General features: G+C 35.9%; 94 protein-coding genes, 5 tRNA genes and 2 pseudogenes (1 of these 101 running past the window's edge). 78 read left to right on the plus strand and 23 right to left on the minus strand.

What is annotated here, in order from left to right; all coding sequences use genetic code 11:
* From glyA to nusB, 6 genes are all read left to right on the plus strand, one after another.
* On the plus strand, window positions 1–1,314 hold the full coding sequence (gene glyA, locus HWV54_RS00005) for a serine hydroxymethyltransferase (RefSeq protein WP_005865431.1): 1,314 nt from the start codon (window positions 1–3) through the stop codon (window positions 1,312–1,314).
* A 13-nt stretch (window positions 1,315–1,327) separates the two neighbouring features.
* Window positions 1,328–1,810 (plus strand): transcriptional regulator NrdR, encoded by a 483-nt coding sequence (gene nrdR, locus HWV54_RS00010; RefSeq protein ID WP_005865430.1) that lies wholly within the window; start codon window positions 1,328–1,330, stop codon window positions 1,808–1,810.
* Window positions 1,803–2,930, plus strand: a complete 1,128-nt coding sequence (ribD, locus tag HWV54_RS00015; protein WP_040296381.1) for a bifunctional diaminohydroxyphosphoribosylaminopyrimidine deaminase/5-amino-6-(5-phosphoribosylamino)uracil reductase RibD — start codon at window positions 1,803–1,805, stop codon at window positions 2,928–2,930. The genes nrdR and ribD overlap by 8 nt, the downstream gene beginning before the upstream one ends.
* Window positions 2,912–3,529, plus strand: coding sequence for a riboflavin synthase (locus tag HWV54_RS00020; RefSeq protein WP_005865428.1), 618 nt, complete (start codon window positions 2,912–2,914; stop codon window positions 3,527–3,529). Before ribD ends, HWV54_RS00020 begins: the two co-directional genes overlap by 19 nt.
* 67 nt (window positions 3,530–3,596) lie before the next feature.
* On the plus strand, window positions 3,597–4,055 hold the full coding sequence (locus HWV54_RS00025; RefSeq protein ID WP_005865427.1) for a 6,7-dimethyl-8-ribityllumazine synthase: 459 nt from the start codon (window positions 3,597–3,599) through the stop codon (window positions 4,053–4,055).
* Between the two features lie 2 nt (window positions 4,056–4,057).
* On the plus strand, window positions 4,058–4,528 hold the full coding sequence (gene nusB / locus HWV54_RS00030; RefSeq protein WP_005865426.1) for a transcription antitermination factor NusB: 471 nt from the start codon (window positions 4,058–4,060) through the stop codon (window positions 4,526–4,528).
* 53 nt (window positions 4,529–4,581) lie between these two features.
* Here the strand turns inward: nusB and HWV54_RS00035 are convergent, their stop codons facing one another.
* Window positions 4,582–5,061: an outer membrane protein assembly factor BamE gene (locus HWV54_RS00035; protein WP_005865425.1), complete on the minus strand. Its 480-nt coding sequence runs from the start codon at window positions 5,059–5,061 to the stop codon at window positions 4,582–4,584.
* A 223-nt stretch (window positions 5,062–5,284) separates the two neighbouring features.
* Here HWV54_RS00035 and HWV54_RS00040 point away from each other — a divergent pair, with 223 nt between their 5' ends.
* From HWV54_RS00040 to HWV54_RS00060, 5 genes are all read left to right on the plus strand, one after another.
* Window positions 5,285–5,848, plus strand: coding sequence for a YceD family protein (locus HWV54_RS00040; RefSeq protein ID WP_005865424.1), 564 nt, complete (start codon window positions 5,285–5,287; stop codon window positions 5,846–5,848).
* Window positions 5,849–5,963: 115 nt separating this feature from the next.
* The gene (gene plsX, locus HWV54_RS00045; RefSeq protein WP_005865423.1) at window positions 5,964–7,034 is read left to right on the plus strand and encodes a phosphate acyltransferase PlsX; all 1,071 of its coding nucleotides are present in this window, start codon (window positions 5,964–5,966) and stop codon (window positions 7,032–7,034) included.
* Window positions 7,035–7,083: 49 nt separating this feature from the next.
* Window positions 7,084–8,058, plus strand: a complete 975-nt coding sequence (locus HWV54_RS00050) for a beta-ketoacyl-ACP synthase III (RefSeq protein WP_005865422.1) — start codon at window positions 7,084–7,086, stop codon at window positions 8,056–8,058.
* Between the two features lie 77 nt (window positions 8,059–8,135).
* A complete protein-coding gene (locus HWV54_RS00055) occupies window positions 8,136–8,462 on the plus strand; it encodes an integration host factor subunit alpha (RefSeq protein ID WP_005865420.1) in 327 nt (108 codons plus the stop codon).
* Window positions 8,463–8,656: 194 nt separating this feature from the next.
* On the plus strand, window positions 8,657–9,160 hold the full coding sequence (locus tag HWV54_RS00060) for a MerR family transcriptional regulator (protein WP_005865419.1): 504 nt from the start codon (window positions 8,657–8,659) through the stop codon (window positions 9,158–9,160).
* Window positions 9,161–9,205: 45 nt separating this feature from the next.
* On the opposite strand, the gene thrS is transcribed toward HWV54_RS00060, so the two are convergent.
* The 3 genes from thrS to HWV54_RS00075 form a co-directional block, all read right to left on the minus strand.
* On the minus strand, window positions 9,206–11,182 hold the full coding sequence (gene thrS / locus HWV54_RS00065) for a threonine--tRNA ligase (RefSeq protein WP_005865417.1): 1,977 nt from the start codon (window positions 11,180–11,182) through the stop codon (window positions 9,206–9,208).
* A 119-nt stretch (window positions 11,183–11,301) separates the two neighbouring features.
* The gene (gene yidD, locus HWV54_RS00070; protein ID WP_005865415.1) at window positions 11,302–11,655 is read right to left on the minus strand and encodes a membrane protein insertion efficiency factor YidD; all 354 of its coding nucleotides are present in this window, start codon (window positions 11,653–11,655) and stop codon (window positions 11,302–11,304) included.
* Window positions 11,656–12,084, minus strand: a complete 429-nt coding sequence (locus HWV54_RS00075) for an iron-sulfur cluster assembly scaffold protein (protein ID WP_040296380.1) — start codon at window positions 12,082–12,084, stop codon at window positions 11,656–11,658. It lies immediately after the preceding gene.
* 123 nt (window positions 12,085–12,207) lie between these two features.
* Between HWV54_RS00075 and folE the strand changes: the two genes are divergently transcribed.
* The 6 genes from folE to HWV54_RS00105 all read left to right on the plus strand — a co-directional run bounded on the left by folE (window position 12,208) and on the right by HWV54_RS00105 (window position 17,835).
* Complete coding sequence (folE, locus tag HWV54_RS00080; protein ID WP_005865411.1) at window positions 12,208–12,828, plus strand: GTP cyclohydrolase I FolE; 621 nt, start codon at window positions 12,208–12,210, stop codon at window positions 12,826–12,828.
* A gap of 136 nt (window positions 12,829–12,964) precedes the next feature.
* Window positions 12,965–13,049, plus strand: a tRNA-Leu gene (locus HWV54_RS00085).
* 184 nt (window positions 13,050–13,233) lie between these two features.
* Window positions 13,234–14,430 carry an alpha/beta hydrolase gene (locus HWV54_RS00090; RefSeq protein WP_040296448.1) on the plus strand — a complete coding sequence of 399 codons (1,197 nt, stop codon included), beginning with the start codon at window positions 13,234–13,236 and terminating at the stop codon, window positions 14,428–14,430.
* 125 nt (window positions 14,431–14,555) lie between these two features.
* Complete coding sequence (locus HWV54_RS00095; protein ID WP_005865406.1) at window positions 14,556–15,050, plus strand: hypothetical protein; 495 nt, start codon at window positions 14,556–14,558, stop codon at window positions 15,048–15,050.
* A gap of 357 nt (window positions 15,051–15,407) precedes the next feature.
* The gene (locus HWV54_RS00100; RefSeq protein WP_005865404.1) at window positions 15,408–16,088 is read left to right on the plus strand and encodes a nitroreductase; all 681 of its coding nucleotides are present in this window, start codon (window positions 15,408–15,410) and stop codon (window positions 16,086–16,088) included.
* A 352-nt stretch (window positions 16,089–16,440) separates the two neighbouring features.
* On the plus strand, window positions 16,441–17,835 hold the full coding sequence (locus HWV54_RS00105) for an L-serine ammonia-lyase (protein WP_005865401.1): 1,395 nt from the start codon (window positions 16,441–16,443) through the stop codon (window positions 17,833–17,835).
* 875 nt (window positions 17,836–18,710) lie between these two features.
* On the opposite strand, the gene HWV54_RS00110 is transcribed toward HWV54_RS00105, so the two are convergent.
* Together HWV54_RS00110 and HWV54_RS00115 are read right to left on the minus strand one after the other, a co-directional pair.
* Entirely contained in the window at window positions 18,711–18,989 is a 279-nt protein-coding gene (locus HWV54_RS00110) for a hypothetical protein (protein ID WP_005865400.1), read from the minus strand.
* 32 nt (window positions 18,990–19,021) lie between these two features.
* Window positions 19,022–20,368 (minus strand): D-alanyl-D-alanine carboxypeptidase, encoded by a 1,347-nt coding sequence (locus HWV54_RS00115; RefSeq protein ID WP_005865398.1) that lies wholly within the window; start codon window positions 20,366–20,368, stop codon window positions 19,022–19,024.
* Window positions 20,369–20,598: 230 nt separating this feature from the next.
* On the opposite strand from HWV54_RS00115, the pseudogene clpS reads away from it, so the two are divergent.
* Both clpS and clpA read left to right on the plus strand, forming a co-directional pair.
* Window positions 20,599–20,974: pseudogene (clpS, locus tag HWV54_RS07120) on the plus strand (ATP-dependent Clp protease adapter ClpS).
* A gap of 8 nt (window positions 20,975–20,982) precedes the next feature.
* Window positions 20,983–23,346, plus strand: coding sequence for an ATP-dependent Clp protease ATP-binding subunit ClpA (clpA, locus tag HWV54_RS00125; RefSeq protein ID WP_005865393.1), 2,364 nt, complete (start codon window positions 20,983–20,985; stop codon window positions 23,344–23,346).
* Here clpA and HWV54_RS00130 read toward each other — a convergent pair.
* The gene (locus HWV54_RS00130; protein WP_005865391.1) at window positions 23,343–23,765 is read right to left on the minus strand and encodes an HIT family protein; all 423 of its coding nucleotides are present in this window, start codon (window positions 23,763–23,765) and stop codon (window positions 23,343–23,345) included. The two genes, clpA and HWV54_RS00130, sit on opposite strands and share 4 nt — an antisense overlap.
* Window positions 23,766–23,904: 139 nt before the next feature.
* Window positions 23,905–24,366 (minus strand): RidA family protein, encoded by a 462-nt coding sequence (locus HWV54_RS00135; protein WP_005865389.1) that lies wholly within the window; start codon window positions 24,364–24,366, stop codon window positions 23,905–23,907.
* Window positions 24,367–24,512: 146 nt separating this feature from the next.
* On the opposite strand from HWV54_RS00135, the gene HWV54_RS00140 reads away from it, so the two are divergent.
* From HWV54_RS00140 to lpxB, 13 genes are all read left to right on the plus strand, one after another.
* A complete protein-coding gene (locus tag HWV54_RS00140; protein ID WP_005865387.1) occupies window positions 24,513–25,337 on the plus strand; it encodes a cell envelope integrity EipB family protein in 825 nt (274 codons plus the stop codon).
* Window positions 25,338–25,496: 159 nt separating this feature from the next.
* Window positions 25,497–26,270 (plus strand): 30S ribosomal protein S2, encoded by a 774-nt coding sequence (rpsB, locus tag HWV54_RS00145; protein ID WP_005865385.1) that lies wholly within the window; start codon window positions 25,497–25,499, stop codon window positions 26,268–26,270.
* A gap of 106 nt (window positions 26,271–26,376) precedes the next feature.
* Window positions 26,377–27,300 (plus strand): translation elongation factor Ts, encoded by a 924-nt coding sequence (tsf, locus tag HWV54_RS00150; protein WP_005865383.1) that lies wholly within the window; start codon window positions 26,377–26,379, stop codon window positions 27,298–27,300.
* A gap of 155 nt (window positions 27,301–27,455) precedes the next feature.
* The gene (gene pyrH, locus HWV54_RS00155; RefSeq protein WP_005865381.1) at window positions 27,456–28,175 is read left to right on the plus strand and encodes a UMP kinase; all 720 of its coding nucleotides are present in this window, start codon (window positions 27,456–27,458) and stop codon (window positions 28,173–28,175) included.
* Window positions 28,176–28,214: 39 nt separating this feature from the next.
* On the plus strand, window positions 28,215–28,775 hold the full coding sequence (gene frr / locus HWV54_RS00160) for a ribosome recycling factor (RefSeq protein ID WP_005865379.1): 561 nt from the start codon (window positions 28,215–28,217) through the stop codon (window positions 28,773–28,775).
* 710 nt (window positions 28,776–29,485) lie between these two features.
* Window positions 29,486–30,301: a phosphatidate cytidylyltransferase gene (locus HWV54_RS00165; RefSeq protein WP_005865377.1), complete on the plus strand. Its 816-nt coding sequence runs from the start codon at window positions 29,486–29,488 to the stop codon at window positions 30,299–30,301.
* A gap of 15 nt (window positions 30,302–30,316) precedes the next feature.
* Window positions 30,317–31,465 carry a M50 family metallopeptidase gene (locus HWV54_RS00170; RefSeq protein ID WP_005865375.1) on the plus strand — a complete coding sequence of 383 codons (1,149 nt, stop codon included), beginning with the start codon at window positions 30,317–30,319 and terminating at the stop codon, window positions 31,463–31,465.
* Between the two features lie 205 nt (window positions 31,466–31,670).
* Complete coding sequence (gene bamA / locus HWV54_RS00175; RefSeq protein ID WP_005865373.1) at window positions 31,671–34,067, plus strand: outer membrane protein assembly factor BamA; 2,397 nt, start codon at window positions 31,671–31,673, stop codon at window positions 34,065–34,067.
* A gap of 64 nt (window positions 34,068–34,131) precedes the next feature.
* Window positions 34,132–35,178: a UDP-3-O-(3-hydroxymyristoyl)glucosamine N-acyltransferase gene (gene lpxD, locus HWV54_RS00180; RefSeq protein ID WP_005865371.1), complete on the plus strand. Its 1,047-nt coding sequence runs from the start codon at window positions 34,132–34,134 to the stop codon at window positions 35,176–35,178.
* A gap of 1 nt (window position 35,179) precedes the next feature.
* Window positions 35,180–35,647, plus strand: a complete 468-nt coding sequence (gene fabZ, locus HWV54_RS00185) for a 3-hydroxyacyl-ACP dehydratase FabZ (RefSeq protein WP_005865369.1) — start codon at window positions 35,180–35,182, stop codon at window positions 35,645–35,647.
* A 23-nt stretch (window positions 35,648–35,670) separates the two neighbouring features.
* On the plus strand, window positions 35,671–36,495 hold the full coding sequence (gene lpxA / locus HWV54_RS00190; protein ID WP_005865367.1) for an acyl-ACP--UDP-N-acetylglucosamine O-acyltransferase: 825 nt from the start codon (window positions 35,671–35,673) through the stop codon (window positions 36,493–36,495).
* Window positions 36,496–36,497: 2 nt separating this feature from the next.
* Entirely contained in the window at window positions 36,498–37,370 is an 873-nt protein-coding gene (locus HWV54_RS00195) for an LpxI family protein (protein ID WP_005865365.1), read from the plus strand.
* Entirely contained in the window at window positions 37,363–38,568 is a 1,206-nt protein-coding gene (lpxB, locus tag HWV54_RS00200) for a lipid-A-disaccharide synthase (protein WP_005865364.1), read from the plus strand. Before HWV54_RS00195 ends, lpxB begins: the two co-directional genes overlap by 8 nt.
* 14 nt (window positions 38,569–38,582) lie before the next feature.
* Here the strand turns inward: lpxB and HWV54_RS00205 are convergent, their stop codons facing one another.
* The 7 genes from HWV54_RS00205 to gltX (HWV54_RS00235) all read right to left on the minus strand — a co-directional run bounded on the left by HWV54_RS00205 (window position 38,583) and on the right by gltX (HWV54_RS00235) (window position 46,666).
* A complete protein-coding gene (locus HWV54_RS00205; RefSeq protein WP_040296379.1) occupies window positions 38,583–39,356 on the minus strand; it encodes an amino acid ABC transporter ATP-binding protein in 774 nt (257 codons plus the stop codon).
* A gap of 79 nt (window positions 39,357–39,435) precedes the next feature.
* A complete protein-coding gene (locus HWV54_RS00210) occupies window positions 39,436–40,143 on the minus strand; it encodes an ABC transporter permease (RefSeq protein ID WP_005865360.1) in 708 nt (235 codons plus the stop codon).
* On the minus strand, window positions 40,143–40,862 hold the full coding sequence (locus HWV54_RS00215; protein WP_005865359.1) for an ABC transporter permease: 720 nt from the start codon (window positions 40,860–40,862) through the stop codon (window positions 40,143–40,145). The genes HWV54_RS00210 and HWV54_RS00215 overlap by 1 nt, the downstream gene beginning before the upstream one ends.
* An 80-nt stretch (window positions 40,863–40,942) precedes the next feature.
* Entirely contained in the window at window positions 40,943–41,695 is a 753-nt protein-coding gene (locus HWV54_RS00220; protein WP_176953542.1) for a transporter substrate-binding domain-containing protein, read from the minus strand.
* A gap of 420 nt (window positions 41,696–42,115) precedes the next feature.
* Entirely contained in the window at window positions 42,116–42,868 is a 753-nt protein-coding gene (locus HWV54_RS00225; protein ID WP_176953543.1) for a transporter substrate-binding domain-containing protein, read from the minus strand.
* 810 nt (window positions 42,869–43,678) lie between these two features.
* Window positions 43,679–44,974: a citrate synthase gene (gltA, locus tag HWV54_RS00230; protein ID WP_005865357.1), complete on the minus strand. Its 1,296-nt coding sequence runs from the start codon at window positions 44,972–44,974 to the stop codon at window positions 43,679–43,681.
* A gap of 264 nt (window positions 44,975–45,238) precedes the next feature.
* Window positions 45,239–46,666 (minus strand): glutamate--tRNA ligase, encoded by a 1,428-nt coding sequence (gltX, locus tag HWV54_RS00235; protein ID WP_005865355.1) that lies wholly within the window; start codon window positions 46,664–46,666, stop codon window positions 45,239–45,241.
* Window positions 46,667–46,779: 113 nt separating this feature from the next.
* Between gltX (HWV54_RS00235) and HWV54_RS00240 the strand changes: the two genes are divergently transcribed.
* The 7 genes from HWV54_RS00240 to gltX (HWV54_RS00270) all read left to right on the plus strand — a co-directional run bounded on the left by HWV54_RS00240 (window position 46,780) and on the right by gltX (HWV54_RS00270) (window position 57,090).
* Window positions 46,780–49,050 (plus strand): ComEC/Rec2 family competence protein, encoded by a 2,271-nt coding sequence (locus HWV54_RS00240; RefSeq protein ID WP_005865353.1) that lies wholly within the window; start codon window positions 46,780–46,782, stop codon window positions 49,048–49,050.
* 457 nt (window positions 49,051–49,507) lie between these two features.
* Window positions 49,508–50,212, plus strand: a complete 705-nt coding sequence (rpiA, locus tag HWV54_RS00245; protein ID WP_005865352.1) for a ribose-5-phosphate isomerase RpiA — start codon at window positions 49,508–49,510, stop codon at window positions 50,210–50,212.
* 105 nt (window positions 50,213–50,317) lie between these two features.
* Window positions 50,318–50,875, plus strand: coding sequence for a DUF2059 domain-containing protein (locus HWV54_RS00250; protein ID WP_005865350.1), 558 nt, complete (start codon window positions 50,318–50,320; stop codon window positions 50,873–50,875).
* A 196-nt stretch (window positions 50,876–51,071) separates the two neighbouring features.
* Window positions 51,072–52,457 carry a glutathione-disulfide reductase gene (gene gor, locus HWV54_RS00255; protein WP_005865348.1) on the plus strand — a complete coding sequence of 462 codons (1,386 nt, stop codon included), beginning with the start codon at window positions 51,072–51,074 and terminating at the stop codon, window positions 52,455–52,457.
* A 74-nt stretch (window positions 52,458–52,531) separates the two neighbouring features.
* Complete coding sequence (locus HWV54_RS00260) at window positions 52,532–53,911, plus strand: class II 3-deoxy-7-phosphoheptulonate synthase (RefSeq protein WP_005865346.1); 1,380 nt, start codon at window positions 52,532–52,534, stop codon at window positions 53,909–53,911.
* A 110-nt stretch (window positions 53,912–54,021) separates the two neighbouring features.
* Window positions 54,022–55,698 (plus strand): NAD+ synthase, encoded by a 1,677-nt coding sequence (locus tag HWV54_RS00265; protein ID WP_005865344.1) that lies wholly within the window; start codon window positions 54,022–54,024, stop codon window positions 55,696–55,698.
* A 12-nt stretch (window positions 55,699–55,710) separates the two neighbouring features.
* Window positions 55,711–57,090 (plus strand): glutamate--tRNA ligase, encoded by a 1,380-nt coding sequence (gene gltX, locus HWV54_RS00270; RefSeq protein WP_005865343.1) that lies wholly within the window; start codon window positions 55,711–55,713, stop codon window positions 57,088–57,090.
* Window positions 57,091–57,151: 61 nt separating this feature from the next.
* Here the strand turns inward: gltX (HWV54_RS00270) and HWV54_RS00275 are convergent, their stop codons facing one another.
* Both HWV54_RS00275 and HWV54_RS00280 read right to left on the minus strand, forming a co-directional pair.
* Window positions 57,152–58,555 (minus strand): DEAD/DEAH box helicase, encoded by a 1,404-nt coding sequence (locus tag HWV54_RS00275; RefSeq protein ID WP_005865341.1) that lies wholly within the window; start codon window positions 58,553–58,555, stop codon window positions 57,152–57,154.
* A gap of 147 nt (window positions 58,556–58,702) precedes the next feature.
* Complete coding sequence (locus HWV54_RS00280) at window positions 58,703–59,476, minus strand: NAD kinase (protein ID WP_005865339.1); 774 nt, start codon at window positions 59,474–59,476, stop codon at window positions 58,703–58,705.
* Window positions 59,477–59,731: 255 nt separating this feature from the next.
* Here HWV54_RS00280 and HWV54_RS00285 point away from each other — a divergent pair.
* The 8 genes and pseudogenes from HWV54_RS00285 (at window position 59,732) to HWV54_RS00320 (ending at window position 69,160) form a co-directional block, all read left to right on the plus strand.
* Window positions 59,732–59,808 (plus strand) — tRNA-Arg (locus HWV54_RS00285).
* A gap of 1,576 nt (window positions 59,809–61,384) precedes the next feature.
* Window positions 61,385–62,923: a histidine ammonia-lyase gene (hutH, locus tag HWV54_RS00290; RefSeq protein WP_005865337.1), complete on the plus strand. Its 1,539-nt coding sequence runs from the start codon at window positions 61,385–61,387 to the stop codon at window positions 62,921–62,923.
* Window positions 62,924–63,324: 401 nt separating this feature from the next.
* The gene (locus HWV54_RS00295; protein ID WP_005865335.1) at window positions 63,325–63,687 is read left to right on the plus strand and encodes a hypothetical protein; all 363 of its coding nucleotides are present in this window, start codon (window positions 63,325–63,327) and stop codon (window positions 63,685–63,687) included.
* Between the two features lie 465 nt (window positions 63,688–64,152).
* Window positions 64,153–65,541: an amino acid permease gene (locus HWV54_RS00300; RefSeq protein ID WP_005865333.1), complete on the plus strand. Its 1,389-nt coding sequence runs from the start codon at window positions 64,153–64,155 to the stop codon at window positions 65,539–65,541.
* Window positions 65,542–66,796: 1,255 nt separating this feature from the next.
* A pseudogene (locus HWV54_RS00305) lies at window positions 66,797–68,114 on the plus strand (ShlB/FhaC/HecB family hemolysin secretion/activation protein); the annotation flags it as partial.
* Window positions 68,115–68,200: 86 nt separating this feature from the next.
* Window positions 68,201–68,482: a hypothetical protein gene (locus HWV54_RS00310; RefSeq protein WP_051011393.1), complete on the plus strand. Its 282-nt coding sequence runs from the start codon at window positions 68,201–68,203 to the stop codon at window positions 68,480–68,482.
* An 88-nt stretch (window positions 68,483–68,570) separates the two neighbouring features.
* The gene (locus tag HWV54_RS00315; protein WP_051011392.1) at window positions 68,571–68,816 is read left to right on the plus strand and encodes a hypothetical protein; all 246 of its coding nucleotides are present in this window, start codon (window positions 68,571–68,573) and stop codon (window positions 68,814–68,816) included.
* 254 nt (window positions 68,817–69,070) lie between these two features.
* Window positions 69,071–69,160 (plus strand) — tRNA-Ser (locus HWV54_RS00320).
* A gap of 800 nt (window positions 69,161–69,960) precedes the next feature.
* On the opposite strand, the gene HWV54_RS00325 is transcribed toward HWV54_RS00320, so the two are convergent.
* The gene (locus HWV54_RS00325) at window positions 69,961–71,589 is read right to left on the minus strand and encodes a BID domain-containing T4SS effector (RefSeq protein WP_005865326.1); all 1,629 of its coding nucleotides are present in this window, start codon (window positions 71,587–71,589) and stop codon (window positions 69,961–69,963) included.
* Between the two features lie 100 nt (window positions 71,590–71,689).
* Between HWV54_RS00325 and HWV54_RS07215 the strand changes: the two genes are divergently transcribed.
* Window positions 71,690–71,839 carry a hypothetical protein gene (locus tag HWV54_RS07215; RefSeq protein WP_176953544.1) on the plus strand — a complete coding sequence of 50 codons (150 nt, stop codon included), beginning with the start codon at window positions 71,690–71,692 and terminating at the stop codon, window positions 71,837–71,839.
* A gap of 858 nt (window positions 71,840–72,697) precedes the next feature.
* Here the strand turns inward: HWV54_RS07215 and HWV54_RS00335 are convergent.
* A tRNA-Val gene (locus HWV54_RS00335) sits at window positions 72,698–72,773 on the minus strand.
* A 175-nt stretch (window positions 72,774–72,948) separates the two neighbouring features.
* Between HWV54_RS00335 and HWV54_RS00340 the strand changes: the two genes are divergently transcribed.
* The 23 genes from HWV54_RS00340 to HWV54_RS00450 all read left to right on the plus strand — a co-directional run bounded on the left by HWV54_RS00340 (window position 72,949) and on the right by HWV54_RS00450 (window position 99,686).
* Window positions 72,949–73,025: transfer RNA gene (locus tag HWV54_RS00340), tRNA-Asp, on the plus strand.
* 307 nt (window positions 73,026–73,332) lie between these two features.
* A complete protein-coding gene (locus HWV54_RS00345) occupies window positions 73,333–73,698 on the plus strand; it encodes an NADH-quinone oxidoreductase subunit A (protein WP_005865324.1) in 366 nt (121 codons plus the stop codon).
* Complete coding sequence (locus HWV54_RS00350) at window positions 73,689–74,270, plus strand: NuoB/complex I 20 kDa subunit family protein (protein ID WP_005865322.1); 582 nt, start codon at window positions 73,689–73,691, stop codon at window positions 74,268–74,270. The genes HWV54_RS00345 and HWV54_RS00350 overlap by 10 nt, the downstream gene beginning before the upstream one ends.
* Window positions 74,271–74,286: 16 nt before the next feature.
* Window positions 74,287–74,895: an NADH-quinone oxidoreductase subunit C gene (locus HWV54_RS00355; protein ID WP_040296446.1), complete on the plus strand. Its 609-nt coding sequence runs from the start codon at window positions 74,287–74,289 to the stop codon at window positions 74,893–74,895.
* Between the two features lie 122 nt (window positions 74,896–75,017).
* Window positions 75,018–76,208 (plus strand): NADH-quinone oxidoreductase subunit D, encoded by a 1,191-nt coding sequence (locus HWV54_RS00360; protein WP_005865318.1) that lies wholly within the window; start codon window positions 75,018–75,020, stop codon window positions 76,206–76,208.
* Window positions 76,208–76,885: an NADH-quinone oxidoreductase subunit NuoE gene (gene nuoE / locus HWV54_RS00365; RefSeq protein ID WP_005865316.1), complete on the plus strand. Its 678-nt coding sequence runs from the start codon at window positions 76,208–76,210 to the stop codon at window positions 76,883–76,885. Before HWV54_RS00360 ends, nuoE begins: the two co-directional genes overlap by 1 nt.
* 127 nt (window positions 76,886–77,012) lie before the next feature.
* Entirely contained in the window at window positions 77,013–78,320 is a 1,308-nt protein-coding gene (nuoF, locus tag HWV54_RS00370) for an NADH-quinone oxidoreductase subunit NuoF (RefSeq protein WP_005865315.1), read from the plus strand.
* Between the two features lie 64 nt (window positions 78,321–78,384).
* Window positions 78,385–80,454 carry an NADH-quinone oxidoreductase subunit NuoG gene (gene nuoG, locus HWV54_RS00375; RefSeq protein ID WP_005865313.1) on the plus strand — a complete coding sequence of 690 codons (2,070 nt, stop codon included), beginning with the start codon at window positions 78,385–78,387 and terminating at the stop codon, window positions 80,452–80,454.
* A gap of 19 nt (window positions 80,455–80,473) precedes the next feature.
* On the plus strand, window positions 80,474–81,523 hold the full coding sequence (gene nuoH, locus HWV54_RS00380) for an NADH-quinone oxidoreductase subunit NuoH (RefSeq protein WP_005865311.1): 1,050 nt from the start codon (window positions 80,474–80,476) through the stop codon (window positions 81,521–81,523).
* A 14-nt stretch (window positions 81,524–81,537) separates the two neighbouring features.
* Window positions 81,538–82,029 (plus strand): NADH-quinone oxidoreductase subunit NuoI, encoded by a 492-nt coding sequence (gene nuoI / locus HWV54_RS00385; RefSeq protein WP_005865309.1) that lies wholly within the window; start codon window positions 81,538–81,540, stop codon window positions 82,027–82,029.
* Window positions 82,030–82,125: 96 nt separating this feature from the next.
* On the plus strand, window positions 82,126–82,746 hold the full coding sequence (locus HWV54_RS00390; RefSeq protein ID WP_005865307.1) for an NADH-quinone oxidoreductase subunit J: 621 nt from the start codon (window positions 82,126–82,128) through the stop codon (window positions 82,744–82,746).
* Between the two features lie 9 nt (window positions 82,747–82,755).
* Window positions 82,756–83,064 carry an NADH-quinone oxidoreductase subunit NuoK gene (gene nuoK / locus HWV54_RS00395; RefSeq protein ID WP_004860043.1) on the plus strand — a complete coding sequence of 103 codons (309 nt, stop codon included), beginning with the start codon at window positions 82,756–82,758 and terminating at the stop codon, window positions 83,062–83,064.
* A gap of 6 nt (window positions 83,065–83,070) precedes the next feature.
* Window positions 83,071–85,035 (plus strand): NADH-quinone oxidoreductase subunit L, encoded by a 1,965-nt coding sequence (gene nuoL / locus HWV54_RS00400; RefSeq protein ID WP_005865303.1) that lies wholly within the window; start codon window positions 83,071–83,073, stop codon window positions 85,033–85,035.
* Window positions 85,035–86,504 (plus strand): NADH-quinone oxidoreductase subunit M, encoded by a 1,470-nt coding sequence (locus tag HWV54_RS00405; protein ID WP_040296445.1) that lies wholly within the window; start codon window positions 85,035–85,037, stop codon window positions 86,502–86,504. Before nuoL ends, HWV54_RS00405 begins: the two co-directional genes overlap by 1 nt.
* 17 nt (window positions 86,505–86,521) lie before the next feature.
* Complete coding sequence (nuoN, locus tag HWV54_RS00410; protein WP_005865298.1) at window positions 86,522–87,976, plus strand: NADH-quinone oxidoreductase subunit NuoN; 1,455 nt, start codon at window positions 86,522–86,524, stop codon at window positions 87,974–87,976.
* Between the two features lies 1 nt (window position 87,977).
* Window positions 87,978–88,781 (plus strand): biotin--[acetyl-CoA-carboxylase] ligase, encoded by an 804-nt coding sequence (locus tag HWV54_RS00415; RefSeq protein ID WP_005865296.1) that lies wholly within the window; start codon window positions 87,978–87,980, stop codon window positions 88,779–88,781.
* A 53-nt stretch (window positions 88,782–88,834) separates the two neighbouring features.
* Window positions 88,835–90,511, plus strand: coding sequence for a ribonuclease J (locus HWV54_RS00420; RefSeq protein ID WP_005865294.1), 1,677 nt, complete (start codon window positions 88,835–88,837; stop codon window positions 90,509–90,511).
* A 218-nt stretch (window positions 90,512–90,729) separates the two neighbouring features.
* Entirely contained in the window at window positions 90,730–92,055 is a 1,326-nt protein-coding gene (proS, locus tag HWV54_RS00425; protein WP_005865292.1) for a proline--tRNA ligase, read from the plus strand.
* Window positions 92,056–92,066: 11 nt separating this feature from the next.
* A complete protein-coding gene (locus tag HWV54_RS00430; RefSeq protein WP_005865290.1) occupies window positions 92,067–93,335 on the plus strand; it encodes a lipoprotein-releasing ABC transporter permease subunit in 1,269 nt (422 codons plus the stop codon).
* Window positions 93,335–94,015: an ABC transporter ATP-binding protein gene (locus HWV54_RS00435; RefSeq protein WP_005865288.1), complete on the plus strand. Its 681-nt coding sequence runs from the start codon at window positions 93,335–93,337 to the stop codon at window positions 94,013–94,015. Before HWV54_RS00430 ends, HWV54_RS00435 begins: the two co-directional genes overlap by 1 nt.
* 76 nt (window positions 94,016–94,091) lie before the next feature.
* Window positions 94,092–94,382, plus strand: coding sequence for an FAD assembly factor SdhE (locus HWV54_RS00440; protein ID WP_005865286.1), 291 nt, complete (start codon window positions 94,092–94,094; stop codon window positions 94,380–94,382).
* Between the two features lie 5 nt (window positions 94,383–94,387).
* Entirely contained in the window at window positions 94,388–97,888 is a 3,501-nt protein-coding gene (gene mfd, locus HWV54_RS00445) for a transcription-repair coupling factor (RefSeq protein WP_005865284.1), read from the plus strand.
* A gap of 1,186 nt (window positions 97,889–99,074) precedes the next feature.
* Entirely contained in the window at window positions 99,075–99,686 is a 612-nt protein-coding gene (locus HWV54_RS00450; RefSeq protein WP_005865282.1) for an invasion associated locus B family protein, read from the plus strand.
* Window positions 99,687–99,780: 94 nt separating this feature from the next.
* Here HWV54_RS00450 and HWV54_RS00455 read toward each other — a convergent pair whose 3' ends face one another.
* Window positions 99,781–102,408 (minus strand): Rne/Rng family ribonuclease, encoded by a 2,628-nt coding sequence (locus HWV54_RS00455; protein WP_005865280.1) that lies wholly within the window; start codon window positions 102,406–102,408, stop codon window positions 99,781–99,783.
* Between the two features lie 578 nt (window positions 102,409–102,986).
* Between HWV54_RS00455 and HWV54_RS00460 the strand changes: the two genes are divergently transcribed.
* The 3 genes from HWV54_RS00460 to prfB all read left to right on the plus strand — a co-directional run bounded on the left by HWV54_RS00460 (window position 102,987) and on the right by prfB (window position 108,167).
* Entirely contained in the window at window positions 102,987–104,213 is a 1,227-nt protein-coding gene (locus HWV54_RS00460; protein WP_005865278.1) for an N-acetylmuramoyl-L-alanine amidase family protein, read from the plus strand.
* Between the two features lie 168 nt (window positions 104,214–104,381).
* Window positions 104,382–106,847 (plus strand): penicillin-binding protein 1A, encoded by a 2,466-nt coding sequence (locus HWV54_RS00465; RefSeq protein ID WP_005865276.1) that lies wholly within the window; start codon window positions 104,382–104,384, stop codon window positions 106,845–106,847.
* Between the two features lie 191 nt (window positions 106,848–107,038).
* Window positions 107,039–108,167, plus strand: a protein-coding gene (gene prfB / locus HWV54_RS00470; RefSeq protein WP_156785829.1) for a peptide chain release factor 2 whose coding sequence is annotated in 2 segments (ribosomal slippage) — window positions 107,039–107,107 and window positions 107,109–108,167 — 1,128 coding nt in all. Because the reading frame shifts where the segments join, the coding sequence is not laid out codon by codon here.
* 115 nt (window positions 108,168–108,282) lie between these two features.
* On the opposite strand, the gene HWV54_RS00475 is transcribed toward prfB, so the two are convergent.
* The 3 genes from HWV54_RS00475 to HWV54_RS00485 form a co-directional block, all read right to left on the minus strand.
* A complete protein-coding gene (locus HWV54_RS00475; RefSeq protein ID WP_005865272.1) occupies window positions 108,283–108,765 on the minus strand; it encodes a peroxiredoxin in 483 nt (160 codons plus the stop codon).
* A 200-nt stretch (window positions 108,766–108,965) separates the two neighbouring features.
* Window positions 108,966–110,219 carry a tyrosine--tRNA ligase gene (tyrS, locus tag HWV54_RS00480; protein WP_005865270.1) on the minus strand — a complete coding sequence of 418 codons (1,254 nt, stop codon included), beginning with the start codon at window positions 110,217–110,219 and terminating at the stop codon, window positions 108,966–108,968.
* Between the two features lie 281 nt (window positions 110,220–110,500).
* Complete coding sequence (locus HWV54_RS00485) at window positions 110,501–111,181, minus strand: alpha/beta hydrolase (RefSeq protein WP_005865268.1); 681 nt, start codon at window positions 111,179–111,181, stop codon at window positions 110,501–110,503.
* Window positions 111,182–111,344: 163 nt separating this feature from the next.
* Here HWV54_RS00485 and HWV54_RS00490 point away from each other — a divergent pair, with 163 nt between their 5' ends.
* From HWV54_RS00490 to sufD, 4 genes are all read left to right on the plus strand, one after another.
* Window positions 111,345–112,490, plus strand: coding sequence for a cysteine desulfurase family protein (locus HWV54_RS00490; protein ID WP_005865266.1), 1,146 nt, complete (start codon window positions 111,345–111,347; stop codon window positions 112,488–112,490).
* Between the two features lie 160 nt (window positions 112,491–112,650).
* Complete coding sequence (sufB, locus tag HWV54_RS00495; protein ID WP_005865265.1) at window positions 112,651–114,162, plus strand: Fe-S cluster assembly protein SufB; 1,512 nt, start codon at window positions 112,651–112,653, stop codon at window positions 114,160–114,162.
* 53 nt (window positions 114,163–114,215) lie between these two features.
* On the plus strand, window positions 114,216–114,971 hold the full coding sequence (sufC, locus tag HWV54_RS00500) for a Fe-S cluster assembly ATPase SufC (RefSeq protein ID WP_005865263.1): 756 nt from the start codon (window positions 114,216–114,218) through the stop codon (window positions 114,969–114,971).
* 11 nt (window positions 114,972–114,982) lie between these two features.
* Window positions 114,983–115,343, plus strand: partial view of a Fe-S cluster assembly protein SufD gene (sufD, locus tag HWV54_RS00505; protein WP_005865259.1) — the start only. Its footprint extends 905 nt past the window's final position; only the first 361 of its 1,266 coding nucleotides appear in the window; its start codon is at window positions 114,983–114,985; its stop codon lies beyond the right edge, outside the window.

Consider the following 115,343-nt stretch of genomic DNA (forward strand, 5'->3'; position numbering starts at 1 on the left):
ATGATTCAGCAAGAAAATGACATACAAAAGCGCTTTTTTAATGATAATTTACAAACCGTTGACATCGCAGTCTTTGATGCGATTAGGGGGGAGTTTGAGCGCCAACAACATGAAATTGAGCTGATTGCTTCGGAGAATATTGTTTCAAGAGCGGTTCTTGAGGCACAAGGATCGATTTTAACAAATAAATATGCAGAAGGTTATCCGAGAAAGCGCTATTATGGGGGATGTCAGTTTGTTGATGTCGTTGAGGATTTAGCAATTGAACGAGCAAAACAGCTTTTTGGTGCTGCTTTTGCGAATGTTCAACCTAATTCTGGTAGTCAAATGAATCAGGCTGTGTTTTTAGCTTTACTCCAGCCTGGCGATACATTTATGGGATTAAATTTAAATTCTGGTGGTCATCTTACGCACGGTTCATCTGTCAATATGTCTGGAAAATGGTTTGGTGTTGTTTCCTATGATGTGCGTCAAGAAGATCAGATTCTTGATATGGAGGAAGTTGAACGCCTTGCAAAAGAACATAAGCCTAAGCTTATTATAGCGGGAGGATCATCTTATTCTCGCCTGTGGGATTGGAGACGGTTTCGTGAAATTGCAGATGAAATTGGTGCTTATTTTCTTGTTGATATGTCTCATATTGCTGGTTTAGTTGCTGGCGGGGTTCATCCTTCTCCTGTTCCACATGCACACATTGTAACGACTACAACGCATAAATCGTTGCGTGGTCCTCGAGGTGGTTTGATATTAACAAATGATGAGCTTTTAGCCAAAAAAATTAATTCAGCAATTTTTCCTGGTCTTCAAGGTGGTCCTCTAATGCATGTGATTGCAGCTAAGGCTGTTGCATTTGCGGAGGCTTTGCAGCCTTCTTTTAAGAGTTACAGTGCTAATGTTATTGCCAACGCTAAAATTTTAGCAAAAACATTACAGAGGAATGGTTTTGATATTGTTTCTGGTGGTACAGATAATCATTTATTGTTGGTTGACTTGCGTTCCAAAAATATCACAGGAAAACGTGCTGAATTGGCTTTAGGACGGGCGCATATTACCTGTAATAAAAATGGAATTCCTTTTGACCCTGAAACTCCGTCTATAACATCGGGAATTCGTTTGGGATCACCTGCTGCGACGACACGTGGTTTTACAGAAAAAGAGTTTATTCAAATTGGAGAATTGATTTCAGAAGTTCTTGATGGTCTTAAGCTAGCAAAAAGCGATGAGGATAATAGTCTCGTTGAAATGGCTGTTAAGAAAAAGGTGAAAGATATAACGAATCAATTTCCTCTTTACTCTTATCTTAGCACTTATTAAGGACACAAAAGAGATGCGCTGTCCTTACTGTCAATATGAGGATACACAAGTTAAAGATTCACGTCCTTCAGAGGAGGGAGCAGTTATTCGTCGTCGGCGTGTGTGTTCCGTTTGTGGTGGTCGTTTTACAACTTTTGAACGTGTTCAGTTACGTGAACTCTTGGTGTCTAAAAAAAGTGGTCGATGCGAGCCATTTGATCGAGATAAATTGATGAGGTCAGTTGATATAGCTGTACGTAAACGTAATATTGATCCTGATTATATTGAACGAGCGATTTCTGGTATTGTACGTCAACTTGAGAGTTTGGGAGAACCAGAAATTCCTTCCGAAAAAATTGGGCATCTTGTGATGGAAGCATTGAAAAGAATTGATGATATTGCCTATATCCGTTTTGCTTCTGTCTATCGAGATTTTCGTAATGCAAGCGATTTTCACGATGTTATAGACGAATTATCAAAGGGTATAACGGATATAGAATTTCGTTTTGATGAATAAAAAAGTGCAAGATGAGCGGTTTATGGCTGCAGCTATCCGTTTGGCAGAACGTCACGTCGGTCTTACAGGTGAGAATCCCTCGGTTGGTACGTTAATTGTACAAAATGATAATGGTGCGGGTACATTTATTGTTGGCTATGGTGTAACGGCCATTCATGGAAGGCCTCATGCTGAAGTGCAAGCTTTACGTATGGCGGGTTCCTTAGCACGCGGTGCTACTGCTTATATTACTTTAGAGCCTTGTTCGCATTATGGAAGAACTTCGCCATGTGTAAATGCACTTATTGAGTCAGGTATTTCTCGGGCTGTGATTGCTCTTACTGATTTAGATAAGCGGGTTGATGGTCGTGGTATTGCTCTTTTACGTGCAGCTGGTATTGAGGTTGTTGAGGGAGTTTTAGCTGAAGAAGCCTTTGAAACTTTGTGTACTCATTGGTGTATAAGGAAACTGCAACGTTGTGCTGTTACTCTTAAAATGGCAATTTCGGCTGATAATGGTGTGGGAAAAAAGGGGCAGGGTAGAATAAAAATTAGTGGAATGATTTCTCACACTCATACGCATATTCTACGTGCTCAGAATGATGCTATTCTTGTTGGTATTGGTACTATATTAGCAGATGATCCACAATTGAGTTGTCGTTTGCCAGGGATGGAGATGCGTTCGCCTACACGTATTATTTTAGATGCAGATTTATGTATTCCAGTTGATGCGAAAGTTGTTCAAACGGCAACAAAAATTCCTACATGGGTTATTTGTGATATAAATCTTTCAACGGAAAGAAAAAAAAGTGCATTAGAGCACTATGGTGTGTCTGTGTACTCAGTAGAAATGAACAATGGTTTCATGCCACCTTTTGCTATTTTACAGCTGCTTTATCAACATGGAATCAATAGTGTTTTACTTGAGGGAGGTGTAAAGACAGGTGAAAAGTTTTTAAATGCTGGTTGTGTAGATCATTTGATATGCTTTTATACACCCGTTATTTTAGGAAAAAATCGTATTGAGGCACCTCATTTTGGAAATTATCTTTCGCAGTTTCATGAAGTTGAAACAAGAATGTTTGGAAATGACCGTTTTTATAAATGGAGACGTAAGACATTATGTTCACAGGGATTATAAGTGATATTGGTTGTGTTGAAGATGTTCAATCTTTAAAGCAAGGGTTACGTTTAAAAATTTCTACATGCTATGATATAGATAGTTTAAAAATTGGCACGTCAATTGCATGTTCAGGGATTTGTCTCACAATTGTTGAACGGGGATCAAAACAAGCAAAAAGCAATTGGTTTTCGGTAGAAGCATGGGAAGAAACGTTGCGTTTGACTAATCTTATGCAATGGACAAAAGGAACTTTTGTTAATTTAGAACGATCGCTACGACTGGGTGATGAAGTGGGAGGACATTTGGTTTCTGGTCATATTGATGGTTTAGCTGAGATTATTGATAAGAAGAATGAAGGGGATGCGATTCGTTTTTTTCTACAAGTTCCAAAACAATTTACGCCCTTTATTGTCAATAAAGGTTCTCTTGCACTTAATGGGACATCTTTGACTGTAAATTGTATTGAGGATTGTATTTTTGATGTTCTTATTATTCGCCATACACTTGAAGTAACGACTTGGGGACAAACGAAAATTGGAGATAAGGTCAATTTAGAGATTGATCAGCTTGCTCGTTACGCTGTTAAATTTTCTGGCTTTAAAATAAAAGATGAATAAGCAGAAACTTTATCTATGGTGTTTAGATTTGTTTGCTCTATAAGCTTAATTTTTGTGAGATTCTGTTATGGTAAAAGAAATACGTAAAAAGTCGCATGTATTGATTATCGAAGCTCGTTTTTATAATGGAATTTCTGATGCACTTTTGGCAGGTGCCATAAGTGCCTTGCAAAAAGCTGAAGCAAGCTATGATGTTGTGACAGTTCCGGGAGCATTAGAAATACCAGGTGCAATAGCTTTTTCCGAAAAAGAGAGTAAGTTTTTATATGATGGTTATGTCGCGCTTGGGTGTGTCATTCGAGGTGAAACATATCATTTTGAGATTGTCGCCAATAATTCTTGTCGTGCATTGATGGATTTAACTGTTCATAAACATTTGGCTATTGGAAATGGTATTTTGACTGTTGAAAATGAAGGACAAGCATGGGAGAGAGTAAAAAAGGTTGAAAAAAATAAAGGTAGTTTTGCTGCTGAAGCTGCTTTATGTATGATCGCTCTAAAAAAGAGACTTGGAGATAATCAGTAAATATGTCTGATATGAAAGGGAGAGATTCTCCCCGTTTAGCTAATAAGCGTGGAGCAGCAAGACTCGCTGCAGTTCAAGCACTTTATCAAATGGATATAGTTGGTTCTGGAGTGATGGAAACAGCAGCAGAATATGAGGTTTATCGTCTAGGAAAAGATATTGATGGAGATCAGTATCTTAATGCTGATTTTCAGTGGTTTTTGGCTATTATTACTGGTGTTGTAAAGAATCAAAAACAGCTTGATCCTATGCTCCATCAACAGCTCTCTGCAGAGTGGTCACTTTCCCGTCTTGATTCTATATTACGCGCAATTTTACGTGCAGGTTTATGGGAGTTAATCAATCGCCTAGATGTGCCTGTGGCTGTTGTTATGGATGAATATGTGGATATAGCAAAGGCATTTTTTGAAGGTGATGAACCAAAGCTTGTCAATGCAGTTCTTGACAGCATAGCAAAAAAAGTTCGCACTTAAGAGTAGCGTTACAATCCTGATAATATCAGGATTGTATGCAAGCTGTTATAACTTTAGTTATGGATTGGTAAGTTCGCGGGGCCTTTTATAATTTGAAGTAAAAAAGGTTGCTCTTTTGTTGCGGTTGGTGTTGTTTGCGCAATAAAATCAAACACTTGCCCATCTTTTAAACCATATTTAGCTACTTTAGTAACCTGGTTGTTTTTGTTAAAGTAAATGACCAAAACTTTGCGATCAATAATTTTTGTTTTCATAAATTGCATTCCACGGTAACGCGTTTGTGAGATATAATAAAAGACCTCATTATCATATTTTGTTTTTAGCGAGGGGGTTCCTAATGTGAGAAGAACTTGCTCTTGGCTTGAACCAGGGGAAATAGAATTAAGAGCATTTTTATCAAGAATGTAACCTTCTTGATATATTTGCCTTGTACCTGAGGAATCAAGAATACTACAACTCGCAACCGCTAGCATGCTTGCTATTGATAGACCAATCAATAATTTACACCTGATTAAATCCACTATATGGGGCATTTGAAACAATGATATCTCCCTTTTATACTTAGATACACTAGAAGAAGGCAACCTCAAATTTTTCTCATTTTAGCTTAATTTGCCATAGCTTACATTGAGCTTCCCTGTTATAAAGTGAATTATGCCATACAGAATTTCTTTAGAAAAGAAAAAAATGATTGAAATATATTTTGGCTAAATAAAAGCGCAATACATTACATCTTTTCCTATTCGGGAGTTGCCAATGAATGTTCAAAATGTTTCTCAAATGACATTTGCTTTGGCTTATCCAATATCGGTACGTTCATTACCTTTTAAAGGTATAAGGGTTCATATTTGTGCAAATCAGCAAGAATGTGCTCATTTAGCTAAAAATCATGCTTTAGTTGAAGTAAAATCTTGTGAAGGAAAATTCCATATTTTTTCGTGGAAAAAACGCGGTGTACGTATAAAAGGTCTATTGCGAGCACGTATAATACAGTTATGTGTTGTTACATTAGAACCATTAGAAAGTGTTCTTCATGAAAATATTGAGGTTGTTTTTGTCCCTGAAGACTCAAATTTGATCAAACCAAAAATATCGGAGAATACGGGAGAATTGTTTATAGATATGGAGGGGCTAGATACACCAGAAGTGTTCTATGGTGATAAAATTGATATTGGTGCAGTCATGGAAGAATTTTTTGAGTTATCTATTAATCATTATCCACGCAAAGAAGGAGTAAAGATGGATGTGATTGAAAATTTAGAAAAAGCTGAACCAAAATTATCGCCATTTTCCATTTTGAGAAGTTGGAAACAGTTGTAGGAACATTATTTTCTGCGGAATTATTTTCGTGCGATATGTTTTTTTGTTGTTCTAATAGCAAAAAGTTGTAATAGGCGTTTAAAAGCGTGAATGAAAAGATATGGGATATGCAGGCGTGATTAGAATTTCTGTGGATGTCATGGGCGGTGATTATGGTCCAGAAGCAATTATTGCAGGAGCAGCAATTGTACAAAAATATTTGCCAAATATTTATTTTCTGTTTTATGGGGTTGAAGAAGTTGTTAAGCCTGTTTTAAAAAAATACCCTTGTTTGGCTTCTGTGTCGCGCTTTTATTCCACAGAAAGCTATACGCGTATGGATGAGAAGCCAAGTCAAGCACTTCGCAACGGACGCGGTAAATCGTCAATGTGGTATGCAATTGAAGCGGTAAAAAATGGTGAAGCTGATGCTTGCATTTCTGCGGGTAATACGGGTGCACTCATGGCAATGTCTTATTTTTGTTTAAAGATGATGGCAGAAGCTGAGCGTCCTGGGATTGCCGGTATTTGGCCAACACTTCGCAGTGAGAGTATTGTTTTGGATATTGGAGCAACGATTGGTGCATCTGCTAGCCAGTTGGTTGATTTGGCGGTTATGGGAGCAGGTATGTTTCGTGCTTTATATCACACTGAAAAACCAACTGTTGGGCTTTTAAATGTGGGTGTTGAAGAAGTTAAAGGTCTTTATGAAATTAAAAAGGCTGGAATGATATTGCGGAAAGTGCAATTAGAAGGGTTAGAGTATAAGGGATTTGTTGAAGGAAATGACATTGGAAAAGGAACTGTAGATGTTGTTGTAACGGAAGGTTTTTCTGGTAATATTGCTTTAAAGACTGCGGAGGGAACTGCGCGGCAGATAGCAGAGATTTTAAACTCTGCTATGCGAAGTTCTTTTTTAACATCTCTTGGTTATTTTTTATCACGAAGTGCTTTTCGTACCCTAAAACACAAAATGGATCCCGATAGAGTCAATGGTGGGGTGCTTTTAGGTTTGAATGGAGTTGTCATAAAAAGTCATGGTAGTGCTAATGCTAACGGTTTTGCTTCTGCTATCCGCGTTGGTTATGAGATGGTTAATAATGGACTATTAAAAAAAATAACCGATGATTTACGATGGTTTCATGAAAATAAAGAAACACTTTTTGATCAAGAAAATGAAGCAACAATGGGTGGGGGAATATTATGATAAGCTTTTGTAATATAAGTAGAAGATATGAGGAAAAGGTTAAGGACGAATGATTCGATCCATTATGTGTGGTGTAGGGAGTGCCTTGCCCAAAAAAGGCTTATCGAATGATGAGATTGCGAAATTTGTTGAAACGTCAGATTCATGGATTGTTCAGCGTACAGGAATACGGCGACGCTATATAGCCAACGACAATGAAACAACTGTTTCTTTAGGAGTTGAAGCCGCGCAAGCAGCACTTATAAATGCCGGTTTAACAATAAAGGATATTGATTGTATTATTTTAGCAACCTCAACTCCGAATCGTACCTTTCCTGCCTCTGCTGTTGAAATTCAACGTGCTTTGGGAATGAACCATGGATTCGCTTTTGATATTCAAGCTGTTTGCTCCGGTTTTATTTTTGCTTTAACAACAGGAGATGCTTATTTACGTTGCGGTGCTGCTAAGAGAATTTTAGTTATCGGCTCTGACACATTTTCTCGCATTTTAGATTGGAAAGATCGTACGACATGTGTTTTATTTGGTGATGGTGCAGGTGCTGCTATTTTGGAAGCACAAAAAAGTGAGGGGGAAGTTGCTTTTGATCGTGGTATATTGTCCACGAAATTACGCTCTGATGGCGCGTATATAAATAAGCTATATGTTGATGGTGGTCCTTCAACAACGCAAACAACGGGTTATTTGCGCATGGAAGGGCGGGAAGTTTTTAAGTATGCGGTTGGGATGATAACGGATGTGGTTGATGATTGTTTTTCGGCTGCGGGTGTAGATTCTTCACAATTAGATTGGTTTGTACCTCATCAAGCTAATAAGCGTATTATTGAAGCATCAGCAAAAAAATTGGGAATTGCCATAAATAAAGTTGTGATTACTATTGATCAACACGGTAATACCTCTGCAGCATCAGTGCCATTGGCTTTAACAGCAGCTATCTGTGATGGAAGAATTAAAAAAGGAGATCTCATCATGTTAGAAGCTATGGGAGGCGGGTTTACATGGGGGGCAATTCTTATTCGTTGGTAGATTATAGTCGCTTGACCATATTTGAATAAAACGTATAAGACACTTTGTAATTTTTAATATTTGAATAGGTGGGTATAATGACAAGTAAGACAGTAACGCGTGCAGATTTAGCGAGCGTAGTTTGTAGAAGAGTGGGCTTGTCACACACTGAATCAGCGGCTTTGGTTGAATTGGTTCTGGAAGAGATTTGTAATTCATTGGTGAGAGGTGAAGCAGTTAAATTATCTTCTTTTGCTACTTTTCAAGTTCGCAATAAGAATGAACGTGTTGGACGCAATCCGAAAACTGGTATTGAAGCGCCTATTCCACCGCGACGTGTAGTGACATTTAAGGCTGCAAATATACTTAAACAAAGAATTCTAGATTCGCATCGCACAAGACAGAAAATGACTTCGCATGAATAAGTGCTGTTACAATGTTTGGTATTTGTTAAAAGAGATTGTATAAGATCTAGTTTTATATGTTTATTAAGAAAAAGGCTTTTTAGTTGAAATGTAGATAAGTCTAGACCTATTTTTGTCCAATCTTGTTGAGAAAATAGGAATCAGTGAATCTTTGTTGAATCATTCGTAGTGTTTTTTAGATAAGGTGTTGCAAAATGGATAAGAGCTCTGATGCTTTTCGCACAATTAGCGAAGTAGCTGAGTTATTGGAGCTTCCGCAGCATGTTTTGAGATTTTGGGAAACGCGTTTTAAGCAGATTAAACCAATGAAACGTGGAGGAGGGAGGCGCTATTATCGTCCAGCTGATGTTGATTTGCTTAATGGTATTAAGCAGTTACTGTATGATCAAGGTTATACTATAAAAGGTGTACAGCGTCTTTTGAAGGAGAATGGTGTTGCTTTTGTTGCTGCATTTGGTAATGGCAGTCTTGATGCTATGAATATTGTAATGGAAAAAAAACATTTGAAACAAGCTTCTGAACTTAGCAACAATAAGCCTAAAAAATCTTCTTTTGGACTTTTGAGTTTTATGAGGAACGAGGGTGAAGCATCTGTCGGTTCTGTTAATGCTTACAAAGATAAAACTGATAAAGCATTATTGCAAGAAACATTGTTTGAATTAATTGAATGTAAACGTGTACTTGATAGAGCACGATAACGATGCTTCTTCCCGCTTTATAGTTTTTTCATCTTTTAGCTTACTCTAGGCGTTTATTAAATGACGTAAATCTGGTGGAGTTGCTTCATCCGTGAGTTGCTTAATCGCTTCTTCTATGGACAAGAAGGTTTGTTCTGTGCTTCTTAAACGACGCATGTTTACGCTATTTGTTTCCGATTCACGTTTACCGCATACCAAAATTACAGGCACTTTTTGTAAAGAATGTTCACGTATTTTATAGTTAATTTTTTCATTACGGAGATCTGATGTCGCGGAAAGTCCAACAGCTTTAAGTCTCGCGGTTATTTTTTTTGCGTATTCATTTGCTTCTGATGTAATCGTTGCCACAATAATTTGTTCAGGTGCAAGCCAAAGGGGTATATGTCCAGCAAAATTTTCGATTAATATACCAAGAAAGCGCTCCATTGATCCAAAAATGGCCCGATGAATCATGACAGGTTGACATTTTTCTGAATCTTTACCGATATAAAACGCTCCAAAACGTTCAGGGAGATTGAAATCTATTTGTATTGTTCCACATTGCCATTCACGACCGATAGCATCTTTCAATGTATATTCAAATTTTGGACCATAAAATGCGCCTTCGCCTGGTAGAATACTTGTTTTGATTTGTCCTGCAAATTTTGTCTCAATAGTTTTGAGAACGGACTTCATGATACTTTCCGCATGATCCCATAATGCGTCAGATCCAACTCGTTTTTCTGGACGTGTTGAAAGCTTAAGGATAATTTCTTTAAAACCAAAATCAGCATAGGTTGATAAGATTAAATCATTAATACTGAGACATTCGTCCGCTAATTGTTCCTCTGTACAAAAAATATGCGCATCATCTTGTGTAAAGCTACGTACACGCATAAGACCATGTAAAGAGCCTGAAGGCTCATAACGATGAACAAGACCAAATTCAGCGAGTCTAATAGGCAAATCTCGATAAGATTTTAAACCATGTTTAAAAATCTGTACATGACCAGGACAATTCATTGGTTTAAGAGCGAAAATGTTTTCATTATTCAAATCCTCAGCTGCTGGAATTGCTTTGAACATATTTTCTTTATACCATTCCCAATGGCCAGATATTTCCCAAAGTGATTTATTGAGAACTTGTGGTGCATTAACCTCAGCATATTGATAATCATCAAGACGTCTGCGCATATAGTTGATCAAATTTTGGAACATTCTCCAGCCTTTTTTATGCCAAAAAATCATTCCCGGTCCTTCTTCTTGGAAATGAAATAAATCCATTTCACGTCCCAAGCGGCGATGATCACGTTTTTCAGCTTCTTCTAGCATGTGTAGGTAGGATTTTAAATCATTTTCGTTCGCAAACGCCGTGCCATAAATTCTCGTTAGCATTGGCTTATTGGCATCACCACGCCAATAAGCTCCCGCGACTTTCATCAATTTGAAGGCATTTCCAATTTGTCCAGTAGATTGCATATGTGGTCCACGGCAAAGATCAAACCAATCACCTTGATAATAGATTTTTAAATCTTGATTTTCAGGGATGCTATCGATAAGCTCAACCTTATAAAATTCACCTTTTTCAGAAAAAATTTTTCTTGCTTTTTCACGAGACCAAATCTCTTTTTTGAAAGCTTTATTGCGCTGAATAATTTCACGCATTTTCTTTTCAATGATGGAGAGATCATCTAATGTAAAAGGTTGTTGACGTGCAAAATCATAATAAAAACCATTTTCAATAACAGGGCCAATTGTCACTTGCGTTTCAGGAAAAAGTTCCTGTACTGCTTCAGCTAAGACATGTGCACAATCATGGCGTATGAGTTCAAGAGCACGTGGATCTTCTCGAGTAATAATTTCTATTTGACCAGATTGTCCTAATGGATCTGATAAATCTCGAGTGATTCCGTTAAGGTTATAGGCCACTGCTTTTTTTAAAAGTGATTTAGAAATAGATTCTGCTAATTCTAAACCAGTCATTTCGGTGGGGTAGTCACGTTTTGAACCATCAGGAAAAGAAAGAGAAACAGAGCAAGACATAAAATACCCCTTTAATCCAATTCCACCAGAGATGGTGGATGGTTTTATAAAAGTTTAATAACCATTAATTAAAGTTTATAGATTATTTTTTTATCAATACGCATGAAAAAAGAAAAGAATTATTTGGTGTGTTTTTTATAAATTTTCCAGTAACGCCAAGGTTTGTAAAAACAATAAGAGTTTCCGAGAAAAGTAGGGACTGGATCAAATCCATATGTTCCAAATGGACCACAACGTATGATACGGAAAAGCCCCAACCACGAACCAACCCACAGCCCATGGCGTGCAATTGCTTCATAAGTATATTCTGAACAAGTTGGTACGTGACGACACTGATTTCCTATAAAACTAGAAAGTGTTATTTGATAGAAACGTATTAAGAAAATGCCAAGTAATCGCCCAGGCGTTTTTCGCCAAGGACCCATATAATTTCGAGTTTGTTTCTTTTTTTTGAGAGGCTGTGGTTTGAGCATTTAATTTTTCTTTATTTTCTCAATACAATCTACGATTGCATCAAATGGAAGCATTGTGGAAGCATGACGTGTTTTGTAGTCTTTAATGGGCTGTAAGCAAGAAAATGCCTCAAAGGGAGCTTGAGGAGGTGGACCATCCTTTGTTAACATATCATAGACAATTTTATGTAATATTTTAATATTTTGTGTTGTTTGTCCGATGATATGAGATGCTAAAAGTGAAGCTGAGGCCTGCCCTAATACACATGCATGCACTTCGTGAGCGAAATCTGTAATGATGTCATTTTTTACTTTTAGATCTACAGTGACTATCGAACCACAAAGATGTGCACGTTTTTTTGACGTTGCATCTGGATTATGAAGCTGCCCAATTCTACTTATATGTGCTGCATATTTGAGTATTTTATCACTATAGATATTGTCCATTATGCGCTATTGCCTAAAATTTCGACAGTCGTAATTGTTTAAGCTTTTAATTCGCTTAAATAGAGATTATACAAAATAAAATAGATCAATAGCAAATGCTTTATGGGGTAAGCTTGGAGTTTCTAAATGCATAATGTTGTTAAAGGAGGTACGATAGATCCATTTTTACCTGGTGAAAAGCACCCAAGCTTAGAAGAGGTGAAAGAAGCGATTCGTACATTGCTTTTATGGGTAGGAGAAAATCCAAATCGAGAAGGGCTTTTAGACACCCCAGAACGTGTAGCTAAAGCATATCGCGAGCTTTTTATTGGTTACAGTAAATCGATTGAAGAGACCTTGGATACGGTTTTTGAAGAAGTTTCAGGATACAATGAAGCGATAATCGTAAAAAATATCCCTTTTTATTCACATTGTGAGCATCATATGATTCCAATTGTTGGAAAAGCCTATATTGGGTATTTTCCTGATATAAAGATTGTCGGACTTTCAAAAATTGCACGTGTTGTAGACATTTTTTCTCGTCGTTTACAGACTCAAGAAGCTATGACAGCTCAAATAGCTGATGCTTTGGAAGTATATCTGAAGCCTCGTGGTGTTGCGGTTTTGGTTGAGGCTGAGCACATGTGCATGGCTATGAGGGGGATCCAAAAGCAGGGGACTACAACGATTACGACATGTTTTCATGGTTGTTATAAAAAAGACCAAGCTGTACAGACTAACTTTATGATGATGGTTCAAGGATCGTAGTAAGACCTGTATTCTAGTACTTTATATTGGGTTATAAGTTATTCAAGTAAAATAAATCATGGGAACGCGAAAATAGGCTTGTACCTTACTTTGTGATTTGTTAAAGCCAAAAAGCTGATGTGTTTGTTCACTACGTGCGGTCGTGGCGGAATTGGTAGACGCGCAGCGTTGAGGTCGCTGTGGGGCAACCCGTGGAAGTTCGACTCTTCTCGACCGCACCATTAAGGTTCTTTGTAGCAACTATGAGTCGCTTTATATTTAAGGGGGAGTCTATTTTATGCATTACAACGAGAGAATTTTGTGTATTATCTGTAGTGTGTTCTTATTTTAGATCGGTGGAGGTTTTATTTTTTCCTGTAAATTTAAAGTGTTAAATCTTTTTAAGAAGGCTCAGTGGGTGGTAGAGTGAGAGGCGCGGTATTTTTAAAGTATTTAGCATTCTTTATTTGCATATCTCTATTGACAGCATGTAGCGAATCGCGTGCTGTACTTTGGCATGGGATACATGCAACACCATCTATGATTGAAGTACAAAAGGAAGTTGAAGAGAGGCAGATTCTTCCAAAAGCTATTGTTCCAGTGTATGTTGCAACAAGTCGTATGATGCAAAAAAACTATTCTCAACCTTATGGAGCAGAGCGATCAAATAAAGTACACTATAATCGCATCGATGTGGGAATACCTCAAAAACATGTGAAGGGTATTGTTGAAATAAATGCTTATAAACCTACTCACGATAAGTATTTTGCAGCAGTGGCATTACAAAAATACGATAACAAAGAACAGTTTAAGCAGCAATTAAATGCTGCTTTAGAAAAAAAAGCAAAAGGAAAAAGGGAGATTTTTCTTTTTATTCATGGCTATAACAACAATTTTGCAGATGGTACATTTCGTACAGCTCAGTTTACATATGATTATTCTTTAAATGTTGTTTCTGTACATTATTCGTGGCCTTCTGCTGGATCAGTACCCCTTTACATTTATGATCGTGATAGCGCCAATTTCGCGCGCGATGGATTGGTAGAGCTTTTAACACTTCTTAGCGAAACGAATGCTGATCAAATTTCTGTTATTGCCCATTCTATGGGCAATTTCGTCATAATGGAAGCATTTAGAACTTTAGCATTACAGGGAAAATATAAACCTATTCGTCGTATTACAAGTCTTTTAATGGCCGCGCCGGACATTGATGTTGATGTATTTGAACGTCAACTTAATGATATTAAGAAATTGCCTCAACCAACCGCCATTTTGGTATCTCGTGCAGATAAAGCTCTTGCTGTTGTGGGGCGTCTTACGGGTGGGCATCATCGTGTGGGGGATGGTGCAGATATTGAAATGTTGCGTAAAAATGGAATAACTGTTTTCGATTTTTCTTATGTTGATGGTGGAGCACATAATGTTTTCGCGTCTTCGCCAACGTTGATGGCGCTTTCTCGAGAAGGTTCTTTGGCTTCAACAATTATGCAGGGTACGGAATTATCACCTAGCCAGGCGCTTCTTGCTGATAGTAGCAGTGTGTTGGAGAAAACAACACATCTTATTCTTTATGCACCTGTGCGTTTGTTATCTCCGCTAGCTCCCCATTTAAATGTGAAATGAATGAGGAATCACTAAATATAAATGAATTGTGAACAACATTTTTAGCACTTTCTTTAGAATGGCTTTGTAAAATAAAAAATGAATAGTGGAATGAATGTAAAAAACAGTCATTAGGTGAGTTCATAATGGTTGCACGAAGGCGCTTTACCAATACGCTTACATTAGTTGATTATTTATCTCATTCCGCAGTTAAATTATTAGGTATTCATGCTATACTTTTGAAGGCGAGAGAAGATAATATGGGGGAAAAACCAAGTTTATTGCGTCAAATTGATTCTACAAAAAAACAGCTGGATGAGATAAGCCATGCTCTTATTTTAGAATATCGTAAACGTCAAGAAAATGAGCGCTTTTTAAAACAAATGTTACTATCAATTTCCGATCAACTTTTTTCACTTAATAGTGGTTTTAAGGAATCCGGACGTCTTTTTTTTCAAGAAATTAGAATATTGCAATCTCAGTTGCAATGTTTTTATGAGAGGAAGGAAAAGCAGCATTTATTGGATAGCCAAGAATCTCTTTATTCTCCATCAAAAATTGATGAAGTCATTAAGCAGTTACAAAAAGCACGAGAAAAGCTTATTGTTGAAAGCCCGCATCTTTTTGAAAAAGAATGTTAAAGCTTAGATTTTTGAAAAAAATACGTTAATAAAAATATTTCCAATTTTATCTCAAATAGTACAATAACAAAGATTATAATTTCTTCAAAAAAGGGGCTAAAATTTTCGTAAGATTTTTACGATAAAATTCTCCGATTGCTTTAGTCATAAAATTATTGACTCTTTTGCTAAAACTTTGAATAGTTTTTATAAACGGACCTTAGAAAAATTTGGCAAAAAAATGCGCTTTATAAGAGTCTATTGAAAAATCTTATTCCCTCATTTTTATTTAGGTATCCTTCATGTTTAAAATGCTAATCAAAGTAATAGGTTTTGCGCAATAAAAAATAAAATTGTACCTCTAGAGAAAGTAAAATAATGACAGATAATTTTCCTATTGATATTTTCCAATGTATTCTGTCACGTAAGTCGATTCGCGCTTTTACTAATCAATCAGTTTCACAGGAAACAATTAAGGAAATTTTAAAATTTGCAGCCCGTGCACCTTCTGGAACTAATCTCCAGCCATGGCAAGTCATTGTTCTTACAGGGGATGTATTGCAGAAGCTAGGAGAAGAGCTTTCACAGCTTGCACTTTCAGGTGTGAAAGGAGAGCGTGAATATCATTATTATCCACGTCAATGGCGTGAGCCTTATCTTTCAAGGCGCCGAAAGATTGGTATGGATCTTTATAATAGCCTTGGAATTCAAAAGGGTGAACAGGAAAAAATCCTTCACCAGAAAGCGCGTAATTTTTCATTTTTTGGTGCACCTGTGGGATTTTTGTTTACAATGGACAACGACATGGAAATGGGAAGCTGGCTTGATTTGGGTATGTTTATGCAAACCATTATGTTAGCAGCACGTGGATTTGGATTAGATACGTGTCCCCAAGCTGCTTTTGCTGATTATCATAAACAAATTCGTACACTTTTATCTGTGCCTTCTAATCAGAATATTATCTGTGGTATGGCACTTGGCTATCGTGATATGAATGCTCCAGAAAATAATTTTGAGACTGAACGAGAACCAATCGAGAATTTTGTACGCTTTATTTAATATATCCATAGAAATATTTTTGCGTAAGTAAGCGTAAATTTTTAAGAACGTGGGGTATTGTAAAAATATTTCACTGGGGACATCTGATTCTTATTGAACTTTAATATTGCATGTTAATATTTATTTTACTACGCTTAAAATATTAAGAGAGAAATTATTTTAAATTATGTTCGTTTTTGAAGGTTAGCTATGGAAAGCGTTCTAGAAAGTAAGTGTTGGGTGGTAGCAAGACGAGCGACGTTCGTATTTATTGCAGTTATTTTTTTAGTTTATCTTACAATTTGATTTTAAATGGGACAAGCGTGATAACAGAAGCCATATACTTAAACTGTATGTAGTTTTGAGGTGATGTGTGTTTTTATCTGTTTTTGAACTTTTTAAGATTGGTATTGGCCCTTCCAGTTCACATACAATGGGGCCGATGACGGCAGCTAATATGTTTTTGGAAGAGATTCTTGCGCGAAATCTTTCTCAACCATTTGAAGCTGAAATTTCTCATATACGTGTTTATCTTTACGGTTCCTTGGCTTTTACAGGAGTTGGCCACGCTACAGATAAAGCTATTATATTAGGACTTTTAGGAGAAAAGGCTTCAACTATTGATCCTGATTGTATGGAAAACTTGTTAGAAAAGGTTACACGTGAAAAAAAAGTGCAACCAGAAGGCCATCCCCCTTATCAGTTTAATTTGCAAAATGATCTTATTTTTGAACAAAAAGTTCTACCTGGTCATGCTAATGGGCTTGCATTTGAAGGGCTTGATACTGACGGAAATATTCTTTTACGGCAGATTTATTATTCTATTGGCGGTGGTTTTGTTATGACTGAGGATGAATTAAACCATATGAATAGTAGTATACAGTCAAGAATATCTAAAGTGCCATATCCTTTTAAATCGGCCTATGAAATGTTATCAATGGCAGAAAAATCAGGACTTTCAATTGCTGAAATGAAGCGTGTGAACGAAGAGACGAAGATAAAACGTTCTGCTCTTGATACTGGGCTTGATGATATATTTTCGGCTATGACGGATTGCATTGATAGAGGTCTTTCACAGGAAGGTGAATTACCAGGTGGATTGCATGTTCCAAGACGTGCTAAAAAGCTGCACCAAACACTTTTGGAAAATCAAAAGAAAAATCTTAATTATCCGCTTTTGGCAAATGATTGGTTGTCTGTATATGCCATAGCAGTTAATGAAGAAAATGCTGCTGGTGGTCGTGTGGTTACAGCACCAACGAACGGGGCAGCTGGTGTTGTGCCTGCAGTTTTGCGTTATTATCTTCAATTTTATGATGATTCAGATCGAGAAGGAATACATAATTTTTTATTAACGGCAGCAGCTATTGGTGGTATCATCAAACATAATGCTTCTATTTCTGGTGCAGAAGTGGGATGTCAAGGTGAAGTAGGGACGGCATCTTCAATGGCAGCTGCGGGATTAACAGCTGCGTTGGGTGGTACACCAGCTCAAATCGAAAATGCAGCAGAGATTGCTCTTGAGCATCATTTGGGAATGACGTGTGATCCAGTTGCAGGCCTTGTGCAAGTTCCTTGTATTGAACGCAATGCAATGGGTGCTGTTAAGGCGGTGACAGCTTCTTCTCTTGCCTTACATGGTAATGGGGATCATTTTGTTTCTCTTGATGCTTGTATAGAAACAATGCGCCAGACTGGATACGATATGAGTGAATGTTATAAAGAAACGAGTAAATCTGGCCTTGCAGTCAATGCAATATCCTGTTAAAGGATGTAATGGATATTGATAAATTCTTTATGAGTTATTTACTACTTATAAAAGTACAGATAGGTGCTATTATTATATTTGTTAGCTCTTATATATTGTAAACTGCTTTTGTATTAAGGTGGTTTATAGGGGGGGTGAATTCTTTCTTAAATAGTTTTCATTCACATGACTATTCTACGTGTGTTGTATAAGCAAATGATTTTTATTGATTCATTTTAAGATGGGTTCGAAATGAGAAAATATTTCTATTCCGATTATTATCACCAATAATAGCAGTATTCATTTAATTGCAATGCAATAGGTGGAGTGGTATGCGTGCAGAAAGTTACTTGAAAGCAAGGATTGTTATGATACTATGAGCTATTAATAAATATAATGACAGCGCCTAACCTCCTGGCGGCAGCTACGATTTATAAGTGACTGCGAGGTATGAGGGAGAGGTATGTAAAGAATTATATTCTAAAGTTATTTTGTATTTTCAAAAAAATCTGAGTTTAGAAAATAATTAAGATATTTTGTACAAAATTTATATTGCATAGGTAAATTTACACGTTCTTGAGGAATATTTTTTCATGGAGTTATTACGTCAATATTCAATCAACGCGTGAAAGTAGCTTCCAATAGAATAATTTCTTTTTCGTGAGAAAATATCAAGGATAATCTGAGATAAAGTCCAGAAATAAACCTATATTTGGTATCTCCTGTTTTTTTAAAGAGATAGTTTTATTAGAAAGTTAATAAATAAGTTGGAAAACTAAAAAAATAAATTATCATAAATTCAAGCTAAAAGGGCGTTTACTGAAGCTTTTAAGATTGTAAGCAATGTTTAAATACTGTTATTAAAAAAATAATTCTTGTGAAAATTATCTACAAAATTAAATATTTGTTGCACCTAGATGAATTTTAATAGGTACATTGCCTGTTTGACTTGCAACACGTAAATGAATACGTACAGGAGGCATTGTAAGACGGCGATTACGTATTATTTGACACAAGAGAAGGTTAACAAGAGATTGCGTGTCTAATGTAGCTGAAGTATATTTTAAACCAGCAAGTTTTGTTATAGCATCATGAAGAGAACGTAATGAAAGAAAAGATGATTGCTTCAATAATCTTTCTTTTTTATGGGATGAAGCAAGAGCATTATGTGTCATGATACTATCCTTAACGCAGAATTCAAAAACTTTTAATAAGCTACAGTATAGCAGTTAAAATTTGCTTTCTTTAACGTAGCACAAGCGTTGAATGCAGCTTTTTTTGATTGAAAACCTACAAATCGTGCACGATAATAACTACGTCCACTTTTTTCAAACAGCTGCATATGTGAAGATGCATTCTTTAGGGCCGTATAAGCTATATTTTTTGCTTTTAAAAGTAGAGTCTGTGCTTGTTTTTTATCAGAAAGTGAACCAATTTGGATAGCCCATCCGGCATTTGTAGTTAAAGAGGCTGTAACAATTCTAGTCTCAACGGATATGGTTTTTTGAGGGTTAGGAATGGGTATAATTGCTTGATTTACGGCGGTTATTGCAGTATTAGAATTTCGAGATTGTTCTGTAAACGCTGTCAACATGGTAGAAATTTCGTCATCAAGATTGGTTGGCTCAGCTTTAATAAGGGGGATAGGAATGTTGGTACCAGTAGGTAAGTTATAGTGTACAGAAGTCATTAAATATCCATTATTTTTCATCTGGCTGGCCTTTGGTAAGTATTGGCTCAATAAGTTAGCCATATGTTCGTCGCGTGCTGTAGATGATTTACCTCCCATAACGACAGCAACAATTGAGCGTCCTTCAAGACGCATTGAAGATGCTAAATTAGAGCCTGACATTTGTGTGTAACCTGTTTTAATTCCATCGACTCCCTTCATCATTTTAACAAGTTTATTGTGGGTGTTAATTTTATGTCCACGGAAAGTAAAACTTTTTGTTTTAAATAATTTATATTGTTGTGGAAAATGTTTGCGTAGGGCTAATGATAAAGTGGCCATATCTCGTGCTGTGGAATAATTACGTATATCCGGGAGTCCTGAAGCATTTGCAAAATGTGTATGGGTCATGCCAAGTTTTCGAGCTTTAGCTGTCATCATTCGAGCGAATTTTTTTTCACTGCCACCAAGATATTCCGCAATAGCAGTGGCAACATCATTTGCTGATTTTGTAATGAGAGCTTTAGCTGCTGATTCTGCAGAAATTGTTTGGCCTGCCTTAAATCCAATTTTTGTTGGGGGGCGTGTTGCTGCGTAATGTGAGACAGGGATTGGTGTATTTGGTGTTACACGACGCATATGCATAGCTTCAAAAAGCATGTACAACGTCATCATTTTTGTTAAAGAAGCAGGATAACGCTTCAGCGATGCATTGGCTTGAAATAAAGTTTTTCCTGTATTTGCATCTATAACAATAGCAGCATACTTATCAGGATAGGCTCCTTGAGGAGTAGCTGATGCCCAAGCGTAAGAAAAAGCTAAAAAAACAAAAACAATTGCTACCTTTTTGAAACAACGTGCAATTTTGGGATAGTTAATATACACTGCGATATCCTATTTCTCCATTTACTCTGAAAATTCTGTAAAGCTTCCCTTTACTAAAGCTTTTTGAAGCAATTTAGACAAATGATATTACTAATTTATTACAGAAATTATTCGGAAGTTATCATTTTTTCCTAAATCTAATCCTAAGAGAAACTTTTCCTTTTTTTTCAAACAGGTATTGCAATAGTTATGAAAGAAATTAAGATATTAAAAAGCGTGCTGCATGAGAAATGATAATAGTACAGAAGCTAATATGAATTCTATACTCTATATTATACATAATGAAAAGAGCAAGAATTGGAATGAAAATAGACGCGATGCCATTATTATGCCTATAATTAGATCAAAATTTCAAAAGCCTAAGTTGTATCGTGTCTTTTTACTTAATGATGATTACACACCTATGGATTTTGTTGTTTTCGTTTTGAAAAGTTTTTTAAAAAAAATTCGAATGAGTAACACTTAATTATGTTAAATATTCATCAAAATGGGGTAGGTGAGTGTGGAACTTATAGTTATGAAATAGCTGAAATGAAAGTAGAACAAGTTAGGGAGTGTGCACGTCAAAACGAACATCCGTTACAATGTATAATGGAATCGAAGTGAGGGATTTTATGCCGTCTTTTACACCTAGTCTCGAAGAAGTTTTGCATCGTGCATTAACAATTGCTACTCAAGCGTGCCATGAATATGCAACATTAGAGCATCTTCTCCTTGCTCTGTTAGATGATGTTGATGCAAGTTCAGTTATTCGGGCTTGCCAGGTAGATCTGGAAGAATTGCGAAAGCGCTTAACCAACTATATTCAGTCAGAATTAGATGTGCAGATTAGAGCTGGTGAAGATACAAAACCAACAACATTTTTTCAGCGTGTTATTCAGCGTGCGGTGATTCATGCTCAGTCAGCTGGAAAAGATGAAGTGTCAGGAGCAAACGTGCTTGTTGCAATTTTTTCTGAACATGAAAGTCATGCAGCATATTTTCTCCAAGAGATGGGAATGACGCGCTATGATGCTGTACGTTTCATTTCACACGGTATTACACGTGATGATGGGTTATCGATGTTGCTTGAGGATCTTGAAGAACAATTAGATCAGCAGACTTTAGACAATGGTGAGAAGGTAACGAGTGCATTGTCTGCTTATTGTATTGACCTCAATTATAAAGCACGCAATGGTAAAATTGATTTGTTGATTGGTCGTGACATAGAAATTTTACGAATGATTCAGGTTTTATGTCGGAGATCGAAAAACAATCCGCTTTTGGTAGGTGATCCTGGAGTTGGAAAAACTGCTATAATTGAGGGCTTGGCAAAGCGCATTGTTGATGGGCAAGTGCCTGAAGTTTTATCAAATGCAACGATATTTTCCCTTGATATGGGAGTACTTATTGCTGGTACGCGTTACCGAGGTGACTTTGAAGAACGGTTAAAACAAATTGTTAAGGAATTTGAAGAATATCCAGATGCTATTTTATTTATTGATGAAATTCATACATTGATTGGAGCAGGAGCTGCATTAGGAGGAAATATGGATGCGGCAAATCTTTTAAAACCTGCATTATCTTCTGGAACTATTAGGTGTATTGGTTCGACAACTTACAGGGAATATCGCAGAATTTTTGAACAAGATCGAGCTTTAGATCGGCGTTTCCAAAAAATTGATGTTAACGAACCTTCTATTCCAGAAGCGATTAAAATTTTGCAGGGATTAAAGACTTATTTTGAAAATTTTCATCAGATCAAATATACTAATGAAGCGATGAAGGCATCTGTAGAATTATCTTCACGTTATATGATTGATCGTCGGTTACCTGATAAAGCAATTGATATTATTGATGAAAGTGGTGCAGCGCAAAAGCTTTTGCCAAAAAAACAACGAAAAAAGAGTATAGGTGTTAAAGAAATTGAAGCGACTGTTGCTGCTATGGCGAGGATTCCGCCGAAAACAGTTTCTAGAGATGAGCAGAAGATTCTTAGCAAGCTTGAAAAAGAACTTAAACATGTTATTTATGGGCAAGATCAGGCAATTACGTCATTAGTATCATCAATTAAACTGGCGCGAGCAGGATTACGCGAATCAGAAAAACCAATAGGCAGTTATTTATTTTCAGGACCAACAGGTGTAGGAAAAACTGAAGTTGCAAAACAGCTCGCATCTTCTTTAGGAGTTGAACTGTTACGTTTTGATATGTCAGAATATATGGAACGCCATACTGTAGCGCGTTTAATCGGTGCTCCCCCAGGTTACATAGGATTTGATCAAGGAGGGCTTCTTACAGATGCAGTTGATCAGAATCCTCATGCAATCTTACTCTTGGATGAGATCGAAAAAGCTCATCCAGAGTTATTTAATATTTTATTGCAGGTTATGGATTACGGTAAGTTAACAGATCATAATGGCAAAAAAATTGATTTTCGTAATATCATTTTAATTATGACAACCAATGCTGGTGCTTCAGATATGGCAAAGTCAGTTATCGGGTTCAGCAAAGTGCGTCGTGAGGGTGATGATATAGAAGCAATCAATCGGCTCTTTACACCAGAATTTCGTAATCGGTTAGACGCAATCATTCCGTTTGCACCTTTATCTCAGTTAATCATCAAACAAATTGTACAAAAGTTCATTTTTCAGCTTGAAGCACAATTAGCTGAGCGAGGGATTTGTTTTGAATTAAGTCCTTCTGCAATGGTTTGGCTTGTCAACAAAGGATACGATTCTCAGATGGGTGCGCGCCCATTGAGTCGTGTTATACAAGAGTATATTAAGAAACCATTAGCTGACGAAATTTTATTTGGAAAATTGCGTAATGGCGGCATGATTCGCGTATTGACAGATGAATCAAACGAAGAAAAAAAGAAGCTGCAATTAAAAATTTCAACTTCTAATATGTCTGTTGGTGCAAAGAATAGCAAAACAACACATTTTACAAAAAAAACGCGTAGAGAAAAAAAGCTCAGCAACTTAAAAATGCTTTAAAGAGCAGCACGGATTTTTTGTGCGTTCTCTTCAAGTATTTCTGTAGGCGTTACAACGTTGTTATGGGGGGTAAGCTCTATTCCTTCCATACGTGGTATAACATGAAAATGGAGATGATAAACAGTTTGTTGGCTAGCTGCTTCATTAAATTGCATAACTGTTACACCATCTGCTTGAAACGCTTTTTTGACGGCTTTAGCGATTTTTTGAACAGCTTTGATAACTGGAAACAATGTCTCAGTATCTGCGTCTAGCAGGTTTCTAGAGCCTTTTCGGGGAATAACTAGTGTGTGGCCTGGTGCTTGTGGCATGATATCCATGAATGCAATCACCTCTTCATCTTCATAGACACGAACGGAAGGGATTTCATTACGAATTAATTTAGCAAAAATATTGTTATTATCATAAGCTTGTTTCATACAAATGTTTCCTTTCATTTGTTCTGAGTTTAGAATTTTAATTTCAAAACGGGAAAATGTAAAAGGTTGGTAAAGTGTTAAACAAAGAGTGATTTTACTTTTAATCTCACGTTATGTATGTGCTATCATTATTGGAAGTTTAGATTTCTATAATAGCTTCAATTTCTACTGGAACATCCATAGGAAGAGAGGTCACGCCAATAGCAGAACGAGCATGTTTTCCGTTTTCACCAAGAATATTAACGAGTAAATCAGAAGCTCCATTGGCAACAAGAGGAATATCAGTAAAATGAGGAACAACAGCAACAAAAACAGTGATTTTTACCACCCGTTTTATTTTATTTAAATCACCAAGAGCCATTTTGATTTGTGCGAGAATGTTAAGAGCACAAACTTCCGCTGATTTTTTTGCTTGTTTAGCGCTAACTGTTCCCCCTACTTTACCAATTGTTATTGGTTTTCCATTGAAAAGAGGGAGTTGTCCTGAGATAAAAAGTTGGTTGCCGCTTTGTGAAGCTGTTACGTAATTGGCAATGGGAAGTGCTGCTTCAGGAAGAATGATTCCAAAATTTTTTAGACGATTTTCAATCATATCGGTCATAATTTAAACTCCATGAGCTATTTATAATACCATCCATTGCACGAGTTATTTTCTGATTTAAGGAAATATGTGGTTAATTGAGAAGTTTAGCCTTTTTAGCTTTGTTGTATGATAGTATGCAGCGGGCAAAAAATTGGAAGTTGGGAATGTTCAGGTCATTATTTATATTAATTTTATATATTGTTCTTTTATGTACTGCAAGAGCTGAAGAGTCCATTTTTATTGCACCTCATCGAGCAATTTATGATTTTCAGCTTGATAGTGTTTCTCATGAAATGGCAATTTCGGGAATGACTGGACGAATGGTTTATGAACTCACCGGTTCAGTATGTCAGGGCTATACCACACGTTTTCGTTTTATCAGTCGTATTCATATTGAAGATATGCCGGTGCGCTTAACAGATCAACAGACTACGAGTTATGAAACAGGTGATAGTCGTACATTTCATTTTAGTGTTACGGATCAGGTTGGACAAGAGGTTGCTCATCGTACCGAAGGGACAGCTGAGCGTATTCGAGATGGAATTATAGTTAAACTGAAAAAGCCTAAAGAGGAAGAATATAAGCTTGCAACAGTTGAGTTTCCAGTTATGCAACTAAAGAATATTATCCGACATGCAAAAGCGGGTCGACACTTTTATTACACTACAGTATTTGATGGGACAGATAAAGCAGACAAAGTTATTAAAGAAAGTGTAGTTATTGGGGAGAAAATGCTGCCGCTATCTGATGCTGAATCAAAAAAAATCGGAAAATTAAATGAAGAGAAAACTTGGCCTGTTACGATTTCTTATTTTGATGATGTAGAAAAAAAAGATGGTTTGCCAGTCTATCGTACCAGTTTTCTCCTATATGAGAACGGCGTTATGAGGGACCTTCGTGTGGATTATGGAACCTTTGCGGTGCGTGCTAAATTGAACAGTCTTAAATTTCTCGAGGTTGAGAAGAATCCAAATCAATGTAAACATTAAAGAATTGTAGAAAATAGCTTGAAAAAGAATCAAATATTAGTATGTTTACACTATTCCACACGCGGAGTTTGGGTATTTGCAAATAAAAAACTAGCAAGTATCCTCCGGTAGTAGGTTTATCTACTTTTTCCGCGGAGGTTAAACCGGAAAGGATAAACTATGGCACTACCAGATTTTACTATGCATCAGCTTTTAGAAGCTGGTGTACACTTTGGTCATCAGATTCATCGCTGGAATCCAAAGATGACTCCCTATATTTACGGTCAGCGTAATAATATCCATATTATTGATCTTGCTCAGACTGTTCCACTTTTACACCAAGCACTTAAACTTGTTTCAGATACGGTTGCGCGTGGTGGTCGTATTCTCTTTGTGGGTACTAAGCGTCAAGCATCTGATATTATTGCTGATGCAGCGAATCGCTCGGCGCAATATTATGTTAATGCGCGTTGGCTTGGTGGTATGCTCACAAACTGGAAAACAATCTCCCATTCTATACATCGTTTGCGTAAGCTTGACAAAATTCTTGCTGCTGAAGCACAAGGTTTTACTAAAAAAGAACGTTTAAATCTTGAACGTGATCGTGAAAAGCTTAATCGTGCGCTTGGTGGCATTAAGGATATGGGATCTGTTCCAGATCTTATATTTGTTATAGATACAAATAAGGAGAATATTGCTATTCAAGAAGCAAAACGTTTAGGTATTCCTGTTATTGCTATTATTGATACCAACTGCGATCCTGATGACGTTACATATCCGATTCCGGGTAATGACGATGCATCACGTGCAATTTCTCTTTATTGTGATCTTTTTGCTCGCGCAGCTCTCGATGGTATTGCTCGCCAACAAGGTGCAATGGGTGTTGATTTAGGTGCTCAAGCTGATGCGCTTGTGGAATCTGTTTTAGAAAATACAGTTCCGATTTCCGAATAGTATTAACAACATCTGTTAGGGTATTTATTTTCTAAAGAAGAAGTATAGGGTGTGCGTAAGAGTTTCTTGTAGTACGCTTTCATCGTTACAAAATAAAGAGGTAAATATGAGCATTACTGCTGTACAAGTAAAAGAACTCCGAGAATTGTCAGGCGCTGGTATGATGGACTGTAAGACGGCGTTAACAGAGACTAATGGTAATATGAAAGCTGCTGTTGATTGGCTTCGTAAAAAAGGGATAGCTAAAGCAGATAAAAAAGCTGGTCGTGTGGCAGCCGAAGGATTAATCGGAGTTGCATCAAAAGATTTAAATGCAGTTTTAGTTGAAATTAATTCTGAAACGGATTTTGTAGCGCGCAACGATGTGTTCCAAGACATTGTACGTAATGTGGCAACAGCTGCTTTGGATACACAGGGAGGGATTGACGCTGTTTCCGCGTCTCTTTACCCTGGTTCCGAGAAGACTGTAGAGAGTATAATTAGAGATGCCATTGGTACCATTGGCGAAAATATGACATTTCGGCGTTCTGCTAAATTATCTGTTGAAAATGGTGTTGTTGCTACTTATGTGCACAACAGTGTGGCTGATGGTCTTGGCAAACTTGGTGTTTTGGTTGCTATTGAGACTACAGGAAATAAGGAAGCTGCAGCTGCTTTTGGTCGGCAGGTTGCAATGCATATTGCTGCAACTAATCCATTAGCGCTAACAGCTGTAGACGTTGATGCTAATGCTATTGAACGTGAAAAGGCGATTTTCTCAGATCAAGCGCGTCAGTCTGGGAAGCCTGAGAATATCATTGAAAAAATGGTGGAAGGGCGGATGCGTAAGTTTTTTGAAGAGGTTGTTTTACTTTCTCAAGCTTTTGTTATGAATCCTGATATAACTGTCGAAGCAGCTTTAAAAGATGCTGAAAAATCAATTGGTGCACCAGCAAAAATAACAGGTTTTATTCGTTTTGCACTAGGAGAAGGTGTAGAAAAAGAAGACACTGATTTTGCTGCAGAGGTTGCCGCAGCTGCAAAAGGATAGCTATTTGTAGATTATTGTTAAGGGGTTGAAGACATAACATTGATTATAAAATCACTGTGAGAGAAAGGGTGATTATTGAGAGGGCGTCACGTGATAAGGTGGTGCCCTTAGTGTGTTGAAAGCAAAAAATAAATATGCTTTTGGGGAGATTATCAATGACATTAACGCTACAATATAAGCGTATTCTTTTAAAGGTTTCTGGTGAAGCTCTTATGGGAGGGCAGAGCTTTGGAATTGATGTTTCCGTTGCAGATCGTATTGCTGCTGATATTGCTGAAGTGCGAGCGATGGGAGTGGAAGTCGCTATTGTTATAGGTGGGGGAAATATTTTTCGTGGAGTTGCTGTTGCTTCGCACGGTGGAGATCGTGTGACAGGTGATCATATGGGAATGCTTGCAACTGCTATTAATTCTTTAGCGTTGCGGACATCATTGTCAAAATTAGGAGTTGAAACGGTTGTATTATCTGCAATTGCTATGCCACAAATTTGTGAGAGTTTTTCACAGCGTAAAGCGATAGGTTATATGAATCAAGGGAAAGTCGTTATTTTTGCTGGCGGTACGGGTAATCCATTTTTTACTACTGATTCTGCTGCTACCTTACGTGCTGCAGAAATTGGTGCAGATGTTCTTTTGAAGGGAACACAAGTGGATGGTATTTATTCTGCAGATCCAAAGATAGATCCTACAGCTAAGCGTTTTGACCAATTAACACATGTCGAGATTTTACAATGGGGATTGACTGTTATGGATACAACGGCGGTCACTTTAGCACGCGAGAACAATGTACCGATTATTGTATATTCTATTCATCAAAAAGGTGGTTTAGCTAAGGTATTAAATGGAACTGGGAAGTTTACAATAGTATCAGAATAAGGAATAAGCTTCAAGGTATAATTGAAGGAGACAGAGAGTATGAGTATTACATCGATTATGGATGATCTAAAACGTCGCATGGATGGTGCTATTTCCGCCTTTAAACATGAGTTAGGTGGTTTGCGAACTGGACGAGCCTCTACCAGTTTATTAGAGCCCATAACAGTTGAAGCCTATGGTTCCGTTGTACATATAAATCAGGTTGCGAATATTTCTGTTCCAGAACCGCGGATGCTTTCAGTTTCTGTGTGGGATAAAACTATGGTAGGAGCTGTAGAACGTGCTATTCGTGATTCTGGTCTTGGTTTAAATCCCATCACTGACGGTATAAATTTACGTATTCCTTTACCTGAATTAAATGAAGAGCGCCGTAAAGAACTTGTAAAAATTGCGCATCAATATGCAGAGCAAGCTCGTGTTGCTACCCGACATGTTCGCCGGGATGGTTTGGATAATTTAAAAAAATTAGAAAAAGAAGGTGAAATTGGTCAAGATGAAGCGCATAGCCTGTCTGAGAAAGTTCAAAAACTTACGGATGAGACGATTGCTGATATTGATAAAATTTTAGCTGTGAAAGAATTTGAAATTATGCACGTTTAAGGCGATTTTTTGTTAGAAAAATATGTATTTGTGTTGTGTAACGTCCTTTATAGGTGAAAATAGGAAGTTTTGTAACTGTTAATAGCATCGTGTGGGGAAATGATAGCTGTATTCTGTAGAGACAAGATTGATTTGATGTCGTGGATATTTTTAGTTCTTTATATGTACATTGGATAAGATTTTCTATTGAACAGGACAATGAAAGATTGTTGTTGAGTTACATGATAAAAATATCTTTATTGAAGATCTTCAAGTATCCCAATGCAGATTTTGGGGAAGAGGTGATGCAAAGGTTGATGCCTTAATCTTGCTATTACTTTTCATTATGAGAGATGCAGTGATATAGGTTAAAGGATCTATGCTTGAGGTAATTCGTTTTTAGATGATTGGTAGTTTTTTAGAAAAATGCTTTTATATGAAGCGAATATCAGATTTAAAATTTCATAATTCACATAGATAGTGAATAGCGGCTTTCTCATTTTTAGGGTTAGTAGTGGTGTTTGAAAACATATTTTAAGTTTGATCTTGATATATATTGTATAGTTTTTGACTGGTTCGCTATTATAAATGCTATCTTGGTAGCGCGGATTATTTATGTTAAATTTTACAAAATTTGCAAAAATATGAATATAAAAACACTGTGTAGCAAAGTTTCTTACGTGCACTAGTTTTTGAGTTGTATTTTTTGTTTTTATCGTTTGGATGTTATTTTGTCTAATCTTTTTTATCGTATTCTGACGGCTTTTATTTTTGGCATTATTGCTTTGTTTTTAACTTGGTTTGGAGGAACTTTCTTTTTTTTATTTGTGTGGAGTATTGGAGGTTTTATTCTTTATGAATGGATTAGTATCACTAAAGAGATGTGGTGTATTTCACAAAAAGTATTAGCGAGTATTTTTTATTTAGTTTTTGGCTCTTTTTTGGTATCGAGTGTATCGGCTTCATTGATTTTTTGTGTTTTGATAGCTTTTGCAGCAGTGTTAGCTATTGGATCTATGGAAAAGAGTGCATGGGTTTCTGGGGGGTTTTTATACGCATCTTTTCCTGTCGTGGCTTTATCTTTTTTACGAGGACATGAAACGTTAGGATTCCGAATTGTTATCTTCTTGTTTATGATAGTGTGGGGAACAGATATTGCTGGATATTTTAGTGGACGCGCATTTGGTGGTCCTAAATTAGCTCCACAATTTTCTCCTAATAAAACATGGACAGGAGCAATTGGTGGTACGTTTGTGGGAGTTTCTAGTGGTCTATTGATTGCTTTTCAATTTTTTGACGTAAATTTAACCAATTTTTTTGTGCTATTCCTTGTTTTTATTTTATCAATTTTTTCGCAATTGAGTGATTTAGGGCAATCTTGGTTAAAAAGACGATTTTCTGTAAAAGATTCCAGTTCTTTATTACCTGGACACGGTGGATTTATGGATCGTATGGATGGATTAATTGGGGCTGCTTTTCTTCTTTATTTAATTGGTTCGTTTATGTCTGATATGAATACACCTTTTAATCTCTTTTGTATGATTTAATTGGGAGGAGATATTTTGGAACTTTTAAATCATATGATCACTGTGAGTGACTTAATTTTAAGAAGTTTGAGTATTCTTTTTGTTTTTATGATTATCATTTTAGTGCATGAAATTGGGCATTATCTCATTGGGCGATGGTGCGGTATTAAGGCATCAGTTTTTTCGCTTGGGTTTGGGCCAAAAATCGTAAGATATACAGATAAGCACGGCACACAGTGGCGTTTAGCGCTTATTCCTTTAGGAGGTTATGTAAAGTTTATTGGAGATGAAGAGGAAACGAATGTGCCATCATTTCAGTTATCTCAGACTGTTGATGGTTCATTTGTTAATGCGCATGCTTGGAAAAAAGCAGTAACTGTTTTTGCTGGCCCCTTATTCAATGTCCTTTTCACTGTTATTATTTTAACATTTTTTTTCTTTATTTATGGTCGTGTAACTATTGAACCAGTTGTTGGTTCTTTGGTAAAAGATTCTCCTGCCTTTCAAGCAGGTTTGGAATTAGGTGATCGTTTTGTTGAAATGGATGGTCAACGGGTTGAAAGTTTTGAAAATTTGATGAATTATGTGGCTTTTCATGGTGGAGATCCTATAGAATTTAAAATAGAACGTATGGGACAAGTATTTACGAGGGTAATTATACCAAAAGTAGTCGAACGAGATGATGGATTTGGTAATCGGGCTCAAAGTGGTATAATAGGTGTAGGGGTTCCTGTTGATCCGAATAATTCTATGCGTTTAGATCCAGCTTATGTAAAACATATCCGTTATGGTTTTATAAGAGCTATAAGAGAAGCATTGGAACGTGCTACTTTTATTGTTACCCAAACAATTTTTTTTATGAGTCGTTTACTAGGGGGGAAAGAAGATCATTGTCGGTTAAATGGACCTTCTAAGACTGTTAAAATTGCTTGGAAAGTAAGTGAAACAGGTTTTGTTTCTTTACTGAATTTTGCAGCTTTTCTTTCGATAGCTACTGGACTTATTAACCTTTTTCCTCTTCCACCACTTGATGGTGGGCATTTATTATTGCACATTATGGAGATCCTTACTGGAAGAGCAGTATCTGCTAAAATTCGGGAAATTGTTTTTCACTTAGGTTTTTTCATTATCCTTTTATTTGTGATTTTTACGCTTTTTAATGATTATTTTTGTTGGTTTAGTTAATTAAATTATGGAAAACATTTTATAAATTGGGTAATAATAAAAAAATGAATTGAAGGTCGTTTACCATGTCCACGAAATATTGTGGCGTTGTTTATTATAATCAGTAATTAAGGATAAAAAGTCTCGCTGTGAAATAAAGAGTTGTTATGGCGGTTAGCTTTTTGAAGCATGATGTTCAGGGAATAAGATAAGGTAAAAAAAGCCAATGACTATGAATTCAAAGTTTTTAAATGCAACATCTGTGTTGGTGTTAGGTATGGGAATGATTGCTCCAGCAACAGCCTTTATGTCAATTACGATGGTTGGAGAGGTACAGGCCTCTGTAGTTCGTTCTATTGAGGTTCATGGAAATAAGTTTGTGAGTGCTCAGGCAGTTCGAGACAATATAGATATTAAAGCTGGCCAGAATTTTTCCAGTAGCGATGTTGATGCTGCGGTAAAGCGTCTTTTTGGATTAGGTCTGTTTTATGATGTAAAAATAAATCAGGTTGGTGATAAACTGGTTGTGTTCGTTAAGGAATATGAGGTTGTGAATCAAGTGTTGTTTCAGGGGAATAAATCTCTAAAAGATCCTGATCTTAAACGATTCATTTCTTTAAAGCCCAATGAGCCTTTTAATTCTGCTAAGCTTTCAGCGGATGTTAATACGATTCGTGAAGCTTATAAAACTGTTGGTCGTAATAATATCGCTGTGACAGTTCAAACTATTAATCTGGGAAAAGGGCGCGTAAATGTGGTATTTAATGTTGTAGAAGGCCGAAAGACAAAAATTAGTGAAATCATATTTAAGGGGAATCATGCTTTTGCGAGTCGACGTTTGCGTGATGTAATTTCAACAAAGTCTTCAGGAATGTTTTCATTATTGTTGGGAGGTGATGTTTATAGTGAAGAACGTTTAGCGGCTGATGAAGAAGCTCTTCGTCGTTTTTATTATAATCGTGGCTATGCAGATTTTCGTGTTGTTTCTTCTAAAGCAATTTTTGATGAAGCGAGTAATACATATAAAATTTATTTTATTCTTGATGAGGGAGCGCGCTATAAAGTTAGCGATGTTCAGGTTGAAAGTGATATTGATGGGATTGATATTCAGTCCGTAAAGGGGATTATTAAAACCCGGTCAGGTGATATTTATAGTGCCGAGGACATTGAGCAGTCTATTGCAATTATTAATAATAAAGTTGCTGATTCTGGATATGCTTTTGCTAAAATTGAGCCACGGGGAAATCGTGACTTGGCAAATCACACAATTTCGATTTTATATAACATTGAACAAGGTCCACGCGCTTATATTCAGCGTATTGAAATACGTGGCAATGAAAAGACACGCGACTATGTCATTCGCCGTGAGATTGATTTAAATGAAGGGGATGCTTACAATCAAACTTTAGTGCAGCGAGCAAAGCGTCGTTTAGAAAGTTTAGGCTTTTTCAAAGCTGTTAATATTTCAATGATTCCTACAGATCAATCTGATCAGGTTACTTTAGTTATAGATGTTATTGAAGCTCCAACAGGAGATCTTTCTTTGTCTGGAGCATATACAACAGGTGGTACAAGTCCTGGTATGTCACTTGAAGTATCTGTTACAGAACGTAATCTTGGAGGACGTGGTCAGTATGTTCGTTTAGGATTAGGGGCTGGGCAAGAGAAATCTCGTAATTATAATTTGTCGTTTGTTGATCCTTATTTCTTGGGGTATCGTTTATCTGCTGGTGTTGATATTTTTCGTAGTACTTACCGTGCTGATAAAGCATATGATGTACGACAAACTGGTGGGACTCTTCGGTTTTCATTACCCATTAATGATCAGTTATCTGCGAATTTAGCTTATTCTTATGTGCAAGAAGAATATGATTTTGGTAAAGAGTATGATTTAAGCAAAGAGGCTAATATAATAGGATTATATGAAAAGTATTCTGGTGCAATTGTTCAAGCAGCCAAGCATAGCCCTTGGAAACGTTCATCAATTAGTTATGGTTTGACCTATAATACTATTGACGATATGAAAAATCCGCATGATGGGTGGTACGTGCGTATTCTTCAGGAGTATGCGGGGCTTGGCGGAAGTGCAAAGTTCTTGAAGACAACTGGTAAAGCAATGATGTATAAAACGCTTTCTGAACAAATGGATCTTGTCGGTTTACTTTCCTTTGGGGGTGGATATATTCACGGACTAAGCCGAGATGGTGTACGTATCTTTGATATGTTTAAAATAAATACTGATATGATTCGAGGATTCAAATACAATGGAATAGGTCCCCGTCAGATTTCCAATAAAGGTGAAGCTTATTTCTTAGGGGGAACGACATATATGAATGCAACTGCTGAAGTACAATTTCCTATACCTGTTGTGCCTGAAGGATTAGGATTACGGGGTGCTTTATTTATGGATGTTGCAACGCTCTATGGAAATAATTATCAACCTGTTTTTCAGGGTGAAACGCCTGTAACACATACTAAAATTTTTTGGCGTTCATCTGCAGGTGTGAGCTTGATGTGGGACTCACCATTTGGTCCACTCCGTTTTGATTATGCTTGGCCAGTAACAAAGCAGGAAGGTGATCGTTTGCAAAAATTGAACTTTGGTATTTCTACGAAGTTCTAATTTGAGTTTTCTTTAGAGAGAGAAATTGTAGAGAATGGGTTAGGCTGGGGGAGAAAGTGTTTTGATGGCGGATACATTTTTTTTTACGCCGTCCCGGCGATTGACGGTTGCTAATGTTGCAGAGTTGACAGGTGCAAAACTTCTTAATCCAGAGTTTTCTAACACAGTTATAAATACTCTTTCTTCACTTGAGAGTGCTGTGGAAGGTTCTCTCGTGTTTGTAGAGCACCGAAAATTTTCTGATGCTCTAGTCGGAAGTTCTGCTGTAGCTGTTTTTTGTACAAATGAAATCGTTTTTAAAGTTCCTGAATCTATGGCTATTTTGGTTACATCCACACCGCAGCGTGATTTTGCCCAAATTGGACGCATCTTATTTCCTGATTCTGTGAAGCCAATGCCTTGGTTTGGACAGAGAGAAATTTCACCACATGCGCATATTCATCCAAGTGCTAAATTTGCACATGATGTATGTATTGAAGCGGGAGCTGTTATTGGCCGAAATGTTGAGATTGGAGCAGGAACTCTTATTTCATCTACGGCTGTTATCGGTGAAAATTGTCGTATTGGACGTGATTGTTATATTGGTCCCAAAGTGACAGTTCAGTATTCTTTAATAGGTGATAGAGTTCAACTTTACCCTGGTGTTTGCATTGGGCAGGATGGTTTTGGTTATGTTGGCAGTGTTTCCGGAATTGAAAAAGTCCCCCAACTTGGTCGTGTTATCATTGAGGATGGTGTAGAAATTGGCGCGAATACAACAATTGATCGTGGAACATTTGACGATACCATTATTGGTGAAGGGAGCAAAATTGATAATTTAGTTCAGATTGCACACAATGTAAAAATTGGTCGCTATTGTCTTATTGCTGCCCAATGCGGGGTTGCTGGAAGTACATCAATAGGTGATATGTCTCAACTTGGTGGGAGCGTTGGGGTAGCAGATCATATTATAATAGGTAAATGCGTTCAAATTGCTGCTGGTAGTGGTGTTATGAATGATATTCCAGATGGAGAAAAATGGGGAGGAAGTCCAGCGCGGCCATTTAAGCAATGGTTTCGGGAAGTAGCGGCGTTGCGTAATATTGGCAAAGTTAAAAAGGAGAAACGCTAATATGATCAACACCGAAGAAATTAGAAATTTAGAGGCTGTGGATATTGAAAAATTGCTATCAATATTACCGCATCGTTATCCATTTTTATTAATTGATCGCATCGTTGAAATTAGTGGTGAGCAAGAAGCTATTGGTATTAAAAATATAACGATTAATGAACCACATTTTATCGGACATTTTCCTGCAAAGCCAGTTATGCCTGGAGTATTGATTTTAGAGGCTATGGCACAAACAGCGGGCGCAATTTCACTTTTAAGTTTAGGATATAAGCAAACAAATTTGGTTTATCTTATGACTGTTGATAATGCAAAATTTCGTAAGCCTGTTGTGCCTGGTGATCAACTAAAGATTCATGTTCAACTTTTAAAAAAAAGATCTGGCATGAGACGTTTTTCATGTGTTGCAAAAGTAGAGAATGTCCGCGTCGCTGAAGCAGAAATTGCTGCGATGATTATCGATGAAGAATAAACAATATTAATAGGAATTTAAAAATGTCCGGTACGAAAATCCATCCAACGGCTCTTGTGGAAAAGGGAGCGCAGCTTGGTGAGAATGTACGAGTTGGACCATTTTGTCATATTAGTTCAGAGGCTGTTATTGGCGATGGATGTAGCTTGATGAGTCATGTTGTAATAATGGGAAACACGATGTTAGGGGGTAATAGTAAAGTATTTTCACATGCAGTTTTGGGGGCAGATCCGCAAAATAATAAACATAAAGGAGGGCATACAACACTTTCTATTGGTAAAAATTGTACGATTCGTGAAGGTGTAACAATGCATAGAGGTTCTGATTCGAGTATGGGAATGACGATTGTGGGTGATAATTGCCAATTTTTTTGTTATGCACATATCGCCCATGATTGTCATGTAGGAAATCATGTAACATTTGCAAATAATGCGATGATTGCTGGTCATGTTACTGTTGGTGATTATGTTATTATTGGTGGAGGTGCTGCTGTTCACCAGTTCGTTCGTATTGGGCATCATGCATTTGTTGGTGGTGTATCCGCACTGGTTGGTGATTTAATTCCTTACGGAACGGCTGTTGGTGTGCAGGCAAAACTTGCAGGATTAAATATTATTGGTATGAAGCGTGCAGGCCTTGAACGTAAAGATATTCACGCATTACGCCATGCGATTTCTATGCTTTTTGATCATAGTAAGCCGTTTAAAGAGCGTGTCAGTGATGTTGCTTCTTTCTATTCTACTTCTCAGTCTGTTGTTGATGTAGTTAATTTTATTAAAGAAGAAGGAAAACGTTTTTATTGTACTCCAAAATTTGAAGGTAATAAAATAAAAGAGAGCAAGGATTAAAAATGCCTGTCTCTGGTACCAGAAGTTTTTTTTCCGGCCGTACTGCTATTATAGCAGGAAATGGTATTCTACCTATCACTGTTGCGCAAGAACTTGAAAGACATGGTCAGAATCCTTTTCTTGTGCTTTTGCGTGATGAGGCAGATACTGAGCTTTATCGTTATGAGCATTGCGAGTTGTCAATTGTCGAATTAGCTCGACTCGTTAAAATCTTAAAAACAGCAGGAATTTGTAATATTGTGTTGGCAGGTGGTGTAAAAAAACGGCCACTTCTTACACAATTGCGACTCGATTGGACAACATTTTTAGCTTTTCCTAAATTAATCGGAGCTTTGAAAAAGGGGGATGATGCATTATTAAAAGCTTTTATAAGGATTATAGAAGCGCATGGTTTTTATGTTATTGGTGCTCATGAGATAGTACCAGATCTTTTAGCTCCAGTAAAATTTGATTTAACATTACGGAGGGCTACTCAAAAAGAGAAAAAAGATATTTCCTTAGCATTAAAAGCAGCAAAGCTTTTAGGTCAATTAGATATTGGGCAAGCAGCAGTAGCTATAAATGGAAGGGTAATTGCAGTTGAGGGAGCAGAGGGAACTGATAATATGCTGTGGCGAGTTTGTGAAATGCGAGAAAGAGAGCAAATTCCGCCTAAAGGTGGAGTTCTTGTTAAATGTGCGAAACCGCAACAAGATTATCGTGTTGATCTACCATCAATTGGGCCTACAACAATAATGAATATTGCCAAAAGTGGGCTGTCTGGCATTGCGATGGAAGCAAATAAAAGTCTCATATTATCAGTAAAAACAACAATAGAAAAAGCCAATGAATATTCCCTGTTTATAGAAACATTTGAAAAATTTGATCATGAATAATTGTCTCTTAAAAATTGCTGTTGTTGCAGGCGAAGAATCTGGTGATTTACTTGGAGCAGATTTGATTTCTTGTTTGTTACAACAGACAGGATATAATATTCATTTGATTGGTGTTGGTGGGAGACATTTAAAAGCATTAGGTTTAAAAAGCTTCTTTAATTCTCATGATATTTCTTTAATTGGTTTAGGAGCAGTGGTAAGAAAACTGCCATTATTGCTGTTGCATATTCATAATCTATCCAAATTTATCGTTCAAGAGAAGCCCGATTGCTTAATTATTATTGATAGTCCAGATTTTACTCATCGTGTTGCAAAAAAGGTGCGTATTTTAGCACCTTCTATTCCTATTATTAAATACATTGCTCCAACCGTTTGGGCATGGCGCCCAAAGCGAGCTAAAGCTATGCGTAAATTTGTTGACCATATTTTAGCAGTTTTTCCTTTTGAAGAAAAGATTATGCAGGATTTGGGAGGTCCTGCCACTACTTATGTTGGACATCGTCTTTTAACATATCCTCCGCTCCTGACTGCCCAATTTAAAAAAAAATGCCAATTAGAAAAAAGATGCTTGTGTGGTGAACAAACATTATCGTCGACGTTAGTTATTTTGCCTGGATCACGCAATTTGGAGATTCGCTCTTTAATGCCGATTTTTCGGGAAGCAGTGGAAATTCTTGGACAACGCATCCCTCATTTACGTATTATTTTACCAACCTTACCGCATTTGGTGGATGAAATTCATGATTTTTTACAGGACTGGAAAAGCAAAGTAGAAGTTGTTATTGGTGAAGATGCAAAATGGTGTGCTTTTGCGGAAGCTGATGTTGCACTTGCAGCTCTTGGAACGGTTTCACTTGAATTAGCATTGGCAAAAATTCCAATGGTTCTTTGCTATAAGCTTGATCTTTTTTCTAGATTATTCATTTTTTCCAAAGTGATGTTATGGAGTGCTGCTCTCCCAAATATTATTTCTGATAAGCCTATTGTGCCGGAATATTTTAACGAATTTCTACGCCCTGGCATGTTAGCAAGGCAAATAGAACAGCTTTTGTATAATCCTTTATTACGACAGGCACAACTCGATGCTTTTGAAATAGTGGAACAGAAAATGAAAACTGAAGTACCATCGGGAGTTGTTGGAGCACAAACGATAATTAATCTTCTCGAAAAAATAAAACACTTAAAATTGTGCAGATAAAACAGCGTTGATAATTAATGTTTAATTTTAGCAAGAAACTCACGAGCCCGCTGGCTCTTAGGATTGGTAAAAAATTCGTCAGAAGCGGTATCTTCAATAATTTTTCCATTTTCTAGAAAAAGGATCCTTTTTGAGACTTCACGTGCAAAACCCATTTCATGAGTCACACAGAGCATCGTTATACCTGTCTCTGCCAATTGAACCATAACTTCTAAAACTTCTCCGACACTTTCTGGATCAAGAGCCGACGTTGGTTCATCAAAAAGCATCACTTCAGGTTCCATACAAAGTGCACGAGCAATCGCAACACGTTGTTGTTGTCCGCCAGAAAGTTGTAAAGGATATTTATTACAGTGTTTTTCAATGCCAACATTTGTCAGATAACGAATTGCTCTTTCTTGTGCTTGTTGTTTAGAAAGTCCTTGAACAGTCATAGGTGCTAAAATGCAATTTTGCATAACGCTCATATGGGGAAATAAATTAAAGTTTTGAAAGACCATTCCTATTTTAGAAAGAACATTTTTTTGCTGATACAGAGGAGCAGCATGAATATTAATATTATGGATACATATTGAACCTTCTTGTGCTTTTTCTAATTGATTAATACAACGAATCAAAGTTGATTTTCCTGATCCAGAAGGACCACAGATAACAATACGTTCGCCAGTTTTAACGTCGAAGTTAATGTTATAGAGAACCTGAAAATCTCCATACCATTTATTTAAATTCCGAATAGAAATTACGGAGTTTTGAGCAGTATAGACAGATTTATTATTTTCCAAATTCATCCTGTTGTATTCTTTCATTGATAAATAAATTTGTTAATTTAATGTTTTGATTTAGTAAGGATTTTTATGATTATTGTATTTATCGTAAATATCGGGTTAGATGGTATTCGATAAGAACAATAAAGCGATGAATGAACTCAACGGTAAGAAGATAGATAAGAGCAGCCCAAACATAAACTTGGAAATCGAATGTACGTGAATAAGTTAGTTTGGCGATTCCTACTAAATCATAAATAGTAACGAGTGAAGTAATGGCACTGGATTTAATCATTAAAATTAACTCATTGCCTAGGGGGCGTAATGCTAAAACCATTGCTTGCGGAAGAATAATTCTGAAAAATGTTACAGAATTGCTCAATCCTAATGCTTTTGATGCTTCACGTTGTCCAGTTGTTACAGATAGAAAGCTCCCTTTAAAGATTTCGGATTGATAAGCAGCAGAATTAAGAGCAAAAATGAAAATGCAACAATACCATGCGTTTTGAAAAAACCACCATAAACCAACTTGTTGCCAGAAGTTATTTATTGAACCAAGTCCGTAATAAAAAAGAAAAAGTTGGGCTAGTAAAGGAGATCCGCGGAAAAAATAGACATAAGCCTCTGCAACATATTGTAAAAACTTGTTATTTGACAAACGTGCAAACGCGATAAGCATACCAAGAAAAAAGCCAATGGAGCAAGCAAGAACAACAAGCTCGATAGTAACAAGAAAGCCCTCAATAAATTTGGGCCCATAACGGTTTAAAAGAGCAGGATTAAAAAGAAAATAAAGCCACTCAGGAATCATTAGTTTGATACCTTTCGATATTCTGCTTGAGTGTATATTTTCAGATAGTGCAGGATTGCAGAAAAAAATGCTGAAAATAACAAATAAAGTAAGCATGCCACAAAATAAAATAGCATAGGTTTATTAGTGGCTGCGACTGCTAAATTCGTTTGTCGCATAAGGTCAACAAGTGAAATGGTTGACACCAGGGATGTATCTTTAAGTAAAGTAAGCCAATTATTAGAAAGTCCTGGTAAAGCATTTTGGATGAGCTGAGGAAAGACAACATGAAAAAACGTTGTTGATCGTGAAAGTCCTAAAGTTCTAGCTGCTTCATATTGACCTTTATCAAAAATATTAAATGCTCCAAGCCAAACTTCACAAGAAAAAGCTGCAAGAACCATACTGAGTGCCAGAACACCAGCAACAAAAGCGTTTATGCTAAACATTATTTGAACATTAAGATAATCAAGAATAATTTGAATAATATTCTGCAATCCGTAGTAAACTAAAAATAAGGTTAAAAGCTCTGGTAATCCACGGAAGACTGATGAAAAGAGGGTAGCTATAATTTTAGCTATCTTAATATTGGATCGAATCATTACAGCGGTTAGAAGACCTAAGGGAAGTCCTAAGAGCGCACAGCATAAAGCTAATGATAACGTCATTCCTGCGCTAGACAGTATAACCATACCCCATCCTCCATTGCTAAATGATAGCAATGCTAAATCTTCAATCATTCTTGCTCACCTCATAAAGAGTTATGATAAAAGTTCTTTCAGAAATAAACGGTTTTTCTAATTTTAGTTCAGATCGATATTTAATAAATATCGAATGAAAAATATTTTTTCATAATTTTATCATAAGTTCCATCCAAACGAATTTCTTTTAGCGCTTCATTGAACTTATTTTTAAGATCATTATTATTTTGACGTATAGCAATTGCAATAGGAAATTCTGTTTCTTCCAGAATTCCTAAAAGACGGCAGCAATCTTTTCCTTCATTTTCAAGCCAGCTTAATGCTTGCAGTTTATCAGAGATAACTATATCAAGTCGACGGTTTAAAAGATCTCGATTAACTTCCATTGTTGTCGGATAGAGTTTGATATTTACTCCTTCAGAAGCATAATGATCTTCTGCGTAGGCAGCTTGTGTTGTATTTGATTGTACACCAAGATTTTTACCTTTAAAAGCTTTTGCTGAGATCTCTTTAATTTCTGAATCTTTGGTAACAATTATAGCAAGTGTTGTGTTATAGTAAGGATCTGTGAAATCAATCTTTTGTAAGCGCTCTTGTGTAGGAGCAAGAGAAGCAATGATAGCATCGTACTTTTTTGCAAGAAGACCGGGAATCATTCCCTCAAAGTCTTGAGTAACGATAGTGCATTCAATGTTCATTTTTTTACAAAGTGCATAAGATATATCAATATCAAACCCCTGAGGTTTATTATTTGAGTCAATATAACTAAATGGAGGATAGGAACCTTCACTTGCAATTTTTAGTGTTTGAGCATAGGCAGATTGGGTAAATAATGTTGCACTTATTGTAAGAGCTATTGCTAATAATTTCATTATGTTCTCCTGTTGAATAAACGAGGAAATATGAGATTGCCACATATTTATAATCTGTAAGCTCTTCTAGGAGCAATGCAAAAATTTATTTGTATTCGTTTTACTACTATGATGTTAAACAACATTATCAAAGAAATTATTTATTTTTCAAGTGTGAGTATGTTAAGCACAGGAAAGAGATAAACAATTCATTGATTATGGTGTATTATTATTTATATGAAACGATTTTTTCGTCATTTTTATTGTGTGATGCTCAGCTATTAGAAATATATAAAAATTGCCCTTTTGATAGATTTGTATATTATCTTCTAAAAAATAACAAAAATGTTAAATTCTTAATTGTTTTTGATCTCCTTATAAAGAGTGAGATAATATTTTTTAGAAATAAACGGTTTTTCTAATTTTAGTTCAGATCGATATTTAATAAATATCGAATGAAAAATATTTTTTCATAATTTTATCATAAGTCCCATCCAAACGAATTTCTTTTAGCGCTTCATTGAACTTATTTTTAAGATCATTATTATTTTGACGTATAGCAATTGCAATAGGAAATTCTGTTTCTTCCAGAATTCCTAAAAGACGACAGCAATCTTTTCCTTCATTTTCAAGCCAGTTTAGAGCGTGTATTTTATCGCAGATCATCAAATTAAGCCGACGATTTAAAAGATCTCGATTCACTTCTATTACTGTAGGATAGAGTTTAATGTTCACTCCTTCAGAAGCATAATGATCTTCTGCGTAGGCAGCTTGTGTTGTATTTGATTGTGCACCAAGATTTTTACCTTTAAAAGCTTTTGCTGAGATCTCTTTAATTTCTGAATCTTTGGTAACAATTACAGCAAGTGTTGTGTTATAGTAAGGATCTGTGAAATCAATCTTCTGTAAGCGCTCTTGTGTAGGAGCAAGAGAAGAAATGATAGCATCGTACTTTTTTGCAAGAAGACCGGGAATCATTCCCTCAAAGTCTTGAGTGACGATAGTACATTCAACGTTCATTTTTTTACAAAGTGCATAAGATATATCAATATCAAACCCCTGAGGTTTATTATTTGAGTCAATATAACTAAATGGAGGATAAGAAGCATCACTTGCAATTTTAAGCGTTTGAGTATAGGCAGATTGGGTAAATAATGTTGCACTTATTGTAAGAGCTATTGCTAATAATTTCATTATGTTCTCCTGTTGAATAAACGAGGAAATATGAGATTGCCACATATTTATAATCTGTAAGCTCTTCTAGGAGCAATGCAAAAATTTATTTGTATTCGTTTTACTACTATGATGTTAAACAACATTATCAAAGAAATTATTTATTTTTCAAGTGTGAGTATGTTAAGCACAGGAAAGAGATAAACAATTCATTGATTATATTGTATGATTATTTACACGAAACGACTTTTTCGTCATTTTATTCAAAAAATATAGACTTTAGCTTTGAAAAAAACTTAAGCACAAAGAAAGATTTAGCTCTTAAGAAAACAAAGGTAAAATATTTTTATCATAGCTATTATTGTAACGATACTTAGATCTTGATATAAAAAAATAATTGATAAGAAAGGTGTTTAAATAGTAATTCTTACACACTGTATTGGTAAAATTTCAGTTTGGGTAGGAAAGTCTTAAGAGCTTATTTCATTTTTTTATTTTTTGAAGAGAAATAGGAATTATTTGGTATTAGTTATAATAGCATTTTGCTTATTCCTTTACAAAACTTTAGGAGCAGAGAGAGCAAAATTCTTAACGTTGCAGAATTTTAGCACGTGGATCAATGATGATGAAGTAATATGAAGTTCTTTTTTCATTGAGTAGATAAGGATTGTAAGTAAAATCCTTCATCTTTTTGGGTAAAAACCTTGCGCATCTAGAAAAGAGTCTTCAGATTATTCTATTAATTTACCGAGTAAAGTCATTAGAAAATTTTCTTCACATTTCAATAAAGCCTTAGTAAATTGAAGCTTTATTAAGTGTTATTTTATTTCTTTAATTTATACGTTTATCCATAGGAATATATTCACGCATAGTATAACCTGTATAAAGCTGGCGAGGACGACCAATTTTTTGTGCGGGATCCTCAATCATTTCTTTCCACTGCGCAACCCAACCAACACTGCGTGCTAATGCAAAAAGAACCGTAAACATTTTAGTTGGAAAGCCCAAAGCCTTTAATGTAATACCAGAATAGAAATCGACATTAGGATAAAGTTTTTTCTCGACAAAATATTTATCATTCAGAGCGATTTTTTCGAGTTCTATCGCGATGTCAAGAAGTGGATCATTTTGGATGTTCAGTTCTTTTAAAACCTCATGACAGGTTTTTTGCATGATTTTTGCACGTGGATCATAATTTTTATAAACTCGGTGACCAAATCCCATAAGGCGGAAAGGATCATTTTTATCTTTTGCACGTGCAATAAATTCAGGAATTCTCTTAACAGAACCTATTTCTTGTAGCATCTTTAAGCATGCTTCATTGGCTCCACCATGTGCTGGTCCCCAAAGGCATGCAACACCTGCTGCAATACATGCAAACGGATTAGCTCCTGATGAGCCTGCAAGACGTACAGTAGATGTAGAGGCATTTTGTTCATGATCTGCATGAAGGATAAAGATTCGATCCATTGCCCGAGTAAGAACAGGATTAATTTTATATTCTTCACAAGGAACACAAAAGCACATACGGAGAAAATTTGCAGCGTAACTAAGATCATTTTGTGGATAAACAAATGCTTGTCCAATACTGTATTTATAAGCCATAGCAGCAAGGGTAGGAACTTTGGAGATGAGACGAATAGAAGCTATCATTCTTTGTTGAGGATCTGTAATATCAATAGAATCGTGATAGAACGCAGACATAGCTCCAAGGCATGCAACTATAACGGCCATAGGATGCGAGTCGCGACGAAATCCATGAAAAAAACGCGCAAATTGCTCGTGGACCATTGTGTGCTGCATAATACAGCGGTCAAAATCATTTTTCTCTTGTTGTGTTGGGAGTTCACCGTAGAGTAAAAGATAACAGCTTTCGAGAAAATCTCCTTTTTCAGCAAGTTGGTCAATAGGATAGCCACGATAAAGCAATAGCCCTTTATCACCGTCAATATAAGTGATTTTTGATTCACAAGAAGCAGTTGAGGTAAAACCAGGATCATAAGTAAAAGTATTTGTTTCTTTATAAAGAGAAGCAATTTCAATGACATCAGGTCCACTTGTACCTTTACGCACAGGAAGTTCTATTTTTTTGTCATTCACTATAAGGTGTGCTTTATTGTTAGACATTAGATATTCCTTTCAGATCATTTGCTCCTAAAATCAAGATATTGCTTCATAAGATAGGGAGATATATGAGTAAAGTTTCTCCTAGCTATATTGAAGAGTAGATTTACCTTAAAAGTTGGCTCATGCAATCTAAAAAATATTTTTATTTGTAATTTTACCAAATATATATTTCAACGATTTGAGAAAAGAAGCTAACTTTACAATTTGCATATTTGCATAAAGGTATTTGTGTGTGAAAGTTCATTATGCTGATAGGCTTGATCGTTAGCATGGGGTTGTGATAAGTTGATCATTGATACGATTGAGAGATTCATCCCGTCCTAATAAAATAAGAACATCAAAAACTCCCGGAGATATTGGCTGTCCTGTAAGAGCTGCTCGAAGTGGTTGTGCAATGGATCCGAATTTGAGGTTCTGTGTTTGTGCATAAGATCGAAGAGATTCATTTAGCGTTTTTGTGTCCCAAGAATGAACTGCTTTTAGGACAAGATAAACACCATTTAAAATGGCTTGTCCATTTTTATCTAACAACATTTGCGCTTTTTCATCGAGCTGTAATGGTCGCTGTGTGAAAATGAAAGAGGCATTATCAATAAGTTCGCATAGTGTTTTTGAACGTTCTTTCAAATTAGGCATAGCTTTAAGAAATTGAACACGACGTTTTTCATCAAGCTTTTCCATTATTTGTAAACCACCTTTAATTTCTGGCAAAATGTTAAGAGCAGCATCAAAAAGGTCTTGATCTGAACACATACGTATATAATGTCCATTGATAGCGTCGAGCTTTTTGAAATCAAAACGAGCTGCTCCTTTATTAATATCATCAATATCAAACCAAGAAATCATATCTTCGATTGACATTAGTTCGTCATTACCATGACTCCAACCTAGACGGACTAAGTAATTTCTCAAAGCAGAAGGAAGGTAGCCCATTGTTCGATAAGCTTCGACACCTAGTGCACCATGCCGCTTTGATAATTTTGCGCCATTTTCTCCATGGATAAGTGGGATATGTGCCATAACAGGAATATCCCATCCCATTGCATTGAAGATAATTATTTGACGGGCAGCATTTGTGAGGTGGTCATCACCACGTATGATATGTGTTATTCCCATATCATGATCGTCAACAACGACAGCATGCATATAAGTAGGCGAGCCATCAGAACGCAAAATAATAAAGTCATCCAGATCTTTATTAGGGAAGCGAACAATACCTTGAACACGGTCATGTACGATTGTTTCTCCATCTTGTGGTGCTTTGATGCGAATAACAGGTTTGATATCTTTAGGAGCTTTAGAAATATCACGATCTCGCCAACGTCCATCATAACGTGGTGGACGGCCTTCTGCGCGGGCATTTTCACGCATTTCTACTAATTCTTCAGGTGAAGCATAGCAATAATAAGCTTTTCCATCTTTTACCAATTGTTCGGCAACTTGGCGATGACGTGCTATGCGCTCGAACTGCGAAATAGGAACACCATCATAACTAAGTCCCATCCAGTGTAAACCATCTATAATGGCTTTTACAGCGGCTTCTGTAGAACGCTCTCTGTCTGTGTCTTCAATTCGTAGTAGCATTTTACCACCAGTATGTTTAGCATAAAGCCAATTAAAGAGGGCAGTACGAGCACCTCCGATATGGAGGAAGCCTGTTGGTGAGGGGGCAAAGCGAGTAATAACGGACACGGATCTCTTCCTTTAAGATTAAGATGTTATTATAGGACTTTATGGAAGCATTATGTTAGCATAGGTGATAGGGGGAGCAATAGCCGCATTGCAAGTAAAGTGGGGATTTGCGAATGTTTAATCAAAATAAAGTTGAGGATAGTTTGTTCACAAGCGGTGAGTTGTCAGAAGGAAAAAAATCAAATTTGATATGGCAGGACGCTTCTTCTAGCTTTAATTATGTAAATAACATCAATTATGAAAAACAAAATATTTTTTTATTTACATCTTTAAAAGAAGCAATCACTTTTTTTTGGAAATGGTTAATAGATTGTATCAATAAAGAAATATCTTTTGGAATTCTTTTTCCCTTAATTTTATTCTTTTTTTCCATAGGAATCGTTTTCTATTTTAGTTTAGAGAGGGAACCAAGTTGGACACAATTTGGTGTGTTGCTGAGTATATTCGTTGGAATATTGTATATTTTACGGTTTTATCGAAGAATTTGGATTTTGGTAGGATTTTTGTCTTGTATTGTATTGGGTGCTTTGGCTGCAAAAATAGAAACCTACCGTATAGCTACACCAATGTTGAGCAGTGATGTTGTTACCACATTAACAGGGAGAATTGTTTCTATTGAATTAGGACAAAGAGGAGAATTTCGTTTAGTTTTAGATGTTCTGAGCACAAAAAAGCCGGTATTACATCATAGTCCTCACCGTGTTCGTTTGATGGCAAGACGTTTACCACATGGATTGGTAATTGGTGATGGATTACATGGAAAAGTCAAGATCCGAGCATTATCTGGGCCAGTTTATCCAGGAGGTTACGACTTTAGTTTCCATAATTATTTTAAAGGAATTGGTGCTCAAGGAGTTTATCTGGGAAAACCAAGCAAAATATCAGTTTCGCAACCTGATGGAATATTAGATATATTCTTACAGAAAATTGAAAATTTACGGACTAGCATGACGCAAAGAATCCGTAGAGCGATTGATGGAGAAAAGGGTAGTGTTGCAGCTGCTCTTATAACGGGTCAGAGAGCTGGTATTTCAAATGAAACAAATGAAGCATTACGTGTGGCTGGATTAGCTCATATTTTATCAATATCAGGTTTACATATGACTTTGTTAAGTGGCATAGTTCTTGTGAGCATTCGTAGTTTTTTAGCACTTTTTCCAGTTTTCTCATCCTATTATTCCACTAAAAAATTCGCTGCGGTTGCTGCATTAATGATGACAGCTTTTTATTTGCTACTATCTGGTGTAGCTGTATCAGCACAGAGAAGTTTTGTGATGATTGCTGTTATGTTGTTTGCTGTTTTGTGTAATCGTTCTGCTATAACAATGCGTAATTTCTCTATTGCGGGATTGATAACTCTCGCTGTCACACCGCATGAAATATTAGGGCCTAGTTTTCAAATGTCTTTTTCTGCCACTGCTGCTTTGATTGCTTTTTTTGACTGGAGGAGTGGGAAATTGTCTTCTCAGACAAGAAAAACTATCCCGTCTTATGTTGGAGCTGAAGTAATTCAGCTTGCGTTCTTACCAATTATTTCAATATGCGCATCTTCGTTCGTGGCAGGGATTGCCAGTGGAATTTATGCTGCTTATCATTTTTCCAATATTGCTTTCTTGAGTATTATCAGCAATGCTTTAGCTTTGCCTATAGTATCAGTCTTCGTCATATCTTTTGGATTAATCGCAGTCTTCGCAATGTTTTGGGACTTTGAATGGCTACCACTTCAAATTATGGGGTTTGGTGTTGATCTTGTGATAAAAATTGCTCACACTGTCAAATCCATTTCTCCTGCTTTTAATCCTGGATTTATGCCGTTATCTGCGTTGATTTTATTGAGTATAGGTTTAGTTGGAGTGACTTTTTGTAAAACATCCATCAGATTCTTTTTTGGTCTTTTTATTCTGGCTGGTATTTCCGTTTGTTTAGTGCATTCACCTATACAACTCATTATAGCAGATAGTATGAAGTTTGTAGGCGTTGTCGATGAAAAGAAATTATATATTGATCGTTACCATATTCCTAAGTTCACGACATCCATATGGAACAAAGCATTTGGAGTGAATGAGACGATTAAACCAACAAAATATGGCCCTTCTTTTCATGGACAGTTCATTTGTGATAACCATGTATGTGCGTCCTTATTAGAAAATGGATCGAGAGTGATTGTGTTGCATGAAAAAATAGATCGTTGTTTAGAGGCTGACATTATGATTAAAGCATTCGCATTGGATGATAAAATATGCATCAAAAAAACAAAAGTAGTATTTACTCCTCAACAATTATTATCACGAGGGAGCGTTATGATGACTAAAAGTGGAAAAATCATTTGGTCTTCAAGGGGATTTCATAGACCGTGGAATATACACAGGCAACATACACAGTAATTGTAAAACCTTTCGTGTTCTCGGTCTTTTTCGATATTTGATAACAATAAAAAAAGAAGATGATAAACTCATCTTTTTGTCTGTACTTTGTTATTGTAAGTTTATCAATTTCATTGAAGTTGGTTAATTTTTTGCAATTTTCTTCAAAATAGACAATGTTTTTGATATCTGAACAATTTATAATTTTGCAAAAAATATTTTATTGTGTGCAACTTATCGATAATGCACGATAAGACAAAAGTATTTATTGAATATAGAAAATGTCAATAAATTTTATAAACAGAGATAAAGTTGTTGATTATTCTATTTTACTCTTATCATTTATTTTATAATAATTAACATTTCTTCATCAATCAAAGGATGACGGATAAATTTATAACAGATTAAGACAGTAGGCTAGTTCGTTATTATCTAGTTTGTGATAACTATTACTGATTGGTAAAAGGTAAAGTAATTCATGAATGTTCAGCAGTTAAAAAAAATGGCGGCTTTTAAAGCGCTTGAATTTGTTGAAGATGGTATGCAGCTTGGTATCGGATCTGGTTCAACAGTAAATGAGTTTATTCATCTTCTTGGTGAGCGTGTGGCAGATGGCTTACGTGTGACTTGTGTTGCTACCTCGCAATATTCTGAGCAGCTCTGTCGTAAATTGAGGATACCTATCAGTACCTTAGAAAAAATACCTGAATTAGATCTTGATATTGATGGAGCGGATGAAATTGGTCCAGAGATGACTCTCATTAAAGGGGGAGGTGGGGCCTTGTTGCATGAAAAAATTGTAGCATCAACATCTCATGCAATGCTTGTCATCGCTGATGAAACAAAGATGGTGAAAAGACTTGGTGCTTTTGCATTGCCCATTGAAGTCAATCCATTTGGTATGCATACTACACGTAAAGCCATAGAAAAAGTAGCTGATGATTTAGGACTTTCTGGAGAAGTTGTATTGCGCATGAATGGAGAAACCCCTTTTAAAACAGATGGAGGTCACTTTATTTTTGATGCATTTTGGGGCTGCATTTTGCAACCAAAATCATTATCAGATGCACTTCTTGCAATTCCTGGTGTTGTAGAGCATGGTCTTTTTTTGGGATTGGCTTCGCGTGCAATTATCGCTATGGCTGATGGCCAAATAAAAGTTTTAGATTCCTTTGATTTTTAGAGAAGACTGTTTACATGAAGAAGTGTTAGCACAATAAAAAAAGATATTGAAGATTTGAAATAAAATAATAGATTTCAATTATAATTATATCGGGATAATCATTAAATGAAAAAGATATTTTTTTGTCAGCGTTTTTTCGTATATTTTAGTGCAATTGCTATTTTGATTCTGAATATTGGAATGGCTCATGCACAAGGTGTGAGTGTTCAACATTTAAATTCAGCTAGAAAAGCTATCAGTGCCATTCGTGCGACTGACCAATTTGATAATTTTTTACCAAATGCGGCACGCGATCTCAAAGATGAACTGATAGGCGATGATCCCAATTTGGCAACTGCTATTTCTGATATTGTTGATAAGCAAGCGCTTGCTTTGGCTAAACGACGCTCTGATTTGGAGAAAGAAATTGCTCATGTATATGCAAAATATTTTACTCAAAAAGAACTTGATGCAATCACGGCATTTTATAATTCTGATACCGGTAAAAAATTTTTGACAGAAGTTCCAAACCTTGCCCATGATGCTTATTCTACATTTGATACATGGCGTGCTGCTCTTATGCAGGATCTTATAAAAAATGTGAAAAAGGAGATGTCTGAAACACTTAATTTAAGTAATTCCATTATGCCTACTAATTCAAATACTTCAAAAAATGAAAAGTAGTTTAATTATATAATTACAATAACGCGCGATTCCTATTTATTTTAAAGAGCGGCGGATTCTTCGCCATTTTTAATAAAAGTGTTTTTTAAAAGGTATCGCTTTATAGAAAAAATGGCTCTTGAAAATAAAAAAGACTTTCATTTGATAATAACATGACCATAGCTTATTGATACGAACGTATGAGAAGGAATAGCTCGTGGAATCTTTTGATTTATTTGTTATTGGAAGTGGTTCTGGTGGGGTACGTGCTGCACGTCTTGCTGGAGAACTTGGTAAACGTGTCGCTATAGCAGAAGAATATCGTATAGGGGGAACTTGTGTTATTCGTGGTTGTGTTCCCAAGAAATTATATGTTTATGCCTCACAATATGCAAAAGAGTTTCGTCAAAGTGTGGGTTTTGGATGGCAGTATGCGGATCCAATTTTTAGCTGGGAAAAATTAGTTGAGGCTAAAAATAAAGAAATATCAAGATTAGAAGAGCTTTATCGCAAGGGATTACAAAGTAACAATGTTCATATTTATGAGAGTCGTGCTGTTTTTGTGGATGATCACACATTAGAACTCTCTGTGACAGGTGAGCGGGTTAGAGCGGAAAAAATTTTAATCGCGACGGGAGCAAAAATTGCACCAAACACTGCAATAAGAGGAAGTGATTTGTGCCTTACTTCCAATGAAATTTTTGATCTTGAAAAACTTCCACAATCAATAATTATTGTTGGTGGTGGATATATAGGTGTTGAATTCGCTAATATTTTCCATGAATTAGGTGTGAAAACAACGCTACTTCATCGTGGTGACTTAATTCTTCGTAACTTTGATTATGATTTACGACAATTGCTTAATGATACAATGATTAAAAAAGGGATTTCTATTATTTATGGAGCAGCAGTTTCTAAAGTGCAAGCTGTAAGAAATTATTATAATGTCGTTTTATCAAATGGACAAACAATTAGTGCTGATCGAATTATGTTGGCTACAGGGCGTGTACCAAATACAACGGATTTAGGACTTGAAAGAGCCGGTGTTAAAGTGAACGAGTTTGGTGCAATTATTGTTGATGAAAGAATGACAACAAATGTACCCCACATTTGGGCTGTGGGTGATGTAACAGGGCATATTCAATTGACACCTGTTGCGATTCATGATGCAATGTGTTTCGTTAAGACTGCGTTTGAAAATATACCTACCACACCTGATCATGATTTAATCGCGACAGCAGTTTTTTCACAGCCCGAAATTGGAACGATCGGTCTTTCAGAAGAAGATGCAATACACCGTTATAGGCATGTTGAGATTTATCGTACAGTTTTTCGTCCTATGCGCAATGTTCTTTCCGGAAGTTCGGAGAAAACGTTTATGAAACTTGTTGTTAATGGTGAAAACCGTGTTGTTGTGGGCGCTCATATTTTAGGTGAAAATGCTGGCGAAATGGTGCAGCTTATTGGTGTATCTCTCAAAGGGAAACTGACGAAGGATATCTTTGATAAAACTATGGCAGTGCATCCAACGATGGCAGAAGAACTGGTAACAATGTATAAACCAAGTTATGTATATGAAAATGGGAAAAAAGTGGAAAATTGAACAGCGGAATATTATAGTAAGCAGCAAAATTTTAGTACGATAAGTTATGCGCTTAAACTCTGGAGAAAGTGCAAATGATAACAGAATGGACGCCTGGCTCTTGGAGAACAAAACCAATTAAACAAATTCCGGCTTATCCGGATAAATCTGTTTTAGCAGATGTTGAACGAAAGCTAAAAAGCTATCCCCCTTTAGTTTTTGCGGGTGAAGCGCGTGATTTAAAGAATGAATTAGCGGCTGTTACACAAGGTCAAGCTTTTTTATTACAAGGTGGAGATTGTGCAGAAAGCTTTGCAGAACATGAAGCTGATAATATTCGTGATTTTTTTCGTGTATTTTTGCAAATGGCGGTTGTTTTAACTTTTGGTAGTTCAAAACCCGTTGTTAAAATTGGTCGCATCGCTGGCCAATTTGCAAAGCCACGCTCTTCAAACATGGAAAACAAAGAAGGAGTTGAGCTTCCTTCTTATCGGGGAGATATTATTAATGGAATTGAATTTAAGGCGGATTCTCGTATTCCTGATCCTCAACGAATGTCTATGGCTTACCGCCAATCTGCAGCGACACTGAATCTATTGCGTGCTTTTTCACAAGGAGGGTATGCTAATTTAGAAAATGTTCATGCATGGATGTTGAGTTTTGTTTCTAATAGCCCTCAGGGTGAGCGTTATGAGTTATTGGCAGAGCGTATTTCTGAAGCGATTGATTTTATGCGTTCTATAGGAATTACGTCCAAAACAAATTCTTCGTTACGTGAAACATCTTTTTATACCAGTCATGAAGCACTTTTGCTTGGCTATGAAGAGGCTTTGACGCGAATTGATTCGACTTCAGGAGATTGGTATGCAACATCTGGTCATATGTTATGGATTGGTGATCGTACACGTCAGATTGATCATGCTCACGTTGAATATTGCCGCGGTATTAAAAATCCTATCGGATTGAAGTGTGGTCCTTCTATTGAGTCTGATGAGCTTTTAAGATTGATTGATATTCTAAATCCTGAAAATGAATTGGGGCGGTTAACTCTCATCACACGTTTTGGTTATGACAAAATTAAGTATTATCTTCCTAAATTAATCCGTGCAGTTGAACGGGAGAAGCGTGAGGTTATATGGTCGTGTGATCCAATGCACGGCAATACGGTTACTGTAAATGGTTATAAAACACGTCCCTTTGATTATGTTTTAAAGGAAGTAGAGAATTTTTTTTCAGTGCATTATGGAGAAGGAACTTATCCAGGAGGTATTCATATTGAAATGACTGGTCGTGATGTAACTGAATGTACAGGTGGTGCGCATGCTATTTCTGTAGAAAATTTATCTGATCGTTATCATACGCAGTGCGATCCGCGATTAAATGCGGATCAAGCATTAGAATTAGCTTTTCTTGTTGCTGAACTTCTTAAAAAAAATCGTCATACTGATTCAGTAGCTATTGCTGCAAATGGTTAGACAAAAAGTTATATAACATTTTTTATTTTAGCTATTTATCGGAGAAATGGTTCTTTTGAAAACAAATATTTTCGATGATTAAAACAGAGTTGTAATTTTAAACGGATGAAATGATACAAAAGTTTATAAAAAACGATTTTCGGGTGGCAGTTGCCCAATTAAATCCTGTTATTGGTGATATTGAAGGAAACTTTTCTCTTGCTGTGATGGCACATCAGAAAGCTAAGGAAGAGGGAGCTGACCTTGTTTTATTCACAGAGCTTTTTATAAGTGCTTATCCACCGGAAGATCTTGTTCTTAAATCTGCTTTTATAAAAACATGTGAAGATGCTGTTAAAAAGTTAGCAAAAATAACAGTAGGGGGTCCAGGAATCATAATTGGTCTTCCTCTAAGCCGTGATAATAACATTTATAATGGTATCGTGCTTCTTGATGAAGGGCGAATAATTTCTGAAAGCTTGAAGTTTGATTTACCTAATTATGCTGAATTTGACGAAAAGAGACTATTTTCTCCAGGTCCACGTCCTGAGCCGATTATTTATCACGGGTTAGGATTAGGAATAGTAATCTGTGAGGATATTTGGAATGATTTTTCGCTGTGTACAGAGCTTAAAAATAAAGGAGCTGAGATTATTCTCGTCCTTAATGCTTCCCCCTATTATCATAATAAAATACTAAAACGGATAGAAGTTGTTCGTGCGCAAGCACTTCAGTCTGGTATACCAATCATTTATGCTAATCAAATTGGTGGACAGGATGAGTTGGTTTTTGATGGGGGTTCTTTTGCGTTAAATGGACAAGGCAAAATGATGTTTCAAATGAAACATTTTGAAAGCCATATTTCTGTAAGTCATTGGCAACGAAAAACAACCGGGTGGCAATGTATTTCTGGTCCCAATGAAAATCTTTTCACAGGAATAGCTGCTGATTATCAAGCTTGTGTTTTGGGTTTGAGAGATTACGTCAATAAAAATCGCTTTAAGGATGTTATTCTTGGTCTTTCAGGAGGAATTGATTCAGCTCTTTGTACGGCAATGGCAGTGGATGCTCTTAGCTCTGAAAGGGTGCGTACCGTAATGATGCCTTATCATTACACTTCACAAGAGTCATTGCAAGACGCTAAAGAATGTGCAACTCTTTTGGGGTGTCGCTATGAAATAATACCGATTGAGCAACCTGTTGAAGTTTTTTTAAATACAATGGCGCCTGTTTTTTTAGGGATGTCATCTGATGTGACAGAAGAAAACCTTCAAAGTCGTATCCGTGGCACTCTCTTGATGGCGCTTTCGAATAAATTTGGTTCAATGGTGGTAACGACAGGCAATAAGTCGGAAATGGCTGTAGGGTATGCAACACTTTATGGTGATATGAACGGAGGTTTTAATCCTATTAAAGATATTTATAAAATGCAAGTCTATACATTAGCACAGTGGCGCAATAAAAATCACTTACAAAATTTGATGGGACCAAAAGGAATTGTGATTCCAGCCAATATTATAGAAAAAGCACCTTCCGCAGAGCTTCGGGAAAATCAAAAAGACGAAGATTCTCTTCCTCCTTATCCTATTTTAGATGATATCTTGCAATCTCTCGTAGAAAATGACATGAGTATTTGTGATATTGTTAAACGTGGGTATTCACGTGAGACGGTTGAGAAAATTGAACATCTTTTGTATGTAGCGGAATACAAAAGGCGGCAATCTGCACCCGGTGTAAAAATTAGTTACAAGAATTTCGGACGCGATCGTCGTTACCCTATTGTCAATCGTTTTCGCGATAAAAATTGAGTGTTATTTTTTATGGTAAAAGTCCGTTTTGCGCCTTCGCCAACAGGTTATATTCATATTGGCAATATCCGTATTGCTCTATTCAATTGGCTTTATGCGCAAGCGCATAATGGATCATTTATTTTGCGCTATGATGATACAGATGTTGAGCGTTCTAAACAGGAATTTATTGAAGCTATTGCAGTTGATCTTGAGTGGCTTGGAATTCAACCAGATGAAATTTATTACCAATCTAAACGGTTTAGTAGGTATAATGAAGTTGCAGAAATTCTCAAACACCGTAATCTTCTTTATCCCTGTTATGAGACTGAAGAAGAATTAGATCGGCGCCGTAAAATCCAGCTTTCTCGTAAATTGCCCCCTATTTACGACCGTTCTGCATTAAAATTGACACCAGAAGATAAAAAAGCATTTGAATCGCAAGGTCGTAGACCTCATTGGCGTTTTCTTCTTCCTAATTTTGAAAATAATCCTTTACAGACAAAGCGAACAGAAATTTCCTGGAATGATGCAGTAAAAGGAAAACAGACGATTGATTTAGCATCTCTTTCAGATCCTATTTTAATTCGTGAAGATGGAAGCTACCTTTATACATTGCCTTCTGTTGTTGATGATATAGATATGGCTGTTACACATATTATTCGTGGCGATGATCACATTACAAATACAGGTACTCAGATTGCTCTTTTTAAAGCTCTCAGTGAAGAATTGCCAGTTTTTGGTCACATCAATTTATTAACTACAGTTTTAGGAAAAGGACTTTCAAAACGTAATAATGATCTATCTATTCGCTCTCTACGAGCGGAAGGGTTTGAATCTATGGCTATTCAATGTCTTGCTGTTTTGATTGGAACATCACAAAATGTGCATGCCTATCCTAATCAAGCTGCGCTTTTAGAACATTTTAATCTCCAGGATACATCAAGATCGGTTGCAAAATTTGATACTGCTGATCTTTTCACTTTGAATAGACATCTTGTTCATGAATTAACTTATGCGGAAGTTAAAACGCGACTTGAAAGCCTGTCTATTGATGGGGATCAAGCAGAGTGTTTTTGGAACGCGATAAGAAGCAATATTGACAAGGTCAATGATGCTTTTTTATGGTGGAAAATTATTCATGATGATAAGCACTTTGATACAGTGGCGGTGGAAGATCGTTCTTTCGTTCGTCAGTCATTGAATTTTTTACCTGAAGGTGCATTAAATGATGAAAGTTGGAAAGTTTGGACAATAGCATTAAAAGAAAAGACAGGGCGTAGTGGGAAAGCTTTGTTTATGCCATTACGTCAAGCACTTACTGGAATGGATCATGGACCTGAAATGGGAAAACTTTTGCAGCTTTTAGGGCGTCAAAAGGTAATAGAAAGGTTAGTTACTCAAAGCGAGTAAGAGTAGTTTTTTTTAAACGTTTTATATTCTTTTTATACTATTAAAATAGTAAATTTTCGATTTAATTACGCGTCTTTATGAACATAAATGCTGGAATATCATCGCCAAATCCAGGGGGAGAGGATTCCTTGTTTTTCCGAGAGTAATATTGTTCAGGTGGTTTTGTTTTATTATTTGTGGTTTGAATATAATCCACTTCATCATTTTTTAAGGACTTTTTAGTTTTAACAATACACTTTTTTTGAACAGTTTTTTTTAGCAATTTTGAACATTTTTTCTTTAAAATGATATTTTTTTCTTGATCATCGGTCATTAAAGTAGAGAGATCTCCATTGAGCCATTTAATTTTTTCGTTGCTTATTTCTTCAATGGCACTGATATATTTTTGGTCGCTTTTTGTGACAATTGTGAAAGCTTTCCCGCTACGATTCGCACGTCCTGTACGACCAATTCGATGAATGTAATCTTCAGCATGGGTAGGAACGTCATAATTGAAAACGTGGCTTACAGCTGGGATATCGAGTCCACGAGCAGCAACATCAGAAGCAACAAGAAGTTTGAGTTTATTATTTTTAAAATCGTTTAGTGTGTTCGTACGTGAATATTGGTCCATATCCCCATGAAGTGAACCTACACTAAATTTATGCTTGACGAGCGATCTAAAAAGTTCAGATATATCTCTTTTCCGATTACAAAAAATAATGGCATTCTTAAGTTCATCGCCTTCATTATGGATAAGTTCTCGTAAAACAGCTCTTTTATTCCATGACTTATTTCCAGATTTGACAAGCCGTTGTGTAATTGTGGCCGCTGTTGAGGAGGCTTTCGTGACTTCAACAGATACAGGAACATGTAAAAATTGCTTTGTCAGTTTTGTAATTTCTGGCGCCATTGTTGCAGAAAAGAACAAAGTTTGACGTGTAAAGGGAGTTAGTTTACAGATTCGTTCAATATCGGGAATAAAGCCCATATCTAACATGCGATCAGCTTCATCAATAACAAGAATTTCAACACCCATAAGAAGCAATTTACCACGTTCGAAATGGTCAAGAAGACGTCCTGGCGTTGCTATAAGAACATCTGCACCTCGTTCAAGTTTACGATCTTGGTGTTCAAAAGAAACACCACCAATCAAAAGTGCAATATTTAAACGATGATTTATTCCATATCTATCGAAGTTTTCTTCAACTTGGGCGGCAAGTTCCCGTGTTGGTTCTAATATAAGAGTACGAGGCATTCGAGCTCTTGCGCGACCTTTTTCAAGGATTGTGAGCATGGGCAACACGAAAGAGGCTGTTTTCCCCGTCCCTGTTTGAGCGATACCTAAGACATCTTTCCTTTGCAGTATATGAGGAATCGTTTCACTCTGAATAGGTGTTGGAACTTTATATCCCACTGATTTTATGGCTTTAATAACCTTTGTGGAAAGACCTAAATCATCGAAATTGTTTAAAGGTGGTATCATTTTTCTGCCAACTGCTTTACGATTTTAATTTCGCTACCCAAATTATTTATGAAATTAAATATTCTATACTATTGGGGAGAGTTAAGGTGTCTTCACAAAAAAGTCAACTATAACAACCGTATACACATAGAAAGCATAATACAATAATTAATAGCGAAATTGTTCTGATAAAATACGTTCATCCCATGAATGATTAGAGTCAAAAAGGATTGAAGCTGTTACTTCTGTTGCTGTTAAAATAGTAACTGAATGAACTGACTTAACTTCAACATTATCGGCTGCGGCATTTACAGGACGTTTATCAGCTTCGAGCATATCAAAGCGTACTATTGCCGTATTGGGAAGTAATGCACCATGCCAGCGCCGAGGGCGGAAAGGACTAACAGGAGTAAGTGCCATAAGTGGGGCCATGAGAGGTAAAATAGGTCCTTGTGCCGATAAATTATATGCAGTAGACCCTGCTGGTGTAGCAACGAGAATACCATCGCAACTTAATTGTTCCATACGTACATTGTTATCAATGCTAATACGAATTTTGGCTGCTTGATAAGATTGACGAAAGAGAGAGACTTCATTGATTGCCAGCGCTTCAATATATCCTTGATATTCAGATTCTGCAATCATGCGTAAGGGATGGATTTCTTTTTTATGCGCGGCAGCAATACGATTTGGCAATTTTTGTTCATGAAATTCATTCATAAGAAATCCTACAGAGCCTCGATTCATACCATAAATAGGTTTTTTGGTATTCATAACGTCTCGTACTGTTTGTAACATTGTTCCATCACCACCGATTGCAATAACAACGTCAGCTTCTTCCAGAGAAGAATGACCGTAAACAGAAATTAATTTATGAGTAGCTTTGTTAGCTTCCTCAGTTTCGGCGGAAATAAAATGAAAACGGCTTGGTAATTTAATCATTAAGAATTATCCTGATATTCACAACGTATTTTTTAGCTCATATGGGAAAAATTTTGAAGCTGTATATAAAAAAACATTTTTATAAGAAAAAGCATTATATACGAAAAGTAATTTGTTTAATGTAATGTATTATAGCAGGATAAGACAAAAAGATTATATTATAATATAAAACATGAATGAGTATTTTTTTTAAAATGATAATTCATTATTGAAGCTGAGAGTATGATCAGTTAAAAGGTCACTGTTCAGTTATAAGCACCCGTAGCTCAGTTGGATAGAGCGCTGCCCTCCGAAGGCAGAGGTCACAGATTCGAATTCTGTCGGGTGCACCAAATTATTTAGTCTCATCTCGTACTATTTTTATAACCGTATTATTTTGAAAGACATTAAATTATTTTAAAAAATGGTTATTGGTATTATTTGTTAAGTTATCTACAAAATAACCACATAATTTTAGAGAAGTGAAATTATTTACTGCTTATGTACTCCTTTCCGTTGAGTACTTTGAATATTAAAATAAAGGAAAGAGGCATGTTATGGAAGAAATTACCATGAAAACCTTCTTTCCTTGTTGTTTCAATATTAGATTCAAATTCAAAAACTGTATTTTGAATGTCTTCACTTCTTTTTGTAAACAAAGTGAAAACATTCTTTATTATTCGCTTAAGACAATATTTGTTGAAAATTATGTGTAAAGAGACATCAATTTATATTATTTTTGTATTATTTACTGTACGCCCATTAAGCAGTTGGCAATAAAAGTGGCATGTCAAACACTTTTGTTTAATTGTATAAGATACAAAAACATTTATTGGCATTTATACCGCATTACTTGATTTATAAGAGTTATATCTAAGAGATATATAACGTTATGCAACAGAATTACAGGGTAAAAAATAGTATTTATATGCAAAAGACTTAGCAAGTGTTATTTAGGATGATGTTATTTTATAATATAGATTTAACCTGTTTTGAATAGTTGAAGTAAAAAAATCATCATATAAAATTATAAAGAAGCATAGCTTATTCTACAAATGGTATAATCTTTATAGTAATTGTATTATAGAAGATAGAATATTACTATATATTTTATTTGACTAAAAGTTGTTTTTAATGTGCTTTAGAGATTTTTTACAAGATGCATAATTATTTAGGTTAAAAGGCTCTCTTGATACTCAGTAGGCAAAAAACATCTATACAGATTTTATGTTGATATAATATAAACACTTTTTTCGTTCGTTGAAGTTATGTGTCATGCTTTTTAAATATTACTCTCCATATCTAATATCTCACTGGCCGATTTATATCTTCTTTAGGCTTTATTACATACTATACGCTTATACTAAAAAGGTATATCCTAGTTTATATTTTTAAAACGAGCAATCTCACTACATACTCTCATTTCTTTTTTATGAATAATTTGCTCTTTTGGCAAAAACCATTTAAAGAATATAGAAACTTTTCTGCATACTCGAACATTAAATTATTAAAATTTGTTTCAAGTTTTGTTATATTATACAAAATAATTATATTCACAAAAACAGAAACTATATTTAAAAATATAAAAGTTTATATGATTATTTAATAATTTCGTTAATTATATTTAAAATCAATTATTAAATTATTTTATATATATTTTTATTTATTTAAAATTTAAATTATAATATAATTTTATTATCTTTAATGCGAATTTTATATTTAAAGATATAAAAACATTCTTTAAATAACTTATCTGAAAAATGATATATAAAAAGTACAGGGTTATTTTTACTGTTTATAAATTATAAGAAAAATTTATTTACCTGATTGATTTCAATTTTTCTCAAAGAGTAGTTATAGCTTTTTTGTTTTATAAATAAGGCCAATGATGCTAAATATTATAATTTTAAGTGAACAAGAAAGAAGTTTATGACTATTATACTAAAACCGGGTGAGGCAACGCTTAGCGAACTTGAAGCTGTTTATTTTAGTGGTGAAGTAAGCAAACTTCATCATGATACGCATCTAGCTATCAGAAAAGGAGCAGAACATATTGCTAAAATTTCTGCTGGAAGTGAGCCAGTTTATGGCATCAATACTGGTTTTGGTAAATTAGCTTCGATTAAAATTGATGCAAACGATGTAGCTATTTTACAAAGAAATCTTATTTTGTCACATTGTTGTGGCGTAGGAGAACCTTTAGCTGAAAATATTGTGCGTTTGATAATGACTTTAAAGCTTCTTTCTTTAGGGAGAGGAGCCTCAGGTGTTCGTTTAGAGTTGGTACATTTATTAGAGAATATGCTCGCAAAAGGTGTTATTCCTGTTATTCCTGAGAAAGGATCTGTTGGTGCATCAGGTGATCTTGCTCCACTTGCTCATATGGCTGCTGTTATGATGGGAGAGGGAGAAGCATTTTTTCAAAAATTTCGTATGAGTGGAGCAGCTGCTTTAGAGAAAGCGGGACTATCTCCTATTATTTTAGAAGCAAAAGAAGGTTTGGCTCTTATTAATGGTACCCAAACATCAACAGCACTTGCTCTTGTAGGTCTTTTCAATAGTTATCGGGCATTATGTGGTGGGCTTCTTGCAGGAGCACTGACAACAGATGCTATTATGGGATCAACGGCACCATTTCATCCTGATATCCATATTTTACGAGGCCATTATGGACAAATTGCTGTATCACAAACATTAGAAAAACTTTTAAATGATTCAGGAATTAGAGCTGCACATTTGCGTAGTGATGATCGTGTACAAGATCCTTACTGTATACGTTGCCAACCACAAGTTATGGGTGCGTGTTTTGATATTCTTATCGCAGCTGCAAAAACACTCACTATTGAAGCGAATGCAGTTACAGATAATCCATTGATTTTAAACAGTGGTGAGGTTGTATCAGGTGGAAATTTTCATGCTGAACCTGTAGCATTTGCTGCTGATCAGATAGCTCTTGCTTTATGTGAAATAGGTTCCATTTCTCAAAGACGTATTGCTCTTATGGTTGATCCAGCTGTTTCTTATGGTCTTCCAGCTTTTTTAGCACAAAATGCTGGTCTTAATTCAGGTTTTATGATTGCTGAAGTAACTGCAGCTGCTTTAATGTCTGAAAATAAACAAATGGCACATCCTGCTTCCGTTGATTCAACACCAACGTCAGCAAATCAAGAAGATCATGTTTCCATGGCGTGCCACGGTGCTCGTCGATTACTGACAATGAGTGAAAACCTTTTTACTATTATTGGTATTGAAACGCTTGTTGCAGCACAAGGAGTTGAATATCGTGCACCTTTAAAAACAAGCTTCTATTTACAAACTGTTATAGAGAAACTACGTAAAAATATTGATTCTCTTAAGAAAGATCGCTATATGGCTCCAGATCTTCAGAAGGTGCATATGCTTGTGCGTGAAGGGCACTTATTATCCATTTTACCAAAAACGATTTTTCCTCCATTAACTCCCCAATAATATTTATTTTAAAATTAATGAATAAGGAAAAACATTTAATTCATGGATTTGCTTATATATTATTTGCGATATTGATAATATCTTGAATAATTAAATGAATATGTACTCATTTATTTTCTGCTATATGTTGGGTATTTATGCCCATTTACTTTCCTGATATTATGTTTATAGTAGTGTAACTTTTCAGAACAAATTTATAAAAGCTAATATTTTGGAGATTGTTCTTTTAATATTTTTTATTGCTATTTCTATCTTAAAATATAGAAAATTATAAATTATTAGTTTATAATTTTTATTATTATAAAAGTATATTATGTGTATTCTATAATTCAAATGTAATAATTTTGTTATCTATTCTTCTTTTTTTAGATACTTTATGAGTCGTAACAAAGGAGAAATAATTGATTTTACATAATATATTACGTATTTTAATGACAGTTATTTTTTGTTTGTCACAAATTATAGAAGTTAATGCAAATCTTTTGAGATGTAGATCACAAGAGAGGGAAAGTATTACCACGATTGCACAAAAAAAAGATATTTTTATTCAGACAAATAATATAGTGTTCTTTAATGTTTCAGGTCAAAGTGCTAGAGAAAATAGTAAAGCTATTATCAGAGCAATGGTTGAAAAAATTGTTTTTACCGGGATAGCCCTTTTCCTTGAAAAACTTATGTTTAAAACGGTTGGAATTTTTAAGAGATGGGCAGGGGCTGCACTTTCTCAAGCCTTTGAAGATTGGCGAAAGTTATTTTATTACTGATCAAGCTATGTGTTTGTATCAAAAGTTGTTTTATACGTTATCGTATAACGATTTTTTATTGTTATGAGCTAAAAAGTAAGGGAAAGTTTGCTTAAAGTTTAACGTATTCTTCTTCAACTAGCTCGGTACAAATTTTAAACTTCTATTCAGTACACTGAAAAAAAAGCGCAAAAATTCATCTTGCATTATATCTAAATAATTTTTTATAAAAAATAGACAATACGAAATGAATTAATGACAATTATAAAAAATCGCATTACCCCTTTATCAAAGAAAATGACAAAAATATGAACTATGAAGAAGTTAAATAACTCTTAATAAGAGTATTTTTCATTAGAGAATCTGACATGCATTAATCAATGCTGTTTAAATATGTCTTCGGGAGAAAAACACGAAGCTTTATGATAGATAAAGCGAATATTGTATTACGAATTTTAGTCAACGATTCAGTGAAGAAGGACAAAAATGGGAACAAATGAGCTTAAACGAGGTATGAATAAACGCCAAGTTATTTTTTTAGCTCTTGGCTCTGCTATTGGAACGGGACTTTTTTACGGATCTGCACAAGCGATTAAGCTTGCGGGTCCAAGTGTGCTCTTTGCTTATTGTATTTCTGGCTTGGCTATTTTTATGGTTATGCGAGCTCTCGGTGAGATGATTATTTACAATCCACTGCCCGGTTCTTTTGCTCGTTATGCTGCAAATTACATATCGCCGTTAGCAGGTTTTTTAACAGGATGGACGTATGTTTTTGAGATGCTTCTTGTTGGCTTGGCTGATATTACGGCTTTTGCAACTTATATGGGGTTTTGGTATCCTGACACTGCTCCTTGGATATGGGCACTCAGTATTACATTGATCATTACTGGTATCAATTTAGCAGCAGTAGAAGTATACGGTGAACTAGAATTTTGGCTGTCTTCCATTAAAATTATTGCTATTATTGCTATGATTGTTTTAGGGAGCACAATCATTTTATATGGTTGGGGAACAACCCCTACTTCTTCCACTGTTAATATCCAGAATTTATGGAAAAATGGTGGTATTTTTCCCAATGGTTTGTTTGGTTTTTTGGCCTGCTTCAGTGTTGTTGTCTTTGCTTTTGGTGGTGTAGAAATTATCGGAATGGCAGTAATGGAAATACAAGATCCTTATCAAACTATCTCAAAGGCTATTAATTCTACCCCTGTTCGTATTTTACTATTTTATATCATGAGCTTAGCCATTTTAATGTCACTTTATCCTTGGAATAAAATTGGCCTTATGGATAGTCCTTTCGTTTCGATTTTTGAAAGCCTTGGGATTTCGTCAGCTGCTAATATTCTGAACATTGTTGTTGTTACTGCGGCTATTTCAGCAATGAATAGTGCAATGTATGGTGCTGCTCGCATGATACATGGGCTATCGCAAGAAGGTTATGCGTTGAAGAAGTTTCAATATTTATCGAAAAATGGTATACCAGTTTTTGTTATTTTATTGATCTTAGGTATTTTCCTTCTTGGTGTTGTTCTTAATTATTTTTACTATGAACATCTTTTTTTTCTCATTGCAGCAATGGCGACATTTGCAACAGTTTTCGTTTGGATGATGATACTATTTTCGCAGATTTTTATGCGGCTTAAAATGCCTAAAGAAGTGCAATCTGATTTGAAATTTCCAATTCCATTTTGGCCAATAGGACCAATTCTTTCTATCTTATTTATGATTTTTATTTTTGTTTTGTTATGTTTTTTTGATGATACGCGACCAGTTTTAATTGTAGGTGTTAGTTGGATTATTTGGCTTATTATTTGTTTTTATGCACTTAAACTTTGTAATTCGGAGAAAAATAAGCTTCACCAAAATAACGAATAAGAATTAAAGCAAGAATAAAAATTTAATGATTTCATGATTGAAGAATATTCAATAATTACACAACAAAAATTACAAAAAATCTGTTGATCTTCATGTTTGAAAGAATACGTATGTTATTGTTGATGACGATTACTAAATCATATAAAGGAGAAATAGATACCAAATCGATAGATAATTGCTAAAAATCAGTAATTGCGTAGATTTATCTCCTTAATTTCAACTGTATCAGTGTTAGCTAAAGGCTTTTATCCGCATATAGAGCAACAAAAAGAGAAAGGTAGCTTTCTCCAATCTCTGTTGATTAAAGAATTGTTTTATAAGAGAAGTAAACTGCAAGAATAACTATTATTATTTTGATTTATGCATAGAATTATTTTTTTAAAATAGATCAAATAAATAGAATTTATATAATAGTTAAATTATAATAATATTTAAATTATTATTTATTTTTGTTTCATATTGTATTTTAATATGATTGAATAAATGATCAAATAAGCTTAGAAGAATTTAAGTTTTAAAGATGAATTATTTTATGGATTAAACTCTTAAACGTTACGGAATAAAAGACTTTGCTGTAAGTGAGAAATTAGTTCTTATCCTTTTTAAAGAAGAGATTGAGATTATTAATATACGGGGTAGAGGTATATTGTAGTTTATACATTTGTTCTATCCGCAATGTTTTTTATACAATGTACAATGGTCAAAACTAGTGCCAATAGAGAAGAGGAGTTTCAACAAAATAATTAAGGATTAGCTTTATTTTGTCCGTCAAAAACTTGGTGAAAACTAGTAAGATAGAACCGTAATATAAAATTTATAGAAATAGAAAATCCTAAATAGCGACGAATGCACGATAGTTTTTTGTATATGTGTTACATTTATTGGGCAAAAAAGTGGAGAGAAAATCTACTTTTTCCTTAATAGCTCTTGCTGCTTTGAATATCTTTCTGCCTGATAGTTGTATAACAGTGTTGATAGGGGAGCTAGAGCTACGGTAAACAAATTTTATCACAATTGGCAAAGAGCAGGATACTGTAAGCACTCACATTTTGATGCAAAGATATTAGGGCTTTTAAAAGAAGTAATTATGGGACAGTGGTCTTTTTATTTTTACAGGAATTCTGTAACGATAAAATATTCCTGAAGCAGTTTTTTCAGCAAAGCTTAACTGGATTACGAATGCGCGGAGAAGTTTGTCGTGCTTTTTATATTTTTATGCCAGAAGTACCAATTAAGAATTTTTCTAGTCTTCATTATGTTGTTTGGTAATTTAAATGCCTGTACAATTTGTGCACAATTGCCAGCTATTTCATATCCACGCTCACCAACAGATGATTTTGCACATCAACACTCTGAGAAGCAAAAATTACTGAAGCTCAAGAATCTAGGAACTTTAACGCCTCGAAAAGTTTCTCCCTCTGTTGAAGAAGCACAAAGAATACTTTTGGGTGATGGCCGTTGCTTTACAATTAATCATATTTCTGTTGAAGGAGTGCATCATATAAAAAAGCGCACGATAACGAAAGTTATTGATCTTTATGCTGGTAAATGTATAGAACTTTTTGACATACAAATTCTCATCAAAAAATTAACTAAGATATATTTGGATAGGCTATGTGACGGCGCGTTTTTATATTCCGGATCAAGATATAAAAAACAGCAAGATTCTCAAATTTGTAGTTGTTGAAGGCAAACTTTCAGATATTTACTATAATGGTTTTCCGGCTTCTTCTTATAACAATATTGTATGGAGCGCTTTCCCACATCTTAAGGGCCACACTCTTAATATGCGTGATATTGAACAGGGGCTAGATCAGATAAACAGGCTTCAGTCAGCGCATGCCCAAAGTGAATTTCTTCCAGGAAGAGAAGAGGGTAGCATCATTGTTAATATTAACAATCATTCCGATCAAACTTTGAGGGTTGCCGTTTCTCATGACAATATGGGCCAAGCATCTACAGGTTATGCACGTTATAGTGCGAGCTTAAAGGTAGAAAATATTTTAAGTTGCAATGATGCAAGGAATTTTGGCTATCAACGTAGTGAACCAGATTATTGGGGTGGGAGCAAACAAGAGGGACATAGCAATAACATTTCTGTGAATATAAGTATTCCCTACGGCTATTGGACATTTTACTTTAGCGGCTATACTTATAATTATCAAAGTATTATAAACGGTAACTTTACAGATATTGAAACGACAGGTAATTCTAGTGAATTACATGGCGGTGCAAGTTATGTGCTTCACCGTGATAATGTTTTTCTGTCAACATTGAATTTTAGGCTTTCCTATAAAAAAACCAATAATTACTTCCTTGGAAACAAAATTGAAGTTGGGAGTCGCCAATATAGTATTGCCAGTTTCGGGCTTTCGCATTCACGCCAGATGTTTGGAGGCACATGGACATTTGAAGCCAACTATTTGCAAGGACTTCGTTGGTTTCATTCTGTCAAAAAACATGAACCAGGAGCTGGAGATGCTGAGCCTCGATTTGCTAAATTTACTGGCACACTCAGTATTATGACACCCTTTAAGGTTGGAGGCTTAGAATTCATCTTTGGCACTCTTTTGATGGCAACGCAATTGCTTGAAGAAGGGTTTAAATACAGCAATGATTCCTATAAAACCATGTTATCAAAGAGCATCCCATCGCCGTGGTGGATCGTGATGAAAAGGGAAAGATCATCTATTTAACAGATGAAAATGGTCAGTATATAAAAGATAGCCATGGACAAAAAATACCTCACTCACATTATTTAACGGCTGAGGAGAAGAAGCAGCTACAAGCCGGTTCTGATGGTAAAGTTCATGTTTTCTTCAATGGTATTTTACGACACCAGATGAAGCAGCTCATAATGCGGTTCAGTTTGCTGATAATCAAAATGAACCGCTCTATTAGAACTGATGGTAGCAGACTAGCAAAAATTTCTGGAAAATAACTTCTTTAGTTTAACCAATTCGGCACAGGATCTGCTAAAGAACTATGGGAATACAGGGCTGGAACTTTACGCTCATAGCCGTGGCGGTATGACAGTTTATAATGCCCTGAATTCTTTAGAACAACAAGGCATGCGCAATATAGCAGGCAACATAAATATCAATCTTTACGCACCGGCTTCTAACGCTGCAGCTGTAGCAGATAAGTTAAACAGGCTGAATAATGGCAAACAAACTACGGTTGGCTTTGATGGGCATAGATATGACTTTGTTAGCAGATGGATCGGCGGCAATGATTTTACCTACCAGACAGTGCCTGCCGCCAGTAATAGTTGAAAAGAGGTAAGTTTATTGAAAGTTCCAATAGATAATGGGATATAAGATTTTGTTATGGAGGTCATATCGACCTTTATTTCTTTTTGAAAATAATTCATACTAAAAGGGGATATTAGTTTAACACAATTAAAAAAAAGAACTATATCTTAGAAATTATTTCGATTGGCATTTAAACAATTTTATTAAAAACATTTGGAAATCTATTTCAATGATTGACCTTTTGCAAGAACTTTGTAAAAAGATCTAATTAGTTTGGAGGGGTGGCCGAGCGGTTTAAGGCACCGGTCTTGAAAACCGGCGTGCAGGAGACTGTACCGTGGGTTCGAATCCCACCCCCTCCGCCACTCAATTTTTATCAATTGTAGTTTGTTACCAGTTTTTGTAGCAATTTACTTTTTTCTAAGATTTTAAAGGGGATATCAATGGATTTTTAAAGATCTCTCAAAGATCATTTAAAGTCTCTTTAATGATTCTTTTTAAAAATCGCAATTTTAGATAATCAAGCATTTAGCGAAAGTTATATTATTTAAATCGCATGTATTAAGATATGGTAATTGTTTTTATCTTAAATTGTCTAAAGATTTTTCGTATCTCTGGTACATCATTTAAATGAGCAACGCAGATAATGGTTCTAAAGACAACCATCGGATCCATAAATTTTAGAGTATAGTCCCAAGTTAATGCTTGCTGGCCAATATGAGAATTTAAGCATTTTTTTATACCAATACAATAAAAAGGAGTAATCCTCCCCCAAAACAGCTGAGATAAGCGTAATCCCTTCGCATAGGTGCAATTTTTGTGAGAGGGTAAAGGGATACAGTAACAACCGTTACCAGCACCAACAAGAGCTCTGAGCTAAGATATCAATAAAAATTGCCTAATTTACAGTTTATTTGCGACAAACAACAATAAATGAGGAACGAAAAATATCCTTAAAGTGCCTAAAGAAATTGATGCTAATAAACGCTAACAGTGTTTTGGTACATTTCATTTCGTTCTTATTTTCGATTTTATCTAGGAACGCCGTAAAATAATATCTTTAAAATAGGTGATATAATGTAAATACTCATTTTCTCTGAGCGGAAAACTGACTTATATCTCCCGCTTATGCACGTTTACATGAAGATAAAATGCTTCAATACTTTTAGCTGGCTATCGCAAGCGCATTTGAGCGATTTAGTTCGTGTATGTGAACTTTCTCATGTGTTTCTTTGGCTTTCCGAACAGTGTTGGTAATTTCTCGTGCTTTCTGTTCTGATACACCAATACTTTGAGCAAGTGTTTCATAATCATTGTTTTTGATCGCTTTATATTCATTTGCTGAGAGACGATAATCTAAATTGCGTGTAAAAGTGCTGAGTTCTTTATACAATAGAGGAGATTGAGACAAGATTTTTTTTTGTGATTCTGGTGATAAGTAAAAGAGATTTTGCAAGTTTGCACTAGGCTTTTCTACTGCTCTTCCACAGCGTTCTTGTTCAATTTTATGTTCTTGAATGATTGAATGACGTACATATTTTACAGTATACGCATAATTCCTAACTGCAGAACAAAGCAGATCAACACACTCTTCAGCATTTGCGCGCGTTTGATTTTTAAAGCAAAGAAAATTGATACCTACAAGCTTAGAAATAGAGTTAGGAGAGCGTTCAATTTGATCAGCAAGCTGTTGGCCTAAGTCTGGATTTTGAAGAATTTCTTCCATTTGTTTGTTTAATGCTTTTGAATCGCCATAAATAGTTTTTGACAAGTATTGAATTTGGTCTCGAACTGTGTGTATACGCGCATTTTCCATAAGCATTTTAGAAAATTCACTTTTTGTTAGAGGCGCTAATGTTTCTCTGGGGATGAGCGTGTTTTCAAGCTCTTTGGTTTTGGGATAGGTAAAAGTAATTGTATCACCAGGTTTTAATGTTTTTATTTGTTCTGGTAATAGATGCTCTTTATTGCCAATGACGTAAATACCTTGTGCTTCAAGCACAAAACTACCAAAATTGGCACCTTTATAGATTCCTGTGTAGGTTTCATCTTCTTTTGCAGCCATAACAAGACGATCATGAACATTGTGCCCAAGTTCTTTCATGTTGTTCATGAATTCCTGTAAAATATATATTTTTTCTGGATTGGAGATATCTTCAAAAAGATCTCTCATTAGTTGTGTATTGCCATATTTTGCTGCTTCCGCATAGGCAGTTATCATGCGTTCTCTTGTTACAAGAGAGAACTCCAGTCTATGCCCTGCTGCTTTGGCGAGATTTTCAAAAAATAATTGTTCTGTGTGTTCATTGCCATCTATGAATGGGTGTATATGTTTGAGCGAGATAAACATTTCTGCTGCTTCAGAGATAAATTCTTCGCGCGTTAAGCCTTGCAGATTCTCTTTTTCGGCAAGCGTTTTCTCTAATCTTTGTAAGCTTTCTAGAATTTCCTTATCACTTACAAAGGCTCTGTCCCATTCGGCTCTTCTCATTTCTGGCATAGCGGCCATACTACCATCTGAAAATGTGAAAGGAACAGTGCGGATCTTTCCAGCCCATTCAAAAGTTCTCTTAAATAATTGGTGATGGATATGACATAGATAAGCGGAGTCAAAATATTCTGGCAGCGATTCCTTACGCAGAATCTTCATTGCTTCTTCTGTATCATATGAACATTTTTCCAGAAAGAGTTCTAAATTTTTTTCTCCATATTTATTTTTGAGTATGTTGGTACCAGGATAGACATAATGATGGGGTGAGGGGATTCCTCTTGTTTTTGACTTTGCTTTTGGCATAATAACTTCCTTATAATATACTGCTTTTCATAAGAGCGTTAAATTCCTCTAGTAAAATATTCCCCCTTGCATATCCTTCTAAAATTTTGAGTGTTGTAAGATGAAGCGTTGTATCTCAATTGCATTAGAGCTAATGACTGCATCAACTACTTCTCAGCGTTTTTTCCATTCTTCTGCTATTATGGAAGAAAGTTTTTTCACTTTTGTTCTCATCTATTTTTCCTTTTCAACGTTTCAAGAGTTGCCGTAAAAAAGCCTTTTTTGTAGATGTTATCTCCCTTTAATTTCCTCAAAAGATGTTTCGTTGTTTGAATGGGTCATAATAAATTTCTGTGGTCTTAACTCTACATCGTCTCCGTCCTCAATTTCTTTAACCAAAAGGGTCATTTGCTCAAATACAGCAAATACTGTTAGCGCATAAACCGTGGTAATGAAAACGAGATGACCTGAATTGATATTGCGGATTATAATAAAAGGACGTACTATCTCACAGTTCTTATAAAAAATGTGATGAAGACGGATCTGTAAAACAGATTCGAAAAATTCCTTTGATATCAATAAAGTGAAATCTTGACCATTTTAAAAGACATCCATGAAGTATCACAAAAAACTTCTTTTTGCACATTTAACCTTGTTTGCGAATGGAGAGATTGTTATGAACTGAACTTTTAATTAAGCAAAACTCATGATCATTGTCTAATAACCTTTTGGTTTAAACAAATTCTTTCCAATAGTAATTCTTAATGCTCCAATAAGGCAGATTAAGGTAAAACAGGATATTTAAACGATCACAGGCACATAACAAATTTCGCATTAATCATTCTGAAAGCCTATTAGATATGGCAAAAAAATTAGCTATATTTTTAGCATTTTTATCTTCTCTAGAAATTGGCAAAAATTTGTACCGATTGGAATGGCAGAAAAGATCATTGAATAGTTTATCACAACAGAGCCTAACAGAATTCAAAAAACTATTAGAAAGAGTTTGCAAAAAAGAATACATCTTATAAAGATATGTTGGAAAATCTCATTCCCCAACCTTTATTTTTGCATAGATAATCTAAAAAAATGTATAAAATCAATAAATTACAGATATCTCAAAAACATATGGTGGGCGATGAGAGACTTGAACTCCCGACATCTTCGGTGTAAACGAAGCGCTCTACCAGCTGAGCTAATCGCCCAATGCAATGATCTGCTATTGAATAGGCACTCTTTAAGGAAAAATTTTTGTAAACGCAAGAATAAAGATAGTGTTTGATGATTTTTTTTAAAAAATGCATAAGTTTGCTTGACATCAATGAATGAACATCTTACACGACCGCTTATACCAATAATGAATTGGTTTGAAAGAAGTGCGCGAGTGTAGCTCAGTTGGTTAGAGTGCTGGCCTGTCACGCCGGAGGTCGCGGGTTCGAGCCCCGTCACTCGCGCCATTTTAGTTTTTTTATAAATTTCTGCTTTTTGAGTAAACATCTTTATATATGGAACATATAGTTTGTAGAGTGTTTACTTTAAGTTATTTTTTAGAATCTATATTTTTTCCTTTTTACACGGTTTATAAGAATAGGGCTTGCGTCTTTCTTCGCTCTGCGATACCTATGTCAATAAGAAAAGCGTCGCTCAACATGCCTTTAAAGTAGTACGAGCGGAATTAACAGAGCAGTTATTATATTCTGTTTGGTTTAATAATGTAGAGTGATTGCGTTAATTCAGGTCATTTCATTAAAGCGGAAGAGGATTATGACTCATTTATTGGGCTCTTATTTACCGATTTTGATCTTTATTATTGTTTCGGCAATTATTGCTGGAGCTCTTTTAATTATGCCTTATATTGTGGCTTATCGTTCTCCTGATCCCGAAAAATTATCGGCTTATGAATGCGGATTTAATTCATTTGATGATGCACGTATGAAGTTTAATATTCGTTTTTATTTAGTGTCTATTTTGTTTATTATTTTTGATCTTGAAGTTGCTTTTCTCTTTCCTTGGGCAGTTTCATTTAGTTCGATAGGTATGTTTGGCTTTTGGTCTATGATTGTGTTTTTAGCACTTTTGACTATTGGATTTATATATGAATGGAAAAAAGGAGCTCTTGAATGGGATTAATATCTAATGATTCAATAATGACTGCTCCAAAACCAAAAGGGGTTATTGATCCAAATACAGGCAAGTTGATAGGTGTCGATGACAGATTCTTCCGTGATATTAATGCCGAATTATCGGATAAGGGATTTTTAGTTACCTCAACAGATGCTTTGATTACTTGGGCACGTACTGGTTCTTTAATGTGGATGAGTTTTGGTTTGGCTTGTTGTGCTATCGAAATGATGCAGTGTTCAATGCCTCACTATGATAATGAGCGTTTTGGATATGCACCACGCGCGTCACCTCGCCAATCAGATGTGATGGTAGTAGCGGGCACTCTAACGAATAAGATGGCACCAGCTTTAAGAAAAGTGTATGATCAAATGCCGGAGCCACGTTATGTGATTTCTATGGGGTCATGTGCAAACGGTGGTGGATATTACCATTATTCTTATTCAGTTGTACGTGGATGTGATCGTATTGTACCTGTGGATATTTATGTACCAGGATGCCCTCCTACGGCGGAAGCATTGCTGTACGGTATATTATTATTGCAGAAAAAAATCCGTCGTACTGGTTCTATAGAGCGATAAGGACTTCATTATTATGATGAATGAATCATTAGTTGAACTTTCTACCTATTTAAAAAACAAATTAGGAGATAAGCTTGAAGAAACCATTCTTGCATTTGGTGAATTAACGATTATATCGCGTCTTCAAGCAATTACGGATGTTTTAATGTTTGTTCGTGATGATTCTCGTTGTCAGTTTATTAATATTACAGATATTAGTGGTGTTGACTATCCTTCTCGTGATAAACGTTTTGATGTCTCTTATCAATTACTATCTCCTCGTCATAATTTACGTTTGCGTGTTAAAGTGCGTACTGATGAAAATACTCCTATTGCTTCTGCCTGCTCGATTTATCCTGGAGCAGAATGGTATGAGCGTGAAACGTATGATATGTATGGAATTTTATTTACAGGTCACCCAGACTTAAGACGCATCTTAACTGATTATGGGTTTGAAGGACATCCTTTACGCAAAGATTTTCCTGTAACAGGATTTGTTGAATGCCGTTATGATAATGAAGCAAAGAAGGTGATTTATGAGCCTGTTGTTTTGCGACAAGAAATGCGTAATTTCGATTTTCTTTCTCCTTGGGAAGGTGCTCAACATGTTGTGCCATGTGTTGACAAATCAAATGATGAAAAATGATATTGGAGCTGATAAAATATAGTATTTAGAGCAATAAAAATCTTAAATAATTAATTATTTTCAATGAAATAAGAGTTTTTATTAAAATTTTATATAAAGTTTTTTAAAGCAAAGGATTAAGAGTGGCTGAGGTCAATGTTCGAAACTTTAATATTAACTTTGGTCCGCAGCATCCTGCGGCACACGGCGTTTTACGCATGGTTTTGGAATTGGACGGTGAAGTTGTTGAGCGTGTAGATCCACATATTGGGCTGTTGCATCGCGGTACCGAAAAATTAATGGAAACAAAAACTTATCTTCAAGCAGGTCCTTATCTAGATCGTTTGGATTATGTTGCTCCTATGAATCAAGAACATGCTTTTGTGCTTGCCATTGAAAAATTGTTGGGTGTTGATGTTCCTAAACGAGGACAATTAATACGTGTTTTGTTTTCTGAAATTGGGCGCATTCTTAATCATTTACTTAATGTAACAACACAGGCAATGGATGTTGGTGCTTTAACACCACCGCTTTGGGGATTCGAGCAACGTGAAAGATTGATGATTTTTTATGAGCGAGCGTGTGGGGCACGACTTCATGCAAATTATTTTCGTCCTGGTGGTGTGCATCAAGATTTACCTGAATCTTTAATTGAGGATATTGGTAATTTTATTGATCCCTTCCTTATTGCTCTTGGCAAACTTGATGCACTCGTGACGCCAAATCGGATTTTTAAGCAACGTAATGTGGATATTGGTGTAGTAAGTATTAATGAAGCTTGGGCACGTGGTTTTTCTGGAGTCATGATCCGTGGAGCTGGTGTGCCATGGGATTTGCGTAAAAGCCAACCTTATGAATGTTATAATGAAATGGAATTTGATATTCCTGTTGGAAAAAACAGTGATTGTTATGACCGTTACCTGATTCGTATGGAAGAAATGCGTCAGTCAGCAAAAATTATGCGCCAATGTGTGGAACGTTTGCTTAGTACGGAAAAAAATGGACCAGTTTCGAGTTTAGATCGCAAAATTGTTCCTCCAAAGCGTAGTGAAATGAAAAGTTCGATGGAAGCACTTATTCATCATTTTAAACTTTATACAGAAGGTTTTCATACACCTCCTGGTGAAGTGTATGTTGCTGTGGAAGCACCAAAAGGTGAGTTTGGAGTTTATCTTATTTCTGATGGTACGAATAAGCCTTATCGTGTTAAATTACGTGCTCCCGGTTTTGCTCATCTTCAAGCTATGGATTTTTTAACCCGAGGTCATATGCTAGCGGATGCTACAGCTATTTTAGGATCGATTGATATTGTTTTTGGGGAGGTTGATCGCTAATGTCTGTACGCCGTCTTGCAGATGATATCTATCAGCCCGTAGAGTTTTCTTTTACAAAAGAAAATCAGATATGGGTGCAAAATACTATAGACAAATATCCTGCAGGGCGTAAGCAGTCTGCTGTAATTCCATTATTAATGCGTGCTCAAGAGCAAGATGGTTGGGTAACACGTGCTGCAATTGAGCATATTGCACAGATTCTTTCCATGGCTTATATTCGTGTTCTAGAGATTGCCACTTTCTACACTCAGTTTCAACTCCAACCAGTCGGAACAAAAGCACATATTCAGGTTTGTGGTACGACTCCTTGTATGTTACGTGGTTCTGGTGAATTGATTAAAGTTTGTCAGAAAAAAATTCATCGTGAGCCTTTTATTACCAATCGGGATGGAACTTTATCATGGGAAGAAGTAGAGTGTCTTGGTGCTTGTGTAAATGCTCCAATGGTTATGATTTTTAAAGATACTTATGAAGATCTTACAGCTGAACGACTTGAAGAAATTATTGATGCATTTGAATCTGGTAAAGGCTCTGAGATAGTAGTGGGGTCGCAAAGCGGTCGTAAATCATCAGAACCTGTGAGTGGTTTGACTTCTCTTATTGATATTGATGATGCAAAAGAAAAAAAAGATCCCTCAAGTCTTCAAAAAAAAGATAAGAAGAAAATAGGAGTATAATAAAATTTTATTATCCTACTCATTATGGCAATATTTAACTAAAAATAAGAAATCTTAAAAGGATGTTTTTAAATTAGATTTGAGGAAAAACTAAAAATGCTATGGGAAAAAGAAAAAAGGGTGGAGTATGCTGACTGATAAAGATCGCATTTTCACCAATCTTTATGGTTTAAAAGACAAATCATTAAAGTCTGCAATGTTACGTGGACATTGGGATGGTATTAAAGCGATTATAAACAAAGGTCGTGATTGGATCATTGATGAAGTGAAGGCATCAGGTTTGCGTGGACGTGGTGGTGCTGGTTTTCCCACAGGACTGAAGTGGTCTTTTATGCCAAAACAGAGTGATGGCCGACCTCATTATTTGGTTGTAAATGCAGATGAATCAGAGCCTGGAACATGTAAAGATCGTGATATTTTACGGCATGACCCGCATGCTTTGATTGAAGGAAGTGTTATTGCTGCTTTTGCGATGGGGGCGAATATCGCCTTTATTTATATTCGTGGTGAATATATTCGTGAACGTGAAGCGCTTCAAGCTGCTGTTGATGAATGTTATGATGCCGGATTACTTGGCAAAAAAACGAAATATGGGCATGCTTGTGATATTATTATTCATCATGGTGCTGGTGCTTATATTTGTGGCGAAGAAACAGCTCTTCTCGAGAGTCTTGAGGGGAAAAAGGGGCAACCTCGACTTAAACCACCGTTTCCTGCGAATATGGGGATTTATGGCTGTCCAACAACAGTAAACAATGTAGAGACCATTGCAGTTGTTCCAACAATTTTACGTCGAGGTGCTTCGTGGTTTTCATCAATTGGGCGTGCAAATAATGTTGGAACGAAATTATTTATGATTTCTGGACATGTTAATGCACCCTGTACAGTTGAAGAAGCTCTTGGTGTTTCGTTCCGCGAATTAATTGAAAAACATACAGGTGGTATTCGTGGTGGATGGAATAACCTTTTAGCAGTTATTCCTGGCGGTGCTTCTTGCCCAGTTGTTCGTGGTGAGGATATGATTGATGCGATCATGGATTTTGATGGAATACGAGATATTGGATCTTCTTTTGGCACAGGTGGTGTGATTGTTATGGATAAATCGACTGACATTATCAAGGCAATTTGGCGTATAGCAGCTTTTTTCAAGCATGAGAGCTGTGGTCAATGTACACCGTGTCGTGAAGGCACAGGTTGGATGATGCGTCTTTTAGAACGTATGGTTGAAGGAAGAGCGCAAAAACGTGAAATTGATCTTTTGTTCGAAGTCTCTAAACAAGTTGAAGGACACACTATTTGTGCACTTGGTGATGCAGCCGCATGGCCTGTACAGGGGTTGATCCGTAATTTTCGTCCAGAAATTGAACGTAGAATTGATGCTTATACGCGAAATGTAGTCCAAAGAAGAAATATTGCTTTGGAAGCAGTAGGATAGAGAATTTTATTCTAAAAGAAATAAAATGCAAGTATAGGTGAATTATTCACAGGCTGGTTGAGTGATGATAAATATCAAAGTTGATGGTAAGGAAATTGAAGTCCCTGATTATTATACGTTGCTTCAAGCAGCTGAGGCAGCTGGTGTTGAAATTCCGCGTTTTTGTTTTCATGAATCTTTGTCAATTGCTGGAAATTGTCGTATGTGTTTGGTTGAAGTCAAAGGGGGCCCCCCCAAACCTCAGGCTTCTTGTGCTATGGGGGTTCGTGATTTACGATCCGGCCCTAATGGTGAAACGCCAGAAATTTTTACCAATACAGAGATGGTAAAAAAAACACGTGAAGGTGTCATGGAGTTTCTTCTCATCAATCATCCTTTGGATTGTCCTGTATGTGATCAAGGAGGAGAATGCGATCTTCAAGATCAAGCAATGCTCTATGGACGTGATTGTTCTCGGTATACAGAAAATAAACGTGCTGTAGAGGATAAATATATTGGACCACTTGTGAAAACTGTTATGACACGGTGTATTCATTGCACACGTTGTGTTCGTTTTACAACGGAAGTTGCGGGTGTTTCTGAGCTTGGTTTAATAGGACGTGGTGAAGATGCTGAAATTACGACATATCTTGAGAAAGCTATGACATCTGAATTGCAGGGAAATGTTATTGATCTTTGTCCAGTAGGAGCTTTGACTTCAAAACCTTATGCATTTCATGCACGTCCATGGGAGTTGATTAAAACGGAATCAATTGATGTAATGGATGCACTTGGTAGTGCTATTCGCATTGATAGTCGCGGTCGTGAAGTTATGCGAATTATGCCACGTACAAATGAAGATATAAATGAAGAATGGATTTCTGATAAGACACGCTTTATTTGGGATGGATTACGCACTCAACGGCTTGATAGGCCATATGTACGCAAAGATGGAAAGCTTCAACCTGTAAGTTGGACAGAAGCTTTTGAAAAAATTAAAACAGTCGTTTCTCAAATTTCGCCCAAAAAAATAGGGGCTATTGCAGGGGATCTTGCATCTATTGAAGAAATGTATGCACTTAAAAAACTACTGATTTCACTTGGATCAAAGATCTTTGATTGTCGTCAAAGAGGAATGGCTTTATCCTCTGAATTAGGGCGTTCGAGCTATATTTTTAATCCAACTATTGCAGGTATTGAACAGGCTGATGCTTTGCTTATCGTAGGCTCTAATCCGCGCCATGAAGCCGCTGTTTTAAATGCACGTATTTTTAAACGTCAACGGATGGGAAACTTTCCCATTGCATTAATTGGAGAGAAAGTCGATTTACATTATTCTTATTCTTATCTTGGAGCTGGTACTGATGCTTTAAATGCACTTATCCGTGAAGAGGAGGTGTTTTTTAATGTATTAAAAGAAGCAAAGAGACCGCTTATTCTTATTGGGGAGGGAGCTGTTTCAGGTAAAGACGGTTTGTCTGTTTTAAAAAATCTTGCAAAATTGGCTGATAAAGTTGGAGCCCTTAGTAAAAAATGGAATGGGTTTGGAGTTCTTCATAATGCAGCATCAATTGTTGGAGGATTAGATATTGGTTTTACTTCTAAGCTTGGGGTTACGAATATTCTTAAAACCTGTGAAGTTTTATTTCTTCTTGGAGCTGATGAAATAGAATTAGCCAATACAAAAGCTTTTACAATTTACATCGGTAGTCATGGTGATAATGGTGCGCATGCTGCTGATGTTATTTTGCCTGCATCGACTTATACGGAAAAATCAGGACTTTATGTAAATACAGAAGGACGTGTTCAAATGACAAACCGAGCTGGTTTTGCTCCGGGTGAAGCAAAAGAAGATTGGGCTATTTTACGTGCTTTATCGGATGTTTTAGGACGAAAGCTTCCTTTTGATTCACTTTCTCAATTAAGGCAGAGCTTGTTTAATGATTATCCACATCTTTGTGCCATTGATGATATAGTGCCTTCTGATATAGCTAATCTTAAAGTACTTGGTTCACAAATGATTGTTTTGGAGCAGCAAACATTTACTTCTATGATCAAAGACTTTTATTTGACAAATCCAATAGCACGTGCTTCTGCAGTTATGGCTGAATGTTCATCTCTTGCCCAAAAACGTGCTTCTCAAATTGTAAAGTAAGGGCAAAGGAAAAAGAATAATGAACTATGATTTCTTTATAACTTGGCTGTTGCCGTTACTTATTATAATTGGAAAAACGCTTCTCCTGTTGGTTTTTCTCTTGATCTTAGTTGCTTATCTTCTTTATGCAGATAGAAAGATTTGGGCGGCGGTGCAATTGCGGCGTGGTCCAAACGTTGTTGGCCCGTGGGGATTGTTGCAGTCTTTTGCGGACTTAATTAAATTTGTTGTTAAAGAACCTATTATTCCTGCTGGTGCTAATAAAGGGGTTTTTCTTTTGGCGCCTTTTGTTTCTGCTACACTTGCTTTATCAACTTGGGCTGTTATCCCAGTTAATGAAGGTTGGGAAATTGCACATATTAATGTTGGTTTGCTTTATATCTTGGCCATTTCATCTCTTGAAGTTTATGGCGTTATTATGGGAGGGTGGGCATCAAATTCAAAATATCCTTTCTTAGGAGCCCTTCGTTCAGCAGCACAGATGATTTCTTATGAAGTTTCTATTGGGTTTGTACTTATAACTGTTATTTTAATAAGTGGTTCGTTAGACCTCACAACAATTGTTCATAGGCAAAAACACGGATTTGGAATGATTCTTGGCCTTCCTTTCAGCAGTTTTCTTGATTGGAATTGGCTCGTTCTTTTTCCAATGTTTATTATATTTTTTATTTCTGCGTTGGCAGAGACAAATCGTCCCCCCTTTGATTTAGTAGAAGCAGAATCTGAACTTGTTGCTGGTCATATGGTTGAATATTCTTCAACGCCTTATATGCTTTTTTTTCTTGGGGAGTATGTTGCTATTGTTTTAATGTGCGCACTAACAACTATTTTATTTTTAGGTGGTTGGTTACCTCCCTTGGATATTTGGTGGCTTAATTGGGTTCCTGGTATTATTTGGTTTGTTCTAAAGGTTTGCTTTGTATTTTTTTGGTTTGCTATGGTCAAAGCATTTGTTCCACGTTATCGCTATGATCAACTCATGCGGCTTGGTTGGAAGGTTTTTCTTCCTCTCTCACTAGCAATGGTTATAATAACTGCTGCTTTTTTAAAGTATACAAGTTTTGTTTAAGAGGAGGTTTCACGATGTCAGGTCTTATTCAGGCAGCAAAGTCACTCCTTTTATTAGAATTTATGAGTGCTTTTTTCTTAGCAATGCGTCAATTTTTTGCTCCAAAGCCTACGATTAATTATCCTTATGAGAAAGGTTTTGTTTCGCAACGTTTTCGTGGAGAACATGCGCTACGTCGTTATCCAAATGGTGAAGAACGGTGTATTGCCTGTAAATTATGTGAAGCGATTTGTCCAGCACAAGCTATTACAATTGAAGCAGGACCACGACGTAATGACGGTACACGTAGAACTGTCCGTTATGATATAGATATGGTTAAGTGTATTTACTGTGGTTTCTGTCAAGAGGCTTGTCCAGTTGAAGCTATTGTAGAAGGACCAAATTTTGAATTTGCAACAGAAACGCGAGAAGAACTTTATTATGATAAAGAAAAGCTTTTAATGAATGGAGATCGCTGGGAGAGAGAAATTGCTCGTAATATATTGATGGACGCACCTTATCGTTAAGGGTGTCATTGAATGAGGTGTCGGATAATTTTTCCGATAAATTGTAATCTGGTATGAAGTTTTATACCAATTGTATAGTTAATTGAGGAGAAGACTATGCTACCAGATCTAGCGGCGGCATTTTTCTATTTATTTTCTTTTATTATGCTTGTAAGTGCAATTATTGTTATTACAGCGCGTAATCCTGTGCATTCAGTTTTGTTTTTAATATTGACATTTTTTAATGCTGCGGCTTTGTTTTTACTTGCAGGTGCAGAATTTTTAGGGCTTATTCTGCTTGTTGTTTATGTTGGTGCTGTAGCAGTTTTATTTTTATTTGTGGTTATGATGCTTAATGTTGATTTTTTTGAGTTTAAAAGTGGTGCCCTTCGATATGTTCCTATTGGAGCTCTTGTTGGAGGCACTGTGGCAGTAGAATTAATTGTTGTTTTTATGAGAGGCCATTTTTCTCCAGTTCTTAAAACACATATTACGCAACCAACGCCAGACTTAGCACAGCGAACAAATACACAGGCTTTAGGTGATATTCTCTATACAGATTATGTTTTTTATTTTCAAATTGCTGGGATCATTTTATTGGTTGCAATGATTGGTGCTATTGTTTTAACACTTCACCATAAAACAGGTGTAAAGCGGCAATCTATTGCTGTGCAAGTTTCTCGGACAGTAGAAAATGCAATTGAAATCAAACAAGTTGAGTCAGGAAAAGGCATTTAGGGGAGAATTATGCACATTGATATTACGCATTATCTCATTGTTTCTGCTCTGATGTTTACAATCGGAATTGCTGGCATTTTTCTCAATAGAAAGAATGTGATTATTATCTTGATGTCCATTGAGCTTATATTGCTTTCAGTTAATCTCAATTTTGTTGCGTTTTCAGCATTTCTTCATGATCTTGTTGGTCAAATATTCGCTTTATTTATCTTAACGGTAGCAGCTGCTGAAGCTGCAATTGGTTTGGCAATTCTTGTTGTTTTCTTCCGTAATCGTGGCTCTATTGCGGTTGAAGATGTTAACGTAATGAAAGGCTAACCAATAATGTATCATATTATCATCTTTCTTCCGCTTTTAGGCTTTTTAATTGCCTCTATAGGAGGAAAAGCTATAGGAGATCGCCTGAGTGAATTGATAACATGTAACTGTATGGTACTTGTTGCCGTACTATCATGGGTAGTTTTTTTAGATATTGCTCTTGGTCATACTCCAATGGTTGATGTATTAGTATTACATTGGCTTACTGTTGGCAATTTAAGCTTTGATTGGGCATTACATATTGATACATTAACAGCTGTTATGCTTATTGTTGTGAATAGTGTTTCGGCATTAGTACATATTTATTCAGTTGGTTATATGTATCATGATCCTTCAAGATCCCGTTTTTTTTCTTATCTTTCCTTATTCACATTTATGATGCTAATGTTGGTGACTTCCAATAACTTGCTGCAGATGTTTTTTGGATGGGAAGGTGTGGGGCTTGCTTCTTATTTGCTCATTGGTTTTTGGTTTCAGCGCGATTCTGCTAACAAAGCTGCAATGAAAGCTTTTGTAGTTAATCGTGTTGGGGATTTCGCTTTTCTTTTAGGAATCTTTAGTATTTTTGTTTTATTTCAATCCGTTGATTTTTCTACTATTTTTGCAAAAGCTGCAGATAATAACTTCATACAAAATGTGAAATTTTTAGGATGGCAGCTTGATGGACAAACAGCAATTACTATTACATGTCTTCTGTTATTTATTGGTGCAATGGGAAAGTCAGCACAATTTCTCTTACATACATGGCTCCCTGATGCAATGGAAGGACCCACTCCTGTATCAGCACTTATTCATGCAGCAACAATGGTAACAGCAGGTGTTTTTATGGTAGCACGCATGTCTCCCATTTTTGAACTTTCTTCAATTGCTTTGACAGTAATTATTATTGTCGGAGCAACTACCGCATTTTTTGCCGCAACTGTTGGTTTAGTACAAAATGATATTAAACGTGTTATTGCTTATTCTACGTGTTCACAACTTGGTTATATGTTTGTTGCACTAGGTGTTGGAGCTTATGGAGCAGCTATTTTTCACCTCTTTACGCATGCTTTTTTTAAAGCCTTATTATTTCTTGGTGCAGGCTCCGTCATTCATGCTGTATCTGACGAACAAGATATGCGAAAAATGGGCGGGTTACGTAAACACATAACGATAACGTATTGGATGATGATAACAGGAACCATCGCCTTAACAGGTGTTGGAATTCCAGGAACACCTTTTGGCACTGCTGGTTTTTTCTCCAAGGATATGATTATAGAGTCTGCTTTTGTTTCACATAATATTGCTTCAGGATATGCCTTCTATCTTCTTGTTTTTTCTGCCTTATTAACAAGTTTTTACTCATGGCGGCTTATATTTATGACATTTCATGGTAAACCGCGAGCTACAGTTGATATTATGCATCACGTTCATGAATCGCCTCCGGTTATGTTGATTCCACTCTTTATTTTATCTATTGGAGCAATATTTGCTGGTGTTGTTTTTCAACCTTATTTTTTTGGTGATGTATATGATGCTTTTTGGAAGGGAGCACTATTTACAAGCAACCATAATCACATTCTTCATGATGTTCATCATGTATTTAATTGGGTAAAATGGTCGCCATTTATAGCGATGATTCTTGGATTTATGTTAGCCTATTTATTCTATATTTCTTTTCCTTCTCTTCCCAAAAAAATGGCTGATTTTATGCCAGGAATATATCATTTTCTTTACCAAAAATGGTATTTTGATCAATTATATCAGGTTTTGTTTGTTCGTTCCGTTTTCAGAATTAGCTTCTTTCTTTGGAAAGTCGGAGATATTAAAATTATTGATGGTCTAGGTCCAAACGGTATTGCAGCACGTATTGTTGATATTACAAACAGAATTGTTCGTATGCAGACAGGCTATCTTTATCACTATGCATTTGCAATGCTTATAGGCGTTGCATTGCTGATCACATGGATGATGGTCGGGGGCGTGAATTGATGACAGATTGGCCTATTCTTTCTACGGTTACATTTCTGCCACTTGTGGGGGTACTGCTGATTTTATTTATCAAAGATGATAGCGAAGCAGCGCGATATAATATACGCAATGTAGCATTTTTTACGACTGTATTTGTTTTCATTATTTCCTTAATTATTTGGGCAGAGTTTGATTATACGAACACGCATTTTCAAATGGTTGAGAAATATAATTGGTTAGGAGGTGACATTAACTATCATATGGGGGTTGATGGTATTTCTATTCTATTTGTTGTTCTCTCGGCTTTTCTTTTGCCGTTCTGTATTTTGGCAAGTTGGGAAAATGTTAAAGATAGCTTAAAAGCTTATATGATCGCTTTTCTTCTTCTCGAAGTCGTGATTATTGGAGTCTTTTGTGCTCTTGATGCCATGTTATTTTACGTTTTTTTTGAAGGTAGCCTTATTCCAATGTTTATTATTATAGGTGTTTGGGGGGGGGCACGACGTGTTTATGCAAGTATAAAATTTTTCTTATACACTTTACTTGGTTCAGTGCTTATGCTGGTTGCTCTTATGGTTATGTATTGGGAGGCTGGAACACTCGATATACCGACTTTACTAAATTATCAATTTCCTGCACATATGCAAATATGGTTGTGGCTTGCATTTTTTGCTTCTTTTGCAGTTAAAATGCCCATGTGGCCAGTTCACACATGGCTCCCTGATGCTCACGTGGAAGCACCCACAGCTGGCTCAGTTATTTTAGCCGGTGTATTATTAAAATTAGGTGGTTATGGCTTTCTGCGTTTTTCTTTACCAATGTTTCCTATTGCCTCAGCTGATTTTGCACCTTTTGTTTTTACTTTATCGCTTATTGCTATTATTTACACATCATTAGTTGCACTTGTTCAAAATGATATAAAAAAGCTTATTGCATATTCCTCAATAGCACATATGGGATACGTGACTATGGGCATTTTTGCTTCAAATGAACAAGGTGTTCAAGGAGCTATCTATCAGATGCTATCACATGGAATTATTTCAGCAGCTTTATTTCTTTGTGTTGGAGTTATCTATGACCGCTTGCATACACGTGAAATTTCAGCTTTTGGTGGTTTAGTGAATAATATGCCAAAATATGCTGTTGTTTTCCTAATCTTCACCATGGCGAATGTTGGATTACCCGGAAGTTCAGGATTTTTAGGTGAGTTTTTAACCTTAATAGGTGTTTTTCAAGTAAGTAAATTAGTCGTTGTTTTTGCTACAACTGGCGTTATTTTATCTGCTGCTTACGCACTTTACCTTTATCGGCGTGTAATTTTTGGTTCCTTGGATAAAGAGAATTTAAAAATTCTTGTAGATCTTTCTTCAAGAGAGAAATTTATCCTTTATCCAATGATTATTCTTACAATATTTTTTGGTGTCTATCCAACGCCTATTCTTAAAACAATAGCGTTTTCCGTAGAAGCTCTCATCAATAAATTGCACTAGATAAGGGAAGAATGCACATGCAAACTGAAATGATAGCTCAATTAGTATTAATTCTTCCTGAGATTTTAATAACACTAGGAGGAATCGTATTGCTTTTGATTGGTGTTTATTCCAACACACGTTCCTCTTTAACTGTGACTGGTCTGGCCATTGCGCTTCTCGTTGCAACCATTGTTATTATTGTCGTTTTTCCGAAAAGTGGCTTATTTCAAACTAATGCGCTTATTATAGACTCTTTCGGTCGTTATATGAAAATTTTAACGCTTATTGGTGCACTTTTTGCTCTTATTATGTCTGTTAGTTTTACCAGTTCTCAAAGGTTTGATATATTTGAATTTCCTATACTTGTTCTTTTCGCAACACTTGGTATGATGCTGATGATTTCAGCTGGTAATATGCTATCACTTTATATGGGGTTGGAATTACAATCCTTAGCTTTATATGTTCTTGCTGCAATCAATCGTGATAATGTAAAATCTTCTGAAGCCGGTATAAAATATTTTGTTTTAGGAGCGTTGTCTTCAGGATTGTTACTTTATGGTATTTCCTTGCTTTATGGTTTTACTGGTCAAATTGGTTTTCACGAAATTGCTCTTGCTTTAAAAGGTGAAAAGTTACAATTAGGAGTCATTTTTGGAATTGTTTTTATTTTAGCTGGTTTAGCTTTCAAAATTTCTGCAGTTCCATTTCATATGTGGACACCTGATGTTTATGAAGGAGCACCCACACCTATTACAGCATTTTTTGCTGGAGCTCCTAAAATTGCCGCGATAGCATTAATTATTCGTGTTATTGTTATGACCTTTCTCCCACTAAATAGTTCTGATGGCTCTATGCCTGCATGGCAACAAATTTTTGTGTTTTTAGCGATTACATCGATGACACTTAGTGCATTTGCCGCAATTGGTCAGAGCAATATTAAGCGTCTAATGGCTTACTCATCAATTGGTCATATGGGATATGCGCTCGTTGGTTTAGCTGCTGGAGATATACTTGGAATAAAAAGTGTCATTCTTTATATGACTATTTATCTTGGTATGACGCTTGGTTCATTCGCTTTTATTCTTGGAATGAGATCTAGTAGTGGAAATGTTGAAAATATTTATGATCTTTCAGGGTTAATAAAGACGAATCCGTTTATGGCTGTTGTGATGACAATACAACTTTTTTCCTTAGCAAGTATACCACCTATGGCTGGTTTTTTTGGTAAATGGTATACATTTTCAGCTGCTATTCATGCTGGACTTACTCCACTTGTAGTCGTAGGAATGATAGCGTCTGTTATTGGGGCCTTTTACTATTTACGAGTCATCAAAATTATGTGGTTTGATGAAGCAAAAGCGCATTTTTTTGTTTTATCGAATGAACTTCAATTTTGTCTCGGTCTTTCTGCATTATTCATTTTATTTTATATGCTTTTTGGAATTTGGTTCACTGAATTGGCAGAAAAAGCAGCTGCTGCATTGTTCTAATATGGTTTATCTCTTATCAAATTTTGCACAAAAACAAGGATATGCTGTTGAATCTTATGAAACTGTTGATTCAACAAATCTCATCGCACAGAGAAAAGCCCAAGCTGGTTATCATGGCTATCTTTGGATTGTCGCACAAGAACAATCACAGGGAAGAGCGAGAAGAGGTAGGACATGGTCTAGTCCGAAAGGAAACCTTTATTCTAGTCTTTTATTAACTGATGATATTATTCATCAAACTGCTGCCCAGCTTGGTTTTGTTGCTGGAGTAAGTGTAGTAGAAGCAATAAAACAATTTATAAAAAATGAAAAACAAATGAAGAGTATTGTTACCTTAAAATGGCCAAATGATATCTTGCTAAGAGGAGCTAAAAGCTCTGGAATTTTGCTCGAGATTTTTAAATTACCATCACAACAATATGCACTAGTTATTGGTTTTGGAATAAACGTAAAACATCATTATGAAGATGCACCGTATCTCACTTCAAGCTTAAAGAATATTGGTTTGTGTGTTGAAAAAGAACAGTTATTTACGGTTTTAACAGAGTATTTCGCTAAAAATTACCTTCTTTGGAAACAACCAGCAGGATGTGATATAATCCGCAAAAAATGGCTTTTATATTCTGCTCATTTTGGACGGCATATCAAAATAACCAATAATAAAGAAATTATCGAGGGTATTTTTGAGGGACTTGATAGTAATTTTAACTGCATCATAAAACAAAAAAATGGTCAAAAAGCAATTATAACAGCTGGAGATGTTCATTTTGGTTTGGCGACTTCTGTCCATGCAGATTCTTGTTAATTTATTAAAATTTTATTTCACTATCAATTATCTTAATCATTTAGGAGATGTTTATGGTTGCAGCCAATGAGAATGAATTTGTATTTTTACCTCTAGGAGGAGTAGGTGAAATAGGGATGAATCTGGCTGCTTATGGATTTGGACCACAAAATCTTCGTGAATGGCTACTTGTTGATATGGGAGTTAGTTTTGCTGGTCCTGAATTACCAGGAATAGATCTAGTTTTACCTGACATTCGTTTTCTGGAAAGTGAAAAGCATAATATTCGTGGTATTGTTTTAACACATGCTCACGAAGATCATTATGGTGCTGTTCTTGATTTATGGCCAAAGCTTAAAGTTCCACTTTACTGTACGCCTTTTACAGCAGGATTACTGGAAACTAAAAGACAATCAGATCTTAAATCTTATAAAATTGCACTCAATATTTTTCAAGCCGGTGATTGTTTTCAGGTAGGTTCCTTTGCAATAGAGGCTATTGCCGTTAACCATTCGATACCAGAAGCTGTATCGTTGGCAATTACAACATCTTTAGGTACCGTTATACATACTGGTGATTGGAAAATTGATCATACATCTTCATTTGGAGCTGTAACAGATGAAAAACGATTTCGTACTTTAGGCAATGAAGGTATTTTAGCATTGCTTTGTGATTCTACAAATGCGTGTCTTGATGGTATAACACCATCAGAGCAGCAAATTCAGACAAGCCTTACGAAAATTCTTTCGAAAGCTGAAGGGCGTGTTGCAATAGCTACTTTTGCCTCTAATGTTGGTCGAATACGTTCAATTGCTCTTGCGGCTGAATCTGTTGGTCGTCAGGTTCTTGTTGTTGGACGCTCTCTTAAACGGAGTATTATGGTTGCCCAAGAACTGGGTTATATGAATGGCTTAGCGCCATTTGTTACGGAAGATGATTATGGTTACATTCCGCGCAAAGATATTGTTTTAGTCGTGACAGGTAGCCAAGGAGAGCCGTGTGCTGCTCTGGCCAAACTCTCACGTAATGAAATGAGAAATATTGTACTTTCTTCTGGTGATACTGTCATTTATTCGTCACGGAGTATTCCAGGAAATGAAAGAGCTATTATTGAGATACAAAATCGTTTCATCAATATGGGAATTAAAGTTATCACAAATGAGGACGCTCTTGTTCATGTTTCAGGTCATCCCCGTCCTTCAGAACTTTTACAGATGTATGATTGGATAAAACCACAGATACTTGTTCCTGTGCATGGGGAAGCAATACACCTTACTGCTCACGCAGCTTTAGCACGTCAAGCAGGTATTAAAATTGTTATGGATATTCGAAATGGTGACATATTACGTCTTGCACCAGAAACTGTAGAAGTTATTGATCAAGTTCCTGCTGGTCGTATCTATAAAGATGGTTGTCTTATCGGAAATGAGGATGAATTAGGAATTCGTGAACGTCGAAAATTAAGTTATGCTGGCCATGTTGCTGTTTCTCTCCATATGAATAGCAAGAATGAGTTATTGGATGATATTGGTTTAAGCACATTTGGACTACCTGAGAGAAATGGAAAAGGGGAAAATTTGAAAGATATTCTTTTAGATATTGTTGAAAATACACTTTATAGTATTCCACGCATTAAACGAAAAAATAATGAACTTATTCGTGAAGCAATGCGGCGCGCCGTGAGAGCCGCTGTGCATGAAATTTGGCAAAAAAAGCCTGTCTGTACAGTTTTTTTACATCGATCAAAATAAAGCATTTTAATATTACATTATTTTCTTTTTAATAAAAAAAGAAGAGAGGGGAATTAACAGATTATTTTATCGCTCAAATAAGCTTAATAAGGAATAGAGCATAAAATTTTTCAATAATCTTATCGTTAATTGGCAAGCATTCAGAATGTAGCTATAAATAAGCATATACTACATTAAGTTGTTAATACGATGAGCCTGATTAGGAGTTAATTATTTCAATGCGTCTTTCTCAATATTTCCTTCCTATTTTAAAAGAAAATCCTAAGGAAGCAGAAATTGTTTCTCACCGTCTCATGTTACGTGCCGGTATGATTCGTCAACAAACATCAGGAATTTATTCTTGGCTTCCATTAGGTAAAAAAGTGCTTGATAAAGTTTGTAGAATTATACGTGAGGAGCAAGAACGAGCTGGTGCCATAGAAATATTAATGCCTACAATTCAATCTGCCGATCTTTGGCGTGAAAGTGGTCGTTATGACGATTATGGCTTGGAAATGCTCCGCATTAAAGATCGTCAAAAACGTGATTTACTTTATGGTCCGACTAATGAAGAGATGGTAACAGACATTTTTCGCTCATATATTCGTTCTTATAAAGATCTTCCTCTCAATCTGTACCATATTCAATGGAAGTTTCGTGATGAAATTCGTCCGCGTTTTGGTGTGATGCGCGCACGAGAATTTTTAATGAAAGATGCTTACTCTTTTGATCTTGATTATGAAGGTTCTAAAACATCTTATAATCGTATGTTTGTTGCTTATTTACGCACTTTTTCTTGTCTTGGCTTAAGAGCTATTCCCATGCGTGCTGATACAGGCCCAATTGGTGGTGAACTTAGCCATGAATTTATCATTTTGGCTGAAACAGGAGAGAGCGCTATATTTTGTGATAAGAAATTTCTTGAACTTACTGTTCCAGACAATTCGATTGATTTTAGTGATAAAGCTGTTTTAGCTGATATCGTTAAACAGTGGACATCTTTTTATGCAGCAACAGAGGAAATGCACTGTGAAGAAGAATGGTCTAAGATTTCTGATAATCACCGCCTTGCAGCTCGTGGTATTGAAGTAGGACATATTTTTCACTTTGGTACAAAATATTCTGCTCCAATGGAAGCGAAAGTTATGGGACAAGATGGAAAAGAGCATCTAGTATCTATGGGATCCTATGGTATTGGACCTTCACGTCTTGTTGCCGCAATTATTGAAGCTTCTCATGATGAGAATGGTATTATTTGGCCAAAATCGATTGCACCATTTGATTTTGGTATCATTAATATGAAACCAGATGATAAGAAATGTACTCATACATGTGAAATATTCTATCAAAGTTTAAAGCAAGCTGGTTTTGATCCATTATTAGATGACAGAAATGAGCGTCCTGGATCAAAGTTTGCAATAATGGATTTAATTGGTTTGCCAACACAAATAATTGTTGGCCCTAAAAACGTCGCCCACAATGAAGTTGAAATTAAAGATCGAAAAACGGGTATAAAAAAATCACTAACGGTTGAAACTGCACTCAATCAGTTTTCTGGATTTTGATAGGCAATGTTATGAAGTGGTTGAGGAATAAATGGTTTTCATCTTATGAATGGATGATTGCTTTACGATATATGATTCCTAATAAAAAACATGTTGTTGCATCTGTTATTTCAATTATTTCTCTTATTGGAATTATGTTAGGGGTGTTTGCTCTGGTTGTTGTTATGGCGGTAATGAATGGTTTTCGTACAGAGCTTCTCAATCGTATTCTTGGTATGAATGGACACCTTATTGTTCAGGCGATTGATTCTGGTTTTTCCAATTATAATGCTCTTATTTCTTCTTTAGAATCCGTAAAAGGCGTGAAGCTTGCCTTGCCTGTTGTTGAAGGTCAAGCGCTTGTACGAGGTGAACTTCAAGGAGGATCTGGTGCTTTAGTTCGTGGTATGCGCAAACAAGACTTGGAGAAGCTTAAAACAGTATCTCAGAACATTAAATCAGGATCACTTGCTCAATTTGATAAAGGAGAAGGTATTGCAATTGGAAGTGGCTTAGCAGAGAAATTGGGGCTTACAGTTGGGAGTAACCTTCGCATCATTACACCAGACGGTGACGCGACTCCTTTTGGGGTTATACCACGTGTTAAAGCTTATAAAATAACTGCTATTTTCGAAGTTGGTATGTCTGAATATGATTCAATATTTATCTTTATGCCTCTCCATGAAGCACAAATGTTTTTTAATTTGGGAGATAAGATTCAATCTTTAGAGTTATTTCTGAATGATCCTGACGCTGTTGACCAAATAAAACCAGTCGTAGGAAAAGCTATCGATCAGCAGGTCTATTTAATTGATTGGCGTGTGCGTAATCAGGCTTTTTTTTCGGCCTTACAGATTGAACGCAATGTTATGTTTTTCATTCTTTCTCTTATTGTCCTTGTTGCTGCTTTGAATATTATTTCAGGATTAATTATGCTAGTCAAAGATAAAAGTCATGATATTGCTATTTTGCGCACGATGGGCGCACAACAAGGGACAATTATGCGTATATTTATTGTCACTGGTATGATGATCGGTTTTATTGGAACAATATTAGGCTTAATTTTTGGTGTTATAGCAACTGCAAATATCAATCATATTCAAGATTTTGTCTCTTGGTTATTTAATGTCGATGTTTTTAATCCTCAACTTTATTTTTTAACGAAATTGCCTGCACAAATTGAGTGGGGAGAGACAGTTATGGTTGCTGTAATGACTTTATTTTTGTCATTTCTTGCCGCTCTCATTCCTGCATGGCGAGCTGCTAAATTAGATCCCGTGCAAGCTTTGAGGTATGAATAATGGCAGCTATTTTAGAGCTTGTAGACATTGAGCAACATTTTTTCGAAAACTATAAACCTCTCATTATTTTAGATAAAGCGAGCTTTATTCTTAATCGTGGAGAACTTGTAGCACTTGTTGCACCATCTGGTACTGGAAAATCCACACTTCTTCATATCGCTGGATTATTGGAAAAGCCAACCACTGGTGATGTGATATTGCGTGGTATTTCTTGTGCAAAACGCTCTGATAGGGAACGAACCGCTATAAGACGAAATGATATCGGTTTTGTATATCAATTTCATCATTTGCTTCCAGAATTTACGGCTTTAGAAAATGTCATGATACCGCAAATGATAGCAGGATTTAAAAAATCCATAGCAGAAGATCGTGCACTTAAATTGTTGACCTATTTGCGTGTTTCTCATCGCGCCAATCATCGTCCATCGGAATTATCGGGTGGTGAACAGCAACGGGTTGCTATTGCACGCGCAGTCGCAAATGGTCCTTCGGTTCTTTTAGCTGATGAACCCACTGGGAATCTTGATCCTGTAACTTCAGCTTACGTATTTCAAGCTTTATCTGTGCTTGTTCGTCAATCTGGACTTTCTGCTCTTATTGCGACACATAATTACGGTTTAGCTAAACAAATGCATCGTCGAATTACACTTAAGGAAAAGAAGATTATTGAACTTCCTTAGAAGTAAGATAAAAACACATCTTACAAATTGAATATTGTATCTATATCACTTTTCATCTAATCCAAGGAGATTTTTTATGACAGTTTTTGCCGTTGACGAAAATCAATTAGATGCACGCCGTCGTCGATTGATTTTTCGTGCATGGCATCGAGGTATTCGTGAAATGGATTTAATTTTTGGGCACTATGTAGATGCTCATATTATTGGGATGAGTGATAAAACAATCTCTCAACTTGAATATATCATGTCTTTTGATGATCGCGATTTGCTGAAGTGGATTACTGGAGAAATTTCACCACCATCTGAAGTGGACAGTCCACTTTTTCGTGACATTATAAATTCTTATGTTTACATAAAGTTAAATTGATTCCGATGCCTATATTAAAAAAAATTATTATTCCTAAAGACATTCCTGTTCATATGATCTTTGATGGAGTTACTGATGGATTTGAAGCCTTTGCGCTTGCCAAATTAAGTTCAGAAATTGCACAAGACAAACCACTTATCTATGTAGTCCGAGATGGAACAAAAATTGCCCATTTACAACAAGTATTAAACTTTATTGAGCCCAATTTGCCTATACTTCAATTTCCTGGATGGGATTGTTTGCCCTATGACCGTGTGTCACCTGGAATTGCTGTGATGGCACGTCGATTATCAGCTTTATCGCATATAGCAAGTTTACGTAAGAATCCAAGCACCGCAATTATATTAACAACAGCCAATGCAATTATGCAAAAATTACCCCCTCGTGAAATGATTGAGGCTCAAATTATTCGCACACGTGTTGGTCAACATATGAACATGGAGCATTTAATTCAATTTCTAGAATTTAATGGTTTTGAGCGTGTTACAGTTGTTCATAATATTGGTGAATTTGCTGTGAGAGGCGGAATTATTGATATTTTTTCTCCCGTTGATGTTGAACCTTTACGACTTGATTTTTTCGGAGACATCTTGGAAACTATCCGTGTATTTGATTCAGAAACACAAAGAACAACAAGTAAAAGAACAGAATTTTTATTACATTCAATGAGCGAAGTTGTTCTTACACCCGAATTTATAAGCCGGTTTAAAAGAAATTATATTCGTACATTTGGTGTATCACAAAAAAATAACATACTTTATGAATCAATTTCTCAAGGACGGCGCTTTTCCGGTATGGAACATTGGTTACCGTTTTTTTATGAGCATCTTGATAATTTTTTTGACTACTGTGATGACTTACCTGTTGTTTTTGAATATCTCATAGAAGAGGCATTAAACGAACGCTATCGGCTTATTCAAGATTATTACAATGCTCGCAAAGAGCGTGAAAATGATAAAGAAAGTTTTTCTTCTTATCATCCAATAGAACCTAACCTTCTTTATCTAACACCAGAGCAGGTCTTAGAATATGCACAACGATCTGGGCGACGTATTGATTTTACACCTTTTAATATTCCACAAACTTCTAAACAAACCATTGTTCATACAAATATTAAATCGGGATATGATTTTATAGAAGAACGTAAAGCGCAAGAAAAAAATGTTTTTTCAAGTGTGGTTCACCATATTGCTTCACTGCGCGCTGCAGGCAAAAGGGTTCTTTTAGCTTGTTGGAGTGAAGGCTCTCTCAACCGTTTATTACAGGTTCTTGAAGAGCATGGACTACAAAAAATAGATATTGCAAAATCATTGCGAGCTGTCAGAGCAACACCACGTGATCGTGTATGTGCAGCTGTTATAATGATTGAACATGGTTTTGAGGCTGAAGATTTTGTTATTATATCAGAACAAGATATTCTTGGTGATCGATTAATAAGATCATCAAGACGCCGTAAACACAATAAAAATTTTATTTCTGAAATTGCTACTTTAAATTCTGGCGATATCGTTGTGCATATTGATCATGGTATTGGACAATTTATTGGTCTTAAGACCATTATGACAACTGGCATTTTACGCGACTGTCTTGAAATTAAGTATGCTGGTGGTGATAGGCTCTTTTTACCTATTGAAAATATCGAACTTCTCTCACGTTATGGATCGGAGGAAACAGATGTAACGTTAGATAAGTTAGGTGGTGTTGCTTGGCAAGTACGTAAAACACGGCTAAAAAAACATCTATTACAAATGGCTGGTCAATTGATCCGTATAGCTGCAGCGCGTGCTACGCGCTCTGCACCTGTTTTTGTTCCACCAGTTGGACCATTTGATGAATTTGTTGCGTGTTTTCCTTATGAAGAGACAGAAGATCAAATGGAAGCAATTGATGCCGTTTTAGATGATTTGGCATCAGGGAGACCAATGGATCGCTTGATATGTGGTGATGTTGGCTTTGGAAAAACAGAAGTTGCTATACGAAGTGCTTTCGTCGCAGCATTAAATGGGTATCAAGTTGCTGTTGTTGTACCAACAACTTTGCTTTCACGCCAACATTATAATACTTTTATTGCGCGTTTCCAAGGATTACCTGTTAAGATTGGCCATGCCTCAAGGCTTGTGAAAACTAAAGAACTCGCACAAGTCAAAAAAGGTATATTAGATGGTACGATTGATATTGTCATTGGAACGCATGCATTACTAAGCGATGCAGTTAATTTTTTACGACTAGGACTTCTTATCATTGATGAGGAACAGCATTTTGGCGTAAAACACAAAGAGCGTTTAAAAGAGCTTAAAAGCGATATTCATGTCCTTACACTTTCGGCAACCCCTATACCCCGAACTTTAGGATTAGCATTATCAGGGGTACGAGAACTTTCATTGATAACGACTCCACCTATTGATAGAATGGCGGTACGTACTTTTATTTTACCGTTTGATTCACTTGTTATACGTGAAACATTGCTTCGAGAATACTATCGTGGTGGACAAAGTTTCTATGTTTGTCCCCGTATTTCTGATCTTGTTTCTGTGGAAGAATACCTCAAAACGCATGTGCCCGAACTCAAATTCGTTATAGCCCACGGACAAATGCCAGCTGGACAACTTGACGATATTATGAATGCATTTTATGATGGGCAATACGATGTTCTGCTATCAACAACCATCATTGAATCAGGTCTTGATATTCCAACAGCCAATACATTAATCGTACATCACGCTGAAATGTTTGGTCTTGCTGCTCTTTATCAATTGCGTGGTAGGGTAGGGCGTTCAAAACAACGTGCCTATGCTCTCTTTACGTATCCTTCGGGAAAAATTTTAACTCCTGCTGCTAATCGTCGGCTTAAAGTTTTACAATCTCTTGATAGTTTAGGTGCTGGTTTTCAATTAGCTAGTCATGATATGGATATTCGCGGTTCAGGCAATTTTTTAGGTGAAGAGCAATCAGGGCATATCAAAGAAGTTGGATTTGAGTTGTATCAAAAAATGCTTGAAGAGGCTGTTGCTGAACTAAAAAATGGGGAGCAAAACGAAGATAAACAGTGGTCACCACAAATTTCACTTGGTACAACAGTGATGATACCGGAAAGTTTTGTGCCTGACTTATCTTTACGTATGGGACTTTACCGCCGTTTAACAGAGCTTGGTGATTTAGAACAAATCAATGAATTTGCTGCCGAATTAATTGATCGCTTTGGTCCTTTGCCGCTTGAAGTTCAACACCTTCTTAAAGTCTTTTATATCAAAACATTGTGTCGAAGAGCACATGTGGAAAAATTAGATACTGGTCCAAGGGGGATTGTTATACAATTTCGCAATAATTATTTTGCAAATAGTGTTGCTCTTGTTCAGTGGATTGAAAAACAAGGTTCGATGGCAAAAATTAGGCCAGATCAAAGTATAGCTCTTATTCGTGATTGGGCTACGGTGAATGAAAGACTTATTGGAGCAGTGAAAATTATGACACAGCTTGTAGAAATGACAGAGAAATATTCTATTTAAGAGTTTTCTTATAGGATAAAATTATTACTTATTTTATATTATACTTTTAAAAAATATCTAATTAAAAAAATAAGAATTATTAGTAGTAATAATAAAATCGAATTTATTAAAGAAAAATTTATAAGTTAAAATTTTTGATAAAATGCACCATTGCTACAAAATACTACAAAATTTTGTATGAATAGAATAGACTTTTTAGAAGTTGAATGATCTCAGTGAGGTATGTTTCAAGTTTATTTTGAAATTAGATCAAAACTATTAATATATAGAACGCATATTGCTAATGAGTGGAAATAGCAAGCGAATACGAAGAAAAATGTTATGAAAAAAACTAATTAAAGCAAAAGGAACATCTGAAAAAACTCTAATCAATAAAATATTTAGGAACATGACAAGATAATGAAAAATTATCTAATTTTTGTTGCTTCTTGCAAAACGTGAGAGAATATACTGCACAGTGATATGCCTACTGTTTTGCGCAAAGATTTAGATTAGAAAAAAAGATTTATTTGGGCTATAAAATATAAAAGCTTTATCACGAGAGGGTAACCACTATTGTTTCATAAATAAGGCCAGAGAATTATTCATTAGTAAACAGTTTTCTTAACAGTTGTTTTGAGACTGCGAATAACGAAGAAATTTAACCCATCAAATATTCCAACAATACCAATAAGTAATTTTACTTTTTTAATTTGCTTCAAGGAATGGTATAAGGAAAATGTTCAAATTTTCCAGTAATTTTGGAGCTTTATGTATGCAATACCTGATACTAAAGCTCCATGGTTTAAAAGACAGTATAACTATAAAAAACTTTAAAGTAATAAGAGCTATAGAATAACACAAGAATTTACTTTAATTATATTGCAATAATTTACTTTAATTATATTGCAATATTGATTCCTTTATGCAATCTTATCTTATTCCATTGCACTAAGGTATTTTATGGATAAATTTCATAAAAGACCAATGCCTTAAAAGGGGGATGCTGTATATGTGTGCATAAGAATTTAATTGATTTTTTGTAGCTTTTTTCTCCCAATTTGACTTTTCTCTTTATATTGAAGTAAGAAGTATAAATAAAGGGTATCAGTTCATTGGTTTAATTTAATACACTTGATTGAAATTATATTCAGTATCCCTATTGTTAGGATTATTATAAAAGCGCGTTGAAAGGACTAACTTAATCATGTCGCATGAAAATATCTATTCTGTTGTTTCAGTATTAGCTGGAGCTGTTGCTCTTTTTCTTACAATTTATTCTTCTGCAAAGGCGCAAACTCTATCTCAAGGTTGGTATAAGGTTTGCAGTAAGCAACATGACGTTGATGTTTGTAATACAATGAACACTGTTGTATCGAATACTGGTCAGCCTTTAACGGCTTTTAATCTTGTTGAAATAAAAGGAAAACAAAATGAAAAACGCATAGGTATCCAAGTGCCTACAGGTCGTTTTTTGCCAGAAGGAGTTCATATTCAAATAGGAGATAATTTCTCTAAAAAAATTCCTTATATTATTTGCAATGGACCGAGTTGTATTGCCAATGATGTCTTAGATGATAAGCTTATCACTGCGATGAAAAGTGGTTCGAAAATGATTGTAACCACAATTAATTTTCGTGGTTCAGCTAATCCTATTGAATTTTCTCTTAATGGATTTACAACTGCATATACAGGCCCTGGTATGGAAGAAAAAGATTTTCAACAAGAACAAATAAAGTTGCAACAGGCTATTCAATCAAAGCAAAAAGAGATCGAAGATCGTATGCGAGCTGAACAAGAGAAAGCTAAACAAAAATAATTAATATACGGATAAGAAAAGCATTTTTAAAAGCTTTTTCTCTGTGTTTTACTATTAAAACCGCCACAAAATATTTGCGGCGGTTTTCTTATGTTTAACTTTTGGAAAGCTTTCTGCGTTTCCACCAACCAATACGCTCAGTTTTTGGAGAATCATCAGGCGTTGATGATATAACAACAGGATGCTTGGCTTTTTTCTCAACTTTGGAGGAAGTTTGTTCGACAGATTTTTCTAAGACAGATCTCTGTTCTAATATCTCTTTTGTTGGAGTTAATTCTTTAGAGAGTGGCTTTTTTTGTGCTTTTCGTGTTGATTTTTTGCCATTTTCAATAATTTTTTCTACCGCCTTATGAGCAGTTTTATCTACTTTTTTTGTTTTAACTTTTTGTATCGAGCCGGCTATAGATTTTTCTTCTACAGGTTCTGCTATTATTATACTCTGTTCGTTTTCAATGGTTTGCTGTTTTTGCACTGCTTTTGAAGAACGCGCTTTACGTTTTTTAGGTTTAACAATCGTATCAACTTTTACAGTTTCATCTTGTTGTATACTTAAATGTTGTGTACTGTCTTTCTCTTCTTCAAATTGAACAGGTTTCGTAGTTGGAGTACGGCGTTTGCGGTATTCTGTTCTAATTTCTTCTAAGGCCTGCTTAGCAAAGTCTCCTACCGGTTCTGCATAAGGAATACGAAGCTGATAAAAGCCATTATCCTGATTACGGCGACCGCCACGACGTCCTCGACGACGGATTCGACGACGGGAATCATCATTTAGCGTTTCATCTTTTTTATGAACGGTGGAAAGAGAATTATCATTCATCTCTCCTTGACGATTTTTACGCCAACGTTTCTGATTTGCTTCAACGAGTGTTTTATCTTCAATAAAAGAGCTATCTACTAAAATCTCATCGTCTACTTCTTCTACACTTTCATCTTCAAAAACCAATGGAGACTGAGAAACTGCTTCTGCTATTGTACCTTTAGAAATAATAAGATGTTGCGTTCCAATGCTATCATCTGCTTCAATACTAATATTAAGCTTAAAGCGCGCTTCTAGATTAACAAGAATATTGCGTTTATGATTTAACACATAAAGCGCTGTTGCTGCGGGTGTACGTACAGTAATATTATGTTGCGGATTATGAAGAAGATATTCTTCAATTGAGCGCATGACATGTAAAGCAATTGATGATTCAGAACGAACATTACCCGTTCCAGCACAATGGGGGCAGGGTTGCGTTGTACTTTCTAAAACTGATATGCGAATACGTTGACGACTCATTTCCAAAAGGCCGAAGTGTGAAATGTGACCAACTTGAATACGGGCACGATCACTTTTTAAGCAATCTTTCAACTTTTTTTCAACCAGCTTCACATTCCGCTCTTCAAGCATGTCTATAAAATCAATCACAATCAAACCAGCAAGATCACGTAAACGTAATTGACGCGCTATTTCTTCTGCAGCTTCAAGGTTGGTTTGTAATGCTGTTTTTTCGACAGAAAGCTCTTTTGTAGAGCGGCCAGAGTTTACATCAATAGCAACAAGCGCTTCTGTTTGATTAATAACAATATAACCACCAGATTTTAAAGAAACTTGTGGATGCAACATTTTATCAAGTTGAATTTCAATATTATTACGTACGAAAATTGGAATAGGTTCGCGATAAGGTTGTACAACTTTTGCGTGACTTGGCATAAGCATACGCATAAAATCTTTTGCTTCACGATATCCTTGATCACCAGAAACAAGAATTTCATTGATGTTCTTATTGTAAAGATCCCGGATAGAACGCTTTATAAGATTGCTTTCTTCATGAACAAGACATGGCGCTGTGGATTTGAGTGTCAAAGTGCGAACAGTATCCCAGAGTCGAGTGAGATATTCGTAATCGCGTTTAATTTCAGCTTTAGTTCTATTTGCTCCAGCAGTTCGCAGAATAACTCCCATGCCTTTGGGAACTGCTAATTCTTTTACAATTTCTTTAAGACGCTTGCGATCTTGTATATTTGTAATTTTCCTTGAAATGCCACCACCACGTGCTGTGTTAGGCATTAAAACAGAATAACGGCCTGCTAAAGATAAATATGTTGTAAGTGCAGCACCTTTATTACCACGTTCTTCCTTAATAATTTGCACCAACAAAATTTGACGTCGTTTAATCACTTCTTGAATTTTATATTGACGCCCTTGTTTTCGTTGATAGGTGGGAAGTTCTTCACGCACATCCTCTGCACCAACCATTTCGATACCTTCATGAAAAACATTTACGTTAAACACTTCTTCTGCATCATCAACCGTTGTTATCTCAGATATCATATCAGTTTCAATATCTGCAGCCATGATATTAGTGCGCTTATCTTTTTTTGTTTTTCGGGAACGTTTTTTATTTTTGTTTGTTTCTTCAGTAGAGACATCTGTATAATTGTCTCCTACTACAGCTTTTTCTTCTTCTTCAAGAAGAGCGAGACGATCAGCCATAGGAATTTGATAATAATCGGGATGAATTTCAGAAAACGTCAAAAAACCATGGCGGTTCCCACCATATTCGACAAAAGCTGCTTGGAGCGATGGTTCTACACGTGTAATACGTGCTAAATAAATATTCCCCTTGAGCTGCTTTTTATGTTCTGATTCAAAATCAAATTCTTCAATTGTGTTGCCGTGAACAACAACAACACGTGTTTCCTCCGGATGGGAGGCATCTATAAGCATTTTGTTTGACATAAGTTAAAATCCTGAAGGCGACATGCGCAACTTTATTCAAACGAACAGTATAACTATTCGCAAACGTGAAGGGCTGTCTGCCATAAAAGGGAGGTACCAGTAAGACAGAATGGGACTCTACATGTAGATGCATGACTACATTTACAGCATTCCTAATCATCATTTCCATCTGTTTTGTATGACTCATAATTTTTATAAGTCTCCGGTAAAACAATCTTTAAAATAGTTCGGATGTCCGAACCAGCGAAACTTAAATAACGCAATCTTAGCTTTTATGACATAAAGAATTTTCACCCATAAAAAGCCTGAATGTATAACATGCAATAAATATTAAAGACAACTTAATATGGACTACAGATAATTAAAACAGTTACTATTAGCTAGGAAGCGTAACTATTCTTTTATGTTGATATCATGATTTTGGCAAGTAACAATATAAATACCTACCATTATAATGCCTTTATTGCCTTAATTTAGTTTTTTGTAGTGTTTAAAATGAAAGATGGAGTAAATCTGATATATCGCTTCTATACGGTTGAAATCAGTTATTGGTAATCTAAAATAAGAGTATTTCATTTATGATAAAAGGGATTTCTAGCAAAAAGTCAAAAGCAGTCTATTGGGATATTATTTTGTACGTCTCATGTTGTTTACTGTTTTTTGCATCCCAAACAAATATCCAAGCAGCAGATGCTTTAAAACTTATTAATTTGCGAACTATTGGTGATAAAGCACACACACGTATTATTGCGGTTTTTAATGCTGAACCAAATGCTCATTTACAAATTTTGGATAAGCCCACCCGATTGATTATTAATTTACCTACCGTTGATTTTTCAGCGCAAAATACAGTTTTAAAGAAACAGAACACATTATCAAACATGTGGTCAGATATACGTTACGGTTTCTCTGATATACGGACTTCACGCATTATTTTGACGAGTAAATTTGCTTTTGTTGTTGAAAAAAGTACAGTACAAAAATTAGAAAATGGTTTATGGCAGCTGCTAATTGATATTAGTAAAAGCACCCAAGAAAAATTTAATGAAGCATTCGAAAAACAACAAAAAGTCAATCTTTATACAAAAACACAACGAATGCCAATACGTAATTTTCGTGTTGTTCTTGATCCTGGTCATGGTGGAATTGATGGTGGTGCACAAGGTATTAGTGGGATTTTAGAAAAAGATATAACACTAGCATTTGCACGTGTTTTACGAGATGAATTAAAAAAAGATTCTCATATCACAGTTGCCTTGACACGTGATTCTGATGTCTTTTTAAAATTAAGTGAAAGGGTTAAAAAAGCGCAAGAATTTAATGCTGATCTTTTTATATCTATTCATGCGGATACCATTAAAGTACATTCTCTTCGTGGTGCCACAGTTTACACTATATCAGACAAGGCATCTGATGCAATTGCAAAATCTTTAGCTGAAAATGAAAATAAAGTTGATCTTTTGGATGGTTCTCTTTCTGATGAATCGCTTGAAGTTACAGATATTTTGATGGATCTTACTCGACGTGAAACGCATGCATTTTCAGTAAATTTCGCTAATAGTGTTGTCTCAAACTTATTAAAAAATAATATCAATTTGATCAATAACCCTCATCGATATGCCGATTTTCAAGTCTTAAGAGCTTCAGATATACCCTCTGTTTTGATAGAAATCGGTTATTTATCCAATAAAGAGGATGAAAAATTATTAAATAATCCCCAATGGAGAAAACAAATGGCTGTCTCGATCGCTCATTCTATTCGTCAATTCACTGAATACAAGCAGAAAATTACGCAGCCTCTTTAAATTTGTGAGAAAATAGAGTATCGGTATCGTATTTTGGTATAGTTTAGTATAAACAGTAAAAGATAGAAATTAGTTTTTTCTTTATCTCAATCTAGCGATGATACCCGCGTGGCGGTGGGATAATATATTTTTCTTTAATCAATTCTGAAGAAAGCGGTAGCCGTTTCGATGATGATTTTTTTAAGATATCTTCTTAGTTTTTTTATTATTCTTGGGTTTTGCGAAACAGTAATACAGAGTGCAATAGCAAAAAATCAGACGAATATACTTCCTGATTATGAAGTTCTTTCTCTCTATGAACCACCTGTGATGACTCGCGTTCATGCTGCGGATGGTAGCCTTATGGCAGAGTTTGCAACAAAACATCGACTTTATTTACCAATTCAGTCAATACCAAAGATTCTTAAAGAGGCTTTTATTTCTGCTGAAGACAAAAATTTTTATCAACATTTCGGTTTAGATCCCGAAGGGCTCTCTAGAGCTTTAATCAACAATATCCGCAATATTGGTTCAGGAAAACGTCCAGAGGGAGCATCCACCATTACACAACAAGTCGCTAAAAACTTTCTTTTAAGTTCAGAGGCAACATTAGAACGTAAGTTAAAGGAAGCTATTCTGGCGATGCGTATTGAAAAAACCTATTCAAAAGACCATATTCTCGAGCTTTATCTCAACGAAATTTATCTCGGTCGTGGCACTTATGGTATCGCTGCAGCTTCTTTGACTTATTTTAATAAATCTGTCAATGAACTTACTTTGGAACAATGTGCCTATTTAGCTGCTCTTCCAAAAGGTCCAGGAAATTATGATCCATTTAAAAATACACAGCGTGCAATTAATCGGCGCAATTGGGTTATAGATCGAATGATTGCAAATGGATATGTAACACATGAACAAGGAAAAGAAGCTAAAGCGAAACCTTTAGGAGTGACAATACGTGGCAAGGATAGCTATGTTTTCGCTGCTGATTATTTTACTGAAGAAGTACGTCGCCGTTTAATGCATCGTTATGGTGCTAAAACGCTTTATGAAGGTGGGCTTTCCATTCGCACGACACTTGATCCGCGTTTACAACTTCTTGCTCGACGAGCTTTACACAATGGGTTAATTAAATTCGATCATTCACAAGGATGGCGCGGAGCTTATGAACACATTGATATAAAAAATGATTGGGGTATAGAACTTGCAAATATCACAGGATTAAATGATGTTCCTGAATGGCGTTTAGCTGTTGTTCTTTCTGCTAACGCCAATAAAGTGGTGATTGGTTTACAGCCACAGCGTGAAGCTTCAGGCTTATTATCAAAAAAACGAGAAACTGCTATTTTATCTGAAGTTGATTCAAAATGGGCATTAAATGTTGTGAAAGAAAATGGCCACCGAAGAGTTGTTCAGAATTTATCGCATGTCCTGCAAATTGGTGATGTTATTTTTGTTGAAAAAATACCAAATACAAACAACATTTACCGTTTACAACAAATTCCAAAGGTTGAAGGCGCAGTTATTGCTATGGAACCTCATACAGGGCGTGTCCTTGCAATGGTAGGAGGCTTTTCTTTTGCTACATCTGAATTTAATCGTGCAACACAAGCCTATCGTCAACCTGGTTCTGCTTTTAAGCCTTTTGTATATGCAGCAGCACTCGATAACGGATATACACCAGCATCTGTTGTTTTAGATGCTCCCATCGAAATTCGTCAATATAATGGCGAGATTTGGCAACCTAAAAATTATGGTGGTACTTTTGCAGGGCCATCAACACTGCGTTATGGCATTGAATATTCACGTAATCTTATGACAATACGGCTTGCTTATGATATGGGAATGCCTCTTGTTGCTGAATATGCAGAGCGTTTTGGGATTGTAGATAAATTGCAACCTTATCTCCCCATGGCCTTAGGAGCTGGAGAAACAACAGTTTTACGAATGGTTACAGCTTATTCAATTATTGCAAATGGGGGACGCTCTATTAATCCTTCTTTAATAGACAGAATTCAAGATCGGTATGGAAAAACGATTTATCGTCATGATGATCGTCTCTGTGAAAATTGTAATGCTCAGTCATGGAATAATCAACGTGAACCTAAATTGATTGATGAACGAGATCAAGTTCTTGATCCTATGACAGCTTATCAGATTACATCAATGATGGAAGGAGTTATTCAGCGCGGTACGGCTGTACGTTTACGTTACCTCAATCGACATATTGCTGCTAAAACAGGGACTACTAATGATTCTAAAGATGTATGGTTTATAGGGTTTACTCCTGATCTTGTCGTTGGTGTTTTTGTTGGTTATGATCAACCAGCACCGTTAGGATATAATGGAACAGGCAGTTCATTGGCAGCACCTATTTTTGGTGAATTTATGGAAGCAGCTTTGAAAAGAAAACCAGATGTACCATTTAAAATGCCAGAAGGTATGATTTTAATGCCGATTAATCGTAGAACAGGAATGCTCGCAGAAAGAGGAGAACAAGATGTTATTATAGAAGCATTTAAGCCAGGAACTGGGCCTGCTGATATATATCAGGTCATTGGTAGTACAAATTCTTTTCAAGAAGGTGTTCCTATAATAACCACTTCTCCACAAGTTAATAAGGCGCTTGAAAGCGGTACAGGTGGGCTGTATTAATCAGAAAAACTCTCTTTTTGCACGACTGACGAATGGAGTGAAATCGTTCTTATCTATTTTTGCAGTAGAACTACAATAAATAGATTTTTGAAGTATGCTATACCCTTACTATAATCATTAAATTTGTGTAAAACGCTAAGAAGCATAACTAGAAAGAATTTTTAAAAAAATAAAAATTATGGTGTTAAACTATGCGAGCAGAAATAGAAACATTGGTTGATGAAATTCAGCAAGCAATTAAGTTGCTAAGGGGGCATCTTTAACTGGGATCAATCAATAAAACGTCTCGAATATCTCAATCAAAAAGCAGAAGATCCAACATTTTGGGATAATGCGCAACAAGCACAAGATATGATGCGTGAGCGTCAGCGTCTTGATGATTCAATTCGTGACATCCGATCATTTACAAAAACACTTGAAGAGTGCATTGAGTTAATCGCGATGGGCGAAGAAGAAAGTGATATCGAAGTTATCACTGATGCAGAAAATACAATACGCCATCTTAAGAATGAAATAGAAAAAAGACAAATCGATGTGCTTCTTTCAGGAGAAGTAGATTCAAATGATACTTATCTAGAAGTTCATGCAGGTGCAGGAGGAACAGAAAGCCAAGATTGGGCTTCTATGTTGTTGCGTATGTATATGCGCTGGGCTGAACAGCATAAAATGAAGATTGAAATATTAGAAATTCACGATGGGGAAGAAGCCGGAATAAAATCAGCAACTATTCTCATAAAAGGGCATAACGCATATGGTATGTTAAAAACAGAATCAGGTGTTCATCGTTTAGTGCGCATTTCACCATTTGATTCCAATGCAAAGCGTCATACTTCTTTCGCAAGCATTTGGATTTACCCAGTCATCGATGATAATATTGAAGTTGATGTTACAGAGGCAGATGTTCGCATTGATACATATCGTGCTTCAGGTGCTGGAGGACAACATGTTAATACAACAGATTCTGCAGTTCGCATCACACATATAAAAACTGGCATTGTTGTTCAATGTCAAATGGAGCGTTCTCAGCATAAAAATCGAGCAACTGCGTGGTCTATGCTACGTGCGAGACTTTATGAAGAAGAACTCAAAAAGAGAGAAGAAGAAACAAATGCTGTTGAAGCTTCTAAAACAGAAATTGGATGGGGACACCAAATTAGATCTTATGTTCTTCAACCTTATCAACTTGTCAAAGATCTACGCACAGGTGTTGAAAACACTGATCCACAATCTGTACTTAATGGCAATTTAGATGCATTTATAGAGGCAGCACTTGCTCGACGCATTTACGGGGAAGACCCCAAAATTGAAGATATTGGTTAATCAGAATTCTGTAAGCTTATTTTCGGTCTGTAACTCTAATTTATAGATAGTTAAATTTACTAAACCCAACAATTAGAGGGATTTCTGCGTTTTATAGGTGCTTGAATAACAAAACTTATAAACCATTGGCATGTAAAACTGCAGCAACAGCTAACACTTTATCAGCGTGCCCAGGAACGCTAACTTTGCGCCATTCCTCTACTATTTTTCCAGTTGTATCAATTAGAAAAGTGCTTCGTTCAACACCCATATATTTGCGCCCATACATGTTTTTTTCAACCCACACACCGTAAGCTTCAAGCGTCGTTTTTTCTTCATCGGAAACAAGGATGATATCAAGTGCGTGTTTTTTTTTAAATTTGTCATGTTTTTGAATATTATCTGGAGAGATTCCAATAATAACCACCCCGATTTCATCAAATTTTGTCTTCAATCGTGTAAAATCAATGGCTTCATTCGTGCACCCACTGGTATCATCTTTTGGGTAAAAATATAAAACAACGAGTTTTCCTTGTAGGCCAGAAAGACGCACTTTACCTCCACCATCGCGTGGCAAATCGAAATCAGGGGCAAGGGTGCCTTTCATTGGTTTTGTCATTGTTTTTGTCTTTCTTTCCTATTAATAAGTATAAGATGCTAGAATACGCAAAAAAAAGAACTATTCAACTCTCTAAAAGGCCATTATTCTGAAAGAGTTTTTGTTTTTTCTACATAGCTTATTATATCAAAAGAATTGAGAAAGCAGTCTCAGATCAATATGAACAACATAAACAAAAGAACACAAAAATTATAAAGAGATTAGACTGGTTTCAACAAAATATGTTTTTTCTTACCGAAGGAAAGTTTAATTATTCCGTCTGCATTGACATCTTCTTCAATAATAAGACGCGTTTCATCTTTAATAATTTTATCATTTACGCGCACACCTCCACCTTGAACATGACGACGTGCTTCACTGTTAGATTTAGCAAGTCCTGCTTGTACTAAAAGATTTAGTAATCCAACACCTACTTTTAATTTTGTGGCATTAAGTTCAACAGTTGGAAGATTTTCTCCAAGCGTTTTTTCTTCAAAAGTTTTTCGAGCTGTTTCGGCTGCTGCATCCGCAAGACTACGTCCATGCAACATTGCTGTAATTTCTGTTGCAAGAATTTTCTTTGCTTCATTAATTTCACTCCCTTGCAATGCAGAAAGTTTGAGAATCTCATCCATTGGCAATGTGGTATAAAGCTTTAAAAACCGTACAACATCAGCATCTTCTGTGTTACGCCAATATTGCCAAAACTGATAAGGTGAAAACATATCTGCATTAAGCCATACCGCCCCATTTAATGATTTACCCATTTTTGCACCAGAAGATGTTGTCAGCAATGGTGAAGTTAATGCATATAACTGTGCAGTTCCTAAGCGATGTCCTAATTCAATTCCGTTAATAATATTACCCCATTGATCAGATCCTCCCATTTGCATACGCAATCCATAACGCTGATAAAGTTCAACGAAATCATAAGCTTGTAAGATCATATAATTAAACTCTAAGAATGACAAAGAATGTTCACGCTCAAGTCTCAATCTAACAGAATCAAATGACAACATACGGTTGACAGAAAAATGTTTCCCTACATCCCGCAAAAATTCTAAGTAATTCAAATTGCATAACCATTCAGCATTATTAACAATGCATGCATCATTTTTTTTATCACCAAATGTTAAATAGTTAGCAAATACCTTTTTAATACTAGCGATATTTGCAATAATATCATCTCGTGTCAAAAGGCGTCGTGCTTCATCTTTAAAGGAAGGATCACCGATCAATCCTGTCCCCCCTCCCAGCAAAGCAATGGGGCGATGACCAGTTTTTTGTAACCAATAAAGCATCATAATTTGAAGAAGACTTCCAGCATGTAAACTTGATGCTGTAGGGTCAAATCCAATATAGGCGCTTACAACTTCTTTTGAGAAAAGATCATCTAAGCCTTTTTCATCAGAAATTTGGTGAATAAAGCCACGTTCACTCATAATGTGTAAAAAATCAGATTTAAAGGCAAACAAAGATATTATTTCCTAATTAAAATTGCATTCGTTTCCATAATGATTTGTTAACATGCTCTCTACCATAAAGAACGCGTATCTCACAAGAGAACGAAAAATATAGGCAGAGAAAAAAACACAGATGTTATTCTGTCTGTATACTTTTAAGAGGAAATATTTTTCGTTGAAAGAAAAATCACTCTTTTCTTATCTTAAATGTGCGTGAATAGCGGAAAATTAGAAAAAGTAAAAAAACAAACTATTATCTTAGTTATAGGTGTGATTTTTTCACTTTTTTTGCTTTAGGTAAGTGAAAGTATTTCAGATGGAGGAACGAGAAATCCATCTGTAATATGATTATCTAAATATTGTGCACATCGTTCAATAAGTTCTTGATTGTATCCGCTAAAAAAGTGATTAGCACCTTCTAATATTTCTTGTGTAATAGTAATACCTTTTTGTGTTTTTAGTTTGTCTACAAGAGTTTGAACATCTTTTGGAGGAGCAACTTTATCGATATTCCCGTGAATAATAAGCCCAGAGGAGGGGCAAGGAGCGAGAAATGAAAAATCATAAACATTCGGTTGAGGAGCAACGGATATAAAACCCTCAATTTCTGGTCGTCGCATCAAAAGCTGCATACCGATCCAAGCACCGAATGAATATCCAGCCACCCAGCAATTTTTAGAATCAGGGTGCTGTGTTTGCACCCAATCGAGTGCAGCAGCAGCATCTGAAAGCTCTCCTATTCCATAATCAAATTCACCCTGGCTGCGACCAATACCACGAAAATTAAAACGTAATGTAGTAAAGCCACGTTGTTGGAACATATAAAAGAGATCATAAACAATTTTATTGTTCATTGTGCCACCAAATTGAGGGTGAGGGTGCAAAATAATCGCAATTGGTGCATTTCTTTGTTGTGAAGGCTGATAACGCCCTTCAAGCCGACCGGCGGGGCCATTAAAAATAACTTCTGGCATTAAATGCTCCTTACATACTATTCATAAGCTCTCATTGATCTTGATCGACTTTTACCATAGAATCTCTTAACTGATTACTAGATATTCTTTTTTAAGTGCATTTTTCAAGAGAATTGCACTATTTTTTAAAATCAGTTCATTAGATTAATGATTGCGATGTAAAATGGTTGTAAAACGCCGATATTTTGATCATAATGCAACAACACCACTAAAAAAAATGGCGCGGGTGGCATTATTGGAATCTTTAGAGGTATTTGGTAATCCTTCGTCCGTTCATATGGAAGGACGTACTGCTAAAGCTTTATTGCAAAAAGCACGTCGACAAATCGCTGAAAGTCTCAACACTTATCCAGACCATGTTGTATTTACATCTGGTGCAAGTGAAGCTGCAATGACTTTATTAACACCTTTTTACAATATGGGAAGATCTAAAGTTAAATTTTCTCATCTTTATATTGGCGCTACTGAACATCCCTCTGTTGCAGAAGGAGGACGCTTTTCTAAAGAATTCATCAGTACAGTTACTGTTGATCAAGATGGGCTCATTCAACAAGATAAACTAATCTCTCTATTAGCTGTTCATGATAAAACAAAGGGACTTCCTCTTGTTGCTATTCAAGCTGCAAATGGTGAAACGGGTGTTATTCAACCAATAAAAGAGATAGCTGCGATCGTTCGGAATTTTGAAGGCATTCTGATTGTTGATTTGACACAATATGTAGACAAAAATTTTGTTGATATTAATCAGATAGGAGGAGATTTTTTTATACTATCTGCGCATAAAATTGGCGGTCCTAAAGGAATAGGAGCTTTTATTTCATACGGAAATCTCTTGATGCCGGAACCTCTTATTATGGGGGGAGGGCAAGAAAAAGGGTTGCGTGGAGGAACAGAAGCATTGCCTCTGATTGCTGCATTTGGAGCAGCAATGGTTGATTGTTTCACCCAAGAAGAGATAAAACAGTTAATATGTTTACGTAATAAATTAGAAGATGGATTACAGAAAATATGTAGTGATATTGAAATTTTTGGTAAAAGAGTTCAGCGTTTGCCAAACACAACCTATTTTACTTTACGCAATATAAAAGCTGAAACGATGCAAATTAGTTTTGATTTAGCAGGATTTTCTGTATCAGCAGGCTCTGCTTGTTCTTCGGGAAAAGTAAAACAAAGCAGAGTCTTGGAAGCAATGGGGCATTGTGTCCCAAACGGAGCAATTCGTATTTCAATAGGACGGTGTACAACTTCCAAAGATATTGATGATTTTCTATTGTTTTTTTCTCAAATTAACAGTAATAGAAAAAAGTAGGATTTATCACTTATAAATTAGAACTATTTAAAAAATAAAATTAAGCTTGATTTAAATTTTCTCACTTTGCATATAGCATAACAAATGAATTGCTCACTTTAATCCTGTAAAATAAGGCTTTGAGTAATCGATTCTTGACGCCAAGAAATGGAGAAAGTTTATGCCGGCAGTACAAGAAACAATACGCCAAGTACGTGAACTAGATGTTGATCAGTATAAATACGGCTTTGAAACCAATATTGAAATGGACAAAGCCCCAAAAGGTTTGAATGAAGATATTATTAGATTTATTTCTGCAAAAAAACATGAATCTGAATGGATGCTGACATGGCGTTTACAAGCTTTCCATCGTTGGTTAACAATGCAAGAACCTGATTGGGCACGTATTAAATATCCACAAATTAACTTTCAAGAACTTCATTATTACGCTGCTCCTAAAAACCACACAGGACCAAAATCTTTGGACGAAGTGGATCCTGAGCTTTTGAAAACGTATGAAAAACTTGGCATTCCTCTCAAAGAGCAAGAAATTTTAGCTGGGGTAAGGAAACAATCTGATCCCTCTACTTTTGATAATAGTCTTTATACATCAGGACAGGTAGCAGTTGATGCAGTCTTTGATTCTGTTTCTGTCGTGACAACATTTAAAAAAGAGTTGGCCCGTGCCGGAGTTATTTTTTGTTCTATTTCAGAAGCAATTATTGAGCATCCCGTTCTTATTAAAGAATATTTAGGAGCAGTTGTTCCCGCAGGTGATAATTATTACGCTGCCTTAAATGCGGCGGTCTTTACAGATGGTTCATTTGTTTATATTCCCAAAGGGGTTCGTTGCCCTATGGAACTTTCAACCTATTTTAGAATTAATGAGCGTAACACAGGTCAGTTTGAGCGAACATTGATTATTGCAGATGAAGATTCTTATGTCTCTTACCTTGAAGGCTGTACTGCGCCTCAACGTGATGAGAACCAGCTTCATGCTGCCGTTGTTGAGCTTATCGCGCTAAAAAATGCAGAAATTAAATATTCCACAGTACAAAATTGGTATCCTGGTGACAAAGAAGGGAAGGGTGGTATTTATAATTTTGTAACGAAGCGTGGAGATTGTCGAGGCGATAACTCTAAAATTTCATGGACACAAGTTGAAACTGGTTCTGCAATTACTTGGAAATATCCATCTTGCTTGTTACGTGGTGACAATTCACGTGGAGAGTTTTATTCCATTGCTGTTGCAAATGGTCATCAACAAATCGATTCTGGAACTAAAATGATTCATTTAGGGAAAAATACATCGAGTCGTATTGTTTCTAAAGGCATTTCGGCTGGTTTTTCAAATAACACTTATCGAGGAAAAGTTACAGCACACCGAAAAGCGCAGAATGCGCGTAATTTTACGCAATGTGATAGCTTATTAATCGGTAACAATTGTGGTGCCCACACAGTACCTTATATTGAAGCAAAAAATGCGACCGCTCAATTTGAACATGAAGCAACAACGTCAAAAATTTCTGATGATCAGCTTTTTTATGTTATGCAGCGGGGAATACCTGAAGAAGAAGCTATCGCATTAATTGTGAATGGTTTTGTAAAAGAGGTTATTCAAAAACTACCAATGGAATTTGCTGTCGAAGCACAGAAGCTGATTGGTATTAGTCTTGAAGGTAGTGTAGGATAATTGTTTACGTAAAAAACGAGCTTGACGTAGTATAGCCAGAACAGGATTAAATTATGTTAGAAATAAAAAATTTGCGAGCCCGTATTGTTGGGACCGATACAGAAATTATTCGCGGTTTAAACTTGACTGTTCAAGATGGTGAAATTGCTGCTATTATGGGACAGAATGGAGCTGGAAAATCTACCTTGTCTTATTTGCTCGCTGGACGTGATGATTATGAAATAACAGAAGGTGATATTCTTTATAATGGGAAATCACTTTTAGAAATGGATCCGGCAGAGCGTGCCACATACGGTATTTTTCTCGCATTTCAATATCCAATGGAAATACCTGGAGTAGCAACGATGGAATTTTTAAAAGTTGCGATGAATTCTCAACGAAAAGCACGTGGAGTTGAAGAACTTAAAATTCCTGAATTTATAAAATGTGTTAAAGAAATTTCTTTAAAACTTGAAATAGATATGGACATGTTAAAACGTCCATTAAATGTAGGTTTTTCTGGAGGAGAAAAAAAACGCGCTGAAATTTTACAAATGGCACTTCTTGAACCTAAACTTTGCATATTAGATGAAACAGATTCTGGTTTAGATATTGATGCTCTAAAAATTGTTGCAGATGGTGTTAATAAACTTCGAGATTCAAAGCGTTCATTTTTGATTATTACTCATTACCAACGTCTACTTAATTATATTATTCCTGATACAGTCCATGTACTTTATAAAGGACGCATTATTAAAAGTGGAGATAAATCATTAGCGCTTTATCTGGAACAAAATGGATATGCTGACCTTATCAGTGAATCGGCCTGAGGTCATTGAATATGAATACACAACGAGAATTATTAGCGGTTGAAAAAGATATTATTAATAATTTCAATCAATGTATAAGCAATTTACCCGGCGACAGAACTGTACAAACAGTTCGCAGAAAAGCTATTGAACTGTTTCAAACCACAGGCCTTCCTTCACGTAAAATTGAAAATTGGCACTATACTAATCTGCCCACATTATTGAAATCTATTAGTAATTTTTCAGAAATAAATAATAATGTACAATTAGCTGGCGCATTGCTTTCAGAAAGCGCTATTTTTTCTATTAAAAATGGAAAAACGTCTACTCAGTCAAAAGTAGCAAATATTACAACAAGATGTCTTGCAGAAATACTAAAAGAAAATTCTGTAA

Origin of the sequence: Bartonella alsatica (assembly GCF_013388295.1) — a bacterium.
GTDB classification, from domain to species: domain Bacteria; phylum Pseudomonadota; class Alphaproteobacteria; order Rhizobiales; family Rhizobiaceae; genus Bartonella; species Bartonella alsatica.

Bases quoted from the DNA above. Each gene is read 5' to 3' on its own strand.
- glyA (WP_005865431.1), top strand. From the start codon at position 1: ATGATTCAGCAAGAAAATGACATACAAAAGCGCTTTTTTAATGATAAT.
- nrdR (WP_005865430.1), top strand. From the start codon at position 1,328: ATGCGCTGTCCTTACTGTCAATATGAGGATACACAAGTTAAAGATTCA.
- ribD (WP_040296381.1), top strand. From the start codon at position 1,803: ATGAATAAAAAAGTGCAAGATGAGCGGTTTATGGCTGCAGCTATCCGT.
- HWV54_RS00020 (WP_005865428.1), top strand. From the start codon at position 2,912: ATGTTCACAGGGATTATAAGTGATATTGGTTGTGTTGAAGATGTTCAA.
- HWV54_RS00025 (WP_005865427.1), top strand. From the start codon at position 3,597: ATGGTAAAAGAAATACGTAAAAAGTCGCATGTATTGATTATCGAAGCT.
- nusB (WP_005865426.1), top strand. From the start codon at position 4,058: ATGTCTGATATGAAAGGGAGAGATTCTCCCCGTTTAGCTAATAAGCGT.
- HWV54_RS00035 (WP_005865425.1), bottom strand. From the start codon at position 5,061: ATGCCCCATATAGTGGATTTAATCAGGTGTAAATTATTGATTGGTCTA.
- HWV54_RS00040 (WP_005865424.1), top strand. From the start codon at position 5,285: ATGAATGTTCAAAATGTTTCTCAAATGACATTTGCTTTGGCTTATCCA.
- HWV54_RS00050 (WP_005865422.1), top strand. From the start codon at position 7,084: ATGATTCGATCCATTATGTGTGGTGTAGGGAGTGCCTTGCCCAAAAAA.
- HWV54_RS00055 (WP_005865420.1), top strand. From the start codon at position 8,136: ATGACAAGTAAGACAGTAACGCGTGCAGATTTAGCGAGCGTAGTTTGT.
- HWV54_RS00060 (WP_005865419.1), top strand. From the start codon at position 8,657: ATGGATAAGAGCTCTGATGCTTTTCGCACAATTAGCGAAGTAGCTGAG.
- thrS (WP_005865417.1), bottom strand. From the start codon at position 11,182: ATGTCTTGCTCTGTTTCTCTTTCTTTTCCTGATGGTTCAAAACGTGAC.
- yidD (WP_005865415.1), bottom strand. From the start codon at position 11,655: ATGCTCAAACCACAGCCTCTCAAAAAAAAGAAACAAACTCGAAATTAT.
- folE (WP_005865411.1), top strand. From the start codon at position 12,208: ATGCATAATGTTGTTAAAGGAGGTACGATAGATCCATTTTTACCTGGT.
- HWV54_RS00095 (WP_005865406.1), top strand. From the start codon at position 14,556: ATGGTTGCACGAAGGCGCTTTACCAATACGCTTACATTAGTTGATTAT.
- HWV54_RS00100 (WP_005865404.1), top strand. From the start codon at position 15,408: ATGACAGATAATTTTCCTATTGATATTTTCCAATGTATTCTGTCACGT.
- HWV54_RS00110 (WP_005865400.1), bottom strand. From the start codon at position 18,989: ATGACACATAATGCTCTTGCTTCATCCCATAAAAAAGAAAGATTATTG.
- clpA (WP_005865393.1), top strand. From the start codon at position 20,983: ATGCCGTCTTTTACACCTAGTCTCGAAGAAGTTTTGCATCGTGCATTA.
- HWV54_RS00130 (WP_005865391.1), bottom strand. From the start codon at position 23,765: ATGAAACAAGCTTATGATAATAACAATATTTTTGCTAAATTAATTCGT.
- HWV54_RS00135 (WP_005865389.1), bottom strand. From the start codon at position 24,366: ATGACCGATATGATTGAAAATCGTCTAAAAAATTTTGGAATCATTCTT.
- HWV54_RS00140 (WP_005865387.1), top strand. From the start codon at position 24,513: ATGTTCAGGTCATTATTTATATTAATTTTATATATTGTTCTTTTATGT.
- rpsB (WP_005865385.1), top strand. From the start codon at position 25,497: ATGGCACTACCAGATTTTACTATGCATCAGCTTTTAGAAGCTGGTGTA.
- tsf (WP_005865383.1), top strand. From the start codon at position 26,377: ATGAGCATTACTGCTGTACAAGTAAAAGAACTCCGAGAATTGTCAGGC.
- pyrH (WP_005865381.1), top strand. From the start codon at position 27,456: ATGACATTAACGCTACAATATAAGCGTATTCTTTTAAAGGTTTCTGGT.
- frr (WP_005865379.1), top strand. From the start codon at position 28,215: ATGAGTATTACATCGATTATGGATGATCTAAAACGTCGCATGGATGGT.
- bamA (WP_005865373.1), top strand. From the start codon at position 31,671: ATGACTATGAATTCAAAGTTTTTAAATGCAACATCTGTGTTGGTGTTA.
- lpxD (WP_005865371.1), top strand. From the start codon at position 34,132: ATGGCGGATACATTTTTTTTTACGCCGTCCCGGCGATTGACGGTTGCT.
- fabZ (WP_005865369.1), top strand. From the start codon at position 35,180: ATGATCAACACCGAAGAAATTAGAAATTTAGAGGCTGTGGATATTGAA.
- lpxA (WP_005865367.1), top strand. From the start codon at position 35,671: ATGTCCGGTACGAAAATCCATCCAACGGCTCTTGTGGAAAAGGGAGCG.
- HWV54_RS00195 (WP_005865365.1), top strand. From the start codon at position 36,498: ATGCCTGTCTCTGGTACCAGAAGTTTTTTTTCCGGCCGTACTGCTATT.
- lpxB (WP_005865364.1), top strand. From the start codon at position 37,363: ATGAATAATTGTCTCTTAAAAATTGCTGTTGTTGCAGGCGAAGAATCT.
- HWV54_RS00205 (WP_040296379.1), bottom strand. From the start codon at position 39,356: ATGAATTTGGAAAATAATAAATCTGTCTATACTGCTCAAAACTCCGTA.
- HWV54_RS00210 (WP_005865360.1), bottom strand. From the start codon at position 40,143: ATGATTCCTGAGTGGCTTTATTTTCTTTTTAATCCTGCTCTTTTAAAC.
- HWV54_RS00215 (WP_005865359.1), bottom strand. From the start codon at position 40,862: ATGATTGAAGATTTAGCATTGCTATCATTTAGCAATGGAGGATGGGGT.
- HWV54_RS00220 (WP_176953542.1), bottom strand. From the start codon at position 41,695: ATGAAATTATTAGCAATAGCTCTTACAATAAGTGCAACATTATTTACC.
- HWV54_RS00225 (WP_176953543.1), bottom strand. From the start codon at position 42,868: ATGAAATTATTAGCAATAGCTCTTACAATAAGTGCAACATTATTTACC.
- gltA (WP_005865357.1), bottom strand. From the start codon at position 44,974: ATGTCTAACAATAAAGCACACCTTATAGTGAATGACAAAAAAATAGAA.
- HWV54_RS00240 (WP_005865353.1), top strand. From the start codon at position 46,780: ATGTTTAATCAAAATAAAGTTGAGGATAGTTTGTTCACAAGCGGTGAG.
- rpiA (WP_005865352.1), top strand. From the start codon at position 49,508: ATGAATGTTCAGCAGTTAAAAAAAATGGCGGCTTTTAAAGCGCTTGAA.
- HWV54_RS00250 (WP_005865350.1), top strand. From the start codon at position 50,318: ATGAAAAAGATATTTTTTTGTCAGCGTTTTTTCGTATATTTTAGTGCA.
- HWV54_RS00260 (WP_005865346.1), top strand. From the start codon at position 52,532: ATGATAACAGAATGGACGCCTGGCTCTTGGAGAACAAAACCAATTAAA.
- HWV54_RS00265 (WP_005865344.1), top strand. From the start codon at position 54,022: ATGATACAAAAGTTTATAAAAAACGATTTTCGGGTGGCAGTTGCCCAA.
- gltX (WP_005865343.1), top strand. From the start codon at position 55,711: ATGGTAAAAGTCCGTTTTGCGCCTTCGCCAACAGGTTATATTCATATT.
- HWV54_RS00275 (WP_005865341.1), bottom strand. From the start codon at position 58,555: ATGATACCACCTTTAAACAATTTCGATGATTTAGGTCTTTCCACAAAG.
- HWV54_RS00280 (WP_005865339.1), bottom strand. From the start codon at position 59,476: ATGATTAAATTACCAAGCCGTTTTCATTTTATTTCCGCCGAAACTGAG.
- hutH (WP_005865337.1), top strand. From the start codon at position 61,385: ATGACTATTATACTAAAACCGGGTGAGGCAACGCTTAGCGAACTTGAA.
- HWV54_RS00300 (WP_005865333.1), top strand. From the start codon at position 64,153: ATGGGAACAAATGAGCTTAAACGAGGTATGAATAAACGCCAAGTTATT.
- HWV54_RS00315 (WP_051011392.1), top strand. From the start codon at position 68,571: ATGACAGTTTATAATGCCCTGAATTCTTTAGAACAACAAGGCATGCGC.
- HWV54_RS00325 (WP_005865326.1), bottom strand. From the start codon at position 71,589: ATGCCAAAAGCAAAGTCAAAAACAAGAGGAATCCCCTCACCCCATCAT.
- HWV54_RS07215 (WP_176953544.1), top strand. From the start codon at position 71,690: ATGAAGCGTTGTATCTCAATTGCATTAGAGCTAATGACTGCATCAACT.
- HWV54_RS00345 (WP_005865324.1), top strand. From the start codon at position 73,333: ATGACTCATTTATTGGGCTCTTATTTACCGATTTTGATCTTTATTATT.
- HWV54_RS00350 (WP_005865322.1), top strand. From the start codon at position 73,689: ATGGGATTAATATCTAATGATTCAATAATGACTGCTCCAAAACCAAAA.
- HWV54_RS00355 (WP_040296446.1), top strand. From the start codon at position 74,287: ATGAATGAATCATTAGTTGAACTTTCTACCTATTTAAAAAACAAATTA.
- nuoE (WP_005865316.1), top strand. From the start codon at position 76,208: ATGTCTGTACGCCGTCTTGCAGATGATATCTATCAGCCCGTAGAGTTT.
- nuoF (WP_005865315.1), top strand. From the start codon at position 77,013: ATGCTGACTGATAAAGATCGCATTTTCACCAATCTTTATGGTTTAAAA.
- nuoG (WP_005865313.1), top strand. From the start codon at position 78,385: ATGATAAATATCAAAGTTGATGGTAAGGAAATTGAAGTCCCTGATTAT.
- nuoH (WP_005865311.1), top strand. From the start codon at position 80,474: ATGAACTATGATTTCTTTATAACTTGGCTGTTGCCGTTACTTATTATA.
- nuoI (WP_005865309.1), top strand. From the start codon at position 81,538: ATGTCAGGTCTTATTCAGGCAGCAAAGTCACTCCTTTTATTAGAATTT.
- HWV54_RS00390 (WP_005865307.1), top strand. From the start codon at position 82,126: ATGCTACCAGATCTAGCGGCGGCATTTTTCTATTTATTTTCTTTTATT.
- nuoK (WP_004860043.1), top strand. From the start codon at position 82,756: ATGCACATTGATATTACGCATTATCTCATTGTTTCTGCTCTGATGTTT.
- nuoL (WP_005865303.1), top strand. From the start codon at position 83,071: ATGTATCATATTATCATCTTTCTTCCGCTTTTAGGCTTTTTAATTGCC.
- HWV54_RS00405 (WP_040296445.1), top strand. From the start codon at position 85,035: ATGACAGATTGGCCTATTCTTTCTACGGTTACATTTCTGCCACTTGTG.
- nuoN (WP_005865298.1), top strand. From the start codon at position 86,522: ATGCAAACTGAAATGATAGCTCAATTAGTATTAATTCTTCCTGAGATT.
- HWV54_RS00415 (WP_005865296.1), top strand. From the start codon at position 87,978: ATGGTTTATCTCTTATCAAATTTTGCACAAAAACAAGGATATGCTGTT.
- HWV54_RS00420 (WP_005865294.1), top strand. From the start codon at position 88,835: ATGGTTGCAGCCAATGAGAATGAATTTGTATTTTTACCTCTAGGAGGA.
- proS (WP_005865292.1), top strand. From the start codon at position 90,730: ATGCGTCTTTCTCAATATTTCCTTCCTATTTTAAAAGAAAATCCTAAG.
- HWV54_RS00430 (WP_005865290.1), top strand. From the start codon at position 92,067: ATGAAGTGGTTGAGGAATAAATGGTTTTCATCTTATGAATGGATGATT.
- HWV54_RS00435 (WP_005865288.1), top strand. From the start codon at position 93,335: ATGGCAGCTATTTTAGAGCTTGTAGACATTGAGCAACATTTTTTCGAA.
- HWV54_RS00440 (WP_005865286.1), top strand. From the start codon at position 94,092: ATGACAGTTTTTGCCGTTGACGAAAATCAATTAGATGCACGCCGTCGT.
- mfd (WP_005865284.1), top strand. From the start codon at position 94,388: ATGCCTATATTAAAAAAAATTATTATTCCTAAAGACATTCCTGTTCAT.
- HWV54_RS00450 (WP_005865282.1), top strand. From the start codon at position 99,075: ATGTCGCATGAAAATATCTATTCTGTTGTTTCAGTATTAGCTGGAGCT.
- HWV54_RS00455 (WP_005865280.1), bottom strand. From the start codon at position 102,408: ATGTCAAACAAAATGCTTATAGATGCCTCCCATCCGGAGGAAACACGT.
- HWV54_RS00460 (WP_005865278.1), top strand. From the start codon at position 102,987: ATGATAAAAGGGATTTCTAGCAAAAAGTCAAAAGCAGTCTATTGGGAT.
- HWV54_RS00465 (WP_005865276.1), top strand. From the start codon at position 104,382: ATGATGATTTTTTTAAGATATCTTCTTAGTTTTTTTATTATTCTTGGG.
- HWV54_RS00475 (WP_005865272.1), bottom strand. From the start codon at position 108,765: ATGACAAAACCAATGAAAGGCACCCTTGCCCCTGATTTCGATTTGCCA.
- HWV54_RS00485 (WP_005865268.1), bottom strand. From the start codon at position 111,181: ATGCCAGAAGTTATTTTTAATGGCCCCGCCGGTCGGCTTGAAGGGCGT.
- HWV54_RS00490 (WP_005865266.1), top strand. From the start codon at position 111,345: ATGGTTGTAAAACGCCGATATTTTGATCATAATGCAACAACACCACTA.
- sufB (WP_005865265.1), top strand. From the start codon at position 112,651: ATGCCGGCAGTACAAGAAACAATACGCCAAGTACGTGAACTAGATGTT.
- sufC (WP_005865263.1), top strand. From the start codon at position 114,216: ATGTTAGAAATAAAAAATTTGCGAGCCCGTATTGTTGGGACCGATACA.